The sequence below is a fragment of the Lysinibacillus sphaericus genome, assembly GCF_005217585.1.
Lineage (GTDB): Bacteria > Bacillota > Bacilli > Bacillales_A > Planococcaceae > Lysinibacillus > Lysinibacillus sphaericus.
In genome coordinates this window covers 115344-230686 of sequence record NZ_SZPT01000004.1, presented here as the reverse complement: position 1 = coordinate 230686, position 115343 = coordinate 115344, and the positions used below count along the sequence as shown (strand labels likewise).

Genomic DNA, 115343 nt, shown 5'->3' with positions numbered 1-115343 from the left:
GCTTTTATATCTTTAAAAATTTATATTAACAAAGTAAGAGAGGAAACCTGTGAATAAAAAACAAAAAAGAACTATTTTTATTAGTATTTTTACGCTTCTAATTTTCTTTTCTTTTGTTTTAACTATATATAACCTAAAACAGAAGGAAATTAATGAACTATCGAATCAATATTACACTTCAAATCATTTTAGACTAATAGATAAAGAACCTAATTTGAATAAATGGCGAGAAGTGCTAGACTCCCAATATGATTACAGAATATTTATAGAATACAACAATGTTTTTCGTCACTTTATTGATTTTAATACTTCTTGGTCACCTCCTATGCAATCGGGTGTGTTTTTTAAAGAAAATGAACAAAGAAATACTGCTGTTATCGGTAAAGAAATGAAAGATTATGTATACTCCCATAATGGTTTAAAGTATGTTGATTTTGAAGGCACCCCTTATGAAGTGATAGGTGTAACAGGAGCCTCTTACGCTAGTTACTCAGATTATTTAATCCTCCTAAATTCTAGAGATATTCCTATGAAAGATGATGCCAAAATAGTTATAGATGGTCCGAAGAAATCAACGCTAAATAAAATTAAGAATAAGATATTAGAAGAATACTCCTCTGTAGAAACAGTTGATATTGAAAATAGAGGACTAACCGAAACGGTTAATTCTACATCATTTGGTAAAATGTTTAGTATTAGTTCTATTACTTTAATCATTTTCAGTTCAATTCTTTATTTGTATTTTTGGCATGTGCAAGAAAAGCAAAAATTGAATATCTGTATTATTCTGGGAGTAAGAAAAATCAATATTATAAAAGATTATATGAAAACAATATTAATAAATTTATCAATATCAATATTAATTGCTTTATTGTTGTTAACTATCTTCGGGAGAATAATGAACGTTTTTCAAATGATATCAATTGAAATAATAATGATTTGCTTATTGTTTCTATGCTCAGCAATGATGGTAATTTTTATTTTTGTTTATATGGAGTTTTTGAGTAAGGGGAGGAAAATATAAGTGTTATTAAAAGAATTATGGTTCTATTTTAAAAAACATAAAGTAATTACACTTGGAATCTGTATAGCGATGTCTAGCTTGCTTATTATTCTAGGCACGTTCTTTTCTTTCTCTTCTCATTTAAAAAATGAAATAAATGACTTAGGTATAATCTATCAGGATAAAAAAATTTATCAGTTAATAGATGGATATTATGAACCTCAAGATTTTCAAAATTTCTTTCGTTCTGAAAATTCTTTGGAGTCACTAAAAAAATTTTATAACGGATTAAATGAGAATAAGAATTTTCAATATTTAGCTATGTTTGACCAACATATACTTGCAGAGGTTGACACTAAAGATTTATCAGATAAACTCCAAAATAATCTTGGCATTGAAAGCGGGATGTTAGAAGGAAGAGAGTTTCTAACTATACCGTCTATACAATTAAATGAACAAGCTATGAAATATTTTAATGTAGAAGTTATAGAAGGTCATGCATTCACAACTGAAGATTTTAACAATGATAAAGAATATATGAATATATTATTGGGGAGTAAATATCAAGGTTATTATAAACTTGGGGATGAATTATGGATTGATTTTTATGGGAAATATATGAAAGTGAAAGTTAAGGGCTTCCTTAGCACTGATAGTAGAATATTTTATCAAAATGAAACAGAATTTTATTTGAAAGATTTTTTTGTACTCCCATATTTGAATTATAGTAATCCAATAAATGAAGAAGATGCTATCTTTCAAAAAAGAGTATATTTCTCAATGATTAATGGGTACATAGTTACAGGAGATACTGGAAATCAAGAAAAAAATATGATGGACCATGTAGAAATTTTATCGAAAGAATCTGGGGTAGAGGAATATAAGTTTATAGGATTAAATCCTCATTTCCAGAAATACAATGGGTTAATGAAAAGTATGGAAGCAAATGCTGAATTAGTAGGAATCGTATTACTGTTAACAATTGTCATTACAATTGTTATTATTAATTTAATCCTTCTGATTCAACAGAATAAGAGATTGAAAAAATTTGCGGTTCATCTATTAAATGGAGCAACGAAAAAGCAAATAATTCAACAGTTTTTAGTTGAAATAAGTATTATAACTTTTATTTCATATATAATGAGTATCCTGATTCTTCAGTATTATTTAAGGATTGGTGGAATTAATATCTATATTTATCTATTCGTAATGTCCTGCTTATTACTAATATTATCATCTATCTATCCAATCTATCGCTTAAACAGATTTGGAATTACTAACTTTTTACGATACGAGACCCATGAAGAGGGGAAATAATTATGCTTCTTACACTATCTAATGTAAAGAAAACTTATTGGAACGGGAATAAACAATCAATAATTTTAAAAAATGTGAATTTGCAAATAAAAAATGGAGAAGTTATAGCAATTAAGGGACGAAGTGGTTCAGGGAAAACATCTTTGTTAAATATAATTGCAGGGTTAACAAAATGCGATAGTGGACAAATTCATTTTAATTATAATGATATTACCAACCTATCATTTGATGAGCAATTAGAATATAGAAGAAAAAATATTAGTATTATTACTCAACAATTTAATTTACTTGATGATCGAAGTGTTTTTGAGAATATTGCTTTGCCTTTAAATTATGAAAAGGTTAAAAAAGATGAAAAGAAGAAAAAAGTACAAGAAGTTCTAAATTCCGTAGGTATGAAAGATTTCGCATATCAAAAAACCTTAAATCTTTCAGGTGGAGAAAGACAAAGAATTGCTATAGCTAGGGCATTAGTAAAGGAACCATTGTTACTAATTGCAGATGAACCTACAGGATCTTTAGATGTAGAAACAGAAAAGGGAATACTTGGGATTATTGATGATTTGAAGGACAAAGGGGTTACAATTATTATTGTTACCCACGATGATAATGTAGCTAATATTTGTGATACTGTTTATGAATTGGTTAATGGTGAGTTACATGTTATTTCATCGAGTATTAAATAATATTTTTACACTCGTGTCGTTTAACCAATTTCAATCAGTAATTTTTAATTGAAGTTCTAGTATGATGAGTGAGATAAAAGAATAGTCACAACCGCCAGCAGTGACGGTTTCTTTAAACCTTAAACTCCACACTGTCGGGTAGACAGTAGTAATTATATAAATGCGTTAAGCGGTTTGAGCTCTGAATCTAAGGGGCTTAGGCCGTTTAATCGTCTCTGGCAACGATCATAAATAAAAATGGATATAGTCATTAATACTTTTTTACTCTTGTACTTATGTAGATAAACTTCTCACACTTCAATGTGCTCAAAATACTTTAATAGAACCATTTAAAGATGTTTCATGGTATGAAGAATCTCCTGTTGAAGTAGCTTTTTTACGCTTCGTCCACAATCCTTCAAATGGTCAGGTCACACAATTTTATCATTTGTTCTGTCTTTGATTTAGTGGTCTTTATCGGTACTTAGGTATACATTTTTATTATATATTTACAGTTAATCCTTGTGTGTACACAACTTAATTGTACCCTAGTTTAAAGTTAGTATCTAATTTATGTAGGGCTGGGATATAAAATCAGTTGATTTAAGGCTTAAAAAGCGAGTGCCTTCCTTTATGCAAAAGAGGAAGGCACTTTTAAATTATGGCTCTTTTAAAAAAATTTTACTGTTCAATTAGTAAGGCAGAGTTAATCTACAAACGTTTATAGATTAACTCTTTTTTGTTTTGATGTGTTTTTTTATTTATTGATATATACATTATAAATCCTTGCAGCACTAGTGTACCACGTTAGTTAATTAATAATATATTTTTCCACTAAATAATGGTAACGAGAAAAAATTATGAAATGCATGCAACAACACAACCGACCATAATGAACCTGTCTTTTTATAGACAAAACCAAAAAGTAAACCTATTGCAAAAACATATATATGGGTCCCAGCTATTAAGAAATCATAGAAACCAGCATTGTAAATCCAAATTGGGTAGTGAATGACCAAAAATAATAAAGCAGTTACAATATTTGCTTTCCGAAAAGCCATTTTTTTATTGATTTCTTGTAAAATTAATCCCCTGAAAACAATTTCTTCGGCTAGTCCTGCCATAAGAATACCATTAAGGTAATCATCAATTGATAATGAAAATTGAAATGATTGCTGATTAATGCTATATGTTTCAAAAGCAAAATATAAGCCAACTAACAGTGAAAGAACGACTCCCCAAAATAAACCATTTTTAACATTAACGTTCATTCTAGTCGAATGAGTTAGTATGTAAATAATATTTTATGTGTATAACCAAGTTGGAACAATCCATACGATCCCCTTAACCAACGCTTCTAATAATGGAGAAATTATTTCACCAAACGAATAAATATAGTCAATTAACCATAATTCTTTAATTGCCCATACTAAGTAAAATAGGAGTAGAAACCCTATCATCGATTTCACATCATTATTTTTCACTTTACTTTCAATACTTAATTGCGATTCCATTTCTACCTCCATTAATGTAGTTATTTCCTATTGTTGAATCTTTACCAAGCTTACTTTTAGGAACGTAATTTAGGTTTATTATGTATAGCTAATAAATCACTTGTGTATTTTTCGGGTAGTAGCTGAAACCTAAACTTAGGCATCTCGTTTACGGTAAAATACAATAGCTACTGTAATAAAAATCAGTGTCCATAACATTGAAACACCTGTCCCTTGCATTGCTGTAAGGACATTTATTTCATCCGAGGAAGGAGGCATATACATATAATATCCTGCCGTATCCGGAAAATAATTTTTAATACTGGGTAAAAAATCTCTCAATAATATACCGACAATGAAATCATGACCAAGCAGTACCACTAAAGCAGGAGTGGTTCGCCTGAGTAGAACACCTATAGCTGCACTGAGAAGGGTGGTTAATGTTAGATAGCCGGTTGCACCTACTAAAGTTTTTATCATAGCGTCTATTTCAATCACTAATGCTGTGTCTCTCATCATAATAAAAGAATATAGTACACCTGATGCAGAAATAATAAACGCCATAGGAATGGTTACAATTGCTAAAGCTAAATGCTTCGCGGATAGTTGAAACCCTCGCCAAGGGATCGTAGTTAAAGTAGTTCGAATCTGTCCACCCGTATACTCTGAACAAGTAGCTAAGATACCTAAAATAATGAACCCTGCTTGAAGATATCCCAGAGAAGCAAGTCCTATTTTCAGTATACTTTGCGTTCCTGCTGCCCCTTTTAGTCCCACTTCAACAGATATTGTCGATTAGTAAGAGCATCTGTCGCTGAGTGGTATCCTGCATTTGAAGCAATATTGGACCATTATCTTTGAAAAACATTTAGCCATATGTCAACTTCATATGATTAAATGTTTTTATTTTTATAAAATTTTGGAAAAATTGTATACTTTTTTGTTTTACAATTGTTATATAGGTGAGTGATCACTACAAACTAAATATGGATATCCAAAAGTTGGTGAAGTTTTGAATGATATATGGGAGCAAATACTCCTTGGACATGCAAAAATTGTATTTAAATATCTAATTAAAATTGGAGCTACGAGAGAAGATGCAGAAGATATTACACAAGAAACCATCATGAAAACTATTGAATGCCTCCAACAAATTGAACCTGAGAAAATACGGGCATGGATGTTTAAAGTAGCAATTAATCGCTACTATTCTCTTTATAACAAAAATACATCCATGGTTACGTTAAGTGAGGTAGATTTAGAACGTTTATTGCCAGTGTTTGAACATGTAGAGAGCAATATATTATCGAAAGAGAAAGCTAGAGAATTGGAAGAAGTGTTGCGTGTACTTCAGCCAACATTCCAGCAGCTACTCATTTTGAAGTATTACATGGAACTATCATATAAAGAAATCAGTGAGATTTTAGATGTGAAAGAAACACAAGTAAAGACGTATTTACAACGTGCACGAAAAAGTTTTAAAAAAATTTGGGAGGAAAAAGGATATGAGCAACGATAAAATAGATGATCTTTTCGATGTTAATAAAATGGAAAAAACGATAAGAAAAGCAAAGTGGAAAGCAAATTGGAGGGTGGTTATTATCTCCAGTATTGTTCTAATCGTTGTCTTCATTGTAGGTTCCATTTTAAATCGGGTTGTTACACATAAATTGGAAACCCCTGTCCAATTTTCTGCTAGTGGATTTTATGAAATATCTGCACCGAATGAATTTATGGGAAAACAGGAACGTTATCAAGGATTTTTAGGGGGAGAAAATCGTTATACAACTTATAAAATCATTGAAGGAAAAGTTGTTTATACAGGTCAAGAAAGGTTTGGATATGGACTGTTCCGAGATGAAAATTTAAATCGGGTAGATATTACATCTCCAATTCTAATTGGTCCAACTTTGCATGAAGAAGATTTACAAAATCAACACTATAATGAATTAGGACAACGAGAAATGGTGTTTTTCTATCCGTTTTTGCAATATAAAACATATCGTAATGATTTAAAATTGCTTGATGATATTGGGGAGGACAAAATCATGGAAGTCGCCCTATCTTTTGATCAAGGTTATACATTTGACGAGGTGCAATCAATGATTTCAAATAATGTAACACTCTCATGGCTTTGGGTGGATGATGTAAATGAAGACACAGATGATTTTCAATATAAATATGTAAATGAAAACGGCGATATAGTTGTATTAGACAATTTACTTCGTTCAGAACACTCTGTCTATGGTCTTTCGCTGCTTGATGAAAATGGCGATAAAAAAGAAGAGCCCGTTCATCACTTTATTGGAGCTATTGAGGTAAATCAACAATTCAAAGCCTATTGGCAAGGAGAATTTAAACGCTTATATGAGACTCTTAGTGGTGCAGACGGTCAATTAACTGCGGATGACTTGCAATATTATGGCGCAGTTGTCACAGGAGATACACAAACCTTATCACAATTAAATGATCTTCCTTTTATTAAAGCTTCAACAATTGGAGTAATTACGGATAAGAACTAAAAATAAGGATAGCAACGAAGAAACGTCCCTATCCTTATTAAATTCGATATAATCTTAGTTCTTTAAAAACTTATAAAGTATGCAATATGAAACTAAATCACGTTCCTAAATGGGATTTTGGATAAACATAGAATTCCCCAAAATACTGTTAAACCAACATTCCTTGGATTTTTCTTGGAATGTTTATACAGCTTTTTATGCAAATATATAACATAGGGCTACCAAGTTCCAAAGAGGCGATGCGAAAATTTCAGTTACTTCGAGCTCAATTATAGGAATGCTAGAGTAAAGCTTTAGTAAATAAGCCCAGAAAATTTTACAATGCGTAAAACTTTCTGGGCTTGCTAGCTCTTCGTAGTTTATTTATCGCTCACAAGTTGTGGGGCTGGCTTTAAAAAGAACCAAACAATTAGTAACGTTACAAGTGCTAATATAAAAGTACCCATATAAATAAAATGTACACTGGAAGCCAATGCCTCTTGTGATTTGGTCGCTATGTGTGCTGTTGTTCCAGCATGTCCTCCAGAAGATACAAGATCTAGGTTTTGAATACCTTGTGCATGGATCATCGTGTTGAACATCGCCCCGAAAACTGCAGCTCCTAACGTTTGGCTAAATGTATTAATAAATGTATTTAAACCAATGGCTGTTCCGCGTGTTTGATTTGAAACCGCTGTTTGAATTGTTACCATGTAAATTGGCGTCACAAGCCCCATGCCTAATCCGAATAATCCAACCCCAACATAAATAAGGAAAGCGGGTGATTCTGTCGATAATGTAAATAATGAGAAGGCGGCAACGGATAGCACGCTAACCCCTAGTAGAATGATTTGTTTCGTATTGAAGCGACCTACTAGTTTACTAGAGAATAATGTACCAACTGTCCACATAACAGGTAGGGGCATTAAAATAAGCCCAGCATCTGTTGCGTTTTTCCCTAACACTCCTTGGCTCCAAATAGGAAGATACATCGTAATGCTGATAAGCATAGCACCAGAGATAAGGGTTAATATATTAATAGTTGATAATGTACGGTTAGAGAATAAGGCTAACGGAATTAATGGTTCTGGTGATTTTTTCTCTATCAATAAGAAAATAATAAATGAAACAACGGCAAAGATTAGGAGACTTATAATGGACATGTCTCCCCAGTTGTTTTTGCTGCTACCTGTTAATAATGCATAAAGTAGAGCGATTGCACTTAATGAGAACACTGTTGCACCAAGATAGTCGATATGATGTTTTGCAGGCCTAATAGATTCTTTGTAATAAATGACAATCATTAAGCAAGCGATAATGCCAAAAGGAACGTTTAAGAAAAAGATGTAGCGCCAAGAAAGAGAGTCAACTAAAAAACCGCCAACTAATGGTCCGATAACACCCGAGACACCCCAAACGGCACTAATCCATCCTTGCGCTTTTGCACGGTCTTTCACTTCGCTATATAGGTCACCAATAATTGTCATTGTAATAGGCATGATGGCGCCGGCTCCAAGACCTTGAAGGGCACGAAAGACGATAAGCTGTTCCATTGAGGTTACAACACCGCAAAGCGCAGAACCGATTAAAAAAATGGCAGCGCCTATAAGTAATACTTTTTTGCGACCAAATAAATCTGCTAGTTTCCCGTAAATTGGGGTCGAAACGGCGGTGGCAAGCATATAAATGGCATACACCCAACTAACAAGTTCGACACCTGACAAATCACTTGTAATACGGGGGATTGCTGTACTAATAATTGTTCCTTCTACAGCAGAAAGGAATGTCATTAACATTAATGACACAATAACTTTTTTTCTCATAGTTTCCCTCTATACTTCCAAACAGTTAAATTTATTCAATATATATTACCCCTAAATCTCCCAAATAACAAACCTAGTTTCACTTTGATAATATACCAAGCTAAAGCCTACGATTTTAATTCCCTTTGCGGATACCTTCTTTGTTATTCGTATAGGTTTTGATGAAAAATCCATCTGTCTGTGACCATTCCGCATACAAAATATCCTGAATTGTAGGGAAGCCTTCCTTGCGCAGTTCATCATATAACCATTCTTTGGATTTACCCGTATACCTTAATATTTCTTCGTTAATTTCTCCTTCATCCACAAATAGGAAGTTCATCGTGTCGTCTTTCGTTTTTAAATGAAGCAGAGCTGGTGTGACAGTATCAAATTCAGCATATTTTTTTAGACTAACCGTACCACCAGGTTCTAAGTATAAATCACAAACTTCCCGAAGAGAGAAGACACCTTGCTGTCGTAGCATAATCCGTAACTGCTCCATTTCTAGATGATTCGCTTGTAGTTCTTTTAAGTTAAATTCACCATCTCTAATTAAAATTGACGTTTCGCCCTTTAGAAGAACTCTAAATTTATTGGAACGTTTCGATAGATTTTCGATGATGAACAGCAGCATTCCCCAAACAGCAACCGCGAACCATACATGAAGAGCTGAAATTTTGTTATCATAGATGCTTTCTTCCAATATACCGCCAAGAACAATGGAATATACAAAGTCAAAGGGGGTAAGCTGTGATATTTCTTTTTTGCCCAACAAACGTGTCACAAGTAATAAAGCAATTAACCCGAAAAATAACTTCAATCCAATATTCATATACGTCATGACAACAACTCCTCTGTTGATTTTCAATTTGTCCAATCTTTCCTCGCCGCTTGTAGTATCCTTTACCCGTTCTAAAAGAAATTTCATCCTCCATTTGGCTGTCCTTTCACAACCCGTGGTAGGATGATTATTGTGACCCAATTTAGATTAATCTATAATGAAGTTTAATAATTAACTAACTAGCAAAGGATTGAAACGATGACGATGGAAAAGGGAACGAATTGTCATATAGAAGAAATAGAGTCTTTATATAATGAGTTAAACGATTATCTTGATGCACATATTAATTATCCTGGATGGAAAAAAGGGATATATCCGATAAAAGAAACGGCAATTAAGGGTATACAGGAAGGTAATTTATATGTGCTGAAAGATGGAAGTCATATTGCAGGGACGGTTATTTTAAGACGTGAGCAGGAGGTTGCTTATTCGAAAGTGGATTGGAAAATTCATTTAGCTCCTGAAGACATATTGGTTATACATACTTTTGCCGTACATCCGGCTTATCTAAAAAAGGGCATTGGCACAAAAATTATGGATTTTATTATTGAGCATAGTAAAGCCATGAATATTAAGGCCATTCGCTTGGATGTATATGAAAAAAATCAACCTGCTATCAACCTCTATAAAAAATATGATTTTGCGTATATTGATACAGTTGATTTAGGTTATAGTGAATATGGTTTAGAGAAATTTGAACTGTATCAAAAGTTACTATAAAGTTTTAACTAGGGGCTGGGACATAACTAAAAAAATTTAAGAAATAGACGAAAGGTGTTCATGATTTTTTGCTAAATGGAGAACTTAGCTATTCTTGCTTTTGCAAAAAAAATTAGAAGTGTAATTAATCTTGCTATGCCGTTGTTGTCCGCTACGGCGGTGCTTTCCGCTCAGCACAGTAAGCCGCAACCCTCGCTAACGCGCGGAATGCCCGCGTCTTACATTGTGTGCTGTTCTGAGCTGGAGTCACCGCCTTCGCTCCAACGACTAGTGAGTCAATCTAACACTTTTTCTCTTTTGTCTCAGCCACTTCTTGGGTCTATCTCCATTAGGTATTCCTTTTATTAGAAAATAATGAATTGACAAAATTATTCGTTTGGTATAAAGTTACAAATAATTGAATGGAGGAGATTATATGTCGTTTTTACAACGTCTAATTTCAGCAACTCAACATCATCATATCCACTAGTCTTGCTATCTTTATTAATTTTTTAATAATGAATAGGAAGACTATTTCTCATGAAATCGTATAACTAAGCCGAAGTTGGAGCTTATGTTAGTACGGTTTTTTTATTTTCTAAAAAAAGGAGCAATGAAGATGAAGAAAATGGATTATCAAAATGTTAGAGGAACGCAAGATTATTTACCAGAGCAAGAACGTATTCGTCGTAAAATCCGGCGTACGTTAGAAGATACTTTTATCACCTATGGGTGTAAACCACTCGAAACACCGATTTTAAACTATACAAACTTAATGGCATCTAAATACGCAGGAGGTGCTGAAATTTTACAAGAGATGTATGTGCTATCGGATCGAGGAGAACGTGAACTAGCATTACGTTATGATTTAACGATTCCATTCGCAAAGGTCATTGCAATGAACCCTACATTACCGCTGCCATTTAAACGTTATGAAATTGGCAAAGTGTTCCGAGATGGTCCGATTAAAGCGGGGAGATTTCGCGAGTTTACACAATGTGATGTAGATATTGTTGGAGTTGATTCACAAGCAGCTGAGGCCGAATTGATGATGATGGCATTAGATGCTTTTGGAAAGCTAGAGCAAGATGTTGTCATTCAATATAACAATCGTAAGCTATTAGTTGGCTTACTTGGTGTTTTTGGTGTAGATGCTGATGTGCAAAGTCGAGTAATTTTAATACTCGATAAAATTGAAAAAGTAGGTCATGATGCAGTTTTAGCAGAGTTAACAGAGCTAGGTTTGCAACTTGCTGTTGTAAAGCAAATCGCATATTTTTTACAAGACGATAGAAAAAATACACTTGCTTATTTCGGCCAATATGATGAGCCTCTGATTCAAGAAGGGGTAGCCGAAATGGAAGAATTAGAACACTATTTAAATAAGCTTGATATTACAAAAAATTGTCTATTTAATCCTTTGCTTGCTCGTGGGCTAGAAATCTATACGGGAACTATTTATGAAATGTTCGTACGGGATGGTCGAATAACATCCAGTATAGGGAGCGGGGGTCGTTATGATAATGCGATTGGCGGGCTATTAGGGGGAACCGAAAAGTTCGCTACGGTCGGTATTTCATTTGGGTTAGATGTTATTTTTACAGCCATGATGTTAGATGAACAAAAAAATCAGGAGACATTAATTGATATTTATATCATTCCCATTCATACAACTGTAGAGTCTCTTGTATTAGCAAAAGCATTGCGGAAAGACTATCGCGTTGAAGTAGAGCTTAGTGGTAAAAAATTAAGAAAAGCGATGGATAAAGCAAATCGTGAAAACATTCCTTTTGTCATTGTATTGGGGCAAGAGGAAGTAACGCAAAATCACTATATGTTAAAAAATATGCAGACAGGGGAGACCGTTACTAATACTTTTATTTTCAATGCATGAATGGAACGATAACGAACGGTAAGGGGATAGATTATGGAGATTCGTATTTTAAGTAAATCAGATGCACAAGTATATCAAGAAGTGCGTTTAAGTGCATTAAGAAATAATCCGGAAGCATTTGGTTCCACATATGAGCGTGAAGTAAACGTTTCGTTACAAGAAGTTGCAGAGCGAATAGAAGCAACAGCGGAAAAGTTTGTGCTCGGTGCTTTTTATAACAATGGTTCGTTGGTAGGCATTGTAACTTTTGTGCGTGAAGACAGTCCAAAAATGAGTCATAAAGGGAATGTTTTTGGTATGTATGTTGCACCTGAAGGAAGAGGGGGTGGATTAGGGAAATTACTGATGAGCGAATTAATAAAGAGGGCGAAATGTTGTGAAGGTTTAGAGCAAATAAACTTAACAGTTGTTTCAGATAATAGTTCAGCCCAAAAGTTATATAAGTCATTAGGCTTTGAGGTTTACGGCTTAGAACGCAATGCCCTTCAATTTAATGGGCACTATTATGACCAGGAATTGATGGTGTTATATTTCTAATTTGAAAGAACTTATGATTTCACTTCTATCTTTGACGCTTTCCTCATTTGAAAACCACCCGTCTCATCGCGGGTGGTTTTAATGCCTTAGAGGCTCATTCTATTTTTCCTTGATAAGCTGTAACGTTTTATCTTTAATTTCCCAAATTTGGTCAGCTACTCTTTCTACAATAAGCTGATCGTGAGTAGTAAAGAGCACTGTTCCTTTATAGCCTAGTAAAAATTTTTCCAATGCTTCAATGGTAGCTAAGTCTATAAAATTTGTCGGTTCATCTAAAATAAGGACATTAGAAGGTTTGGCAAAAAGGGCTGCCAAAGAAATTCGTGTTGCTTCTCCACCACTCAGCGCATGTAAAGGTTTTCTAATAGTGGCTTCTTCAAAGCCAAGGTTACTGAGAATCGCCCGAATAAAACTTTCTTTATACTCACTCATCTTCATAAGATACTCTAATATACTTATGTCCCCACTCAGTTTATAATCCATTTGCTGATAAGTGCAAAATGCAATTTTCGAGGAAAGCGTGATACCATCTTGATTATTCATTATATAGTGTAAGAAAGTTGATTTACCTACTCCATTGTCTCCTACTATAGCTATCTTCTTGCCAAGTGGGAATTGGAAATCCTGTTCTGCAAGAAGTATATTGTCTCCAGCTGTAACTGTAATATTATGTCCCATTATTGGAAAACGATTATTTATTTCAAGCTCTTTCACTATCGGAAAAGAAATTGGTTTAGGATCTTTGTCAATATGAATCTCCTCTAACATATCCATTCTTTTCTCTATTGATTTAACGGTTTTCATCATACTCTTTTGAACCGTGTCTTTTTGTTTGGAAGAAGCTAAGCGATTCGGTTTGATATTTCTTTGTTTGTTTTTTTCACTAACGATAGAAATTTTCTTTGCCTGACTCTTTTTCACTTCTACAGCTTCTTGTAATCGTTCTTTTTCTTTTGTGACTTTTTGATATTTTCTTTGTAACTCCAATTTCTCTTGTTGTTTCTGTTCCAGATATTGATCGTAATTGCCGTTAAATTCTTTGATTTTCCCATTCTCTATTTCCCAGATTTTTGTGGCAATTGCATTAATAAAATAGCGATCATGGCTGACAAATATTAAAGTACCGTAGTAATAATTTAATTCTTCAATCATTATGTCAATGCCATTTTTATCTACGTGCGTTGTCGGTTCGTCTAGCAGCAGACCCATTTTATATTGAGAAAGTAACTGAACTAAACGAAATTTTGATTGTTCTCCACCACTAAGTGTTTCAACACTGTTAGTAGGAACGTTCAAGCGGCTAAGTAGTTGGGAATCTAAATAGTCAGCATTCGTTTCTTCCTTTAGCTCGCCGATTTGTTGAAAATAATTGAAATCGACAAATCGTTCAATCTTTCCATTATCAGGTGTAATCGTACCTGCAATGATATTCAATAAAGTCGTTTTGCCTTGGCCATTTTTCCCTACGATACCAATGCGATCATTTTGATAAACGGTTAATTCCTTAGTATCAAAGATTTCCTTGTCCCCAAAACTAATTTGAACATTGTTTAATTTTAAAGCAAGCTCTTCCATTTGTATCCCTCCAGTCTCAAAAATGAAGATGGCATGTTCCTCTTCTTTGAATAAAACGTGTAGATCATGCTAAAAAAGAGAAAATTATTTCCATGGAAATATAAATTGTAGAACGATGCTTGTTTTAGTTTGGGTTTAAAATAAGGTTAGCGTTAGTTGCTTTCTTTTTCATAGCAATTCGTTGTTTTAAAACTCTCCAAACCATATTTCCAACTAATTCTTCCTCTTCTGATTTAATACCAAACAGTCTTATACATGTCATATGTATTAAACTTCGAATAATATTAAAATCAAATCGATTTTCATTTAATAATTTGTTAAAGTAGTTGGACAATTGAAGCTCCCAGTAGCTCAGTTGTTCTTTGTTGAAAGCAAAATGATGAGCTGGATCAGGATTTGAAGATGTAGCAATATCACTAAATACCAAATATTTATGTCTATTTTCACGGAAATTTTTTGAAAAGTCCTTATTCGAATAACCATCATCCATAATACGGAACTGTTGATGTAGATCTTTGGTATGAAGAGATAGTAGTTTAAAAACAAGATAAATAGCATGATCCACTTTATCTATTTTTTCATCTACTAAACAAGAAGCTAACAAACTAAGAATAAGCGTACTATCAGCACAGAAAAAATCCTCTGCCTCCGACATGGTAGTCAATCCTCCATATCTTTCGTATTCTGGGTCGTACTTTCCACTACTATAATCGATGATATCTCCGGCTATGACGCCTTGTGCTAGATATTCATCGATTCCATTAAATTGAGAAGTTGGAGAAATTCTTAATCTTATATGATGTCTATCATCAAAATAACGAATGTAAAAAGACTTAGTAATTGCACCGTTGGATTTTAGCTCTTTAATAAGCTCATTTAAATAAGTGCCTAAAAAGTCGTCTTGGAGTTCGTGCGGTAAATAAATATTAAAATGTTGCCAGTTAACTTTTCTTTCTAAATTTAATTCTTCCTTTGTTTGAAACAAGGGTAGTTGGACAAGTTTCTTAGGCTTAATCTTTTGTGCGACAAAGTTAAAAACAAACTCAGATATATAATGGTTGCCTTCTGAGTCAAGCGTAATGAAGTTTGCTAAGTTCAATGAATTTTCTTCAAGGTAAATAGTAAAAGGTTTATCCGTTTTATAAATATCCCATAAAATATCTAAATCCTCTTTACGATTAGTATCGATTAATATTCTTAGGTCATTACATCTAACAAAAAGCGAATCCGGTATTTCATAAATCGTTTTCATTTCGGTAAACTTGCTGAAAAATTGATCTTGTGAGCGAATATCTCCCATATAATTTTTAATTAGCCAAGATTGAGGGATTAATTCAATGTCGTTAAAGAGAACCTTTGGAAAATGAATAAAGTCTTTCCGTATTTTTTGAATATCGAATAGTAGCGACATAATATTTGCGTAGTAATTGCTACTCCAAAATAGCAAGTCATTTAAAATATGTGGGGAAAAATGTTCGATATTGGATACATTATATTGCTCAAACTTTACTATTTTTTCGATACCACCATCTAATAATGCAGAAAGTGTTATTTTATTATCTTGTATGCTAATAAAGAGCTGCTCTAATGGTACTGATTGTTGATTTTCAGCAGTTCCATATTGAAGATTTAAATTGCCATCATAGCAATCATTCATAATATTATAGTAGTGTTGATTTTTAGGCATATATTTAACGGTAATGACCTCTGTATTAGCTTCTGCAATTTTTCTTCTTTCAATATTTTTCATTGTTGTAAAATAGGCTGGATTTATATAAGAAAAGCGTCCTTCTAAACGTCCAAGTCCCGAATTTCCAGCATACGGGGTTAGTGAAAAGTTAAGTTGTCCATTTTTACTCTCTAAATAAAAACAACTTTGTATTGTTGGAGAAATTTCGCTTTCTATTTTTAGGTCTTCAAAATGCAAATTTGCTATGTCGATTTCTTTTAAATGTCTGTATGCTGCCGTAGATGTTAGTGCTAATAATTGCATTTTTATTTTTTTCTCTAAATCTGAAGTTTTGCGTTCTAGCGAACAATTTTTCTCTCTAATCAATTGATAGTTTTTGTAGAAATCTAAAAACTTTACTTTTGAATTTCCGTACTTTTCTTTAAAAAAATGGATATCAGCTTGATATCTATCACTTACAGGTACCCGTATTGCATAAGTCGATAGGAAATTAACGAAAGGTAAGAGAGTTTTTTCTATAAGACCTTTATCTAAATCAAGATTAATAACGTTAGTTTCACTATCAAAGCGAAGGTAATGTTCACAATTATGAATTGAAGCTAATAGTTTTTCCAACTTGTTTACAGAATCTATATTGAACTTGCTTATAGAATTATTTTGATTTTTTATTAAAGTTCTTATTTGCTTGATCTCATCTTTTGGGAAAGAATAATTTTTCTCTTCAACATAGTGAATTAGAAGTTCGAAGTCTTGAATAAATGTTAAATTGTCTAAATCCGTAATCAAATAGCCACCGTGGATCAATTGTTTCACTACATTTAATAAAATTTTAAATGGTAAAAGAATACGATTTTGTTCTTCGAGTTTTTTGGCTAACTCTTCAACAGTAACGGCATTTTTAGCATGGACTTGAATCGCTTCTAAAAGAGAATTTATTTGAATTTTATTTGTATTAAACTTCTTTTTATCATCTAATGTCCAATTATTATATAAAAAATTGGAATTTTGGTAGACCACATTTGAATTCCACGTAACCTGTAAGCTTGCTAAATTTTCATTTTTTAGAGTGGAAATAAATTTACTTATCCATTCTGAGTCAATACTTGTATATACTTTAAAGTCATGTTGAATAATCATTTGATTTGTTGAATGATTTACTTCATCTATAGTATTGAAGTAGACAGATGAAAATAAGCCGAAGGGTGTTGCTCTATATCTAGATCTATTTAAATATTTTCTTTTAGCTAGTGTGGCTTTGTTAAAATTCTCATTCCTTTGCAATTGATGATATAAGCTACTGGAACTAGTAAAAAGTTTTTTATCAAACCAACGATCTTGATTTTCCTCGTTAGTTGAGTGATTCGCTGTTCTTACATTGATATAGGGCATCATTTCATACATGTGATTCACCTCAAAATTATTTAATTAAGAGAGGTTTTCAATTGAGTTATGTTTTTAAAGAATGGACTTTCTCTAATCCGCTATGCTCAAGTATGAAGTCCAGCATTCGATTAAACATAACTTCATGTTCGCGGGCTTCTATATGCCCAACAAACTCAATTGTTTTTATTACTTCTGAAATGGAATTTTGATCTTTGTGTATTGTGATGTCATAAAACCCTTTAAATATTTTGAACAGTGCTTTTTCAAAGAAATCACTATCATTTAGTTGTATGGTGTTTAATAAATCAATCCATTTAGTAGTGTAAAATGAATCTTTTTGTTCAAAGGCTAAAATTAATGCATTGACTACAAGTCTAAAGCCTTCATTTCCATAAGGCCTAGTCTGACTGTATTTATTAAACCTTTGAATACAACGTATAAGAATAGCATCGATTAATTCTAATGAAAAAACATACATACTATTTGTAAATAGTACTAGCTCATAATGAGTCCAAAATTCAGTACTGATTAAATACTTAAATAAACTGCTTTTTTTGCCATCAATATCTTGCCCCAACAACCTACAAATCCTGAAATTCAGAAGATCGGTCATATGTTCATTTTTTAAACCAGTAAAATCTGCCTCTAGTTTCTTCCTTAAAGAGCGCAATTCTTGAATATCCTGCACCCTATATGCTCTAGATAATTCTTTTAAAAAGCAAACTACTTTATCACTCGCATAGTCGCTATGAATTAAGAAAAACTCATTAGGAGAAATATGCAATCTATCCATAAATAAGGATAGATTGTGGATACTAGTGTCAGTTTGACCGCTGGCAAAACGATGATAAGCAGCTCGAGTCACTATGCCATCACAAAGATCCTTTATTTTAATCTTTTTACCTTCTCTTATCATTTCAATTGTAGGACCAAACATAGCAAAACCTCCTAAAATGTATATATTTGTATACATTTTACCATTCAATCAATTTATTTCTCTATTATCAAACATATAAACAACAGCGTTTATTCGATTTGAGAATACAGTTTAAGTTGAAAGGAGGTTTTATTAAATGGGTGGATGGATTGATATTTTCTACGTAATTACTCTATTTATTTTTTAATGAGTAGGCTAGGAGGGGCTTGGATTTGAAAAAATCTATTATTTTTGGAATGAAAAATAGAAGTACATTTCTTTTGATTTCTATTTTAATTGTTTCAACATTAATGGGGACAATTATCCAATTTATTAAAGGTGATTTATTTCAAGGAGCACTTGATCAAAATTTAGATAAAGTCTCTACGTATATTTTGATTTTCGGGGTTTTAATTTTAATCGAAGTGCTATTTTACTTTTTAGAATGGAAATATGAAAATCATTTAATTAGAAATACTTTTGCAAAACTTAAAAATTCAATTATTAACAACGTATTAAAGACTAGAGACTTTTCAAATATAAAGGTGAAAAATGAACATCACTTAAATGCGTTAACGAATGTTGTTGATAGTTTAGAGTATCAATATTATAGAAGTTCTTTTGATGCTATTTACTTAACGCTAAGGATCGTTTTCGTTACAACGTCTTTACTTATTATTAATATCTATATTGGCTTAGTTGTAATTGCTTTTATGTTTCTGCCTTTATTGGTAACTAAATTATTCAAAGATAAACTGGCTAATCTTGAAAAAAGCTTTTTAAACCAAAAAGGGGATAACCTTAGCTTTTTTAAAAATCTATTAGATAATCTAAAGTACGTAAGAATTTTAAATGCTGATGCCCTTTTTCGAAATAGGTCTAGAAATGAAATTAATAAAGAAAGAGATGCGGGGTTAAAAACGGAGAATTATAGAATTACATTAAATACGATGTATTCCTTGCTATCATATTCATCTCATTTCTTAATTCTAGCGATATCGGTTTTATTAATTATTAAAGGTCATATTACTCCTGGTGTTACGATTACCCTTTTAGGTTTAGTAGAGCAATTAAGTATGCCGATTTTATCGCTTTCAAGGAGTATAAATAATATAAACAGCACAAAAAAACTAAGAGAAGATATTAACTCCATTATCTGTGTAGAAACAGATAATCTTGAAACAGCGATTAGCTATGATAACGCAATTACTACTAAAAAATTATCCTTTAAATTTGATAATACGGTTTTCAACTATAATGATGTAACTTTCCAAAAAAACAACACACATATTATTACAGGGCAAAGTGGTTTAGGCAAATCTATATTTTTAGAATCAATATTGGGATTATTAAAGAGCAACCATACTGGGGAAATTTGTTATGACAACAATAGTCTTAAGGTTGATAGTAATCCATTTAAAGATATTATGTACGTTATGACTGACAACAATCTTTTTGATGGTTCACCTATATTTAATATTTTATTAAGAGATGAGTATAGTGAAGAAGAACTTAATTATATGAAGAAGTTTTTATCAGAAGAGAAACTTTTAAGTGAAGACGTAACAAAACTCTCTAGCGGTGAAAAGAGAAGATTGCTTATTTTAAGAGGATTAATGTCAGATAAATCGACTTTAATTTTTGATGAACCTACTTCTAATCTTGATAGTTTTAATAGTCAAATATTTTGGGATGAGCTGTTAAATATAAAAGATAAAACAATCATTGTTGTTTCGCACAACACACCCGAGGATATCTACGACAAATTTGATATAAAATACGATTTTACAAATTATGTCGATAAGGAGTCTGTGGCATATGTCTAAAGTAATCACGATAGAGGAAGAAACTTTGGAGAAAATTTTCGAAAAATTCGGAATACTAATTCAGAAAAGTGATTCTAAAATATCCATCATAGATATTTATCCTCCATTACCGAAAGAGATCCAATCCAATACGATTGTGAAAGCTAACGGTAAAGCACCTGATGTTAGTAGTAATTGGGCAGTTGGGGAAAACATAGTGGAGTTTGATAATGGTAGTCAGTGGATTTTAACTTTAGAAGACTTCGATTGGAGCCAGATTGTGTACGAAAATTTTACTAGTAATAATCACTTGTTTTTACAATGTATTAGTTTTGATGTCATTCCAGAAATAGATGAACAAATCTATAAGAAAAATATCGTGATCGATTTAAGAGTTAATTTCGGCGGGGAATTGCAGAAGATGATTAATTACTATAATTGGTTTGTTCACACCTGTAAGAAATATTCAATTGCTCATATCTATATACTCGTCTCAAATTCAACATGTAGCTCTGCTGAGTTATTTGCGGATAAATTCAAGGATGACAAAAATACCACAATTATTGGTAGTAAGACTTATGGAAAAGAGTATATCTATAAACAAATTACCGCCCCCAATAAAAAAGTTCTTATACCTATATCGAAAATAGAAACTGATTTTAATATCGATATTCCTTTTGATTTTAATTATTACTATGCCATTAAAAGCATGGCTAACACCCGTAGCTACAAGCCCCCTGAAATAATGATGCTTTAGCTATCAATTAGCACTATTAAAGGAGGTGAAGACAGATGAAAAAATGGATTAGCCCAAAAATGGACGCATTACAAATCACAAAATTTGATAATAAAATTTTATCAATCGAATCAGCATTATACGCAAGCAGTGGACACCGTGGGGAACTGACACGTAACTAATAGCTCGCAAAAATATAAGGAGGTGAAAATAGATGAAAAAGTGGATTAGCCCAAAAATGGACGCATTACAAATCACAAAATTCGATAATAAAATTTTATCAATTGAATCAGCATTATACGCAAGCAGTGGACACCGTGGAGAACTGACACGTAACTAATAGCTCGCAAAAATATAAGGAGGTGAAGACAGATGAAAAAATGGATTAGCCCAAAAATGGACGCATTACAAATCACAAAATTCGATAATAAAATTTTATCAATCGAATCAGCATTATACGCAAGCAGTGGACACCGTGGGGAACTGACACGTAACTAATAGCCAGCAAAAATATAAGGAGGTGAAGACAGATGAAAAAATGGATTAGCCCAAAAATGGACGCATTACAAATCACAAAATTCGATAATAAAATTTTATCAATCGAATCAGCATTATATGCAAGCAGTGGACACCGTGGAGAACTGACACGTAACTAATAGCCAGCAAAAATATAAGGAGGTGAACATAGATGAAAAAATGGATTAGCCCAAAAATGGACGCATTACAAATCACAAAATTCGATAATAAAATTTTATCAATCGAATCAGCATTATATGCAAGCGGTGGACACCGTGGGGAACTGACACGTAACTAATTTTTATAATTAAGTTGATTTGAAGAGGTGATCAGATGAAGAAATGGATTTGTCCTAAGATAAAAGCTTTATCAGTCAAAAAGTTTGATAATAGGATGTCGTCAATTGAATCTTCTCTATATGCAAGCAACAGTAGTGGTCACCATGGGGAGCTTACAAGAAATTAATGTTACTAAGAAGGGGCTGTGTTAAAAGTTGATTTTAGTATGGGGCAAAAATATTCAACCAGCCTAAAGAGATACGTTTAACACAGCCTAATACCAAAAAGTGAGGGATTAAGATGAAAAACTATGAGTATATTGAAACTGGCAATACAGCGGTAGTAGATATTGATGGGAAAGATCCAGTTTTTTTAAATGAAACAGCATCTTCAATCATTAAAATGCATATTAACGGAACATCACTTGTAGACATCAAAAATAAGCTAATGAAAGAATACTCTATTCCTGAAGGCGATTTAAGTGAGTTTGAACAGCAAGTTGAGGTAACAATTAAGAACTTTGAAAATATGTTAGAGAGTGATGCGTGAGTGGAGCGTTTAAAGATAAATTTTAACTTTTTCGGTGATGTAATAAATATAGAGAGTAATGATTCGTATTTATTGAAGCAATTAGCATATATTTATAGAGAGTACGTAGATAACGATACTACAACATCAATTGCTTATTATATTAAAATTGAGAATCGCTCTTCTTATAACATTATGGTCAGTGATATGTTATCAAATGATAAACTAGTCATTCTTCATGGACCAGATGAAAATTCACTTGAAAAATGGGTTGAAGAGGCAACATTTCTCCCGCCCATTACAGTACCCTTCTTTAGAAATAAGTATTCATTTTTTCATGGGTGTGCAATTAGGGTTAATAATAAAACAATTGCTATTTTTGGCCCTAGTCGCTCAGGTAAGACGACATTAATAATGGAATTATTGGAATATGGTCATCGTTTAATTAGTGATGATTTATTAGTTATTGATAATGAAACAGGAGAGATTCTGCCTTTTAAAAAACCGATAGGCCTAAGAAATACAACAAAAGAGTATTATGAAGATAAGTTTAAACAGATAGTTGAAAAAATTCCTAGTGAAATGCCAACGTTTCATATCGAGGAAACGGGTTTAACGACAGAGTTAATTCATATTAGCGATGTTCCTGGTTGGAATTATTATGAGAATGTCAGTAAAATTGATTCAATATTTTTTGTAGATAAGCATACGGAATTAATAGATAAGCCATATGATTTTTTTGAGTTAATTAGTAATCAGGCTTGTTTAGCTGATAACCCTTTTAAAACAGTATTAAAGATCTTTAAGAACTTAAATACTACCTCTATGAGATTGAATATTCGCGACCTTAATGTGAGCGCTCAAATTTTACGAAGCATTGAGGATAAATGCTTAAGTTAAATAGGTTAAATATGTAAAGCATTGGATAATAAAAATCCCAATGCTCTTTTTTTAATCTAAATTTATAGATGATTCTTTTTTTGGCTATGTAGTCATTAAATAAAATAGAGAGAGCCTTTTGTAAAACGAAGGGAGAGGAAGAGATGCATCTCTTTATAGAGAATATAAAAGATATCACTTTTTTGATAATCTTACTTTCTAGTTTTATTTACAGACGACAACTTAAATTAACGAAGTGGAAACGAAAGCTTACTAAAGGTGAAATGTTGATGTATTTTCTTACATCTATCGCACTTCCTATTTATGGGGTTATCTATTGTGTGCAGCTTTTGGCAACATAGCAATGATGTATAGGAAAAGGACAATAAAAGTAGCTGGAGAGAAACATGTCTGTTTTTCTTAGGCTACTAATTTTTATGCCTTTATTCATTGCGATTTTTCAATAATACATACAAAAGGAAAAAATAAACATCCTAAATATTCTAAAAATATATTGAAATTCATGCTTTACATAATTATAATGATAATGATTATCATTATCGGTCATTTAATTATTTGATTGGAGGAAAATTATAGTGAACTCTATTAAATTTATAAGCTTTAGAAAGATGGTCATGTTTTTAGTATTGTTATTTGCATTGGTGTTAGTCGGATGTGGAAATAAGGAATCTGAAGATGCTTCGAATGCGGATGACAATAATACAACGCAAGAAAGTAGTACTGAAAATAGCAGTAGAGAAGTTACACATTCCTTGGGTACAACAACAATCGAAGGGACACCTACGAAAATCGTTACGCTTTATCAAGGTGCTACGGATGTTGCTGTAGCGATGGGCATCAAACCTGTAGGAGTTGTAGAATCTTGGGCAGATACACCATATTATGAGTATTTACAAAAGGACTTAGAAGGTATTCCTCTTTTAGGGGAAGAAACACAGCCTAACTTAGAGGAAATTGCAAAACTTCAGCCGGATTTAATTATTGCTTCGAAAAATCGTCATGAGGAAATTTATGAACAATTATCACAAATCGCACCGACAGTTGTTCATCAAGATGTATTTGATTTTAAAGGGACAATCAATTTAATCGGAGAATCGACTGGTAAAGAAGATAAAGCAAAAGAATTACTTGCAGAATGGGAAAGTCGTGTAGCTGATTTCCAAACAAAAATTAAAGATAAGCTAGGGGATAAATGGCCAATTAGTGCTTCGGTTGTCAATTTTAGAGCTGACCACGCACGTGTTTATCCAGCCGGTTATGCAGGTGAAATTTTAACAGAGCTTGGCTTTAAAGGACCAAAAAATATAACGGAAAATCCGCTACCTATCGTATTAAGGTTTACAGATAAAGAAAGCATTCCGCAAATGGATGCAGATGTCATTTATATGTTTTATATCGAAGATGAAGCAACGAAAAAAACATTAGAAGAATGGACAAGCCATCCATTATGGAAAGAGCTTGAAGCGGTTAAAAATGACCAAGTATATCGTGTGGAAGAGGTGTACTGGAATTTTGCAGGTGGTATTTTAAGTGCCCATATTATGTTGGATGATATTTATGACAGATTTGAGCTAGAAAAGTAAGAAAGCAGATATAGTCGATTAAGGTATCGCAAGGAATGCTATTCTTTGCATCAAAAAGGGGGCTCTAAAGCGATGAGCCCCTTCATTTCTAAATAATGCTTCATCTATTGTATATGGGAAGATGCAAGAGGTGGCTAGAAAAAGACATAAATAAGGTTAAGAAAGTAGGAGTTCAATGCAAAATTTGCTTACCAGTACCTCAATGAAAAAAAGTGTCTTTATTATTTGTTGTGTGTTGCTGATAGTGGCATTTATGTTAAGTGTAGCTCTTGGTCAAACATCAATTCCATTTCGATTAGTGTATGATGCTTTTTTCAACTATGATGCATCAAATGCGGAGCATGTAATCATTCGGACATCTCGTTTCACTAGAGCTGTTGTTGCTACTGTAGTTGGAGCAAGTCTTGCAATAGCAGGGGCTTTAATGCGTGCTTTGACGAGAAATCCTTTAGCCGCACCAGATATTTTAGGTGTTAACGCAGGCGCATTATTTTTTATTGTTTGTGCAATTACATTTTTTTCTATGGACTCGTTAATCCATTATATGTGGGTTGCTTTTTTAGGAGCTGGTGTTGCGGGTGTTCTTGTGTTTTTCTTAGGGTCTTTAGGAAGAGACGGCTTAACGCCAATCAAAATTGTGCTAGCGGGTGCTGCTATTTCGGCATTATTTGTCTCATTTACACAGGGATTGTTGGTAATCGATGAGCAGGGCATACAAAGTGTGCTTTTTTGGCTTGCGGGTTCTGTTTCAGGGAGAGATTTGAATATGTTATTACCTGTATTACCATTCATCGTAATAGGTAGCAGTGTGGCCTTTTTAATGGGGCGTTCCATCAATATTTTGCAGTCAGGAGATGATATTGCGAAAGGCTTAGGGCAACGCACGATTTTAACAAAGGTTGTTATGGGTATTATTGTTATCTTGCTTGCTGGGGGATCAGTCGCAGTTGCTGGCTCCATTGGCTTTATCGGCTTAATCGTGCCTCATATGGCGATGGGCTTAGTAGGTACAGATTATCGCTGGATAATTCCGTTTAGTGCAGTCATTGGTTCAACATTATTACTGTTGGCAGATATTGCAGCTCGCTTTGTGATTATGCCGTTAGAAATGCCCATCGGTGTTATGACAGCATTTATTGGTGCACCCTTCTTCATTTATATAGCGCGAAGGGGGTTAGCGAAAAATGCATAATTATATAACGGTAAGAACGAAATCAAATAAAATATCTTTTCAACTATCAAAAAAAGTAGCAATGGTTACTATCCTTCTTTGTATATTGCTATGCGGCATGATTATGCTTGCGCTTTCGGTAGGGAGTGATTTTATACATCCAGTGACTGTACTAAAGGAATTGTTTGGCTACGGTACAGGTGAATATCTATTTACAATCCAAACGTTACGACTTCCTAGAGTATTGCTTGCCGTGCTAGTTGGGATGGCGCTTGCTGTATCAGGGTTAATATTACAGGGCATTATTCGAAATCCTTTAGCTGCACCGGATATTATAGGTGTAACAAGTGGTGCATCAGTAGGTGCAATGTTATTTCTTACGTATGCAACGGTGAGCATACACTACTTACCATTAGCAGCCATTATAGGAGCGGGAGTAGTATCGGCTATTATCTATCTCTTGTCTTGGAATAAGGGTGTCACACCTATACGAATGGTGTTAATCGGTATTGGGATTTCGGCACTTACGAAAGGGATAGTGACAATGCTAATTGTCATGGGTGAAGAAGTACGCACAACAAGAGCTTACATATGGCTTACAGGTAGTTTGTATGGGGCCAATATGCAGGATGTTTACTTATTACTCCCATGGGTGATTGTTTTAAGTATCTTCACTTTTGTCATGGCAAGAGTCATTAATGTAAAAGAATTAGGTGATGATGTTGCAGTAGGTGTAGGAGTTAAAGTACAAGTTTACCGAGTATTGTTCTTGTTGATTAGTGTTATGTTAGCTGGCACAGCCGTTGCCTTTGTAGGAGGAATAGCATTCGTCGGATTAGTAGCACCTCATATTAGTAGAATGCTGGTAGGCCGTTCATTTGCCGCACTTATTCCGATTTCTGCAATGGTCGGAGCCATTATCGTAATTTTTGCAGACATTGTTGGTCGTACACTATTTTTGCCAAAAGATTTACCAGCAGGTGTATTTACTGCTGCAATTGGTGCGCCATTTTTTATTTATTTACTGTTCCGTACAAGAAATCAACATTCATAACACGTTTAGAAATGAACGATACATAAGGAACATTTATATATAGATTCTTATGTAGCAGTACAATATGAGAAAGAGGTGTAACAATTTTGAATAATGTACTAGAGGCGAATGCATTAACAGTTACCTATGGGAATGCCAACATACTGGAGGATTTACATTTACAAATACCAAAGGGGAAAATTACGGTTTTAGTTGGTGCAAATGGCTGTGGCAAATCAACATTATTACGGACATTTGCACGCCTAATTAAACCGAAAGATGGACATGTATTATTAGACGGTGAAAAAATACGAGATTTATCGACAAAAGCAGTTGCGAAACGATTAGCGATATTGCCACAAGGACCAATAGCGCCTGAAGGATTAACAGTTTTACAATTGATTAAACAAGGTCGGTACCCGCATCAAAGCTGGATCAAGCAATGGTCAAAAGAAGACGAGCAGATTGTCAATCAAGCATTGGAAGCAACACAGATGACACCATTTGCGAATAGCCCTGTCAATGCATTATCTGGAGGTCAACGCCAGCGGGCATGGATTGCAATGACATTGGCACAAAAGACAGACTTGATTTTATTGGATGAGCCAACGACTTACTTAGATATGGCACACCAAGTAGAAATTTTAGATTTATTGTTCGATTTAAATAGCAAAGAAAATCGTACGGTTGTTATGGTTTTGCATGACTTAAATTTAGCTTGTCGTTATGCCCATCATATCGTGGCAGTGCGCGATAAAAAAATTTACGCACAAGGAAGGCCAGAGGATATTATAACAATTGATTTAGTGAAGGATGTATTTGGCATGGGTTGCACGATTATGAACGATCCTCTTTTTGGCACACCTTTATGTGTACCGCATGGAAAGGGCATCAAGTGCTGCCTTAGAGCCTAAGCAGGAGGAACTTTTATGGTAAATGTACCGAATGATAACCGACTAACGCCGACAGATATTGCTATTCTAACAGAGAACTATCGTTTTACGGAGACAAATTTGCCCTCTTCGCCCTATTCAATTTCATCCAAGGATTTGCTGTGTGGAGAGCACTGTCGTCAATATCTACAAATCATTTCGCCAATTTTTAATTCTACTTCTTTAATCACTACAGCTTCTTTATTCGGAAAGCGCTATAGCGTATTAACAATGGCGGCACCTCTGTTTGCTATGTCGATGCTCCAAAAGGGGATAAATGCGTCAATTGACAATGTTCGTGTGGAGTCAAGCTATCAGGAAGATTTATGGCTCCCAAAAATAGCATTGGTTGATGCACAAGTGTTTCTACCCATAAGCAGAGCGGAATGGAGAGATCAAATCCTCCAATCGGTATTCGCGGATAATATAACAAAGGTATGGAAGGCGCTGTCGACTACTGCTAAAGTTTCAAAAGCGGTTTTATGGGAGCATGCGGCTATGTATGTGCACTGGTTTTATGAAACGCAATTTCGCCAAGGGGCAAGTGAAAGGGAAATCGCCTTTTTAGAAGAAGACTATCAGTACATTATGACGGAAGCTCCAGGTGAAATTTTTGGCGAACGTAAAAATCCGTTTACGCGATATAATACGCCAAAGGTTATGACTAGAGGCACCGACAAGCCTATAAGACTACGTAAAACTTGCTGTTATTATTATTTAACCTCTGAAGAAGAACATGATTATTGTATATCATGCCCCAAAATGCCAACGTAAAATAAATGGTTTTCGGCTCTATTGTAGAGTGAATGAAACTTTCCTTTCTTTAAAAGTCGATAATTGATGCTAAGGCACAAGAAAAATGCCACCTTGTGCCCGTGCATTAATTATAGTAAGTAAGCGTTGTAATCCCCAAATTCCTTGAATTTAACCATGCATTAATAGTAAGAGTTTTCTTTCCTCTCCTAAATTGTGGATTATTTTTTAACATTAACTTGTAAATTGAAGCATACATTGTTATTATATAATTGATAATGATAATCGTTCTCAATTATTTTTCCGTGGGAGGAGTAGGTTTGACACAACAGCAAATAAGCAATTTACAAAATCAAATCATTATACAGAAAGCAAAGGAAATGGGCATAGTTTGTACACCATTACTTGCAGATTGTGAGGATTTTTTAGAGCTATCTTATAAAGACAAAACAGTTATTATCAATAAATCAAGGTCTCATCAGTTGTTGTTGATAAGCGGATTGTTAGCACAAAATAAGGAAGCAACAAACAAATTATTAGCAAGAAATAAACTACCTATTACCGATACGCTTATCGTAGAGGAAGTTGGAGAACCAGCTATTCAATTTTTAACAAACAATAAAACGGTTGTAGTGAAACCTATTAATGCTAAATGTAGTTTAGGTGTAACCATTGGCATTAAAACGCTAGAGCAATTAGAGCAAGCAGTGATAGTTGCTAAACAATATAGTCAAAAGATTATGCTTCAAAGATATGTAGTTGGACATGATTATCGCGTGTTAGTAATAGATGGTGAGATGATTGGTGTTTTAGAATATCGATCAGCTTTTATAGAAGGTGACGGCTATTCGACTATTCGTCAATTGCTAGAGAATTTAAAAGATAAGCAATTGAAAAAAAACACGCTTGAGCCTGAAAATGATCAAGCAATCGAAGCGGAATCGATAGACTTGCAAAATATATTACATCGGAATGGGCTTACGCTTGATGATGTTTTAGTAAAGGGTCAACAAGTAGAGTTATTTGTGGATGACAATATGTTAGTAACGGACTTTTATGATGTTATAACAGATCGCACAGCAGATATTTGTCCTGAAAATATTGAGATGGCGATTCGTGCAGCCAAAGCATTGCAAATTGATGTGGCAGGCATCGACATTCGATGTTTACATATTGATAAACCGTTAGATCAAACAAATGGCGTCATTTTAGAAGTAAATGCCTTGCCAGATTTGGTGGACCCCTCGAATTATTTTGCAAAAAGCACTAAAAATGCAGCTCAATCATATTTAACCTATCTATTAGAAATAGAAAAGGAGCAGTGACAACATGGCAACAGAGAATGTTCAAGAAGAATATTTGATGTTTCAAAGGGAGCGTGAATCAAATGCACGAGCATATTCGCGACATTTCCCATTTATTTTACAAAAAGCACAAGGTGTGGTTGTGACAGATGTAGCAGGCAAACAGTATTATGATTGTTTAGCTGGAGCGGGTACATTGGCCTTAGGGCATAATCATGATGTCATCATAGCAGCTATCAGGGAAGTATTGGATCAACAAATACCACTTCATACATTGGATTTAGCAACACCGTTAAAAATAGAATTTATGAAAGAAATCTTCTCTGCATTGCCAGAGGAAATGAAACATACCGCAAAAATACAATTTTGTGGCCCGACTGGCGCAGATGCGGTCGAAGCGGCTATTAAATTAGTGAAACATGCTACAAAAGGCAAATCTATTTTAGCTTTTCAAGGGGGATATCATGGCTCCACACAAGCAACGATGTCCATGAGCGGTAATTTATCTAAAAAACAGCATTTGCAAAGCTTACTGCCAGATGTACATTTTCTACCTTTCCCTTATGAATTTAGATGCCCATTTGGTGTGGGAAATGGTATGACTGCAACGATTAGTGCACAATATATCGAACATTTATTGGATGATTGTGAAAGTGGTGTAGCTAATCCATGCTGTGTAATTGTAGAAACGGTGCAAGGAGAGGGAGGTGTTATTCCAGCGGATGTAATTTGGCTACAGCAATTGCGAAAAATAACTGCAGAACGAAATATCCCATTAATTATTGACGAAGTACAAGCAGGGATAGGGAGGACTGGGAAGATGTTTTCATTTGAGCATGCGGGCATTATTCCAGATGTAATTATATGCTCAAAAGCGATTGGTGGTAGTTTGCCAATGTCTGTCGTCATTTATCAGGAAGCTTTAGATCAATGGCAGGCAGGTGCGCATACAGGCACTTTCCGAGGAAATCAATTAGCAATGGCGACGGGATTAGCAACATTAAAATATGTGCGCGAACAGCGTGTATTGCAAAATGTTGAAGAAAGAAGTGCTCAATTTTTTGAAGGGTTGCAACAATTGCGACGATTGTACAGTGAAATTGGCGATGTGCGTGGAAGAGGATTAATGATAGGTGTAGAAATTGTTAATCCCAATAAGTCGTTCGATCGTCTTGGACACTATCCTCCAGATGGCGAATTAGCCGCTATGATTCAGAAAAGATGCTTTGAAAATGGATTAATTATTGAAGTGGGTGGACGTAAGGGGGCAGTACTAAGATTTTTACCACCTCTTATCATCAATAAAACTGAAACCGAAAAAGTATTAGATATATTTGCCGAGTCTGTACAACAAGCGGTTGAGCTGTATGCATTATGTTAAACATTCAAGCTATGAAGAAACATTCAGCCTTACTTGCCGTTTTTATCGCTGCCTTTTCACTCGTACTTACAAATAGTTCCTTTAATATTTTATTACCGAGCTTTATGCAGCTATATGGCATTAGTGCAAGTTCGGCAGGTTGGGTCATTTTGGCATATCTCTTGTCAATGACCATTACTATGCCTCTCACACCATTAGTCGTAGACCGCTTAGGTAGGAAAAGGGCGTATATTGCGGGTGTTGCAATATACGGACTTTCTTCTATTATAGGTGGATTATTCGATCAATATGTTCAAGTGGTGTTGATTGTCCGCAGTCTTCATGGCATTGCAGGTGGCATAATGATTCCACTATCCCTTAGTTTATTGTTTGATGTTTACGAGAAAGAAGTACATGGACGAGTGGCGGGGATTTGGGGAATACAGCTAACAGTAGCGTCTATTATTGGTCCAACTGTTGGAGGGCTTATTATTCAATTTGGTCAATTACAATATCTATTTTGGCTGAATGTTCCTTTTGCCATCGTATCGTTATGTCTATGTGCTACTCAAATTAATTCATATCAAGTTATGCGCAAAAAAGAGATGGATTTGTTTGGCATTATTTACATGGTACTAAGTATTTTAATGCTAAGTGTCAGCATTCAACTGTTTCTAAAGCAGGTTCTTCCTACGTGGCTATTAGTCATGATGCTAGTAGGTGGTTTGCTTTTATTAATTCGATTTATTCAGTTAGAAAATAAGAAAATCGAGCCGCTATTAAATTATAAGTTATTACAACGCAAAACAATCTTCGCCATCACAGTGCTAATTGCTGCAATACAAGATGTCGTGATGCTTGGGGCAGTTTTTGTATTGCCACTACTATTTCAGGAAGTATATCAACTCCCGTCTTCCGCGGTAGGTGCGATGTTCATTCCGACAGCCATTTTTACAAGTTTGTTTATGTGGTTGGGAGGACATTGGATGGATAAAGGGAAATCTAAAAATTTTATAGTAGTCGGCATCGTGATTGTCGCCATATCTATTATATCCTTTTCTTTTTTATCAAAGTCTGTATCCATATTCGTATTAATTTTGTTGATGATTGGCAGGGGGATAGGCGGAGGTCTTTCGAATATGACTGTCACAACAATTGGTCTTCATACACTTTCACAAGAGGAGTTACACGAAGGCTCAGCATTAGCTAGTACGATTGAACGCTTTTCTTCGTCGTTTGCAGTCATGTTATTAACGATTTATTATGACTTCAGATGGAGTATGTTAATAAATGCAGGTCTTTCTGTAGCAGACGCAAAATGGATGGCAATCAAAGAAGAATGTGTGATTTTAGGGAGCATCATGTTGGTTACTGTTCCTTTTGTATTATATATAACAAGAAAGAGAGTTGACATTGGTGTTCATTAAAGAAGGAGCTTTGCAAAGTCATCATGAAAAGCAAGCCGCTATTTATAGTTGTAAAGTGTTGTTAAATTGTTATTTGCGAGAATGCTGTGAAAATCAAAGAAAGCTACTGAAGGTTAATAGGCAGGATCATACATTTTCTCTACATTTTCAAGCAAGTCACGAAACGATTATTGGCAAGTTTACTTTTTATTCGCCGAATGGTGAGCATGAATATGCGTATTTTTCCTTGCAAAATGGCCAAGCTTTAACCTTGACCTTCCTTGCTTCATTAATTGTTCAGGAATACTTGCAACACAATAAAGCCATCACACATGACCATGTACAAAATTTTATAGCTAGAGTGGAAAATAGCTATCAAAACATGGCTGTATTTTTGAAACATGCGACAAGCAGCCTTATTAACGACTACTTGTCTTCTGAACAATCACTCCTATATGGTCATCCTTTCCATCCATATCCCAAAAACACGGTGGGCTTTACATCACAGGAAGTAGCGACCTATTGCCCAGAATTACGTACTTCATTTCCACTTTGTTACCTTGCTGTTCGATATGACATCTTTCAAGAAACGTGGGTTACTGAAAGTGCAGCACATGAATTTTTGCAAAAGTTTGAATACGATATTCGCCAGCAATTAAAATTTGATGATGATAATTATCGCATATTGCCGATGCATCCTTGGCAATATGCTTATGTGCAAACATTAGAGGCAGTGCAAGAATTTGAAAGACAACAAAAAATAAGATTTTTGGGAAGTAGCGGTCCTGTTTGTTATCCAACATCATCTGTTCGAACAGTCTATATTCCACAATTTAAATGTAATTTGAAGTTGTCTCTGTCAATTCAAATTACCAATATGCTTAGGATTAATAGCCAAGAGCAAATGACAAGAACTCTAGATGCGGCGCATTATTTGTTAGCACATGATTGTTTTGTAGAAGAGCACTATACAAAGGTTCTGTATGAAACAGGTGTCTGTACGTGCCGTTTTGAAGAGGAAGCATTAACAGCTTTATTTACGATGGCTTATCGACCAATGGTGCTAGACGAAAAATCAACCTATGTTGTTGCTAGTTTAGTAGAAGCGCCCATTCAAGGGAAGCCTTGTCGACTTTATGATTGGTTGAAAGGACAGAATGTAGAGCAATGGTTTCGACAATATATAACGATTTCTTTATTGCCAATTGTTAGACTCGCGGATAAAAAGGGCATTCACTTTGAAGCGCATTTACAAAATACGCTTATAACGCTTCGGGATGATAAACCACATATTTTTTGGATACGGGATTTAGAAGGCGTAAGTATCGAACAAGAAAAAGTAGCTACACATAGACAAGCACAGGGACCCTTGTTTTATGAAAAAGAACAGGCGTGGTCAAGGACAAAATATTATTTCATGGTAAATCATCTAGGGTCATTTATACATGCGCTTGCAAGAGATTTTCAGTTAAGCGAAGCTCATTTTTGGCAAATTGTACGAGAAATGCTACTTGAAGAATGGGAACAAACACAGAATGAGCTAGTAGCCCATCTGTTAACGACAGCTGTATTTTATGCTAAGAAAAATTTGTATAGCTGTTTAATTGGCAAAAGTGAAACACCAGAATATGTTGCAGTTAAAAATGCTTTGTATAAGGGGAATGAATTGTATGAAATTGATGACAGCTTTCATGCCAGTAAGTGAAGCATCCTATAAAACAGTACAGGAGAGATTGAAGTGCCAAACATTAGAGGCATTGCTTTTTGAAGAAATTATTCCAGTAACGAAAAATGGAAAACATTATAGCTTCCAAGGACAAAATGTTCAAGGAGAGACGGTCCTTTATACATGTGAAGTAGTAGAAAAATGGTCATTCGGTCGAGTGAAAGTGAAACCGAATTCCATTCAAAGAGACGGAGATGCCAATGTAAGTATCTATACTTTTCTGGAAGAAGTCGTTCAGCAGACGTTAGACGGTCAGCATACAAAGACATTTGTTCAGGAGTTATTGGAGACCTTTGTGAAGGATAGTCAGGCAAAGAGCAATCAGCCACCGTCTATACCGGCAGAGGATTTGCACTATGAGGCGTTGGAAAGCCACATGATTGATGGTCATCCGTATCATCCAAGCTATAAATCCCGAGTTGGTTTTACTTTGGCAGATAATCATTTGTATGGTCCTGAATTTAATCAGGATATAGCGTTAACTTGGCTTGCTGTTCGTCGGCATTTTGTAGATATTGCCGTATTAGAACCAACTGCAATCAATGAAATGTATCAGCATCATTTACAGCCAGAGGAGTTAGCACATTTTACACAACAATTACGAGCGCAAATAGATGAAGATGAACAAGCTTATGTTTTTCTCCCCGTTCATCCGTGGCAATTTGAACATATTATAGCGACCGTATTTTACCCACAAATCGCTGATAAGACGATTATTATATTAGGGAAATCGGAAAGCTCATATCGATCACAGCAATCCATTCGCTCGTTATCAAATCGCCATAGTGCACAAGCGAGTTATTTAAAATTACCTCTTAGTATTACAAATACATCTACTAGCCGTATTTTAGCGCATCATACGACACAAAATGCGCCTATTATTAGCGCTTGGCTAGATCGAGTTATTAAAAGTGATGAATACTTAAAAAATTGCCAGTTTGAAATTTTAAAAGAGACAATCGGGGTATCTTTCCGCTATCAAAAATTATCTGTTATGCAATATGCAGTGGCTTATGGAACATTAGGCGTAATCCATCGAGAAAATATTGCGCAATATTTGCAAGAGGATGAACAAGCGTGGCCATTAAATGCATTGATGCATAAGCAAAAAAATGGCGAGGCGTTTATTCAGCAGGCGATTGCATTGTATGGGGTAGAAAAATGGAGCCGAGCCTTAATCGAAACGCTGGTAACGCCAATTGTTCATTTACTCTATGTCCACGGAATTGCGTTAGAATCTCATGCGCAAAATATTATTCTCGTATTAAAAAATAATTTTCCGCATCGAATCATTATTAAGGACTTACATGATGGTGTGAGGTTTTGTTCTTCAGAGCTCCTTCATCCGGAATGGGAGCCAAAGTTAAATCCAGAGCCAGCCACACATCGACAATTTAATCGGTATTCATTTTTAAAAACAGCTAAAGTTTCAGAAGTAAGAGATTATACATTCGATGCTTTCTTCTTTATCTGTATGACTGAACTTTGTTTTACGCTTGAGGAATTTGGATTGCGGGAAGAGGATTTTTGGCGCACCTGTACGGAAGTTATTTTAGCTTATCAGCAACAACATCCTCAATATAAAGACCGTTTTCAAACGTTTGATTTATTTGCAGCGGATGCTTTAATCGAGGAAATGACAAAAAGACGTATTTATGGTGATCAAACATTGTATTTTAGAAAGGCTCAAAATCCTTTACTACAGGCATTGGAGTTTTTGAAAAATGAAGAGAAATAAGTTGAAGGACAAAATAAAACGTCATCAAACGGTATATGGGTTATTTGTTTCGATTCCTCATCCTAGTGTAATCGAATTAATTGGTCACGCTGAATTTGATTTTGTCATTATTGATTTAGAGCACACGACAATTGATTTAGAAATATTGGAAAATATGATTCGTGCGGCAGAGCTACTCGAGATAACCCCACTTGTAAGAATTGCAGAAATAGATCGTACTTCAATCTTAAAAGTATTGGATTGTGGGGCACAGGGTATTGTCATTCCACATGTAAGTTGCAAAGAGCAAGTCAAACAGGTTATTGAGTATAGTTATTATCATCCCATTGGGCATCGGAGTTTGAATAGTGGCCGCCCTGCAGCTTTTGCCAAAGAACCTTTAACTGAGTATATTGCTGCAGCCAATGAAGAAATTATGATGATTCCAATGATTGAAAGCATAGAAGGCATTCGTAATTGTAAGGATATTTTATCACTACCACAAATCGGATTTGTTTTGGAAGGAGCGGCAGATTTATCGCAATCATTAGCCGTACCTTGGCAAATTGAACATCCCCAAGTGCAGAATGCGATCGAAGCGTTATATGACATTGTAAAAACATGCCATATACCGTATGCGACTGTTTCAAGAGAGATGCATCAGCATCGACGATATGCTGACAAAGGTGTACGCATCTTTGTGTTAGGGGATGACCGAAATACAGCGTTTCGAGCATATCGACAAAAGAAAATGGACTATCAAAATATAACAGGAGGCCAATATGAGTGATTCGTTACTAGCTGTTATTCAGTCATTAAATACTAATAAAACAGCGCCTGTTTGTGCTTATATTTACGACTTAGATGGTATTCAAGCACATGTAAACCGAATGCTTGAAACTTTGCCAAAGCAAATATTTTTGTTTTATGCGATTAAAGCAAATCCTGATCAACGAATCATTAAGGCCCTTTTACCATATGTTCGTGGCTTTGAAGTTGCTTCTATCGGAGAATTAGTAAATGTGCGTGCAGTGTCTGAGGATGTACCAATCTTATTTGGCGGACCTGGAAAAAAGGATGCCGAATTGGAGATGGCTATACGCCAAAAGGTCTCATATATTCATGTTGAAAGTTTATTAGAATTACGACGTATTCAAATGCTCGCACAAAAGTTAAATAAAAAGGTCGATATTTTATTACGCATAAATTTACGTACAAATGCACTTCCTGAAACAAAAATTACGATGGGAGGTACTGCGAGTCCATTTGGCTTGGACGAGTCAGATATTCAACAAGCGGTGGCACTTGTACGACAAGACCCACTACAGCTTGTACAAATTAAAGGTTTCCATTTTCACTCATTATCGAATAATGTGCATTCATCATTGCATGTAGAAATGGTACGACTTTATGTGCAAAAAGCACTTGACTGGCAACGCTTGTATCAATTAGATGTGCAAGTACTGAATGCCGGAGGTGGATTTGGTGTTTCCTATAATGAAAATGAAGAACCATCTTTTGACTGGCGACAATTTACGTCCTTATTACAAGCTAGTGATATTTTGCAGGATTTAAATGGCATCCAACTCTTTTTTGAGCCAGGGAGATTTCTTGTTGCTGATTATGGCTTTTATGCTACAGAAATACTAGATATTAAACAGTCCCATCAACAGTATTTTGCCGTTGTAAGAGGTGGCACACATCATAATAGATTGCCAGCCTCATGGGGACATAATCAACCATTTCAGCTTTATGCTAGTGAAACGTGGACATATCCATTCCAACGACCTAGCTTGCACAATAAGAAGGTCCATCTAGTTGGGGAATTATGCACGCCAAAGGATCGATTGCATACAGATGCTTTTATGTCTTCCGTTCGTGTAGGTGATATTGTCATCTTTGAAAAATCAGGTGCATATTGTTGGACAATTTCACATCATGATTTTCTGGGTCATCCTCATCCAGCATTTTATTATATCCAAGGAGGCCATATTCAATGATTGTACAGCAAAGTGTATCAGCAAGAGAAAGAGCTACAGAAATTATTAAGAAGGACTTAATGGATGCATTTTTAGTCGAGCAGTTCTTTGACGGGGATACGTATTCAAAGCAATCTCTTCAAGATGCAGCGAAAGAAATAAGTGCTTTATTTGCCCATTACCATTCGCATGAAGTAGAGGTCTACATAGGAAACTTTTGTTTTCTTGTTGAAAAAAGCTATAAGCAGGGTGAGCAATGGGTGCGTCATTCTCCTATTTATCGACAAGTGGCTGGACAGTGGCAGTTAATCGTGTCAATTGAAGAGCTTGCCACATCCATTTTGCAGACTAGTCTCTCTGCCAAAGCCTATCAGCATCCAGCAGTGGCAGATTTTTTAAAGGGGCTACTAGTAGCTGTTGAGCAATTAACATTGAGTATAGAACAAATGAATAATTATGATGCATCTGCTCCTCAAACACCATACCAATGGCATGTCAAAGGAGAGCTGATTGCCTCGTTTCGAGATCGGCCATTTCATCCGCTTGCGAAAGCTAAAATTGGATTTTCAGCGCAAGATTATCAACAATATATGGCGGAATTTGGTCAACCCATCTCACTTCGTTGGGTCGCCATTCGTCATGATGTGGTAGTAAAAGGGAATGAGCAAACACCCATCCAATGTTTTGATTTACTTGAGGAAAAACAAAAGTATGAGATAGCGCAAGAATTTGAACGACGAGGTTTACGGCAAAGTGAGTACACGATGATGCCTGTGCATCCATGGCAGTTACAAAACATTATTTTAAAAGATTTTGAGCAGGAACTAGCCGATGGAACGATTGTTATATTAACAGCAAAAGCAGGCGATTTATGTGCGACTTCATCCTTACGTTCTTTAGCATTTAATCAACCGTCTAGCAGGATGCTAAAACTACCAGTAAGTGTACTTTCTTTAGGTGCATCGAGATATTTGCCTGTTGTTAAGTTGTTAAATGGTCTAGCAGGTGAAAAGTTGCTGCGACAAGCCATTTCTTGCGACCCTATATTAACGGAAAAGGTTATTTTATGTGAGGAACAAAATTGGTGGGGGTATATGCCTGAAACGATGGGGCTGTTTGATGACCATCCCCGTCATCTAGCGGCGCAAATACGCATTTATCCAAAGCAGCTTTTAGATGCGAACTATAAAATCATTCCGATGTCATCTTTAGCTGTAAATTTAAAAGGTCATCATTATTTAGATGAACTCTTCGGCCAAACTTTAACAAAACAGCAAGTAATAGATTTTTATACAGAAATGGTAACGATGTTTTATGAAATTGCCATGAGATTATTCAAAGTAGGGGTTTTGCCTGAAATACATGGTCAAAATTGCTGTCTGGTATTAAAGAATAATCAAATCCATCGTTTATTGTTCAGAGACCATGACTCAGTTCGTCTTCATATGCCTTATTTAGAACGCCATCATATTCAAGATCCGCAATATTATATTCGACCAGGTTATTCCAACAGCTTATATAATGAAAGTGTGGAGAAGCTGATTTTTTATATTCAATCATTAGGGACACAAGTAAATTTAGCTTCCATTATGGAGGCACTTGCACAAGTATATTCTATTTCTGAGCGAACTTTATGGTATACGACGAAGCAGGCGTTAATGAAGGCTGTAACAGTTGTTGATATTCCAGCAGCAGATAAAGTAAGGTTATGGAAAGTTTTATTTGAGCAACAACAATGGCCAGTAAAACTGATTATTCGACCGCTGTTAGAGGCGGATGGTGTGCCAGGAGCGATGCCTTCTGGAAAAGGGCAAGGGTATAATCCATTTTGGAATTTATAAAGTGCATTATATTGCTGAAAATTGGTTGAGGTTTTGCATATTCTCCTACGATTGGGTACATTTTGACAATAAGTTGCATAGAATAATTTTAGAATCTGTGAGAGGATTGAGAAAATGTACTATGCTCCTTATTATGCCAATATACCAATGTATAGCTATGGAAATCAGTCTGTTCACTGGCCTGTTCCATATGAAGTAGTACTACCGAATAGTGCCTATCCATATCAAGCTGTCAACGGAAATAACAGTCAAATGAGTACCGATTATGGGCAACAGCCTTTTGTTGTAAATATGGAGGAGGCAACCAAGCGGAACAATACGTACCGTACTGCTCTATGGACAGGAAGCCATTTGCAAATTACGTTAATGAGTCTCAATATTGGTGAGGATGTAGGTTTAGAAATGCATCCACATGTCGATCAGTTTGTCTATATTGAACAAGGGCATGGGACTGTGCAAATGGGGTCAAGTAAAGAAAATTTAAGCTTTACACAAAATGTCCAGGATGATTACGCGATCGTAATACCTGCTGGAACTTGGCATAATTTAACCAATATAGGGAATGTGCCATTAAAGCTGTTTTCAATCTATGCTCCTCCTAACCACCCATTCGGAACTGTCCATGCTACAAAGGCGGATGCAATGGCTTCGCACGGAGGCTATGGTCAACACAATTAATCACGATAATAATTTTTCATAGTAGAAGCAGAGTTGTTGATGTATAGCAGCTCTGCTTTTACTATGCCAAGCTAAACTCAATTTTTGGATGATATATTGACGAAATTAAAATTTACGTGTTATAATTATCTTGAATTCAAGATATATTAATTCAAGATAATTAAATCGAATGTGCAAAGCATTCTCTAATTAGAAGTTTGAAGTTGCACGTAGTTAGAAAACATATACAAAGAAAATAATTTATTTATGAATATGAAGGGGAACTGTTACTATGAACAAACATACAGAAGGAATTCACCACATCACAGCTATTGTAGGGCATCCACAAGAGAATATTGATTTTTATGCGGGGATTTTAGGTTTACGGTTAGTAAAACAAACAGTTAACTTTGACGACCCAGGCACGTATCATCTTTATTTTGGTAACCATGCTGGTAAGCCAGGAACAATTATGACGTTCTTTCCTTGGCCAAATGCTTATCAAGGGCGTATCGGCGACGGTCAAGTTGGTGTAACAACATACGTTGTACCAGAAGGAGCACTACCTTTCTGGATTAATCGCCTTGCAAAATTTTCTGTTCCATTTAAAAAAGCTGACCGCTTTGGAGAACAAGTCGTTCAATTTGATGACCTACATGGACTTCATATTGAATTAGTAGCTCGTGCAGAAGGTGAACGAAATAATTGGACATTTGGTGAAGTTACACCGGAAGTTGCCATTAAAGGTTTTGGAGGTGCAACGCTTTATTCAAGCCATCCACAAGAAACAGAAAAGGTATTAGTAGATGTGATGGGGCTTGAAAAAATTGCAACAGAAGGCGAATATGCTCGATTCAAATCAAGCGCTGACATCGGAAATATTATAGACTTAAAAACGGTATCAGGCGTACGAGGCCACATGGGGGTCGGCACAGTCCATCATATTGCTTGGAGAGCAAAGGATAATGCAGATCATTTAGCGTGGCAAGAGCATGTGATGAATCATGGGCAGCATGTGACGGAAGTAAAGGATCGTAACTATTTTAACGCTATTTATTTCCGTGAAGCAGGTGAAATTTTATTTGAAATTGCGACAGATCCACCAGGATTCGCGCATGATGAACCATTGGAGACAATGGGGAGTCAATTAATGTTACCGTTGCAATATGAACAACATCGAGAACAGTTAGAAAGCGCGTTAATCCCGATTCAAGTACGTTCATTAGATGAATAAAAAGGGGGGAGTTATTTGATTTCGATTGATCCGAAGAAAAATACAGAACGTGAAAACTATAAATTATTAGTTGGCAGCATTATTCCTAGACCTGTTGCCTTTGTCACGACTTTGTCCGAGCAGGGCATTATAAATGGCGCACCGTTTAGTTACTTTAATATCGTGTCATCGAATCCACCGATGATTTCCCTTGCAATTCAAAGAGCAACAGGGCGCTTAAAGGATACCGCTCGTCATATTTTGTATCAAGAACAATTTGTAGTGCATATTGTAGATGAGGACAATGTTAACCAGGTAAATGAAACAGCTGCTTCGTTACCAGTAACAGAGAGTGAAATTGAAAGAGCTAACTTTACAGTAATCGACAGTCAGCGAATAATTGTTCCAGGTGTGAAAGAGGCGAAAGTCCGAATGGAATGTCGCTTAGTACAAAGTGTTCCTTTAATGAATAAAGAACAGCAGACAGGCGATTTGTTTATTGGTGAAATTGTACAATTTCATTTAGATGATGTGATTTATCATGAAGGACGAATAGACGCTAGCGCATTAAAGGCAGTAAGCCGATTAGCTGGAGCGAGTTATGCAAAAATCGGCGATATTTTTGACATAGAACGCCCTCAATAAAGTAAATAAGCAAAATTTTTGAAAAGATATATGGCTCGTGAATGGCTTACTACAGAAAATAGTCGCCATTCACGAGCATTTCCTGTTTTTTAAATGGTAAATCCTTTTGCACCTTTTATATGATTTCCTGACATGCCCACGCATCAATTTCTACTTTTAATACGGGCGAAGCAAGTGCTACTACATATACCATTGTCATACAAGGGCAGTGATCACCGAAAAAGTCACCCATCACATGCTTTCTTTGTGCTGGGTCAAATTCTCCAACTAAATAAAATACAACCTTTGTTAAATCTGCAACAGTCATGCCAGCACACTCAAGATTTTTTTTAATATTGTTAAGCGCTAGTTGCAATTGAATGATTGGATCTTCAGGTACAGTTCCGTCTAACGCCATCCCGATTTGACCTGAAAATGTTAGCCATCTGTTTGGGCCAGTTATTTCAATTTGGTGTACATATGGAGCTACAGGCGGGTGAATTTCCTTTGGATTTCTTGAGATTTTCATCGAATCATTCCTTATCTATTCTATTTTGGAGATACTTCCTAAATATCGTACTGAAATTAACATAAAACAAAAGAAGTTGCTTTGGATATGATAGTTTATAAGGGTATAATAGAATTATTAAAATTTTGGCTATAACGCTGATGTAGCTTTCAATACACATTAATCGTATTGTCTTTCATTCTAATTCGAAAAGTAAAAAAAATCTATTTTACAATGGATTGAACTTCTTGAAAAAGGGTTGTTGAACGGAGTAATGGAAATACGCTGTCTAGACAGAGGTTTTTATCCCCCTAAACTCAAAGGACCATGAAAATGATAAATATTGATAACTAATAATTTTGTCTACTTGCTTAATATATTTCGCGTTCTGTAAGTTGGCAGTAGAGGCAGCGAAGCCGTTTTGTAGAAGGAGTGAATGCATGAGTAATTTTTTTCGAAGTAATGGATTTAAACGTTTTGTTATTCTAGCTGGGATCGCTGTTGCACTTTATTTAATGCGGAGTATGATTAACCTTATTCTTCTGACATTCATTATAACCTACTTAATGAATGAGCTTTCTACTAAGGCGACAAAAGAGTTTAAACGAATCGCACCCATCAATGAAAAAGCGATGATTGTCTCCCTTTACCTCTTACTTGTAGCTGCTATTATTGCAGTGATCTATAAGTATTTGCCGGTTGTAACCCAACAAATTACACAGCTTTTTGATTTGATTGCAGCTTTTAATCTCAATCCGAACGATAATGAGGTTGCGAGATATTTGGCGCCGACATTTGAGAAAATTGAACTTGGAAAATATTTAGAACAAGGTGTTGACCTTACGTTAAAAAATTTAACGAACATTGGGAAAGTCATTTTGCACGTGTTCATTGCACTTATTTTAAGTTTGTTCATCCTTTTGGAGAAGAAACGAATTATTGAATTTACTGCAAAATTTAAAGATAGTAAAATTGGTCCGCTTTACGACGAGTTAACATATTTTTCTAAAATATTTATTCGTTCTTTTGGAAAAGTAATTGAAGCGCAATTTATCATTGCTGCGGTAAACTGTGTTTTATCCGTTATTGCTCTTTCTATTATGGGCTTCCCACACTTAATTGCACTTGGAATCATGCTTTTTATTCTTGGTTTAATTCCTGTAGCAGGCGTAATTATTTCATTGGTACCGCTAAGCATTATTGCTTACAGCATCGGTGGACCGATGTACATTGCTTACATTCTGATTATTGTCGTGGTGTTGCATGCGATTGAGGCTTATTTCTTAAATCCAAAGCTCATGTCTGCCAAAACAAATCTTCCTATTTTTTATACATTTATCGTCATCCTATTCTCGGAGCAATTCCTCGGGGTATGGGGATTAATTATCGGTATTCCATTGTTTATGTTCCTGCTCGATATTTTAGGTGTCACGTCTTTAGAGGAGGAAACCCAACGATCTGTAGCTATCAATGACCATAAGTAAACTAAAAGGAAGCATCGCTTTATGCGCATGCTTCCTTTTTTGGTGCCTGCGGTTCTCGCAGGAGTCGAGCAACCCCTCACTACAATCAACAAGGAGGCACGCAAACAATTTACCCACTAGTTTGAATAAACCGCGCGTGGCTTTCTTTTAATAAATAAGAGAATGAGCAATGCTGTAATGCCTTCAGCAACCGGGAAAGTCCACCAAATTGCTTGCGCGCCGAATAATTTAGGTAGCAATAGGAGTGCTGGAATAAATAAAATAATACTGCGTAGTAACATAATCGTTGTTGCAAGACGGATTTTTTCAATTGATTGGAAAAATTCTGCAAGCACCATATTCATACCTAAGAAAACGTAGCCAATTGCAAAATGGACAAAGCCTTGTGTTGCCATTGTGCGAATTTCAATTTTACTATCTCCAAACAGTTCCATTAATTGAGAAGGAAATAGCATCGCAATAATGGCAATGCTTAAACCGAGTATGAGAGCGGTAGCTAAGCCGATCTTCAAAAGCTCGAGTAAACGTTTTTTTAATCTGGCACCGTGGTGGTAACTGACTAGAGGTTGGAGAGCCATACCAATGCCTAAGAACACAGTTAATAATACCGTATGAATATAGTTAACCATTGCATAGGCTGTCACACCGTTTGCTCCTAAATAGTGCAGAAACGACACATTATATAAAATCACGATTAACGCCATAGAGGCTTCTACAATAAAGCTAGGTAAACCAATGGCGAATATTTTTTTCAAATCGGATACGTTGAAAAAAGTAGAGACAAATTTTAATTCAGACTGCTTTCGGAAGAAATGGAGACATAGTACCGACATGCCGATGATAGTAGAGATTGCCGTCGCTAACGCGCAACCCTTTACACCATAATGGAGTACGAAAATAAATACGTAGTTTAAAAGGATATTTAAAATGGATGTTGTGATTAAACCCATCATAGCAAGCTTTGGGTTTCCATCATTTCGGATGAAAATGCTTAATAAATTTTCGATTGTGTAAAAGACACCGAATATCAAAATGACATGCAAGTATTCTTGGACATAAGGATAAGTCACATCACTTGCCCCAAAAATATAGGCAATTTCCTTTAAATTTAATAAAAGTAATAGCACTAAAGTTAAAACTACCGCCAGCATCGTTGTAAACGAAAGTGTAAAAAGTTGATGTGCGCGTTTTTTATTACCTTCTCCAAGTGAAATGGAGTACAATGTTGCACCGCCCATACCAATCCACAGAGATATGGATAATAAGATGGAGAAAATCGGCACAGCAATATTGACGCCTGCTAGAGCAGTTGGGCCAACGCCATGACTGACAAAAATACCATCGACTAAAATATTTACTGACATCAGTAGCATACCAATCATCGCTGGGAATAAATAAGAAAGAAATAATGGTCTTAATGGTCTTGTTTCAATTGGATTAATGGTCGTCATGAGTACGTACCTCTCTTACCATTACTTTTTCGCCCTTTTCATCGAGTTCCCCATTAAAGACGAACCCAAATAGTTGATAGAGATGGATGGCTACTTTATTGTTGTCATAAACACTTAAAAATATTTTTTCGCAATTGTATGTTGCCTGTAAAAAATCGATTAGCTGTTGCAAAAAGTATTTCCCGAGCCCTTTATGCTGATAACGTTCATCGATTAAATAACGGTCAAGCCATACTCGCTGTGATCCATCCTCATGAGGAAACAGACCATACATTGCGAAGCCGACTACGGTATCCTCCCTATATAAGCCAACGGGTATAAAGCGTTGGTCAGACGCTGCTTCGTCTAGGCATTGCTGTGTCGTTTCAATAAAGTCCTGCTGATTAGCAGCAATGTGTAATGCTAATACGTTTTGTTTGTTTAAAGCTGTGATGTCACGTATTTCCGTGAACATAATGTCAAAACCTTTCTAAATTTATTGTGGATAGCTACAATCTAAAGTATATAGTAACTATATAGTCAAGAAAGGAAATTTAAAATGCTTAATAAAAATGTAAAATATTTTACAACTGGTGAATTTGCCAAACTGTGTAAGGTTAATAAACAAACACTGATTTACTATGATCAAATCGGCCTGTTATCACCTATTATGAAAGATCATAAAGATTATCGTTATTATACAATTGCCCAGTATGATTTTTTTAGCGTCATCGAATTGTTAAAGACTGTCGGTATGTCGTTAAAAGATATTCAAAAGTATATGGCAGATAAATCACCTGAAAATTTTTTAGAGTTAATGCATCAGCAAAAAGCGCTTGTAGCAAAGAAGCGGCAAGAGCTCGAAATGATAGAGAGTATTATAGAAGTGAAAATTGAAACAACAGAGGAAGCCTTGCAGACAGATTTTGATAGTATTACGATTGGTCATTTTCCAGAGGAAACATTGTATTTAAGTAAAAATATTGAAGATTCCACTGAAGAACAGTTTGTTAAGGCGGTCTCGGATTTTATTGATGAATTGGATCGCTCGCAGCTTGATACAGGTTATCCGATTGGTGGCATTACTAGAAGAGAGCAAGTTTTAGCAGGGAACTATGATAATTATTGTTACTTGTATATGGAGCAACCACATCCCCAGGAAGGGCATCCTTATTTTAAGGCGATTGAAGGGGACTTTATTATTGGCTATCATCTCGGGTTATCAACAGAACTTGGACAAACGTACGAACGATTATTTAAGGTTATGGCTGAAAGAGGCTACGAGCTGGGGCAGTATGTATATGAGGAATATATTTATGATGCGGTGATTAAAAACCGAGAAGAAGAGTATGTAACAAAAATTATGATGGAAATAACAAAAAAGGCGATCTAGCATAATGGCTGCTTACATAAAAAGAATCTACGACACTGTGGCCGCTGACCCGCAAAGTGAGTAGATTCTTTTTATATGTAAAAGCCCTTAGCAGTTGCATGCAAGTTTATTTGTAATGGTAAGCGTTCGCTCTTGGATTGTTGCGTTGAATTTTATTAAACCATGCTTCGTCTTTTTCTTCTTGTTTTAAGGTATTAACGATGGTTGAGGCACAGTTAACACAAATTTTAGCTTGTGTAATTTTACCGCAACGTTCACATGGTGCACCAAGATTAGGGAAGATAGATGTTTTTAATTTTCCTGTCTTTACCCATTTATATAGTAAGTCAGATGAAATACCTGTTAATGCAACAATTTCATCATTTGTTAATTGACGATTATTTTTCCGTAGTAAAAAATGATGTAATTCCGAGAAAATATCCTCTTCTCGAGCGTCTATTTTTTTTTCGAAAAGTAGCATTTTATTCCTCTCCTTTATCTAGTTATTTAATGATTTCTTTATTTTCAATGACATTGTGAGGGTGTTCGTCATATTTGTAGTTTTCCCAACGATTGCGTGCTAATTTTCGATATTTATTTGAAACACTGCGATCCCCAATCAAGCGGGAGAATCCTTTTTTGGCTTCTCCAATATCACCGAGGCGAAGGCTTAATTCTGCATGTAAATATAGAATTCGCTCGCTGCCTTCTTGATTGGATGCAAAAGATTTACTGTAAAAATCTCTCGCAGCATATAAATAGTGAATTTCAGATTCGCTTTCATTTTTTAAACGGTAAAGCCAGGCTATTTTCAGTGCGATATTAGCCATTAATAGTGCCTCTTCCATAGAAGCCTTTGCAACGAGGTAGGCTAATTTGTAGCTTATGATAGCATCTTCGATAGTCCGTTCTTGACAGATGTTCATGGGCTTTTGTAGTTCTTTAATATATAGTTCGTCGATTAGTAGCATGAAAGGTCCGTAAGTTCTCGTCATAGATTTATGGTAGGCATATCCGCAATGTGGGCATACAGCAACTTCATACAGCAATGGATTTAAACCTTCATAAACAGGCATAAAATCCGTTTGTTCTTCGACTACTTTATAACGATTCGGACGTACTTTATATGTTGTATATTGCTTTTTACAAAATTTGCAATCCACATTACTTTCGTAGTAGTAAATATTAAAACCCATATGAATCAACTCCTCTGTGTCGAGTTTTTAACATTTCTTTAGTTCTACTTAAATGGACATAACACTCGTTCAATATATTTAATGGATTTTCGACTATTTTAGCAATTCTATGTTTTTTGATATAATCCTTTAGCATTATTAAAGTAGTGTCAAATGAATGGTTTTATTTTTATGTAAAGAGAATGTTAGTTTAAATACACTAGCAATAGTATGTATCGGTGGTATATGTGGAAAAGTTAAATAGTTATGCCTACATTGTTAAAATTACGTCAGACATACCTAGAGAGCTTTTTGTTATTCATCTTTTAGTAGGTTTATTATAATACATGTAGGATAATTTTACTATTCATTAATATGCTGAATATAAAGTAACTTTGTGAACGGCTAAAAAGATTAAGGATGTTTCGGTTATGCTCTTTTTGGTGTAAAATAATTGAAATTATTGATAGTTAATTTAAAAGGAGCGCATACATGTATGGATTGCAAAATCGTCTTTTTTGATGTAGATGGTACATTGATCAATTATGAGGATGGTTGTATTGAAAGTAGTACCAAGAATGCTTTACATACACTAAAAAACAAAGGGATTCGATTAGTCGCTGCAACTGGTAGACCACTATCTATGTGTCAGGACTTACATAAATTAGGGATTGATACATTTATTACGGCGAATGGTGCTTATGTTCGGCACGGAGACCAAATCATCTATGCCAGCCCCATCGCTCAAACTATTGTACAAAGTGTTAAAGCTTTTGCTAACGACCATCAAAATAGCCTGTCATTTTTCACTGAACAATTATCGATGAATAGTGTGCAGCACCCTGCAACACTAAAGGCAATGAATGAGACATTGTCTTTAAGACAATATCCGCCCGTCAATAAAAATATTTTAAATGAGCAAGTTTACTTAATGTGTTTATATGTAAATGAACAGGTAGAGAAAAAGTATAGAACACAATTTCCAAATTTGAAGTTTGAAAGATGGCATCCTATGATTACGAATGTTTTACAAGAGGATGTATCAAAAGCAATTGCTGTTGAAGCTGTACTTAGTTATTTCAATTTACATCCAAAAGAGGCGATTGCTTTTGGGGATGGAGATAATGATATAGATATGCTAAAGCAAGTTGGATATGGTATTGCAATGGGCAATGGAAGTGTAGCCTTAAAAAATATTGCGGATGAGGTCACGATGGCATCGAATAAAGGCGGCATTGATTACGCCTTGCGCAAACTACAGTTGATCTAAAAAGAAATGTCAATAGTCAGTAAATATCAATTAATATAAATCTTATATAATAATTAATAATTCGGTAAATATATTTATTTTGCATTATTTTGAAAATTGTAGTTAAATAACCCTGATTTTTAGCTTAATTATTGAAATGTTATCTGTGATTATTTAGAATAATTTTAAATAGATTTGAGGGGGGTGTGATACGATGGCACAACAGATTCTATGTGAAGTCAATAACTGCACGTATTGGGGTTCAGGAAACAAATGTACTGCAGAGGCTATTTACGTTGTTAGTCAAAAAGGTCAGCGGGCATCCAATAGTGAAGAAACAGGATGCAAAACATTTACACCTGAAGAGCATTAAGGCCGGTAGAAGCCGGGGCACAAGAGAAAAAGTGTTAGATTGACGACAATCAATCTAACACTTTTTTGCTTTGCGTTAATGTATGCTACGGAGGATGTTTTCAAATGTCGTAATTGGTTATATCTATTTGAACAATAGGGTAGGTGCATTTTTTCTTTTTACTCCACATAATCCAATGGGTGATACCAGTTACTTTAGCATAATCATCTATTGTTTATAAGTTCTGTCGGAATATATAGATACGAAAATAGCAAGTCTCTTAGTCACCAATATAACACTAACGCTAAACTACAACACCCACCTTCTCTCAAAACAATACGAATATTATCTGGCGTATATTTCGCTTCAAACTTCGTTGTAATTCCAGCAGAAGAAATAAGTTTTTGGACTTCATCTTGATTGGATAGCTGTGCGGCGTTTTTAAGATCATGTGCAAATTGATCAGAACCCTCAATTTTCTCTGTCAGTAATTGCACTTGTTGCATAATTGTTTGCATCCCTTTTGCTGACGTCTTTAACTTTATGGTATTAATAGGCGGATAAGGGCTTGTTGTCGTGGTAGGCATGGCAAGTTGTCTAGGGACATGATGGGGTGTAGGTGGGATAGACATTCCCCAATTTGGATAATGGTTATAAACATAATACGGATAAGGATTGTAATACAGCGGATTTCCTCCCATCCATTTGCTAATCTCTTATGTATCTTATGTAGTTACATAACGTTTTGTGTGAGGCTGTTCTTCTTTCAAGACGGAGCATAAGGCATATATAATGATTTGCATTAAAGGGAATTAAAGAAAAAAATAGAATAAGTAATAGATATTGAGAAAAGGGGGTTATTGCATGAATCGTTTAAATTTAATTACATTGGGTGTAAAAAGTATGGTTGAGTCGCTTGCATTTTATCGTGAAGGGCTTGGTTTTGAGGTGGTTGTCTATGGAGATGAAACAAATCCTGATGTGATTTTCTTCAATAATGGAGGAACAAAAATTTCTCTATTTCCTATAGAACGATTAGTAAAGGATATAAATGAAGAAAACCCACCAAAAGCAGGCACCGACTTTACGGGCTTTACGCTTGCCTATAATGGAAAATCTAAAGAAGAAGTCGATGCAATCTTTTCCCTAGCAAAAAAAGCTGGAGCAAACATTGTCAAAGAGCCTGAAACGGTGTTTTGGGGAGGGTATAGCGGTTATTTCCAAGATCCCAACGGTTATTATTGGGAAGTTGCATATGGAGATACGTGGGAATTTGATGAAACAGATATGTTAATTATTAAATAATAAATAGCGTGCGTAAAATTTAACTAGTTGGACAGAGGGGTTGAGATGGTGCAGCAACCATTTTGGGAGAAAGAGTACTTAGCAGATACGCATTTCGCTTTTGGTAATCCTAGTGAGGAAGTAGTGGAATGGGTAAAAAAATTACCAGTGGATGCACGCATTTTAGATATAGGATGTGGCGATGGTAGACATGCCGTTTATTTAGCACAGCTGGGGTTTAAGGTAGAAGCCATTGATATTTCAGAGGCAGGTATTGCTAAAATAAAAAGATACAAAGCGTCGCACCAGCTACATAATTTACAGGCAGATGTTCAAGATATTACTACATATCAGTTTAGTGATACTTATGATTGCATCATTTCACATGGCCTATTTCATTTTTTAGCGCGCGAAGATTGGCATCGCATTATTCAGTTAATGCAAGATTATACCAAGATAGAGGGCATCAATATTATTACTGTATTTACAGACGAAGTTGACATTCCAGAAGATTTAGCACCGTTTGTCAAAGGCATATGTCAAGAAGGTGAGATTAGAGAATTATACGAGCAATGGTCCATTGCATTTTATCGCTCCTATCAATTTGAAGATCAGCATGAAAATAATATAAGACATTGTCACGCAGCCAATAAACTAGTCGCTATAAAAAGAGCATTGTAAATACAGTGATAGTTTTACTTTAGGTTAATTTTGGGTTTATTTCTTAGCTGAAGTATTGAATACACCAATTTTGTTAAGGATAACAAAAGAGGAGGTGTGATACGATGGCACAACAGATTTTATGTGAAGTCAATAACTGCGCGTATTGGGGCTCTGGAAACAAATGTACGGCAGAAGCTATTTACGTTGTTAGTCAAAAGGGTCAGCAGGCATCCAATAGTGAAGAAACAGATTGCAAAACATTTACACCTGAAGAGCATTAAGGACGGTAGAAGCCGGGGCACAAGAGAAAAAGTGTTAGATTGATTGAGGTCATTCTAACACTTTTTGCGATGGCGAAAATTTTCTAATGTCGTAATTGGTACATATCTATTTTGTCTCTCTTGAACAATAGGGTATGTGCATTTTTTACTTTTTCCTCTACATAATCCAATGAATAATCGCCAAATGCATCCGTTAAGTCACCAATGGCGCGCGATAAATTATCAATCACAGGAATTAATGTATCAAGCTCCATTGGTTCTTTCCTAGTGTTCATTTCATCCATAATTTCATGAGCAAGATGTTGAATTATTCGCAGGCGTTTGTTTTCAGCTTGCATCATATCCTCCTTTAAACAGCAACTTTTTACACTCAATAAATATATGAAGGTCGTTTACAGTTCATGAGTGATTACTTTCGCTTGAACGTATATGGCACACATAACAAGACAAGGAAAAAGCCAGACTTCATCAAATGGAGTCTGGCTTTGTTTTTTAGTATTGAAATGTAACGCGAACAGCTGCACTAATGGTTAGTTGACCTTGCTCAATGGGGGTTGTCATAGATGAATCAGCCATTGCCATTGATTTATAAAGCACAGGGGCATGATCGTTTTCTTCGATGATTTCAATCGGTTGTGGCTGTACAGATAAGTGCATCGTTTGAGCGATTGTTTTCGCCTTCATTTGTGCATTATGAAGTGCTAAGCTGAGAGCCTGCTGATAGTATTCATCCGCATGCTCAATTTTAAATTGGATGGAGGAAATCTGATTTGCACCATTTTCGACAGCTGTATCAATAACAGCTCCTACTAGATTGGTATCAGGTATTTTTACCGTGATAGCATTTACTACTTCATAGCCTTTAAACATTTGTTTACCTTCTACATAATCATAAATAGGTGTAATCGTATAGGCGGCGGTCTGAATGTTTTCTCTTGGGATAGATAACGCCAAAAGAGCATGAATAACACGATTCATAGAGCTAGCATTTTGGTGCTGCGCTTGTTGTACACTTTCGCCTTGTGTCGTGACCTCTATTTGAAGCTGGACATAACTAGCGTTAGCGACTACTTTTCCATTTCCGCTAACAGTCATTACTCGCGATGTGTGGGGTACTTGTGCCTGGGCATGTGTGTAATACATTTGAATCCCACCTCCCGACTGGTTTCTAGCATGTTAAATCATTTTTAACAATGCTTCTACACCAGTCATTCCTGCAAATATACCTAGTTGCTCCGCTTCAAATGTAACAGATTCAAGAGGGGCGGTTAATAGCTCATCTATCGTCTTCACGCCAACCGCTCGACCTGCCACAATTTTTCGATCTAATAAGCGACTATTTAAAAGACCGACATCTAATGCACCACACATGATGTAGCCTGTATCATTAGATATAGTTAATAACGTTGTTTTTGGTAAATGCACAATCACAGCAGTGAAAAAATGACCTTTAATCATAATAGGTTCAATTGTCACCATGAACATCACTCCTTTTCTCTCTATACATATGGCAATAGATAAAAAGGTGTTCAATATTTCTACTAAAATTCTAAAGCGAAAAAAATCCACTGCGCTTTTGCGTGCACGAAGTAAGCCGCAACCTTCGCTAGCGTGAGGCCTGTTGCGTCTTACGTAGGGTGCATTTTTGCAGAAAGCTACGTGGATTTTAATTTCTCAATAGATAAATTGTGTCAGTGTCAGGCACTGATTATTTTGTATATGAAAGCATAGCTGTTTGTTTTATATTTTTTAGCGCTAATTTAGCCTCATCTTGCGTAGTGTACTCGAACATACGGAATGTATCTTGCTCAAAAACAGTAATAACCCACATTGTAAAATCCCCTTTGTTGTCAATTTGTAGTATAACAGTTGTGTTATTTTGAATAATTGTTATATATCAGTTATGCCCTTTATTTTACACTGATTTTCAAAAAAATAAAGGGCTAAATGAAAGGTTTCACATTTCGTTCAAAATTTGACGTTGCGTAAATGAAAATTATTTAAAAATAAAGGTGGGCGAAATAAATTTAAGTAAAAAACTGTGAATGATGAAGAAATTGTTTGTTAATTGGTTTTTTAACATATCTTTTTAAAGGGTTTAAGTAAAAACAGGTAGCACCTCAATAGTATAATTTAGCGGCTTTCGTAAATAGTAAGATGAGCTGAAATATGCGAATGAAACATGGGAGGTGATACTGTGATACGTAAAAATGTATTGTTTTTGACGGTTTGCTTATTATTCATGTCGATATGTTTAACAGACATGCGTACCTCTGCAGAAAAAGGACGTAGTGAATATGAGAAGACTGGTGAAGTTGTTTGGGATATAGATACAAAGGATAAAATCGTTGCCTTAACTTTTGACGATGGTCCACATCCAAAATACACCGCAAAAATACTAGATACTTTAGCTAAGTATGAAGCAAAGGCTACATTTTTTATTATTGGTCAAAATGCAGAAAAGTATCCAGAGCTTGTTTCACGAACTTATAAAGAGGGGCATGAATTAGCCAATCATACGTACTCTCACCCGTATAAAGTTTCAATTCCTGATTTACAGGAAGAACTAAGGCAGACAAACCAGATGATTTATAGTATTACTGGCTTTTCTCCTGTTTTATTCCGTCCTGTGGGTGGCAATTATACTGAAAAGATGATCAATACTGCTGTAAACAACGGTTATAAAGTAGTCATGTGGTCTTGGCATCAAGATACACAGGATTGGAAAGAGCCAGGGGCGAATAAAATCGTCCAAAAGGTGTTAGGGGGAACAAAACCAGGAGATGTGATTTTGTTTCATGATGGAGGCGGCAACCGCACTCAAACGATTAAAGCCCTAGAAGAAATCATACCAACCTTAAAAAAACAGGGCTATACATTTGTAACAGTATCAGAATTAATTGAAAAAAAGCAGCAACAAGAGAAAATTCAATAAAAAATAAGCCATTTCATTATATTGAAATGGCTTATTTTTCTCTATAAGAAGCGGATATTCTAGGTATTTATAGATTAGAAAAATAATAAAGGTGCCAACGCAATACCAGCAATTGCTCCAAATGCAAAACCAATGCCAAGTCCAGCGCCAAATCCTGGTCTAAATCCCCAACCCCAAAGACCTAAGCCGTATCCTCTATATTGTCTATCAGGTAGAACCCATACCTGTTTTCTATCCACTTTCGTTATTTTTCCAACATGAACATTGCCAGATGTGTCAGTAATTCTTACACGTTTACCGTGATATTTACAGCAAAGATTATAACAATCAGTTGGATTCACAAGAATCTCCTCCTTTCTACGTCCTTACAAGTTAATATATGCCGTTGCATACATTTATCACTAGCCGATTGTCTATTGGAAACATAAGCTATCGTAAGGGGGTGCGTGAATGTCGGTAATATCAACAGATGATTGGCTACATGAGTTCAAAACTAGTCGGAAATTGAAGCATAGTAGAGAGTTTGAAGATTTACAATGTACGATTCTTTGTAGCCGATTACTAGACCATTTTAAAGGTGGAACGCCACAACAAATCCAATTTGAACTACAACAACAAGGGTTGTTTCGAGCGCATGAAAATATCGATATAAAAAGCCTGCAAGCGCAAAATGCTTGGCAAATTATACGAGAGGAATTGTTCTATTTAAAGAAGAAATGGAGCGGTCCTGATATACCCATCTATATTTTTCCTCTAACACAGGAGCAAAGTGTCACAAATAAAAATGGAGTTGCCTATCCAGATGCTCTATTTTTATTTATAGGAGAATTAGAAAGGCAAGAGTTACAGGCGTTATTTGCACATGAGTATAATCATGTTTGTCGACTGCACTACTTAAACAAATCATTAGAGGAAGTAACGCTATTAGATTCATTAATTATAGAGGGCTTAGCGGAATGTGCAGTGGAGGAATTATACGGTGCCAAATGGTTAGCGCCTTGGTTGAAAGATTATTCTACGGACAAAATGTTAGCTATATGGAAGACATACTTTTTGCCTAACATGAATGTTAAAGGTTTAGATCATCATATTGAGTTTTTATATGGTGGGAGGCTTCCTTCACATATAGGATACTGTATTGGTTATGAAATGGTCCGAACATATATACAAAAGCATGCATCAAATAAGTTACATGAAAAACATTCTGAAGAAATACTTAAGGGTTCTATATTTTCGGTATAACTAAAAACCAGTTGTCGATACACAAATCGACAACTGGTTACTGCTAATTTAAATGGTAATAATCCCTATTGCTATTGCAATGCCTAGTAAAACAATGCTTAAACCCCACATCCAAAAGAAAGAGTATTTTAGGTGTTTTCCCATCTCTAAACCAGATAAGCCTAAAGCTAACCAGACAGCAGGGGCAAGTGGTGAAACAAACGTACCGACAATATTACCAATAATCATGGCATATGCAGTGGAGAGAGAGTCAATACCAAAAGATAAACCAATCTGTTCAACTACAGGAAGCAAGGCGAAATAATAGGCATCCGTACTTAATAATAAATCAAAGGGTACACCTAATATACCGATAATAATATGCAAATAAGATGATAGTCCTGCCGGTAAAATATTGACAGCATTATTGGCAATAGCATTTAACATGCCTGTGCCATTTAGTATGCCCAAAAATAAGCCCGCTGCAATAATAATCGACGCCATCGTTAACGCATTCGGAGCATGTGTCCGCACGCGCTCCATTTGTTCTTTAGGTGTACGATAATTAATGGGCAGAGCAATAGCTACCCCGATTAAAAAGGCTAATGCTGCCGGTACAATACCCGCGACTAAAACCCCGATTACCATGACAGCAATTACTTCATTCACCCACAATAGTTTTGGTCGTCGTAAAGATAGGTCTACTTCGGATGACACAACACCTTGTGTAATATGTTGGTCGTCATGCGTAAAATCAAGTGTGCCGTATTGCTTCAGAATACGGTGCTTTTCTCTAAAGCCAAGGTATAAGGCTAAAGCTAACATTAATAGAACACCAATGATTTGAATGGGTATTAACGGATACCAAAGTTCAGTGATATCCACCTCTAACACGGAAGCCACCCGCCCTAATGGACCTCCCCAAGGAACCATGTTCACCACTGCTGCAGCTCCAGCAATTAATAAAAGTAATAAGTATGGATTCATGCGCAAGCGTAAATATAAAGGCAATAGTGCTGGAATCGTAATTAAAAATGTAGAAGCACCAGACCCGTCTAGTTGAGCCACAACAGCAATTAGTACAGTTACAATAGCAACGACAACAATACGCCCCTTTGTAAGCGCAATCATTTTGTTGATCAATGGCTCAAATAATCCAACGTCCTGCATAATACCAAAGAAGATAATAGCAAAGATAAACATTACCGCTACGTTCATCACAGAACTTAGTCCGGAACTAAAGAATTCCCCTAATTCCTCGAAACGAAAGCCAGCGATAAAAGTAGCGATTATCGGTGGAATAACCATTGCAACAAGCGGCGAGACACGCCCACTTATTAATAAGGCAATAATGACGATAATGGTGATGAAACCAAGGATACTTAAGCTCAAAAAAACCCCTCCCTTTAATTGAGTATTCTGACTACTAAAAGGTAGCATGCTGTAAATAGGGAGGGAATAATATGGTCATAAGTTAGATAAGATACATACTATTCATTTTGTTCATAAGTTCCATAGTATATATATTTTCTTTCAGGTCTACCAATTGTTCCGTATATCGGTTTGATGTACAAAAACTGTTCACCAACTAAGTATTCTAAATAGCGGCGGGCAGTTGAACGACTAGAACCGATGATTTCACTCAATTGTGAGGCTGTAAGTTCCTTGGTTTTTATTTTTTCGAAGACCTCTTTAACTGCTTGTAATGTGTGTAAATCAATGCCTTTTACAAAGGTATCTTCTGTAGCAGTAGATTCACGATAAAATATGGAATCAAGGTCAACTTGCGTGAAGTTTGATGTGTGTCGAAATAAATGAAATGTATGCAAATATTTTTTAAACGCTTGATGAAGTCGTTGTTGTTCAAAAGGTTTAATTAAGTAATCTAAAATGCCTAAATCTATGACATCTTTTATTAAATCTCTTTCTGTTGCAGCAGAAATAACGATTATGTTGATGGCAGGATAATGATGCCGTATATGGTGTACTAAAGAGCTCCCTTCGACATCAGGAATATACAAATCGGTTAAAATAATCGCTGGTAAGTTGGTGGATTGTTTTAGCTTTTCAATCGTTTCTTGCCCAGTCCGTAAATTTTCAGTAACGGTAAAACCACCTATTGTATGAACATAATCTGCATGAATGTTTGCTACTCTAAAGTCATCTTCTATAATCCATACACTTGTGCAGGCTGTTGTCATAAGCGCTTACCTCCTTTAGGAACGATTATTAAAAAGCACGCTCCTGATAAATCTCCAGCATCTAATAAAATATCTCCATTTATTTTTTCGAGAGCTTTTTTGCTGATTGTTAGGCCATGTCCTCGATCTAAGCCTTCCTTTGTTGAAAAACCTTTCGCAAAAATTTTATCGGTCAGCTTGTGGTCAATACCGGGGCCGTTATCTTGAATCTCCAATAAATAATGATTTTTATAATCGTTAATAGATAATTGAATTATTTTATCGGAGGACGGCAAGTTTTTTAAAGATTCAATAGCGTTTTGAAGAACATTGCCAAGTGCTGTAAGAATAGCATCCTCCTGAAGTTTAGATAATTTCATAGATGGGGGAATTTCCTTCAGCTCGAGTTTAATGCCCAGTTCCGTTGCTTCTGCCAGCTTCCCTTGAATTAATGCTAGGAGTAGAGGGGATGTGCCATTATTATTTAGAAAAGCTTGATGTTTAAGATGAATATTTCGTTGTTCTTTAATGTACTCAATTGCCTGATTGTAATGTTTAGAAAATAGCAAACCTAGAATAATATGAAGCTTATTCGCAAATTCATGTGTATAGGCGCGTTGCATATTGGCATACTGTTTGACTTGTTTCAGTTCATCAATAATTTTTTGGATGTCTACTTTTTTTCTAAATGTATATAAAGAACCTATTTTCCTTTTCTTTTCCACTAAAGGCGCTTTATTTAAGATGATAATATGTTCATTGAGTGTTAGCTCTAAGTTATGAATATGTTGTTCTGCAACGATTTTAGGTGTGAAAATGTGCTCGATTTTAGTTCCCATCCATGCTGAAATGGATTGATTGTGAGTAGAATCTAGCATTCCGTATGCACTTTTATTAATAGTGGTAATTTGATTTAAATGATCGACAGCAATAATCCCTTCTTCAGTCGTTTCTAAAATCACTTTGTTTTGTTGATATAATTTAGCAATTTGGATTGGTTCCATATTAAATAATAATTTTTTAATATAAAGAGAGATGGCGATTGCCCCAAGTATACCTATGAAGAGAATAATAATTGTGTAATTGAGCCACTTCATAAGATGGTCTTTGATGATTGTATCGATATGCGCGGTTAAAAAACCGACAGAAACAACACCGATAATGTTTTCGTCTATCATAATAGGGGCTTTACCTCGGATTGATTCACCTAAGGAACCAACCGTTTTAGAAATATAGGCTTGTTTATTTAGTAATGCAGCATCATTGTCCCCACCGACCATGGGATGTCCTATTCGATCTTTTGCGGGATGGGAATAACGAACACCTTGTGCATTGCCAACTACGATAAATGCTGCATTTATCTCCTCTCTTAAAGGTTCGACGACTGGTTGGATAATGTCACTTGGATTTTCATGCTCGAATGCTGTAATAATCTCCTCCATAGAAGCGATTGTTTTAGCAATATTCAATGCTTCCACGCCTATTTGCTTTTCTGTTGTATCACGTATATGTTCTTGCAATAGATACATAAAGAGCCCACATATCATTAAAATTAAAATCGACATTAAAAAAATCATTTTAACTGTTAGAGACTGGAATAAACTTCTCATATTTCACCTCTAGATAGTTTTCGTTTGCCATCTTGTAAAAAGAGCGTATTTGGGAATAGAATAGCATACACCAAATAAAGAGTTCGAGTCATTTTATAGTGGCTAAATTAATCATAAAAAGAATTTTGCTGTAAATACTTAGCGTTACAATAAAAGCAAGGGGTGATGGCTATGTCAAATGAAGTGAAAAATGTACTGCCACCTGTTGTTGATGCTTCAACAAAGGTGCTTATTGTTGGCTCAATGCCAGGAAAGCTCTCATTAGAGAAACAGCAATATTATGGCAATCCGCGCAATCACTTTTGGGCTATTATTGGGCAAATAGTAAATAGAACAATACCGGAAGATTATAAAATGCGAATAGAGTTGCTAAAGGAAAATGGGATTGGTCTTTGGGATACCATCGAATCGTGTGAGCGCAAGGGTAGCTTAGATGCCGCCATTCGCAATGAAAAACCAAATTATTTTAAAACGCTTTTTAAACAGTATCCAAATATAGAACTTGTGCTTTTTAATGGTGGGAAAGCTTTTGAAGTGTTTAAAAAGCATATTGGTGTTGAGGTTTTAGATGGACGAGCCTATCAAAAGATGCCATCGACTAGCCCAATCCCTGGAAAAAATATAAAATCCTTCGACGAAAAGTTAGCGGATTGGCGAGTGATGCAATCGTATTTAACGTAAACGAGATCATATGGTAGGCTAATTGCTCAAGCGACTTTCGCCCCCTTACATATAGTGAAATATGTAAAAGGGGGGAGTTTGTATTGAATTTATATCCAAATAATAATTATGGGGAAAATTTCAGAGGTCCGAGTTGGAATGTTCCAGGTATTCCGCCAGTTGGACCACCACCAAATATGGGCCAACCACCAAACTTTGGACCACCGTCTTCTGGGCAAATGCCAATGAGTGCTCCACCAAACTTTGCTCCACCTATGCCCGCGTGGCATGGTGGCTCAAATGGCATTCAATCGTGTTTATTTAGAAACACGTATTTATGGATGAACAACGGAAGGAATTTTTGGTTTTTCCCTACAGTCATAGGTAGAGAATTTATTGCGGGATTCCGATGGAGTAATAGATATGGATGGCGTTTCCGTACATTAACAAGAGACCATATTCTTTCGTTTGAATGTTTTAGATAATGGATTTAAATCGTAGGGATTCGAATGGAGCATGTAGAAAACTGCCGAAATTTAAGTGGGCATTGTGCCATAGCGATTTTCTAAAAGGCGCGAGATGAAAATGCGAAGCGAATGTATTCTGTTTTTAAGTAATTGATGTTACAATAATTGTAACTAAACATGAAGGGACGATGGGTGGCTAATGATTAACTAATCTTATTTTTTGCACATGAAATGTATATTTCAATGAATCAAAAATAGGATTAGTCTGCCCATTTTCCATAAAGTGCACGATTGTAGGCTCAAACGCCTGCTATTGTTGAACGTATACTAAAAATGCAAATTACCGTACGAACGCGCTTGGTGTGGCATTTTTAGTATTGGAGCATCTCATAATAAGGCTCAAACATTGAGCTTTTTTGTGTTTGATATTTCGCGACTAATCCTTCCAAAATAATTGGAGGGATTTTTTTGTCCCTCTATATAGAGAGGAACGGATGAAATGAAAGAACTTTTAAAAATACAGAATGTACAGTATGAGGTAGGAGACATACGGATTTTTGAACAGGTGACGGCAACAGTAAAACAAGGCGAAGTCATTGGTATTATAGGAAAGAATGGAGCTGGCAAATCGACATTATTACAGCTTATTCAAGGCATCCTAACTCCTACGGCAGGACAGCTAGTGCCGTTGCAGCATGTTAAAATGGCCTATGTGGAACAAGAGCAAGCAACTATCGACAGTTGGGAAGTAAGCGCAGAAGAAGCGGATTTACTTGCCAAATGGCATGTACCAAACATCGAGTTTGCAGCATTAAGCGGTGGAGAAAAGTTGAAAAGGCGACTAGCAAGAGGTTTTTCACAACATGCGCAATTACTACTGTTGGATGAACCGACAAATCATTTAGATGAAACAAGTACAGCGATGCTTATCGCTCAAGTAAAAAAATATGATGGTACAATTATTGTTGTTTCTCATGATCGTTATTTTTTAGACGAAGTTGCCACTAAAATATGGTCTTTGGAAGATGGTAAACTGCTCGAACATAGCGGGCATTATACAAGTTATATAGCGGCTAGAGAGCAACAAAGGCTAGCGCAACAACGCGCCTATGATAAGCAGCAAAAGAATATTGAACGGATTGAAGCGCAGATGAACGAGCTATCCTCTTGGTCGCAAAAGGCACATGCACAATCGACCAAGCAGGAGAGCTTTAAAGAGTTTTACCGAGTAAAAGCAAAACGAATGGATGCACAAGTAAAATCAAAGAAAAAGCGCTTGGAAAAAGAGTTAGCAAAGAACAAAGTTGAGCCGCCTAAGCAAGAAGAGGAAGTGCGGTTTTCAGTAGAGACAAAGCAGCGAGTAGGCAAACGATTTTTAGAATGTAAGCATGTAACAAAATCTTTTGGTCAGCGTCTTATATTTCAAGATCTAACAATGACAATACAATTTGGTGATAAAATTGCCATTACAGGTCCAAATGGTAGTGGCAAAACGACTTTATTGAAGGTGCTGACAGGACAAGAAAAAGCAGATGGTGATCTGTGGATTTCACCGGCAGCTACTATCGGCTATTTAACGCAGGATGTATTCGATTTGCCATTGAATCTTACACCAGAGCAATATTTTCACAAGGAGACATTCGAGGAAAGAGGGAAAGTCCGCAATGTCATGAAACATTTAGGGTTTACTGCAAGTCATTGGACAGCACCTATTGGCAATATGAGTATGGGCGAGCGTGTGAAGTGTAAGTTGATGGCGTATATTTTAGAAGAAAAGAATGTTCTAATTTTAGATGAGCCAACGAATCATCTTGATTTGCCTTCAAGAGAGCAATTAGAGAAAACGTTGGAGCTCTATACAGGTACATTGCTCGTTGTGTCGCATGACCGCTATTTTATTGAGAAAACAACAAATATTGTGTGGCAGCTTGAAAATAAAGGAATCGTGAAAAAATGGAGAGAGAGCATACCACAGCAACAAAATGATACAAGTGCACAACGGCTAAAGTTAGAAAATGAAAGACAAGAAATACTTGGCAAACTTAGCTTTCTAACCGCCAAAGATAAGGAATATGCTGTGCTTGATCGGAAATTTAATGAGTTGACGAAGCAAATTAATGAACTCCGCTAGTTTGACGTTTAAGACAGCAAAAAGTGGGGAACATTAACGTAATTTCAGTAAACAATTGCTCGCTTTTATAAGTTGGAGACTCTTATGAATGTCATAAATCTTCGGGCACACTCGAAAAATTAGGACGTAATAGATAAAAAGCAAATATTGAGGTGTCTAGATGAAAAAATTATTTTTTATAACTATACTAACGATTAGTATCATTAGCGCATGTACTGAAAGAGATACGAATAGTAAGCAAGATACACAACAAGACCATCAATGGAACGAAAATAAACTTTGTATTTCTGAAACAACATCTAAAGACACAGTCTCTTCTTTAACGCAGGCAGAAGCATTGAAAACAATAAAGGAGCAACTTGGAACAAAACTAGCCATTGTTTTGCCAACGAATGTTCCACTAACGGAAGGAGCTTTTTTAACCGCAACAACTAAAAGTGAAGAACAACAAGCTGAAGTTCTATTTCTAGAAAGTAAAGAGTATCTTCCGGTTAATGATGTAAAGCTAAAAAATGCAACGGCCGCAACTGCGATTGCCAAACTTACTGTAAAGCTCTATGACAGTATAGATGAGGCAAGCGAACAGATTGCTTATGAAGAATTTAGTAAAAATGGAGGGCAACAAGTTCCGCTTGGCTTCAATATGACTGGTTATCAGGATGCAGGCGCAGGCTCGTTATGGATTGGTTGGAATGAAGGAAGATGGGCAATAGCAACTCATACCCGAACAGATAATCCAGAAGCTGGAGTAGAGCTGGCAAAACAAGCAGTACAATATTTAGAATCCCATACACTTCCAATCCCACACGAACACGGTATGGTACATTTAGATGTTTATAAAACAGGAAACTTAATCGTATGGCAGGATGGAAAGCTTGTCTATACGCTTGATTCCATTAAGGACCCGATGAAGGCACTTGCAATGGCAACAGCTTTTAAGCAATAATAAGTAACCCCTGAGCGCAAGTACGCTCAGGGGTTTTTAATGACTTATTAGCTTTTGTAATAGCCATGTTAATTATGCATTTTACCAATTCAAATGCGACAAGTTATGCGAACTTGGTGTTAAGAGCATTCATTTCTTTTTACTTATGAAAGATTGCACGAAATAAACGCGTTATGCCTTCTTGTATTTCATCTTTCTTTAAATGTCCGAATCCTAAAATAATTTGATTGTTATGTTTCCCTTTACTAATGGAATGATCTTCTACGGGATATACTTTCACACCAAATTGCTCGATTTTTTGGAGTAATGCGCTTGAGAAATGAATGTTTTGCATTTCTACAACGAGGTGCAATCCAGTGGAATAGCCTAAAATTTTTATTTTATTTGAAAAAGTTGTATGTAAACAATCGATAAGAAAATCTCTATTATTCTTATAATACTTTTTCATTTTTGCAATATGTCGTTCTAAGTAACCCTCTTTAATAAAACGAGCAAGAATAAGCTGATCTATCGAAGGTGTGTGTAAGTCAGAAAACCATTTAAGCTGACGGCATTTTTCAACAAGGTCTATTGGGAGAACCAAATAACCAATTCTTAATGCGGGTGAAAGAATTTTACTAAAAGATCCAATGTAAAGCACACGATGGGGGTCTAATCCTTGCAATGAACTTACAGGAGGACCTTCATACCTAAATTCACTATCATAATCGTCCTCTACCAAATAACATTCTTTGTGCCTTGCATAGTTTATTAATTGAATTCTGCGTTGGATTGGTAAAGTACCCCCTAATGGAAACTGATGAGAAGGGGTAATAAAGATGAATTTTGGCTGTCGATCTTGAGGTAGTAAGGCTGTTCGCATACCGCATTGATCGACAGGAATAGCATAAATAGAAGCTCCAGAAGATTTAAATATCGTTTGAATATCATTTGTAATGGGGTCTTCCATAATCGCTACATCATTTGCTAACAAAAATAATCGAGTGATAACAGTCAATGCTTGTGTAGCACCTGAGGTGATAACAATTTGATCTGGATGACAGTCAACACCCCTCGTTCTTAGTAAATAGTTGGCTAATTCTTCTCTTAATTCATATCGACCTTCGGGTTGATCGTAACCAAAAATGGCAGGATTCGTATCGTTCCAGATATTATGGGATAATTTAGCCCATGTTTTCCGGGGAAATAAGTCTAACGCAGGTATGCCCGAACGAAAATCAATTTTTGGTGCTGTTGTTTTGTCTTCTATCTTTTTTTGAACAGTTTCTTTGCTAGATAGAGTTAAGTGGGCGCCATCTGCAACAAATGTACCTGAGCCTCTATGGGAAACTAAAAACCCTTCTGCCACGAGTTGCTCATAGGCTTCTAATATGACATTTCTGGAAACATTTAATTCAGAACAAAGTTTACGTGTTGAAGCCAATCTCTCCCCGCCTTGTAATGTTCCATTTAAAATTTTTTCACGAATTTGTCGATAGACCTGTTTATTTAATGGTATATCTAACGCTCTATTTATAGGTATCCATAACATGTTTGCTATACTCCTTCTTAAAATTGGTACCGTCAAAATGTATAATAAGTGGCTCTATTTTTACCAATATTACCATGATAGAGTAATTTTAAATAATACACAGGAGATGAATAGATGAAAAAACCACAAGAGTTAGTTATGGAAGCATTGAAGTCGGCTGCAAGAAATAATCAAATGAAAGATGCATTTCAACAATCGAAAGAGCTGTATCCATTATTGTTGAAAGCCGCAAAAAGATATGTGGCAGGGGAAGTTAGAGCAGACGCCATTGCTGTAGCAGAAAATTTATTAGCGAAAGATTATCAAGTTTCACTGGAGTTTATAGGCGAAAATACTGTGCATCTTGAGGAATGTCAAAAGGCTGTGAAGGAATTTATGACGCTAATTGATGAAATGGGTACGCTGTCTTTGAAGCAAACCGTATCGTTTGATTTGTCGCATATAGGACTGTCTATAGACAAGGAAATTGCTTATAAACACTTGCTTCAACTTGTTCAGCATGCTAATACGCATGGCATTATTTTAATGGTTAGTATGGAGGAATCTTCAAAGACAGATGCTATTCTCGACATTTATAAAAAGATAGCGGCGCAATACGACAATATCGGAATAACCGTACAAGCTCATTTATACCGCACTGAAATGGATTTACAAGAGCTTGTTCAATATCCTGGAAAGATACGAATAGTCAAAGGGGCATTTCAAGAGCCAAGTACTATTGCGATGGAGAGGTCAGAAGCATTGAATCGTCGCTATCTACAATTTATAGATCAGTTAATCAAGTGGAATCATCCTTTTTCAATAGCAACCCATGATGAAGCCCTTATACAAGAGATGGAACAACGTCACTATTTTCACCAATCAAATGTAGAAATCGAGATGCTTTATGGCATTCGTCCAGATTTAATTCGAAGTTTACAGCGAAAGGGATATAACTGTAAGGTATATCTGCCATATGGGCAAGAGTGGTATTTATACTTGTGTCATCGTCTTGCTGAAAACCCAGAAAACTTATATTTAGCAGTAACAGATATGTTAAGTACATCATTACTAGATAGCAATCAAGGCTATTGATGAAACAAATTATTTCAGAGGGTGTTTTGAAAGTTGAAACATAGGAGAAAAGTGCATTGAATGGATGGGATTTTACAATGACGTTATAGAATAATATGTATCGTTAAACGCCCGTGCAACCGCAAGGACGCTCATATGTTCATAGAATATTATGTTTTGCAAGTATGTTTAGACTATGTAGATACTCACACACTATATGAAGAATCCGACTGTAAAGGTTTTTGGCTTGGACCCCAACGATTTGTCTGTGGCTGACTATCAAGCACTGTAAATACAAATAGTACGATTGCTCCAAAGGGGATGAAAATGATTAAAATCCATGCTCCACTGCGCCCTATATCATGAAGACGGCGGACCGTCACAGACAAACTAGGAATCATAAAGATTATTCCAAACAACGTGCTGAGTATTCCCACCTCTGGTGAAAATTTGAGATTTAGCATCTCTTCAATCATTACTATTACAAATGAAATAATAATTCCGAAAAGGTAGTACATCCAATATTCTTGTCGTCGAGCGCGACCACTAAAATTGAATGTGTTCTTCAAGGCATGTACAAACCACTTCATCAAAATGTCTCCTTACTAGAAATCTAAAATAGTTTATATTTAAGAGAGAAGGATGTATAGAGAATTTAATTGATTCATCTAACATAAGACTTTTCACTGTTGTTGTTCCCAAAGGTTGTTAATCATTATTTTTAATGGTTGAAATTCAATAAATCAACTTCTTTCTTAATCTTAATAATGCTTGTTATGAAATAGGTTGCATTTTTTCCTTAATATGTATTATATGTTATACTAAATACAATATAAGTCAATTAGAATAATGTTGAAGAACTACTAGAATACCATGTATCTATTACAGTAGATACATGGTTAGAAAACCGTTTCTAGTGCTCATGTTTTTCTTTGCTATATAGTAAAATGGTTATTTAGAAGTAGATGGTGATAGTAAAATTGAGCTTAAACTAGTTTAAGGCGAAGAGGTACATGAAAACAGAGAACGAAGAATAAAAATGAGTTTTAGTATCAACAGTAAAAAATTGTTGAATGAATAATTCTTGAACAAGTAACTACTTTGTCAGAACACAACTCAGTTATACCCTACACAACTTCGCAGAAGGAGGTATAAAAATGGGCTATCAACAAGCTTTATCACGTTATATTGACGCAACAAATACACATGATTTTAACAACGTCAAAGCATTATTACATCCACAGGCGGTTTATTGGTTTACGGATCGAACATGCACGTCGCTAGAAGAAATAGAAGCTTATTTCAAGCATGCATGGCATGTTATTCAAGATGAGGTTTATCGTGCAACCAATGTACAATGGCTTACTGCTGATGAAAATGCCGCTACATGTATCTATACATACCATTATGAAGGCTATCACAACGGCACATTTGTATCAGGTAGCGGGAGAGCAACGAATATTTTTACTGTTATGAATAATGAGTGGAAACTTATTCACGAACATTTAAGTAGCTAAGGTGACCTTAAAACCACTTGAATTAGTAGCAATGACAATTGCCTAGCACCCTTTTTAATCTAGCTTTGCCGCATAAATGCGAGAGCTTTCTCCCCAAGGGTGATAGCCAGTACCGATATAGGAAAAGCCATAGCGCTCATATAGACCGATATGATCTGTACAAAGATAGAGCTGTGGAAAACCATGTTGCTTTGCATCCTTCTTAGCTTGCTCTAATAGCAATGCACCATAGGCATGACCACGATGGCTTTCCTCAATATACACCGCACAGACCCAAGGATATAAATCCATCCGACTTATAAAGTCATTGGTAATTAAACCAGCACAGCCGATGATTTCATCATTATTCATTAATACATACCACTGTGGGAGCGGTACCTGTGCATCGATGCAATGGGCAATACAATCCTCATAGAGCATCATATTTTCCTCACTTGCCCATTTGCTCTGAATATAACGGGTCGCCATTTCAGCATAGCTTGGCTCCTTGCGTATGGAAATAATCTTCATTTTCGCCACCCCTTTGAAAAGTTAATAGATACGGTTATTATTGTAATTAATGGAAACATCAATAAGCAATAATAACTTGGGGAGGCTATAAACTTGCAGCAAGAAATCTATCAATGGGGACACGCCCAACATCCCACTTTAGTTTTTTTTCACGGTCTTGGTAGTACAGGTCTAGCATTTGGCGAACTAGCAAATTATTTACCAGCACATCATATCGTATCATTTGATTTACCTGGACATGGGTATGCATCAGCCTTGACAGAAGAAGCGGCTTATCTCCCATCAAATGTAATAGCATTAATCGAAAAGATGCTAACACAAAAGTTAGGTAATAAAAAATTTTATCTTATCGGACATTCTTTAGGTGCAGATTTGGCTTTACATTACGCAGCTACTTTTCCAAAGCAAATAGCTGGTCTTATTTTATTAGATGGTGGCTATTTAAGTTCACAAGATATGGGGATGACAGTAGAAATGGAGTTGCAGAACATTGAAAGTTTCTGTAACGATGTTAGATTCTCCTCTTGGGATGAATTTTTTCAATCGGAAAAAGAGGAGCTTTCGCGCTGGTCTGCTGAACTGGAAGCTGCTTCGCGTGCACAAGTAAAAGCATTGGATGGCGAAATTAGATTAGCTCTTTCCACGTTTACAGCACAATCGCTAATTAAAGGGCTTGATGCTGAACCCATTCGTCACAAACTTCAGCATGTGAAGTGTCCAACTTTATTGGTAAGTGCTACAAAACCTATTGAACTGGAACAAGTAAGAAATAAAAGTATAGCGGATTTCCAAGCAAAAGTAAGCAATGTTCAGGTAGAGCCTGTCCCGAATGCAGGGCATGATATTTTCCGCGATGCACCTGAGAAGGTAGCAGAAAAAATAACTGCATGGCTTGCTAATAATAATGGCTAAAGAATAATCGAAGCTGTACATTTAAAATAGGGGTTTAAATTACATGAAAAGGTTACGAACAGAAAGAGATTTAATAACGTTGATTGAATCTGATACGTGGATGATGGAAATTTTGCGCTGTGTGGAACAACAACAGTTACCCGACAGTTGGGTTTGTGCTGGCTTTATTCGTTCCAAGGTGTGGGATTATTTACATGACTATCAAGACAGAACGCCCTTAGCGGATATTGATGTTATTTATTTTGATAAGCAGCTAATTTCAGAAGAACAAGAGAAGCAATATGAACAGCGTTTATTGGAACTTTTACCAAAAGAACCGTGGTCTGTGAAAAATCAGGCGAGAATGCATATCGTAAACGCTAGTGAACCTTATCAATCTTCCGTTGATGGCATGGCACATTTTCCAGAAATCCCAACAGCGATTGGTGTAAGGCTTACAAAAGGTGTACTGGAATTGGCTGCACCTTATGGCATACAGTATTTACTGTCGGGTATTGTGGCACCGACCCCCTTTTTTTATAAACATACACATTTACATGAGATTTATCAAAAGAGAATTTATAATAAACAGTGGCAATCTAACTGGCCAAAACTATTTATAACGACACGATAGGCTAAAGGGGCGAAAAGAGATTGCAACAAGAAAAAAAGCAAATACTTATGCATTATGAAAAATCTATATTGTGGTTAGAGCACCTGTTAGATGTTACGGAGCAACAGTGGCGCATGCCAATCCAGCAAGGGAAGTGGACAGTAGCAGAGGTTATTGGACATCTAATTCCTTGGGATCAATTTGTATTAAACGAACGTTTGCCCTTTTTATTTTCAAAAAATCAGCTACCAAAGGGGCCAAATGTAGAACAGATGAATGCTCAAGCTGCAAGTAGTAGCCGCTTACAAAGCAAAGCGCAAATAGTACAGACATTGTTGAAGTGTCGGCGTTTACTGTTACAAGCGCTTCACGATTTACCGGATCAACAGTGGCAACAAAGTTTTAAGATTGGTTGCTCTGAACTTACACTTTACAGCTATTTTGCTGGATTGGTAGAACATGATCAGCATCATTTTTTACAAGTACAAAGTGTGCTAGGTGAAAAGCAATGGATATAAATATAAATCAAATCATTGATTATTATGCACAAGCAACAGTCAATTTTGTTGATATTTTCACAAATACAATGGAACCAGGACGAAAGGATACAGGACGTACTACTGCGCCTGGGAAATGTGGTTTAGTTTTCCCATTAGCTGGAAGTGCGTCTTTTAGTTTTAATGGGACACCCTATGCGATGGTGCCTGGAATGGTTGTCCATGCAGGACCACAAATGCCAATTGAAATTCAAGCGACTGGCGATAAGATATGGGAGTACGCAGTGGTTCATTATATACCATCAAAAGACATGGTGCCTTTCGCATTAGCCAATCAGCATTTTGCCATTCATACTGGAGATTATTCAAATATTATTAATCTTGTACAACAGTTAAAAGAAAGCTATGCCATGCCAGGGAGTATGGCGATTTTGAAATCTAAGGCAATATTTATGAATTTAGTGGAAGCTATCTTAATTTCAGCAAAGATGAAGATTCTTGACTCGGCAAATGAAATGATGGAACAAGTCGTTCAATACATACACGAGTACTATGCGAGACCACTATCGGTATCCAATATTGCGGAAGCATTCGGTGTCGAGCGTCGAAGATTAGCTTATCTTTTTGAACAACATACGGGCATGAATCCAAGTAGCTATTTAACAGAATATCGCATACGGCGGGCAAAAGACTTGCTAAGATATTGCAATTTTACGGTGGCAGAAATTGCTGAATGTGTAGGCTATGTTGATAGCTTTTATTTTAGTCGGGTATTTAAAAAAAACACAGGCATGTCTCCAACAGCATTTCGAAAATTAATGATGGAAGAAGCCAAATATGTATAAAGCAGACGAGGGAAACCGCCAATAAAAGCACATGAATCGCCAGTACACCTGCGCGCAACAAAAGTGTTAGATTGATTGCAGTCAATCTAACACTTTTTCTTTTTTAGTGCAGGCTTTTTGATAATTATTTTCGGCAAAAGTCCATATAGAAAACGAAATTGTCCATTCACAACTATTTTTCTCTTTGGTAGGATAGAACACGTAAATGATAATGACTATCAATTAATTAGTGGATTGCTATTGACTTATTAATGAAAATGATTATCATTATCGTTGATAGATGACCATGATGAGGAGAGATTTAATGTGAATAAATATATCAAAATGTGTGCGCCTGCACTTTTAGCACTATCCCTTGCTGCTTGTAATACCGATAAAGCGGCAGAGTCTACAGCAGTAAAAAATGAAGCGGTTACAAGTTCTACAGAAACACAAACAGAACAAGCAACAACACAGAACATTACATATTTAGGCGAAACGTATGAACTACCAGCAAAGGTAGAAAATATTGTAGCGGCAAGTTTAGAGTCTATGGAAGATGCTGCAATGCTGGATATTAAACCAGTGGGTGTACTCGATATTGGTGGCAAAATTCCATCCTATCTTACAAAGGAATTAGCAGGAGCCCAACTTGTAGGCAATAAAATGGAGCCAAATGCAGAGGCCATTTTAGCACTGGATCCTGACGTTATTATTGGGACATCCAAGTTCCCAGAAGAAACGGCGGAAAAGCTCAATAAAATTCAAACAATGATTCCTTACTCGCATATTTCAACAAATTGGAAGGAAAACTTAACATTGCTCGCACAGCTTACTGGGAAAGAAGAGGATGCTAAAAAAATCATTGCAGACTATGAAACGAAGGTTGCCGATGCTCAAATGAAATCAAAAGAGCAACTAGCAGACAAACAGGTGTTAATTGTTCGTTTGCGTGGTGGCGTTATGTATATCTATCCTGCGGGTGTTTACTTAAATCCTGTGCTTTATGAAGACTTAGGGGCACCAGTTCCTGAAATCGTAACAACGACGAAGGCACAAGCGGAACTTTCACTTGAAACGTTAGCGGATATCAACCCGGATGCAATTTTCCTGCAATTTGAGGAATCTGAAAATACAGATGCTCCGAAAGCATTAGAAGATCTGCAAAAAAACCCAATCTTTGCAAGCCTAAAGGCAACTAAAAATGAACAAATTTTTGTTAATGCCATTGAGCCTCTAGCTCAAGGTGGTACTGCTTGGTCTAAAGTGAAATTCCTAGATGTTGCAACGGAGAAATTACTTAAATAGATGAAATAGGCTGGTAGTAGAATTGGTGGAATCACCGGGCTATTACCAGCCTTTTCATAAGATAACGAATAAATAGAAAAAGGTGTCGCAGTTGAAAAAAACAAACATAGTATCATTTTCTATATTGGTAGCTTCACCTTTCCTCATTGCGATTGTGGCTTTAATGTCTATTATGTACGGGACAAAGGATATTAGTGCCTTAACAGTGTGGCAAGCCATAACAGTATTTGATCCTGCAAATATTGACCACCAAATTATAAGGACTAGCCGTATGCCTAGAATGTGCGCCGTATTGCTAGTAGGTGCGTTTTTAGCAGTAGCGGGTGCAGTTATGCAAGGTATTACTCGAAACTATTTAGCATCGCCATCCTTAATGGGCGTTAACGATGGTTCAGCCTTTGTTATTACATTAGCCATTGTATTCTTTCCTGGACTCCCAAACTATCAAATGATATTGCTATCGATGCTCGGCTCAGCATTAGGTGCTGGCATTGTTTTCGGCTTCGGTTCCCTTATTCGAGATGGGCTATCGCCAGTTCGATTAGCCATTATAGGGACGGTTATAGGGACATTTTTAAGTAGTATAGCGACAGCGATTGCAATGTATTTCCAAGTATCACAAACGGTTAGCGCTTGGTATAACACAAAGGTACATATGGTCGACAATAGTATGCTCTTACTATCCATTCCTTTTGGCTTAATTGGTCTAATGCTGGCGTTATTTTCGGCAAGGGCCATTACAATCACCGCATTAGGTGATGATATTGCTATAGGTCTCGGACAAAAAACAAAAGCAGTAAAAATGGTTAGTATGCTCGCCGTCGTATGTTTAACAGGAACTGCGGTTGCACTTGTAGGAAAAATTGCTTTTGTTGGGCTTGTTATTCCACACATTACACGTTTTCTTGTTGGCGTGGATTACCGTTTTATTATCCCATGTGCAGCACTAATAGGTGCATTCTTCTTAGCCCTTTGCGATGTGCTCAGTCGTTTCGTTAATTATCCATTCGAAACGCCCATTGGTGTATTAACTGCACTGGTCGGTGTTCCATTCTTCTTATATTTAGTTCGTAAGCACGGAGGTGAAAAGCGTGCATAGTAGAGCTTCCCGTGTAGTCATTACGGTCATCACTATACTTCTTTTATTAATTTTAGGGACAAGCTATCTCCATTTGACAAATGGTGTTTTTGATATGTCCGTAATGGATGTACTAAAAACACTCTTGCGAATTGAACCCAACCCGAAATTTGATCTTGTTATTTTTGAATTTCGTCTCCCACGAATAGTCATCGCGGCACTTGTTGGGGTAGGGCTAGGAATGGCGGGAGTCGTGTTACAGGGTATTACACGCAATGGCTTAGCAGACCCTGGAATTTTAGGCATTAATGCTGGCGCGGGTGCAGCAGTTGTTATTTTTATGTTTTTCTTTCAGTTACGTGTGGTCACAGCGGATATCAGTAGCTGGTTATCCATTTTAATGATGCCGATTTTTGGTTTTGTTGGTGGTACGATGGCCGCGGCTTTAATTTTCTCCTTTGCGATGAAAAATGGTCATTTAGATATGCAACGTTTGATTTTAACAGGGATTGCTATTAATAGTGGTTTTGGCGCGTTATCGTTGTTTCTATCATTAAAAATGAATGCACAAGATTATGAGTCTGCTGCCGTTTGGATGGCTGGTTCTATCTACAATGCCAATTGGATTTTTGTCGTGTCGATGTTGCCATGGCTCCTATTGTTAGGTTTTTATGTTTATCGAAAATCGTATTTACTCGATTATTTTCAATTGGAAGAAGACAGTATTACGAGCTTAGGCATAGCGCTGGAAAAGGAAAAAATGAAGTTATTATTGGCGAGTGTCGGCTTAGTGAGTGCCTGTGTATCCGTTTCGGGGAGTATAGGCTTTATAGGGTTAATGGCGCCACATATTGCGAAACAGCTTGTCGGTATTCAACATCGTTATGTTATGCCGGTAAGTGCGCTTATAGGGGCTTGTTTACTAGTGCTAGCAGACTTTATTGGTAAGACGGTGTTTGCACCTTCAGAGTTGGCTGTAGGCATTGTTGTGTCCATTATTGGTATACCTTACTTTTTGTATTTGTTAGTAAAGTCAAAAGCTTAGGGGGAAATCGTGTGCAAACTGCATTTAGAATGGAAAATTTATCTTCAGGTTATGAGCATGTCCGTGTATTTGAAGGGTTGAATTTAACGATAGAAGAGGGCAAAGTGACAACGATAATAGGACCAAATGGTTGTGGCAAATCAACATTATTGAAAACAATTGGGCGCATTTTAAAGAAGCAACAGGGAATCGTTTATTTGCAGGAACAAAATATGCAAAATTTATCGACCAAAGAAATTGCAAAAAAGTTAGCGATCTTATCCCAAACACCGATTGCACCAGGACAGTTAAAGGTAGAGGAGCTAATTGCATACGGTCGTTATCCACATCGTCATAATGTCAATCGTTTAACGAAGAAGGATGAAAAAATGATTGAGTGGGCCTTAACAGTTACAAATACATTGGAGTATCGCAGTCGTGAACTCGCACAACTTTCAGGAGGGCAACGACAGCGTGTCTGGTTAGCAATGGCATTGGCGCAAGAAACGAGTATTTTGTTGCTAGACGAGCCCACGACTTATTTGGATATGGCACATCAGCTAGAAGTGCTTGATATCGTAAAAAATTTAAATGAACAACATGGCTGTACGATTGTGATGGTTTTACATGATATTAACCATGCAGCGCGCTATTCAGACCATTTAATCGCTATGCGTCAAGGTGTTGTAGTGGAAACAGGTACTCCACAGGAAATTTTATGCGCGGATGTGATGCGCAAGGTATTTAATATTTCTGCGAGAATTATGGAAGATCCAGCAACAAACACCCCTGTATGTTATGGCTATGATGTGTTAAAGGAGGGAGACAAATGATTGTTGGACAAGTAGACAGTGTATCTGATTTTTTTTGCTATGAAATGACGTCGATGTTTACAGATTATACGTATTCGATAAATGTTTATGTCCCTCAAGGGCAAGCACCTAAAGAAGGCTTTCCTATAATCTATGTATTAGATGGTTCGTCCTATTTCCAGTACGTGAAGGAAGCCATCCGTCTACAAAGTCGTAACGCACCTAAAACGGGAGTATTACCTGCCATTGTTGTCGGTATCGGTCATCTAGCTGATATGCATGAACGCCGTTTCTACGACTTTACAGCACCTGCAAAAACGTATAGTTATCCTGCCAGATTTAAAGGCAAAGGTTATCATCAGCATGGAGGGGCAGAAAACTTTAGTCGCTTTTTACAGGAGGAATTAAAGCCGCGACTTTCTGCACAATTTCATGTAAATGAACAGCAACAAACATTATTTGGTCATTCGTTAGCAGGTTATTTCGCACTATGGCAATTATTAAATAATAGAGGTAGTTACCAACATTATATCGCTATTAGCCCCTCAATCTGGTGGAATGAACATGAGTTGTTTGCTAGAGTAAAGGCTTTTATGGAAGCGCATCAACATGTGAAGGAAACCATATTTATTGGCGTAGGAGAACTGGAAACGTTTATGGTAGAAGATGCGCGACAAATAGCGGATCAGTTAGAGAAAGTAATGGACATAGTCTTTTATGAGGCATTAAGCGAAAACCATGCATCTGTAGTCCCTACTGTTATGAGTAGAGCTATACGCTTTGTGCATAAAAATTAATTTTACAGCCGCATTATCTTAGGTAATGCGGTTTACTTTTGGATAATAATACAATAATATGTATTTAAAATCAAAAAAGGTGTGATATAAGTGGGCGTTATTTTAGCAGATAGTCAACATGCACACATAGTGCATAAAGTCATGATGCAAGCTTTTAAAGAATATGAACATGCAACACCGCCGTCTAGCGCATTAAGCGAAACAGTGAGCTCAATTGAACTGGCACTACAAAATGGCGAGCAAGCTTTTATTAGTTATATGGAAAATGAACCTGTCGCGATGGTTCGATTTACATTGAATGATGAGGGGATATATTTCTGCCGATTATCTGTAGTTCCGGAAAAGCAAGGTCAAGGTTTGGCCAAGATGTTAATAGCTGAAGTTGAAAATTATGCGCGTGCTCAAGGCAAAAGTGTAAGCAAATGTAAAGTCCGTATGAGTGTACCACGTAATATTGCATTGTATCGTGCATTGGGATATGTTATTACGAAAGAAACGATGGCAGAAAATCTTAACGGTATTTCGCTTCCTATTGTAACAATGGAGAAGACACTGTAGGGGGGCATGTATTTGAAAAAAAGAATAGGCTGTTTGCATGCACATCATTCAAATATAGACTACATAGAGCAAGCATTTAATGGTTTTCAAGAGATAGAGCTAGTGCACTTTGTTGACCCGGGACTCATTCAGCATGTGACAAAGGGTACTGATCATTTGTCCTTAAAGGTAAAAGAGCAATTGGAGTGGATAGCAAGCTGTAATATCGATGTCATTTTGATTACATGTACAAATTACATTGCATTGTTAAAAGAAGAGCAACTGTCATTATCTATACCGATTATAAAAATGGATGAACCTTTTTTTCAAATGATATGTGAAGAGACGCAGCCCCAATTTATTCTTTTTACAAACCCTGCAACGGTAGATGGAACGATGGAGAGACTTTACCAATATGCGAAGCGCCATAAGAAGGCCATCAATGTCCAGGTGAAGGTACTAGACAATACATTTGACCTCATTATGCAAGGGAATAAGGCAGCGTATAACAATGCAATTATCCAATATTTCCGGGAAATAATGAATGATGGGCTGCGGATTGCTGTTTCACAGCTTTCGATGGTTGAGGCCGCACAACAATTTGAAGAGGAGTTCGGTGTAGCCATTACACACCCATTGTTATCGTTAGTGGAATTTTGGAGACTCGTTGATACAAAATGTGCAAATCCTGATAAAAAATAAAATGAAAATGAAATGAAACTTTTAAATTGGTAGTATAATGAATTTAGAAATAGAAACGGGGGCGAGCTAAATGAACGATTTACGCTATCCAATTGGACAATTTCGATTTCCAGAAGTAGTGACCGCACAGCATGTACAGAAATGGATTGATGATGTCCGTCTATTGCCGAGGCAATTAGCGGAAGCATTAAGTGGAGCAAGTGAACAATCATTAGCAAAATCCTATCGAGAGAACGGTTGGACAGTCACGCAATTAGTCCATCATCTAGCGGATAGTCATATGAATAGTTTTATTCGCTTTAAGTTAGCTTTAACTGAAGATACACCGACAATTAAGCCCTATAACGAAGAACATTGGGCAATGCTCCCTGATTCAGATATGCCAGTTGCGACTTCCTACAAGTTGCTAGAAAGTTTACACGAACGTTGGGTCTATTTGCTGACAAGTTTAACCGATGAGCAATTACAAAGTGCATTTCACCATCCAGACAACGGGTTCATGACGCTTGAAAAAGCACTCGCTCTGTATGCATGGCATGGAAAGCATCATCTTGCGCATATACACAATGCTCTTGCAAAATAGATAAAATAGGCGACTTTTTCTCACATTTGAGAGAAAGTCGCCTCTTAATTTTTTTGTTAATGCATGCTACTAAACATGTATCAAATTATACAATTGTTATACCTGCACTTGCAGTACCAGTTAATACTTGTGCAACAGCTACACCAGTTGTAGTGATTGAGTACACCATTATTAGTTTGTCACCAGCAGAAACTGCTACCGGTGCAAAACTGCCTGAACCAAACGCTGTAGCACCTAATGCTATTGCTCCTGTAAATGCTGGAGCTAAGTTAACTGTAGCATCTGTAGCAGTATAAGTCGTACTTCCAGCAGGTGCACGATAGATTGTCGCAGTAACTGTAGTAGAGCCCACTAGAGCAATGGCAACTGTAGCAGAGAATGATGCAGATAAACCTGTAATACTACCAGCACGTGGTACTGTAAATGCTTCTGTTACAACGCCTGATAAGTCAAGCGTGTTACCTACAAGCGTTACACCAGGAACTGCAGTACCGAATCCGATAAGGGATGGTGTAGCGATTAGCCCAGTAACTAAAGAAGTTAACACAACAGGTGTAACCCCAGAAGAGAATGGAATAATGGAACCGCCTGTAGCTGGTTGTGATGGTGTGATACATGCAGCATCAACCGCTAAAAATGGACCTAATGCATGACATTCCATACCTCTAGATGAGCAACCACATCCGCTATTAGACATAGGATCATTTAAGAACATATTTACACCTCCTTTCTTCATTATTCTATTCATAGAGGAATAGAGTAAAAGGGCTATTAACTACATACATAAAGCTATTTTTATCTTCATTAAAAACTAAAGAAAGGTTTTAGGACGTAACATGATAGTCTATCGTCTATTTGATAAATGTCACAGCTAAAAATACGCAACCATCAATGTAAATGAGGGGAATGTGGACATGAAAAAGTCCAATAGGTATTGTGAATACTTATTGGACCGTTTCATATAGGAATTGTAATGGCTATTTTCATGGTATTGAATGGTTTTTCCTCCGAGGCGTTCAAACTAATTACGTCTACGAAATAGATTGAAAAATAAAGAATTTTTTTCTTTTTTCTGGTCTACTTCTATTACTTCTTCTATTGCTTCTTCTACCATTACCTTTTCAACAATTTCTAGTTGGTTGCTAGCTTCTTCATTCGTTGCTATAAGCGGCGTATGTTCTTCTATAACTAAATCATGGTTGTCGAATGTTTCAGCTTCCGTAGCAGGAGGCATAGTTGGAGTATCTACCGTTGCCTGAACTAATGACGAAGATTCTGTTAGCACCAAGTCATTAGCTATGGGTGCTGTTAAACTATTCGTTTCCAAGATGCTTACAGGGACTCCCTGTGTATCTGCTGCATTTTTAAAGTGAAAAGTCGATTCTGCTGTAGTGTTTCGATATAAACCGTTGTAAATATGACTTGGATGGGTATTAATTGATTGAAAATAATGTTGGTTAAAATGACGTTCTTCATGTTTTTTATCGGAATTAGGATTAGGTGGATGATGCATGCCGGTGTTTATATTTGTTGCTTTGCCAGCCAAACTTTGAAGAAATTGATAAGTTGGTTCGGTCGTAGTTAATGATGGTTGTACAGTTGTTTGAGCAATTTCTTCTAAAAGCTTTTTTGTAGGGTTGGCAATATTTTTTAACGAGTTTTCATCAATATTCGTAAAATGAGTATCTGTTGGCGGTGATGCTCCATTGTTATCAACCGTTATTATTTTATTTAATACGGCTAAAATTTCCTGATTCATTTCTTCTATTGTTTGATTAAGGGATTGTATTTGAATCGAAAGCTGCTTTACTTGTTCCTCGTATTCTTTAATTTGTAAGCTTTGCTTATCATCAATTGTTTCAGTTAAGCCCTCTATATGAGCGATTTGCGTTTTCAGCTCCTCAAACTCATTCTTCACAAATAGATAATCTTCAATTGAAGTACCCGCTTTTAAAGTAGTTAACGTCTCTCTATAGGAATCAATTTTTTCTTTCAATTTTTCAATGTCTTGAGTGGAGTACAACTTCGAATCTTCCATTGCATTTCACCCCTTTCAGTCCATTAGTATTTTATTAAAAAACTCTACTTTCTGTTACAAAACCATGTAAACAGTCGAGAAGAAAGCAACGGTTCTATTCACTACACGACAACACCTCTCTTGAATAAATATCCTGTAAATTATTTGTTAGCCCATGCACTTAACGCTAAAAAACATATGCTACAAACGAAAGATAAAAAACTTATGGAGGTGTCAAAAGGATGCAAGATAATATGCCATCCCAGGCGCGCGAACTAATTTGTATAAATGTCGATAAGGTATATGACTGGATTGTAAAGGAAATGTCATTTGATATTTCGCCAACAGGTGCCATTACTTTCCCTGGTATAACACCAACGACAGTTTTAACAGGTGCAACTGTTACGTGTAGAGTAATCCCGGCTGCGACAAACCCAATCGTGATTCTTAATCGTGAGAATCGCCAATTCTCTATTGATGGATCAACAGTTTGTCTGCAACACTTGAATATTCAAAAGAACTTCATTCTTACAATTGTAGTTACTTTACCAAATGGTACTGTGTTTACAAGCAGTGAGATTCCGGTATCACGTTGTGAACAAGTTACATTATGTGCACCTAAAGGAACAGATGTTGAAATTCTTTATACAGATTTAGATTGCTTCGTGTGCACAACAGGTACGCTTACTGCTGGTACTGGAACAATTACATTTTCTGCGTTAACAATTACAGTAGCAGTATGTCAAAGTATTCAATCTACGTTCCCAGTTACTGTAGAGTTCTTAGCAAACTACTGCGAACCAAGAGCAGATTTACCATTCTCATGCCCAACTGCGGTTCGTCCAAAACAATGTTCCGTTATTTTCCCAACAATGGGGTAATGGTGCTAACACATAAGAAGTTGTCATAACATAAAGAGAGGATTATCCTCTCTTTTTTATTTTGGTTACTTATTATATAGGCAAGGGGGCCCTAATTATGAGTATTCATAATGAGTCTGTGCAAGAAAAAATAAGGAAGCTGAAAGAACAAACAACATTATATGTCGATGAAATGAAAAGACTGGTGAAAGAGCTCGACCAGAAAAAGGAAGTAAGTAGCGTTAGTTATTTCACAACGTCACTTAATATTTCATATGATGCTGATCAAGAAAGCCTATGTCTTGGCTCTTATCATATTCGCAATATCGGTAATCAACCACTAACAAATCCGTATATTTGTATAAAGCTGCCTGATGATTCTCCTTTTTCATTTTCAGGAAGGTATGTTTATGAGCATTTTAATCAAAATTTAAAAGTTTCCGGTAGCTGGGAACGAATACATGATACTTCTAACAAAACAGAATTTTGGCTTAAACCAATAGGGAAACCAACAATTGAGCCAAATGAGACGATTTCATTTACTAATTTCCAAATTAAATGGTCCCATCATTTATCCTATGCAGGTACAATAACGGGATTTACATATTGTGATGAGCTACAAGACGGTGTCCTAGTAATAAATCCTATTAATCTTAATGGAATGAGCAGTGTAAAGGAGGGGCAAGATGAGTGAATTAGAGGAACAAAAATTAGAGGTAGGGCTTGAGCAAATCGTACGTCAATATATGAAGGATCGGCTGATAAATGTCTCAGACTTTAAACAGGAGGAAGATAATAGTTTTGCTTTTCTAGAAAAAAACACGTTGCAACTATTGCTTGCCTCCTTGCTATCCGGGGACAAGAGAGTACTAGTAGAGAATGGCAATGGGCAATTTGAATTAAGTATTGTAAAGCAGCTAGATGAAATGATTGAGGAAACGAAAGTGCAGTTTGAGGAAGTAATGGATCTTTTGAAAAAGCTATCGTGATAGGAGGTACTAACGTGGATAATCAAAGCGTTAAAAATAACGATCCTATACAGCTACAGCAAATGATTATTTTTTTAAGAGCAGAGCTTGCGAAATATAAAAATGAAATAAATCGACTTAGAGATAGCGATTATTATTCACTCGTACTAAGACTAGAGCGAGAAAATGTCCGACTGACAAGACAAAATAAAGAACTTTCAATGGATCGTATGAAGTTAAAGAGAACGTTTGAAAGGGAGTCAAAGACCTATGAAGAAGATAGACAAAAAAGAGAGAGTCAACGACAAAAACATATTGCCTCGATAGACCTACTGTTAAAAGAAATAGAGCGCTTACGTACAGAAAATAAACAGTTACAGTATACAAGGAAGCAGACCCATCAGGATATAGCAGTAGATGATAAGCGTGCTATAGAGAATCTCGAAATACAGTTAAGTACATTTACGAAAGAACTCAATGCAAAAGTGAATTCGATAATGGATACTTTACAGCAAGATGACACAACTAATGTCTATGATTATTTAGTTAAAGAACTAGCAGAGAGAAACGATGAAATCCATAAATTGTCCATAGAGTTAATGGAAATAAAAAATAAAAAAACAAGTGCGGAAGCCGTATCGAATGAAAAAACCCTATCCGAGTTAAACGCTAAGATTGAAAAAATAATAGCTCAATCGATTGATTTTGAAGAGCAACTAGAAAAGAAAGTACGTATACTGGATGACTTAGAGCAACAATTAAACCAGCTCGTTATAGAAATCAATGCCAATCAATCGATGTAAAATAAGTGCTGGCATCATTTAAGCGGTATGTGGAATCAGGATGGATGTATCCTCTTATGTAAAATCAAAAAATTAGGGGCTCACTAGTAGTTGATTATGGAGGACATAGAAGTGCTACTCAAAATACTCAAATGGAAGCCGCAACTAACGTGAATCAGCGAGTTGCGGCTTATTGTGTGCCTGCGTACGAACATCATGGCACAGCCTGAAGCTATTTTTTCTATAAATGTTACGCAAAATTAAGCGCTGTTATTATTTTGTTTCTCGGTGTAATGTAACACGCTTCAAACGGGGTGAATATTTCTTTAATTCCAGTCTTTCAGGATTATTTCGTTTGTTTTTAGTTGTAATGTAATTTTTATCGCCTGTTTCAGTGCAGGCTAAAGTAACTTGAACACGCATATTATCGACTCCTTTTAAATCGTAATTATTACGCTTTAGATAATATATTGTTTACATACTAATGTCAATGTTTTGCGTTACAAAAAGTTATGCATTGCATTTTTATATTTTTTATGATTAAATTACAAACTATAAATAGTAATCATTACGATTTAGAATGATGGAGGTTATAAAATGACAAATAAAATTCCAGTGACTGTATTAAGTGGTTATTTAGGTTCGGGTAAAACGACGATAATGAATCATGTGTTACAAAATGAAAAAAACATGCGTGTAGCTGTTATTGTCAATGATATGAGTGAAATTAATATTGATGCAGAGTTGATTGCAAATGGTAGCGGTATTTCTCGGACAGAGGAAAAATTCGTAGAGCTTTCCAATGGCTGTATTTGTTGCACACTACGTGAGGATTTACTACAAGAAGTAGAGCGTCTCGCAAAGTTAGGGAATATTGATTATATTTTAATTGAGTCGACAGGTATTAGTGAACCAATACCAGTTGCACAAACCTTTAGTTATTTAGACGAGGAGCTCGGTATTGATTTAACGAAGTTCTGCAAACTCGATACAATGGTAACTGTAGTCGATGCTAATCGTTTTTGGCATGATTTTCAGTCAGGTGAAAGTCTATTGGAACGTAAGGAAGCAGTTGGTGAATTAGATGAACGCGATGTAGCAGATTTATTAATTGACCAGATTGAATTCTGTGATGTTTTAGTGCTGAACAAGTGTGATCTCGTAACAGAAGAAGAGCTTGAAAGACTAGAACGTATTTTGCGAGCACTACAACCTGAGGCAAAGCTTATTCGTACCGTTAATGGGGTAATAGAGCCAAGCGAAATTTTAAATACAGGAAGATTCGATTTTGAGAGAGTATCAGAATCGGCAGGCTGGTTAAAAGAGCTAGAACTTGGTCATGAAAATCATACACCGGAGACAGAAGAGTACGGTATTGCTTCATTCACTTATAAGCGTAAAATCCCTTTCCATCCAATGCGCTTTGTAGAGTGGTGTGATAACATGCCAGAATCAATTGTCCGTGCCAAAGGTATTATTTGGAGTGCGAGGCATCAAGATGTGGCATTATTACTGTCACAAGCAGGTTCGTCTGCGAAAATTGAACCTGTTTCTTATTGGGTAGCAGCTTTACCTACAGCACAGCAACAGGATGTCTTTTTACAAAGCCCAGAGGTATTGGACGATTGGGATGAAGAATTCGGTGACCGTATGACACAGTTAGTCATTATAGGAATAGACTTAGATCAAGAAGAAATTACAAAAGAGCTTGATGCATGCCTTTTGACAACGAATGAGTTTGCGGAGCCTTGGGAACAGCTAGAGGACCCTTTTAATTGGGAGTGGAGTTAAAGAGGCTAAATAGTGGGTTGCCTGTTCAGCTTACTTTTAATGATAGGAGTTAACGAGTTATAAGGTTTAATCAAAGTGAAGGGTTGCTCGACGCCTATGGAATAGCAAGAGGCTTAAGCCACGCCTGCAAAAATGCGAGCAACCCGTAACGGCAATCAACTTGCACATAGAAAATAACTAGGAGACTCGGCGCTTGCCTATGAAAAGCTTAGTGTTCGTGCTCGCTGGATTTAGTAATAATGCATGGAATTACTGTAGGAGAAACTGGATCTACCACATTACTTTTGTGGTAGATCCTTTTTAAATACATGATTATAGTCAGTCGCATCTCGTAATGCCTTTTCTTCTATTGGGATTCTTACTGATAGCATTGTAATGTTTAAGAGTGTAAAGCAAAATGCTGTAAAATAAGCTTGAAACATAATAGGCAACAGCAGAATTTCTAAACTAACAACGGCATAATTAGGGTGACGCATAAATGTATAGGGTCCCTTTCTGACAACTTCTGCACCTGGTAAAATTAAAATTTTCGTATTCCAAAAAGGTCCTAATGACCGGATACACCATATACGTAAAGCTTGCACTAAGAGGAATAATAAGAAAAGTAACGGAAATAAGGGCGATGGTCCAAAATTATTGGAAACAACTTCAACAATCAAAAATAGAAAAAAACTAACATGCATGGCAACCATATAGGAATAATGTGATTCACCTACTTCATAGGCACCTTTTGCAAGCATCCATTTTTCATGGCGTTTGGCTATAAAAACCTCTGTTAATCTTTGTAGAATTACAAGAATTAAAATAAAGTAAAATAGCATACTACTCCCTCCATTTAAGTAATACAGCTTCCGCACAGAATCCAGGGCCGAGGGCGACAAGCAACCCAATATCATCTATCTGCCCTTCGTTTAACATAAATTGTTCGAGTACATATAATACGGTAGGCGAGGACATATTACCGTGATTGCGTAATATTTCCCGAGAAATGTCGGTTTTTTGTTGAGAAAGATAGAGCGCATCCTCATAGGCTTTTAACACCTTTTTCCCTCCAGGATGTGCAATAAAATGATCGAGCTGTTCGCTGAAAAGGTGTTGTTCGACTAAAAATTGTTCAATGAAAGGACCTAGCCAATTCGTAATAATCGCTGGAATACTTTTTTGGAAAACGACATGAAGCCCGTTATCTTTTATATTCCAGCCCATCACATTTTCTGAATCAGGCATCCACTTCGAGCCAGTTGTAACAATCGAAGGAACTGCTTTCTTCGTCTGTATTGCTGCATCGTCTCCGCAAACAAGTATGCAAGCTGCACCATCTGCGAATAAGGATGCACCGATTAAATTACTTTTTGAAAAATCGTTTTGTTGAAAGGTTAAGCTACAAAGTTCAACACATACAACAAGCACCTTTGCTTGAGGATGTGCTTTGCAATAATCATAGGCACGACTTATGCCAGCTGCTCCACCTGCACAACCTAACCCCCATAGAGGAATACGTTTTAATCGATCTGAAAAAGGTAGTTGATTCATAATTCTAGCATCGATGCTTGGTGTAGAGATGCCCGTACTACTTACGAAAATAATGGCATCTATTTCGTTAGAAGAAATCGGTGCTTCTAAAAATGATTCATTTTGTAAACAAGCTTGAATGACCTCAACGCTATATTGCGTTGCTAACGCTATATACAGATTGTTTCGCTCTTCGAAAGTATGCTCATTGCGGTGCCATTCGGCTGGTACACAGAAATGGCGAGTCTGAATGCCACCATTATCGAATACTTTTAAATAACGCTCTAATTTGGGGATTTTTTCGTAAAATAGTTCTTTTGTTAATGCCTCTGCATTCGCTTGCTGCAATGTGTAAGGTGGTTGATATGTACTTATCGAAATAATTTTTGACAATTCAACATCTCCTTCGTAAATAGGGGTCTTGTACATTATATGCAGATAGGAAGGGCATACATGCTTCATATAGATCAATTTGACAATTTTGAAAAAATTAGATATATTGGAAACATCTAAATTGGAAGTAGGTGATGTGACATGATGAATAGAGCCGTTTTTAACGAACTGCATTTCGGTTTGTTCAATTTCACACGCCTAAAATATACAATTTGACCTTGCTTTGTAGCGTGAAATACTACGATGTGGCAATGGCTATTTGTATATTCCCTTAAACGTGCCTGTGAAACTTTGTAACTGCCGAAATGCAGTTGCAAAGTTTTTTTATGTTTGTAACGCATTAAGAGGCGTAATGGATAGACACATTTAGGAGGAATAACAATTGAATTTAACAACTTTAGGTTTTTCAACATATTTTCAAGAGCAATTCACTGCATTTAAAGAGCAAACAAAGTTAGCAAATTGCATACCTGCAAGGGTTGCTTTGGAGCATAAACATTCATATCGTGTGTTAGCTGAAGATGGGGAATGGTTAGCGACCATCGCTGGCCATTTTGCGTATACATCGCTCGCTAGAGAAGACTATCCAGCAGTTGGGGATTGGGTACTAGTGGAGAAGATGGCAGGAGAAGAAAAGGCAATTATTCATAAATTATTTACCCGCAAGTCCGTTTTTTCTCGTAAGGTTGCAGGATTAGAAATTAAAGAACAAATTGTCGCGTCAAATGTTGATATCGTTCTTCTTGTCATGAGCTTAAATGCCGATTTTAATATTCGCCGTTTAGAACGCTATTTAGTAGCCGCTTGGGATTCAGGCGCTAAGCCAGTAGTTGTACTGACCAAGGCCGATTTATGTGAGGATATACCGAGCATGGTATGTGAGGTTGAGCAAGTCGCATTTGGAGTAGATATTTTTGTTACTAGTGCACGTTCAGGTGAAGGGATAGAAGCTATTCGCATGCTCTTTACGGACGGGGTGACGGGTGCACTGCTCGGTTCATCGGGTGCGGGAAAATCTACTTTAATGAATGCATTAAATGGAGAAGAGCTTATGAAAGTTTCAGCTATACGGGAAGATGATGCGAAAGGTCGCCATACAACAACACATCGGGAATTAATTGTACTGCCGAGTGGCGGTTGCTTAATTGATACGCCAGGGATGCGTGAATTGCAATTATGGGATCAAAGTGAAAGTCTATCTTCTAGTTTCCGTGATATTGAAGAATTTGCGACAGCATGTCGTTACAGGGATTGCACCCACCATAAAGAGCCGCATTGCGCCGTACAGCAAGCCATTTTAGATGGAACGCTTGAACCATCACGCTTACAAAGCTATTTTAAATTGCAAAAAGAACTTGCTTTTATTGAGCGGAAAACGAATGTGCAAGCAAAACTGAATGAGCAACGCAAATGGAAGCAAATTGCGAAAGGGTTAAAGAAGGGAAAGAAATAGTCGAGAAACGTTAAGGAGCAACTTCGCAATGACTGCGGAGTTGCTATCTAATTGTTTGAGGAGATGTATTATGGCTATACAAACTATTAATCATTTTTTATTTTCTGTTTCAGATCTAGCGCAATCTATAGCATTTTACCAAAATATTTTTGATGCGAAGCTTTTGGTGAAAGGGAGAAGCACAGCCTATTTTGATGTAAATGGGCTATGGCTTGCGTTAAATGAGGAAGCGGATATTCCACGTAACGAAATTCACCAATCCTATACACATATTGCTTTCTCTATCGATGCAAAAGATTTCGATACGATCTATGAAAAGCTTGTACATTATAAAGTCAATATTTTAGAGGGTAGGGTAAGAGATGAGCAAGATAAACAATCTATCTATTTCACTGATCCCGATGGTCATAAATTTGAATTCCATACAGGTACTTTGCAGGATCGCTTAGCTTACTATAAAAAAGAAAAACCGCATATGGAGTTTTTCAATGATTAAAAAAGGAGTGGTAATATGAAAAAAGCAATTATTTTTGATATGGATGGCACATTATTCCAAACAAATCTTATTTTGGAGCCGGCTCTTTCTGCGACATTCGATGTGCTACGTACAAAGGGATTATGGCAGGGGGAGACACCCATTGCCCAATATCGTGAAATTATGGGGGTTACATTGCCTGTTGTATGGGAAACATTATGCCCTATGCACACATTAGAGGTGCGTGAAGCTAGTAATGTTTTATTTCATGAAAAGCTTATCGAGCTAATACGAAACGGCAAAGGCGCATTGTATCCAAATGCAGAGCAAACACTCGCTACTTTAGCAAACGACTATCATTTATACATAGCGAGCAACGGACAAAAAGAGTACTTGCAAGCAATTGTTGAAACATATAAGCTGAACCGTTTTATAGAAGGAACATATAGTATTCAATCTATTCCAAGTGGTCATAAATCTGATTTAGTAAGAAGTGTAATCGAAGCAAACGCCATTCAAGCTGGCACTGTTGTCGGAGATCGTTCGTCGGATATCCAAGCAGCACGAGATAATCAGCTATTTTCAATTGGTGTACGCTTTGATTTTGCTCAAGAATCCGAGTTACAAAAGGCACATATTGTGATAGATAATCTACAGGAAATACCATCTGCACTAGCGACTATTTTATAAAAATGTATCATTGTTCTTCATCCATCTATAGCAAGCTCGTAATGTTTACGTTGCATTCCATAAGGGGAAAGAGTAAAATAGTGCCAAACTATAATAAAAGCGTTGAGAAGGAAAAGTAAATTGGACAAGCATTTAATAGAGAGCCTCTGTTGGTGGAAATGAGGTAAATGAACCCTTTTGAAAATGACCTTTGAGCTTCGTACCGAAAGCTTTTTGCGAGTAGATTACGACGAGATGGGCACTCGTTACAACAGCGGCAGTATCTCTTATATAAATGCAAGACGTACTGATTAAGGCAAATAGTGTAAGCTATTTGTAAATATAGGTGGTAACACGGGTATACTCGTCCTAATCAGTCATGATTAGGGCGTTTTTTTTATCTTCAAAAAGCGTTAGCTATTAATAATTAGGAGAAAATTCTAATAAGGGACGAATGAAGATAGGAAAAACATGTTATCCGCATAACAAGAAATTTGGAAGATTGAGGGGAGTAACTTAAGATGACAATTGTAATTGGAGGAGCGTGGCCTTACGCGAATGGTTCATTGCATTTAGGGCATATCGCTGCATTATTACCAGGTGATATTTTGGCTAGATATTACCGACAAAAAGGTGAGCAAGTATTGTATGTTTCAGGAAGTGATTGTAATGGTACGCCGATTTCAATTCGAGCTGCACAGGAAAATACGACGACAGAAGCAATCGCAAACCATTACCATAACGAATTTACACAATGTTTTCATGACTTAGGATTTACGTATGATTTGTATACAAGAACGGATGCAAAGCACCACCATGATGCGGTACAGTCTATTTTTTTACAACTGCTAGCAAATAATTATTTATACAAAAAGAAGATTGAACAGGCCTATTGTGAAACGGATAAGCAGTTTTTACCTGATCGCTTTGTAGAAGGTATTTGTCCAAATTGCGGAGCGAAGGCACGTGGAGATCAATGTGATAATTGTTCACAAATTTTAGATCCACTCGAATTAATCGATAAGCGTTGCAAAATTTGTGGCAATGAGCCTGTTATCCGAGAAACAGAACATTTTTATTTTACTTTTAGTCAATTTCAAGGAAGACTTGAAACGTTTTTAGCTGAAGCCAAAGCAGATAAACGCTGGCGAGACAATGCACTAGGCTTAACTGAACGTTACTTAGCGGAAGGCGTACCAGATCGTGCTGTTACCCGTGATTTACCGAACGGAGTTGACGTACCCGTTCCAGGCTTTGAAGGAAAGAAAATTTATGTGTGGATTGAAGCGGTAGCAGGATATTTAACAGCTAGTATGGAATGGGCAAAACAACACAATAGAGCACTTGAAGATTTGTGGAATGAAGAAACCATTGCTTACTATGTGCATGGCAAAGATAATATTCCATTCCATACAGTTATTTGGCCAGCGATTTTGATGGGGATTGGGGCAAAAGCATTGCCAACACATATTGTCTCAAATGAATATTTAACATTGGAAAAACGAAAATTATCTACGAGTCAAAATTGGGCCGTGTGGGTGCCATATATTTTAAGTCGCTATGATGCAGATTCGATACGATATTTTTTAACAATGAATGCGCCGGAAAACCGAGATACTGATTTTTCTTGGCGAGAATTTATTTATAGTCACAATGGAGAATTGCTAGGAGCTTACGGCAACTTTGTCAATCGCACGTTGAAGTTTATTGAGAAGTCATTTGATGGTCAAGTGCCTCAGGTGGATGTCGATGGGTCTGTAAGGAAACAAACGATTCAATTGTTTAGTGATGTCGGTGTGGCGATTGAAGCGGGGCATTTTAAACAAGCGTTAGAGGGGATTTTTGCATATATTCGCGCAGCCAACCGCTATTTTGACGAACAGCAACCATGGTTACAAGTAAAGGACAATTTGGAAGATTGCCATCAAACGCTCGCAACATGTGTTTATATGATTGCAAATTTAGGTCAAGTACTACAGCCATTTTTACCGTTCTCTACAGAGAAAATTCGGAACATGTTAGGCATAACCGAATTGCTGTGGCATGAGCAAGTAGAGCTACCTAAAAGCATTACCGAAGTAACACCGTTATTTGAACGGCTTGATGTAGGGCTAATTGAAGAAGAATACCAAAAGTTAGTAAATGACAGTCAATAAAATTGTTTAAGTGACTGGAATTGTATGAGTGACTGGCACTGTACTTTCCGCGGGCACACGATAAGCCGCCATATCCTCGCTAATGCGCGGTTATGGCGGCTTATGTTCTGTGCGGATTCCACTGAAGTCTCCACGGATTTTTCTTTAAAACATATGTGAATTGTATGAGAATTGTATGAGTGCCTGACACCTAAACAATTTAGTTCGTAACGGGTGTTAGGTTCGCTACAACAATGCTGTTGATAGCATTGATATAAGCCATTGCACTTGCTTTTAAAATATCTGTATCTGCCGCTTTTGCAATATATTTCGCGCCTTCGTGTTCAATTGTAATTTTTACTTTACCAAGCGCTTCTTTACCACGAGATACGCTGTTAATGTTATATTCCACAAGTTTTACATCTATTTGTACAATATCTGCAATGGCAGAATACAAGGCGTCAATCGGGCCTGAACCGACTGCACTAGCTTTTAATACTTCGCCACCTTTGCGAATTTTTACACTAGCAGAAGGGAAGCTTGCATTGCTGACGACTTGTAAATCGACAATGTCAAAAAATTGCTCACTATAATGAGTCGCATTGGCATGATTTGCGTCATGCTTTTCATAATAACTTTCTACAATGACATATAAGTCGTGGTCGTAAACTTCTTTTTTAGCATCAGCTAATTTTAGGAAGCCGTCAAAGATACCTTCAAATTCTTCATTCGATAGATTTGAAAAGCCTAACTTCTCCAGTGCATTTTTTACTGCATGGCGTCCTGAACGAGCCGTTAAAACAAGTTCCATATCATCCAGACCTACATCTTCGGGATGGACAATTTCATAGGCATCGCGAGATTTAAGCAGACCATCTTGATGAATACCTGAAGAGTGGGCAAATGCATTGTCTCCAGTAATGGCTTTGTTCACTTGTACATCTAAGCCCATAAAGCTAGAAACAAGGCGTGATGTGTTCATAATTTCTTTTGTGTTAATGCGCGTAGTTGCATTGTAGATAGAGCTGCGTGTTTTCAATGCCATGACAACTTCTTCGAGTGCGGCATTTCCTGCACGTTCCCCGATACCATTGATGGTACATTCGACTTTGTCTGCCCCGTTTTTAATAGCAGCAAGTGTGTTAGCTGTTGCCATTCCAAGGTCATTGTGACAGTGTACACTTAGTAAAACACTGTCATTTAGATTTTTCATGCGGTCATTCAGCTTGTAAATCATAGCGCCAAATTCCTCAGGTTCAGCAAATCCAACAGTGTCCGGCACGTTAATCATCGTTGCGCCAGCCTTCATCACTGCCTCAATTGTTTTCCATAGGTATTCAAAATCTGAGCGAGAAGCATCCTCTGTTGAATACTGCACTTGTGGTAAAAGTGTTTTTGCATATTTCACAGCATCTACGCCAATTTGTAATATTTGATCTTTCGATTTACTGAATTTCTTTTCAACATGGATATCAGAAGTGCCAAGTACCATATGAATCATTGGATTTTCAGCATATTTTACAGCGTTGTATACCGAATCAATATCAGCCTGTACTGCTCGTGCTAAAGCTGTAATCATAATGTCATTCGTATTGCCGACCTTTTGTGCGACAGCTTTTACAGCATCAAAGTCACCTTGTGATGAAGCAGGGAAACCAGCTTCGATAATATCGACGCCTAATTTTTTGAGTTGCTGTGCAATCTCTACTTTTTCGTATAAGTTTAGTTTTGCCCCTGGCACTTGCTCGCCATCACGTAAAGTTGTATCAAACACCCAAATTTTTCTTCCCATTTTCAAACACTCCTTTTGTTGTAATTAATAAAAAAAATAAAAAAAACCCGCCTCTATATCAAAATATAGAGACGAGTTATTGCTCGCGGTACCACTCTAATTGACCTTTTCTTTCAAGAAAAAGTCCCCTTATCGACAGCTATCACTGTCTATCCCAATAACGGTGGAAACCGACATCCCTTACGTTGAAACCGGCATTTAACTTACTAAGCATCGTATGCCTTATTCGATGAGGTTCAGGGAGTAGCTCATGGATGAGTTCAAAATGTGTGTCTACCGATTTTCACCAACCACCGGCTCTCTACAAGTACACGAGCATTTCTACTACTTCCAATCTTTGCTTACAATGTGTTGTTGAGAGTTATAATACGTGGATATTTTCAGTATGTCAACAATATTCTAAAAATTATTTGTTTTCTGTTTTAAAGATGAAATGTACTAATAGGTTTTAAATCAGCGGATTTTCACACGCTATTTTTAACAAATAAAGGTATATTTTATGAGATAATATGGGGGATTTTATATACATCGAAAGTAGGTAAAACAATGAAATTTGTATTTGATTTAGATGGCACGATTTGTTTTAAAGGTCAGCCTTTGAGTGCTGGTATTATAGCTGCATTAGAGAGTTGTCTACAGAATGGACATGAAGTAATTTTTGCCTCTGCTCGACCGATTCGAGATTTGTTACCAATATTGCCCGAGTCGATGCATCAATTTTCCATGGTTGGAGGTAATGGAGCATTTGTTGCAGTCAATGGGGCCATAAAAGAGATAGTAGCATTCGAGGGACAAATTGTTGAAGACATTAAGCATATTATAACGGCTTATCAATTAGCTTATTTAGTGGACGGTGAATGGGATTATGCCTTTACAGGTAGTGAGACACATCCAATCTATCAAAATTTAGATCCACTCAAGCTAGCAAAGCAAGTGACATTGCAAGAGCTAAAGGACATCGTGAAAATTGTATTATTCCCTGGTGCACATCACTTAGAAATATTAACGCAGCTACAAAAGCTACCGATTTCGATATATGAACATGCATCCGAAAACATAATAGATATAAGCCCAAGCGGAATTAATAAGTGGACAGGCTTGGAGAAATTAGGCGTAGAACAAAATCAGTTTATCGCCTTTGGCAATGATGCAAATGATGCATCCATGTTTGCAAAAGCATTAGACAGTGTTTGTGTTGGAGCGCATGAGGTAAGCCAGCTTGCAACATTACAAGTGCCAAGTGAAGAAACAGCAGTAATTGAAATGATCCAACGGTTAAATTGTTTGAGTGCCAGTCACTGAATAGGGCACAAAAAAGCCGCAACAAACGGCGCGACAGCGACAGTTGCGGCTTATTGTGTGGGTGCCAGTCACCCACACAATTTTGCTATTGAACTTTAAATTTGGAAACTTGTGATTGTAATTCTTCTGCCATTGTCGATAAAGTAGCGGCAGAAGCTGCAACCTCTTCGATTGTTGCGAGTTGTTCTTCTGAAGCAGAAGCAACATTTTGCAAGTTCGAAGATGACGTTTGGGCAATTGTTGCAATGTCATCAAAGGATGCGTAAATTTGTTCAGCACTTGAGGACATTTCCTCTGAAACAGTTGTTGCTTCTTGTATTTGTTTGGAAACTTGCTCAATAAGGTCAACGATTTTTGAAAAGCCTTCCTCTGCCACTTTAACAACCTTCATCCCAACTTGAACCTCTTGTGTACCAGTATCCATCACAGTGACAGCACGATTTGTTTCCTGTTGAATTTCAGAAATTAAACCAGCAATCTGTTCAGCAGAGTTCTTCGATTGCTCAGCTAATTTTTTTACTTCATCAGCAACAACTGCAAAGCCGCGACCATGATCGCCAGCTCGAGCTGCTTCAATAGCAGCATTCAACGCTAGTAAATTAGTTTGCTCAGCGATATCAGTAATAATGCTAATGATATTGCCAATTTCTACAGAATGATTTCCTAGTTTTTTGACAACAGTAGCAGACTCCAAGACAGCTGTATTAATTGTATCCATTTGAGAAATAACACGCTGAAGCGAATCATTCCCTTTGTTTGCCTCAGTATTGGTTTCAATAGCCAATTCAGAAACAGCAGCAGTTGTCGATGCTAGTTGTTGAATGCCATTCGTCATGTTTTTCATAGCTTGCGAGCTTTCAGTTGCATTTTTTCCTTGGGCTTCAGAGCCGCTTGCCACTTCTTGCATAGCGGAAGTAATTTGTTCAGTTGCTTGAATAGTTTGATCTGCGCTAGCTGTTAATTCAGCCGCAGAGGCACTTACTTGCATCGTATTTTGACTGACATTGGTAATCAAGTTCTTTAAATTTTGAGCCATTTGATTAAAGGCTAATGCTAAATCACCAACTTCATCACGATTTTTAATGCGAATTTGCTCAGCCGTTAAATCACCTTCAGCAATTTTTTGTGCAGCCTTTGCCATACCTTTAATAGGACGAGAAATAATTGTTCCCATAATCATTGCAATTATCAGACTAATAAGTACGGCAAATATGCCAAGCAAAATCATTTGCATCTTAATGCCATCAATCTCATTGGAAGTAGCAGTTATTTTGGCTTCTACAGCTTCACTTTGGTAATTGGCAAGGTTTTCAACGCGCTCATCAAATTGTTTTAAAATAAGACGTCCTTGTGTGCTATCTAATTTTTCATATTGTTCGGTTTCACCAGCATCTTTTAATGAAAACATTCGATCGGCAAATTGCTGAACATTTTGCTCACTTTTATTGACGGCTTCTAACAGTTCAATTGATTTTTTGGACTCTAGTGTAGCCATTAAACTTTCTGATTTTGTTTTAAATTCTTCACGAGCGGATTTATTACCTTCACGATTTTGTTTATCGCCAAGTAGAAGGTATCCACGCATACTAACTATTTCTTGTTTTGCAAGTACTCTTAGTTCTTGTATACTAATAGACTTTTTAGTTTGTTCTTCGAGTAAATCTTGATAAGTGCCATTTACAGAATTAAGCTGTTTAAAATTTAGCGCAATCGTGCCTATTAAAACTAATATAACTATAAAAAAACCGAGAATTAATTTTTTATAAATCGTAAATCGCATGTTTGAAAAGTCCTTTCCTAGTAATTTTAGTAGAAATGTTACAAAAAGGTGAAATATGTATATATACCATTTATATCAGATTATATGGATTTTAAAAAGCAATATGAGTTTATTCATAGTAAAAAATATGAAATAAAGAGGGAATTAAGTTATAGATTATACTACTTAAAGCGGAGATTTATGTATTATTTTGTGTCAGTAGTGAATGAAAATACAGTGAATGGTATTAAGCTGTAATGTTTTTCATATAAATAATTGAAACTAAAAAGTTGAAACAACCGTATACATACCATAAACGTTAACCAAGGATGTGGGACAATGTATCGACCAATCTTAACATTACCAAAAACAAAGTATGAAAAATGTTTGGACGTTATTGGTAGCGGGTTATTTACTGTATCCATCCTATTTATTATTTTACAATGGGGTAATTTACCAGAAGAAATACCTGCACATTTTAATGCTAAGGGCGAGGTTGACCGATGGGGTTCGAAAATAGAAGTATTAATTTTACCAGGTATCGGAATTTTTATGTGGATATTTTTAGGGCTTCTCGAGAAAGCGCCACATATGCATAATTATCCAGCCCGATTAAATGAGCGCAACGTTGAGGCATTTTATTTAAATAGTCGTAAATTATGCAATGAAGTAAAAAACTTTTGTTTAATTTTATTTGCAATCATTTCTTGTGAAATAGTACTTGTTGCATTAGGAAAGATCGAAGGATTAGGCTGGTGGTTCTTGCCAGTGGTGCTAATTGGTACAGGTATCCCGATTTTGAAAGGTCTAATTGCTTCTTCAAAGATTAATTAAATAGTGCACGGATTAATTATAAATATGGGAGGTAATAGCTTGTTACTGTTCTATTGATTTTTTGAAGCTATCTAATAGTAAAAATATTAGGAGTTGAGAAAATGATTTATAAGAATTCACTCAAAGGTATATCTGCAAATATGTTAAATGGTTTTTTTGTAGACTGGCCGAATCCACCTAATCCCCAAACACATTTACGATTGTTGGAGAATAGCAGCAAAATAGTTTTGGCGATTGATGAGGATACAAATGAAGTAATAGGATTTATTACGGCGATAAGTGATGGTGTATTATCTGCCTATGTTCCATTATTGGAAGTATTACCTCAATACAAAAATAAAGGTATAGGTAAGGAATTAGTAAGTCGAATGCTAAAAGAATTGGATGAGATTTATATGATTGATTTATGCTGTGATGATGACCTTGTACCTTACTATGAAAAATTTGGGATGAAGAAAACAAACGGCATGGTTTATAGGAACTATGCAATGCAAGCAGGAAGATAAGAAAAGAAAGAACAAAGCGCTTGGAGAATTGATCCAAGCGTTTTTTTGTATATATTTTGGACAATTGAAGTTAATTTAAATACTTTGTGATAAATTTAGGATAAATTAAGACTTATGTCATTGGTTGATACATTTTTATTGTTAGCATTAAAACAGCAAGTAGCTAATGTGTAAGCGACTATGAATGTATGGTCCCTTTATTACGCGCTATACTGATAGAAAATCCAAATGATGTTGCTGTTTAAGACGCGCAAACGTCAGGATATCAAAAAGATTGGGCACGATCCATTTAGAGTGCGAAAAAAACAAGAGTCACAGCTAGCTCGTTTAGCGGAGATGCATGAAATCACAAGGGCTAGTTTTATACGAAAGAACACAACCGGAAGGCAAAGGGTTGAGCATAAGGTTCTCGGGGTAAAAGCTATATGCTGTAAAACTTTTGTCGATTGTTGTAGCAATGACACTGTCACTATTGCCAACTAATAATCTTCATACTACTATTAAGGAATATTTTTAATTCATTCTAGAAGCAAAATATTGAAAAGTGGGGGAATTTCATGCATGCATATATCGAACAAGTAGATGAAAAATGGCGAGATAGCTTTGCAAAGCTTGCGGACGTAGTAGCAACGAATATTCCTGATGGCTTTGAACAAACAATGACTTACGACATGATTAGTTATGTAGTGCCGTTATCGTCATATCCTAAAGGTTATCATGTAACACCTAATACACCACTACCATTTATTAGCTTAGCAGCGCAAAAGCGACATATAGCAGTTTACCATATGGGTATTTATGCAGATAATGCTTTATTATCTTGGTTTCAAGAGGAGTATGCAAAGCGTGTACCAACTAAGCTAAATATGGGGAAAAGCTGTATTCGTTTTACGAGTACAAAAAATATTCCATATGATTTAATTGGAGAACTTGTTTCCAAAATGACCCCTGCACAATGGGTTAATAGATATGAGGGAGAGTTGAATATATGAAAAGTGCTACTACATTTTTAATGTTCCAAGGACAAGCGCATGAAGCTATTTTGCAATATAAGCAATGGTTCCCAGAGTTAACAATTGAAAACTTGACTTATGTGGAGGACACACAACAGGTTGCAATGGCTGAAATCGATTTAAAAGGTCTGAAAATTATGATGAATGACAGTTCAATCAAGCATGCTTTTTCCTTTACCCCTGCAATTTCCATCTTTTTGACGTGTGAGACGATAGAAGAAATCGAAAGTTTAGTTGCACAAATAGTGGATGGTGGACAAGCGTTAATGCCGTTAAATAACTATGGGTTCTCTAAGCAGTTTGCTTGGATTCAGGATCGTTTCGGTGTATCGTGGCAACTTACGTATAATTAAATATCAGGGGGAGTATATATGAATCAATGGATGGAGCGAGCAGTCGAGCTTGCTCTTCAAAATATAGCACAAGGCGGTCAGCCATTTGGAGCTGTCTTGGTAAAGGGCGATGAAATCATTGGGGAAGGCGTCAATGAACTGCATTTGCGACCGGATAGTACAGGTCATGCTGAGCTACTTGCCTTAAGACGTGCACAAGAAAAACTCGGTTCTATCGATTTGCGAGGCACGGTTATGTATGCAAGTGGGGCACCTTGTCCGATGTGCTTCGGTGCAATGGCAATGGCGGGTGTCGACAAGGCTTATTATGCTAATTCACTAGCTGATGCAATGGCAGTTGGTTTAAGTCGCTCAAGTGAGGTTTATGCAGATTTGCAGAAAATTAATGAAGAGCGTGTGTTTCGCATGATTCATATGCCAGTAGAGGATATAGCAAAAAGTCCAATGCATGTTTGGCATAGTAAAACCTAAATACGTAAAAGGAGAAAAGAATATGGCAGTAACTTTAGTAAAGCATGACATAAAATATGCTGAAGCAATGCATGCATTGTCTTCAATGCCACAGGTTCGGGATGCGCTTGGGTTACCTGCTGGGAAAGTGGAAGATACCATTAATTTTATCAAACGTGAATGTGTAGACGAGGAAGAAGGAAAGACTGTTCCTCGTGTTGTGCTAAATGAGGAAGGTCGACTCATTGGTGTCACAGCATTGATGTTTATAGACCATATAAATAAGTGTTGTCACATAGGGTCATGGCTAGGATATGAGTTTTGGGGAAAAGGCTACAATGAGGAAGCGAAAAAGGCCATTTTAGAAATTGCTTTTTTTGATTTAGGGCTTGAACGCGTTTTCGCAGGAGCTAGAAAGATCAATATTCGCTCACAAAAGGCACAGGAAAAGTTGCCTTTTATTCGTCTAGGTGTAGAAAAAGAGTTTCCGCAGGAACATTCTTGGTTAGAAGTGAAGGAAAAGCAACCTTGCGTATTAAACGTTTTTGAACGTGTGGATTTTGTACGTTATTATACAACAATAGAAAAAGTGGAAGGTAGCCGTGAAAGCTACTTACCATATTTATTACTAGCGGATGAAAGTGAAATGACCGTTCGCCAATATATGAGTGATGGTGAACTTTACACCATTAAATGCGGTGAAAAATTGGCAGGCACAGCCTTGCTTATTCCACAGTCAGACGCAACAATTGAGTTGAAAAATATAGCGGTTGTGGAAGCATTTCAGGGCAAAGGCATTGGGAAGGAAGCTTTGAACAAAATTTTTGCTCTTTGTAAAGGACAAGGATATGAAAATATTTTAGTTGGCACAGCAAATTCTAGTATTGACAATATTGCGTTTTATCAAAAATCAGGCTTCAGGATGGATACCATCGAAAAGAATTTTTTCAGTAAGTATCCTGAACCCATTTATGAAAATGGCATACGAGCATTAGATATGATTGTCTTTTCAAAAGCATTATAACAGGCAATGTCTAGAATAAGGCTGTCATAAAGAAATACCCGACCAACAATTGTTGAGCGGGTATTTTTATTTACCAAATAACAAGGCCATTAACTTTTCTTTGGAGTGTAAAAAATCGTCAAGAGAATAGCGATCAAGGACAGCCATATATGCTTGTAATGCCTCATAGAGGACACCTTTTAACTGGCATTCAGGTGCAATTTTACACAAGTTGTTTTCTTTGTCGAAACACTCAACAAGATGAAAATCTTCTTCTGTATGGCGTACAATTTCACCAATCGTAATGGACTTTGGATCGATTGCTAAACGGATACCGCCACCTCGACCGCGAATCGTTTCGATGTAACCAAGCAGTCCTAATTGGTGTGTCACCTTCATTAAATGGTTTTTTGATATATTATAGGCATCTGAAATTTCTTGAATGGTTGATAGTTGACCGTCTTCCTTCGCACCTAGATAAATGAGTGTTCGAAGGGAGTAATCTGTGTATAAAGTTAATCGCATTGGAACACCCTACTTTCTGTAATTCACTTCAATAATTATAGCATTTTTACCTTAAATTATTGTAAATCAGTACTTTTTTAAAACATGTATTTCAAATACATCAAATTTGTCTATTTTGTTAAAGATGTATTTTATATATTGCTTTAATGAATTGTAAGCGTTATATTGTAATCACGAAAGGATGGTATGCGATATGTTAAAACAAGAAACAGTACAAATTATTAAAGCAACAGTGCCCGTATTAGAAGTTCATGGGGTAGAAATTACTAAGACGTTTTATAAAAATATGTTTCAAGCTCATCCAGAATTATTGAATATTTTTAACCACACAAATCAAGAAAAAGGCCGTCAACAAACCGCATTAGCAAATACCGTGTATGCAGCAGCAGTTCATATTGAAAATTTAGAAGCAATTTTACCAGCCGTTATGTTAATTGCTCATAAACATCGTAGTTTAGGAATTTTACCAGAGCATTACCCGATTGTAGGGGAACATCTACTAAAAGCAATTAAAGAAGTGCTTGGTGACGCGGCAACAGATGATATTATCAACGCATGGGCTGAAGCATATGGCGTTATTGCGGATGTTTTCATTCAGGTAGAAGAAGATCTTTATCAAAAAGCTGAAAATAATGGTGGATGGCGTTTGTTTAAACCACTGAAAGTAGCTAAAAAAGAAGTTGAAAGCGACCTTGTTACTTCTATTTACTTTGTGAATGAAGATGGATCGCCACTTCCGGCATATGAACCAGGGCAATATATTAGCATTCGTGTCAAAGTACCAGGGGAAGAATATTTATTAAACCGCCAATATACACTTTCACAAGCGAGTGCTGAGGATGGCTACCGTATTTCAGTAAAACGTGAAAGCGATCATACACCAAATGGTAAAGTATCTAACTTTATTCACGATGTGTTACAAGTTGGAGATTTAGTAGATGTAAGTGTGCCAGCAGGTTTATTTGTATTAGAAGAAACTGCAGCTCCAATTACATTTGTTAGTGGAGGAATCGGCGTAACACCATTAAACAGTATGCTACAATCTTTAAAGGATGATGCAGTGAATGAAGTGCATTTTATCCAATGTGCACGTAATGAAAAAGTAGTAGCATTTAGTGATGACATCCAAACTAAAGTAAATACCCTTCCGAATGCATCCTATACAGCCCTTTATTCGGATGAGGATAAGTTATTGACGAAAGAACTATTGGCAGAACAGATTCCACATAATACGGACGTTTATATCTGTGGTCCTGTTGGTTTTATGGAGGCAGTTATTAAAAATCTCCATGAAATTGGTATTAAAGATGAAAAAATTCACTATGAATTCTTTGGACCTGCCATGCAATTAGCAAACTAAAATTATAATGAACTCTGTTATAAGCTGCATTTTACGCACTTGTAACAGAGTTTTTTTTATGTCATACGTTATGAAATCTATATGTAAAGCGCTTTAAGAAAAAAATAGATCTTTCATGTTGACATTATACCTAATGGGGTATATTATAAAACACGTAAGCAAGATGAATCACTTAATTCGAAGGGAGGCGTACACATAATGGCGTACGATGCTAAAACAGCAAATCGTGTAAAACGAATGGAAGGCCAATTGCGTGGTATTTTACGCATGATGGAAGAAGAACAAAGCTGTAAAGATGTTATTACACAGCTATCTGCCGTGCGTTCTGCAGTTGATCGGACGATAGGTGTTATTGTCAGTGAGAACTTGCTGAATTGTGTTGCGACTGCTGATGGGGATTCAGAGAAAATGAATAGTGCCATCCAAGAAGCGATGGATTTGGTCGTAAAAAGTAGATAAATTTATTATACCCTTTATAGTATATAGATAGGAGGTAGTGATACTTGGAAGCATGGATTATGATCGCTATTGTGATTGGGTTTTTAGTTTGGCGTATGAAGCCAGCAAAAGGAGTGCAGTCCATATCAACAGCTCAATTAAAAAATGTGCTGAATGATAAAGATAAAGTATTCATCGATGTGCGAACGCCAGCTGAATACAAAGGTCGCAACATCCCGCAATTCAAAAATATTCCGTTAGGCTCTAGCTTTGATAAAATACCGAAGGATAAAGAAGTTGTCGTTATTTGTCAGAGTGGTATGCGTAGTAGTCAGGCGTGTAAGCAATTGAAAAAACTAGGATATGAGCGCGTAACAAATGTCCGTGGTGGCATGAGCGCCTATTAGGAGGAAACTATTGTGAAGGAAATTTCAGCAAAAGAAGTACAACAAGCTTTAGCAGATGGACAGATGTTAAAAATAATCGACGTTCGTGAAGTGGACGAAGTGCAGGCTGGACATATTCCTGGAATGATGAATATGCCACTTGGCTTACTTGAGTTTCGCATGCACGAGTTAAATAAAAATGAACCATATATTATTGTTTGTCGATCAGGTGCTCGTAGTGGTCGTGCTACACAATTTTTAGAAAGCCAAGGCTTTGATGTAACAAATATGGTTGGTGGCATGCTTGCATGGGAAGGCGAAGTACAGTAATAGTCTATAGTGAGGGTATACCCTATTCTATATTTTTTTAGCAAAAATAATACCCTTATAGGTATAAGGAGGAAGTTATGAGTATTAAGGCAGATTTTCAACTAGATGCCAAAGGGCTATCCTGCCCGATGCCAATCGTTAAAACGAAAAAGGCAATGGCTGAATTAGCGGATGGTCAAATTTTAGAAGTTTCAGCTACAGATAAAGGTTCAAAAGCCGATATCGCAGCTTGGGCTGAGTCTGTTGGGCATCAGTATATCGGGACAGTGGAAGAAGATACTGTGCTTAAGCATTACATTCGTAAATGCGCGCAGGAGTCAGCTGATGAAAAAACGTTTGAGTCCACAATTGAGTTGGAACAAATCGTAGGAAGAGATGGGCTTATCCTCGATGTGCGTGAAGAAGCGGAGTTCGCATTCGGTCACATTGAAGGGGCAAAATCCATTCCGATGGGTGAGCTTGAAGAGCGCCTTTCTGAACTCGATAAAGATCGTGAAATTTATGTGATTTGTCGTACAGGTGCTCGCAGTGATTTAGCTGCACAAAAGCTAGTAGCAAATGGCTTTACAAAAGTATTTAACGTCTTACCAGGTATGACATCTTGGACGGGCGAATTAATTAAAACTATTTAAATTGGAGGAATTTATTATGTCAAACAAAGTAGCAATTATTGCAAGTAACGGTGGTCTTTTTGATGCGTATAAGGTGTTCAATATCGCAACAGCAGCGGCAGCTTCTGACAAGGAAGTAGCAATCTTTTTCACATTCGAAGGATTAAATTTAATTCATAAGCAAGGCATGAATGCTTTACCAATGCCTGCTGGTACAGAACATTTTGCAGAAGGTTTTGCGAAAGCAAATGTACCTGCAATTCCGCAATTAGTAGAAATGGCACAAGAATTAGGTGTTAAATTTATTGCGTGTCAAATGACAATGGATGTAATGGGCTTAACAGTAGAAGATTTTGTAGAAGGTATTGAGGTTGGGGGAGCTGTAACATTCTTAGAATTCGCTAAAGATGCAGCACCATCATTAACGTTCTAATTAAGTTGCAACAGATGTAGACGGTTTATCATGAGTGATAACCGAATGCTGAATTCAGTAGTGCATTGGATTTTGACTAGAAGATAACAATAAGCGGAGAGGCATGTCCTTTCCGCTAAAAAAATCAACGAAATAATACCTTGGGGGGTAAACGGAGTGTCAGTATTAAAATGGAGCGCTGCTGAAGTAGCGAAAAAAGTAATCGAAAACAAAGAATTATTTATTTTAGATGTACGTAATACAGATGCATTTGAAGATTGGAAAATCGATGGACACAAATTTGAATACCTTAATATTCCGTATTTTGAGCTATTAGATGGTGTCGAAGAAATTTTACCTAAAATCCCTACGGACAAAGATGTATTAGTCGTTTGTGCAAAGGAAGGATCTTCAATGATGGTGGCAGAGATGCTATCTGATGCTGGACGTACTGTTGCCTATTTAGAGGGCGGTATGAAAACGTGGAGTGAATATTTAGAACCGATTAAAGTAGGCGATTTAACAGGTGGTGGTGAGCTTTACCAATTCGTTCGTTTAGGTAAAGGCTGTCTATCTTATATGGTTATTTCTGAAGGCGAAGCAGCAATTATTGACGCTGTACGCTTCACGGATGTATTTACAAACTTTGCAAAAGAGAAAAACGTTCAAATTAAACATGTTTTTGATACACATTTGCATGCGGATCATATCTCAGGTGGACGCCATATTGCAGCACAAACAGGTGCAACATATTATTTACCACCAAAAGATGCAGAAGAGGTTGTATTTGATTATACGCCATTAGTAGATGGCAATGTGGTGCAAATTGGGGCTTCGAAAATTGATGTAGGTGCACTTTATTCACCAGGTCATACAATTGGCTCAACGTCGTTTGTTGTAGATAACAAATATTTATTAACAGGGGACATCTTATTTATTGATTCAATTGGTCGTCCTGATTTAGCAGGACTTGCAGAAGACTGGGTTGGTGATTTACGTGAAACACTTTATAAACGTTACCGTGAATTATCGGACGATTTAATTGTTCTACCTGCTCATTTTATGATTATTGATGAGCTAAATGAAGATGGTACTGTGGCAAAACGTTTAGGGGAGTTATTTGCTGAAAATCATGGTTTAAACATTGAAGATGCTGAAACATTCCGCAGTATTGTTACAGATAACTTACCACCACAACCAAATGCATATCAAGAAATTCGTCAAGTGAATATGGGGAAAATAACGCCAGCTATAGAGGAACAAACTGAAATGGAGATTGGCCCGAACCGCTGTGCAGTAAGATAAGTGCCAGTCACCCAAACAATTTACAAACAATTTAAAAGGAGATTAACATGAACTCAAATTTACAATTAGATGCAAAAGGTTTATCTTGTCCAATGCCGATCGTAAAAACAAAAAAGGCGATGGATACACTAGCTTCAGGTGAGATTTTGGAAGTACAAGTAACAGATAAAGGGGCTTTAGCGGATATCCCTGCATGGGCAAATGCAGGTGGTCACACGATTTTAGATAAATCGGAAGACGCTGGCGTCATTACATTCTTTATTCAAAAAGCGTAATGAGACGGGTGAGTGTTCAAGCAGGACACTCACCTTTCCACTTCATTCTACAATGCATTTTGCCGAATGCAGTAATAGCCTTGGTAAACTTAGCTTTTGCGTTAAGGAACAAGGTGTAAACGACTTGAAAGAAGGAAAAATAGATGGATATAACATGGGTTATTACGATATTTTTAATCGGCTTTGTAGGATCTTATATTTCAGGTATGCTTGGTATTGGAGGCTCGATTATTAAATATCCAATGCTATTATATATTCCACCTTTACTAGGATTTACTGCATTCACAGCACATGAAGTATCAGGTATTAGTGCTGTACAAGTGTTTTTCGCTTCGATTGCAGGGGTATGGGCATATCGTAAAGGTGGCTATCTAAACAAATCCCTGATTATTTATATGGGTGGGGCAATTTTAGCAGGTAGCTTTGTCGGTAGCTTTGGTTCCCAATATTTATCGGAGGCAGGCGTTAATATCGTTTATGGGATTTTGGCGCTTATAGCGGCAATTATGATGTTTATTCCTAAAAAGCAAATTGACGATAAGCCAATGAATGATGTTACTTTTAATAAGCCCGTAGCGGTAATTTTAGCATTCATAGTCGGTATTGGTTCTGGTATCGTAGGAGCAGCAGGTGGTTTCCTACTTGTACCGATCATGCTTGTTGTACTAAGAATTCCAACGCGTATGACGATTGCTACAAGTTTAGCCATTACTTTTATCTCTTCCATTGGGGGAACAATAGGAAAGCTAATGACGGGGCAAGTGGATTATTATCCAGCAGCCATCATGATTGTGGCAAGTTTAATAGCAGCGCCATTAGGAGCAAAAGCAGGGAAAAGTTTGAATACGAAAGTATTACAAGGGATATTAGCTGTCTTGATTCTAGCAACGGCTATTAAAATTTGGATGGATATTTTATAGGAGGATAACAATGAAAATTGAAGTGTTTTCTGACTTCTCATGCCCATTTTGTTATATAGGGAAAAGAGAGTTAGAACAAGCAATAAAAGAGGCTGGATATACTGATCAAGTAGAGATAGAGTACAAATCCTATCAAATTGATCCTACTGCACCGAAAGAGACGGGGCAAAGTTTTTATGAACATTTTATGGCTCAGCAAAACGTAACGCGTGAAGAAGCTGAACAAATGACAATTGGTATTACTGAACGAGCAAAGGAAGTTGGGCTCACATATCAATTTGCTGAGATGAAAAAAGTGCATACAGAGAAAGCCCACCGCTTGGCAAAATGGACGAAGCAATTTGGGAAAGAAGCCGCTTATATAGAAGCGTTAATGGCTGCTTATTTAATGGAAGGTAAAGACTTAAATGATGATGCCATGTTGCTAGCGGTTATTAAAGAGTTAGGCTTAGATGTTGCCGAAGCACAACAAGTATTGAATACAAATGAAGCTTTTAAGGAAGAGTTAGATAAAGATCGCTACGATGCGCAACAGATTGGGGTACAAAGCGTGCCATTCTTTGTTTTTGAAAATCGTTACGGTATTAAAGGTGCTGAGCCGAATGAAGTATTCGTACGTACATTGCATCAAGCTGCGGAAATTGCTGGTATTAAACCTACTTTAAATATGGTTGGTAACGGTGATGCTTCTTGTGCGGATGGTGCATGTAAATTATAAGTGCATCATCATACGCTGTTGCACAAAAATGAAAAAGTGTTAGATTGACTGAGGTCAATCTAACACTTTTTTTGCTATGCCGAAGTTGTCGCTACGGCGGCGCTTTCCGCTCAGCACAGTAAGCCATAACCCTCTGCTTGCGTTCTGAACAGGAGAGTAACCTCTGCGCTAGCGTTATTCCTACCGAACAATATGCTACAAAGCAAGCCGTTGGTTTTATTTAATCGTGTTAGCAGATAAAAGTGGAAACTACAAGGGGTATTAAGCATTGTTTCTGTTGTTATAGTACAAATTTTTATGTATATTAATTCCATTTTTATCGGCTTTATGGTTCTAAAATTGCGAAGTGTGAGAAAAATCACATCCTGCCATATATTATCTTGCTAGAATAAAATTAACATACAAAGGGGGGTATTAGTGATGAAGAAAATGACAACTGGTATAGCAGGAACAATCTTAATAGCTGCTACTCTTTTTGTTGGAGCAGCCATTAGTGACAAAATATTAGGTGACGCCAATGGTGAGACGAACGAAGCGGCGATTAAAACACAAATACCAACGACGGCAAATTCACAAAAAGTCGTTTACGCTCCACCAAGTATCGAAGAAGTACCGGATGGACCGATGAAAGAAGCGATTTTATATGGTTATGAACTGGTAAGTAATACGCATGTTGCGGCAGATGAATACGTAGGAAATCAGCTATCTTGCACAAGCTGTCATGCAGGTGCAGGGTATGATGAACAAGCTTCTTCTCTAGTTGGTGTCACAGCTAACTATCCACAATATATTGCTCGTTCTGGAGGCATTGTAACGATTGAAGAGCGCATTAATGGTTGTATGGTGCGAAGTATGAACGGTAAAAAATTTGAAATGAATAGTGATGAGCTTGAAGCGATGGTAGCCTATTTTGCTTATATTTCACAAGGCGTGCCTGTTGGTGCAGAGCGTGAATGGGCTGGCACAAGTAATATGAAAAGCGTCCCTATTCCAGATGTAGCACATGGTGAAGAACTTTATGCGCAATCTTGTATTGCTTGTCACGCTGCTGATGGTTCTGGAACGGGTGCAACTACAGGTCCTGCATTATGGGGCGAAAATTCCTTTAATGATGGAGCGGGCATGGCACGTATGTCTAAAATGGCTGGCTACATTCAAAACAATATGCCAGTTGGAGCGGGTGGTACGTTATCAGATCAAGATGCTGCTGATTTAGCTGCTTACATTTTATCGCAAGATCGTCCAGAGTGGACCAACCACGATAAAGACTGGCCTAAAGGTGGTCGTCCTAACGACTTAATGAACAAAGAAAAACGCGAACAAGTGAAAAATGGCACAATTGATTGGGAGCAAGTGCTCTCTACGAACTAACAAGTGCCAGTCACTCAAACAATTTTGAAATTTAAAAATCCACGAAGACTTCTTTGGGAACACACGAGTTGTTGTGTCTTACAATGTACCCATGGAAAGCGGAGTGGATTTTTTCGCTGTAGGAGAGTACATACTAGATAAAAGGTGCTAATGGAATGACTTAAACTGATGAAGATATGTTTCTGTAAAACCTCTTGTTGTCGTTAGTGGCTAGTAAAGGAAAGTTCGTTCATGAATTTGTTATACTAGCAGTATTAGGAAAAACAGCGGGAGGTGGCACTTGTTGGTTTATTTGAAGTTACTAATTCAAATTATTTTTGTTGCAGGAATTATTTATTTTGTTAGCGGACGGTTAATAGGTTCTAATATAAATTTTGTACGCAGAGTGCTCTCTGTTGTTATTAGTGTTACGCTTACGTCCTTTGTATATTGGTATTCCTACTTACGCCATCGAGATTTTTTATCGGAAACGATGATGCAAACCGTTACGGAAGTAAGCACCCTTATTTGGATAGGTAGTATGCTCCTTATCTCCATGCTGCTCTACCTCGTTTTCGAACTTTTTGATCCGATTGGTATTAAAGGTGGAGAGCGCCGTCATGGGCAAAAATCAATTTTATTGAGATTGCGTAGCTACTGGCGTCAGCAGAAGCGATTACGTCAGGTGTTAAAAATTGCAGTGACGAATGGGATTGTCCAAACGATTAAATATGCGAGGCAACGAGAAAATGAAAAGGAGCTTGCCATTGCCTTAAGAACAACGTTAGAGCAATGCGGCGGGATTTTCGTCAAATTCGGGCAAGTACTATCTACGCGTAAAGAATTATTTTCTCCAATTATCATTGATGAGCTAGAACATCTACAGCAAAGTGTAAAACCTTTGCCGCATGAGCAGGTGACAAAGATTTTAGAAACTTCCTTGCCAAGGTCAGTAGATGATGTCTTTATTCACTTTCAAATGGAGCCATTAGCAGCAGCCTCTATTGGACAAGTACATAAGGCACGACTGAAAAATTACGAAGAAGTTGTGGTGAAGCTACTGCGTCCTGAGGTAAAGGGAATTATGCGTGATGACCTTGATATTTTAGAGGAATTTGCAAATTGGTTTTCCAACAAATCTACTTGGGCAGAGTCGTTAGGCTTTCGAGAATTAGCTGGTGGATTTGCTGATGGGTTAAGGGAAGAAATTCATTTAGATATCGAGGTACGTAATACATTACAGGTAACAAATGCTCTTGCTAAAAGCGATTATAAAGTGCGCATCCCTAAAATATATACAGAGTTTTGTGATGAAGACATTATTGTTATGGAATACGTTCGTGGTAAAAGTGTGGCGGAAGGGGCATCTGAATTTCGACGACTAAACATTGATCGTAGCCAATTTGCACGTACAATTTTGTATTCCTTTTTTGAACAAATGTTATTTTCAGGGATATTTCATGCCGATCCACATCCAGGGAACGTTTATATTGATGAGACCGATGGAGTCCCAATTCTGCTAGACTTCGGAGCGGTTGGACGTCTAGGTGCTACTCAGCAAGAAGGGTTAAAGCTATTTTTACTAGGTATTCAACAAAATGATTCAGGTATTTTATATGATGGCTTAATGCTACTCGTAGAAAATAAAGAACATGCGGAACGTGCTAGGGTAGAGCAGGCTATGGATCAAATCTTGCTGAAAATATCCTATGTTGATCGTATCCCTACCGAAGAACTAATTCATTCGTTATTTACAGTGGTACGGGATTTTGGTCTTGCGTTTTATCCTTCTGTTGGTTTGGCGCTTCGATCTTTAGTAACACTAGATGGAACATTGCGTGTAATTGATTCACAATTTGATATTTTTACAGAAGCGAAGGATTTTTCGGCATCTTATATGCGAGCTGCATTTTTAAGACCGTTTAAAGAACCTTTAGAAACAAAAGAGCGTATACAGGAAGAACTGTCGATGTTAATACCTACTTTACGGAAAATGCCAAGGCGTATCGATCAGCTAATTCAACGAGTAGAAAGTGGAAAAATTATATTGCATCATGATATTTTTTCAGATGACCACAATGCACGTTTCATTACTCAGCTATTTTCCCGTTTTGTCTTATTACTTGTCGGCATTACATTTGGAATCATTTCTGTTGCGTTGTTAGCCATTTCTCAATTTATACATGAACCATATGCAGTGTATTTGAATACGGCCGCATATCTAGGGTTATTTCTGTGTGCAATATTATTAGTACGGCTGTCCATTCAAGCTTTACGTTCAATGAAATAGTAGGTAGGGGATGATTCTCCTACCTTTTTTATATTACAAAAAGATTACAAAACACCAAGGTGAAATGGACTACTTGGAGATGAAAACGTCATTTTCTAGCTGTATATAAAGGTTTTATAGAAAAATGTCGCGTTTTATACAATGTTACAATTATATTTCGAGTTTTACTTTACGATTAAAACGGTGAGAAATAGTATAAAAGTTACGGCATTAATGCTAAACTTTAAAAGGCTAATAAAAACATAAGAACTTAATTGAATCGTTCAAGTATTTACATAAGGAAATAAAGAGCGAAATTGATAGATGAAGGGAAATGAAGATTCATGGGTAAGCGCAATAAATGGCGTAAGTCGATGGTGCTAACATTAGCACTTGCAGGCGGCTTATTATTTAATACAGTACAACCGATTGAAGCACACGCTGAAGAAACGTCTCAGCAAATGATCGAGAAAAAAGCAAAAATCGATGCGGAAGTAAAAAAATTAGAGACAGAATTACAACAGCTACAACAAGAAATCGATGAAAAAGTGAAAGTATTTAACCAAGTACAAGCTGATATCAAAGAAGTAGATGCAGGTATTGCTGAAACTGAAAAACGCATTGAGCAACGTTCAGCTATTTTAAGTGAACGTATGGCGGCTTATCAAGCACAAGATAACACTGTAGGTGTCTATTTAAGCGTTGTGCTAGAAGCAAAGAGTTTTGCAGATTTAATGGACCGTGTCGTAGCGGTTAAAACATTAATGGATGCTGACCAAGAGCTAGTAAATCAACAAGAAGCAGACAAAGTGAAATTAGAACAACAAAAAGCAACATTAGATGAAAAACAAAAAGAGCTTCAAAAACAATTCCAAGAGCTTCAACAAAAGGAAAGCGAAATGGAAGTGAAAAAAGCTGAAAACCAAGCAAAATCACTTGCATTAAAGGCTCAAATTGCAACGAAACAAGAAGAAGAGCGTTTAGAAGCTGAACGTAAGGCTGCTGAAGAAGAAGCGGCTCGTTTACGTGCACTTCAATCAGCTACACCTGTTGTTCAAGTGAACAATAATGGTGGCAAACCACAGTCAATCGTCGTGGGGTCTGGTGCTGGTACAGCATCTTCAGGTGGTGCTATTTCAACTGCCAAGCAATTCCTAGGTCGTGCGTATGTTTGGGGTGGTAGTAACCCTACAACAGGCTTTGACTGTTCTGGTCTTGTACAATGGTCTTACAAGCAAGCTGGGGTATCATTACCTCGTACAGCATCACAACAATACTTAGCAACACAACGTATTTCAGCAAGTGAAGCTCGCGTTGGTGATTTAGTATTCTTTAGCTATGGTTCAGGCGTAGCACATGTTGGGATTTACCTTGGTAATAACACAATGATTGATGCGCAAAATAAAGGCGTAGTGATCGAATCACTTGATTGGTGGAACCAATATTTAGTAGGCTTCGGTCGTATTCAATAAGCTTATAAAAGTTAGACGAATGAAATAGCAAAAAAGTTAAATAAAAATATACAATAGCATCTATTATCGGATTATCACGATAATAGGTGCTATTTTTATTTGCAGTTAAGTCCTTTTAGTGATTTAAAATCGATTGATAATGAAAATAGTAATAGTTATTCCTTATAGAAATAATGCTAAAGTATCGTATTTGAGAGAAGTTTGAGAGTTACTATTGTTATGCTGATTACGGCATTCATTTTAGAAAAATAAAGAGGGAGAGGAGAAATAGAATGCAGAATAAGAAATTGATACATGTTGTTATTATTTTATTCATGCTACTTAGCTTGCTTCCAATAACACCAAAACAAGCAAAAGCAGCATCGTTAAAGCAAATATTTTTAGGACAACCACAAACGGTATTTTCGGGTACTCAGATTGCCTATGAAAGAAAAACAGTAGCTATTGGAAAAGATAGTGATGGTAAACTCCACATGGCAGGAATGTTGCGTACACAATCCCCTTTTACGATAAGTGATTTAAAAGGAGAACCGGTCTATCAATTACATACTGAAAGCCCGGAGATAAATGAATTTTATGGCACGGCACTGACTGATTTAGATGGTGATGGTAAACAAGATATTGTTTCAGCTGGACCAAATGGCGTTCAAGAAAGCCCTAATAATATTATTTTATGGAACCATGATAATCAAATATTAACGAAACAATCTACGTTTAATCTTTTTTCAAAAGCCTTTTATGGTACTAGTGTGCAAACGGGAGATGTCAATAATGATGGGAAAAATGATGTCATTTGGTTTACAACTGATAAAATATATGTCGGCATTAATAATAGTACACCAAATAATCCTTCATTCTCATTGATAGAGAATGTGGGTGTAGATAATCAATCGGGAGTTCAAAGTTGTTCTATGGGGGATTTTAATGGTGATCATAATTTAGACTATATTTGTTCGACAAATAATAAAAATCATAATGATTTATTTAAAATTGGACTAGGTAATGGCGATGGTACATTTCAGCTTGAAGCAGTACCTCAAAGATCGGATAGTATAGTCTCACTATATGTTGCTTCAGATGATTTAAATCAAGACGGAAAAGATGATTTTATATTAGCGAGAGGTAGTTTCCAATCGAATTCAATTGTAATATATGTAGGGCTTCGTAATAGTACGAATACAGGCTTTGATATAACGCTATTAAAACAAAGTGGATTTATCAATGGCTCAATAGCAATTGGTGATTTAAATAATGACGGCTACAAGGATTTTGCTCATACAACCAATGATGCAAATCAAACAAAATTAGATATTCACCTTAATAACGGGGCAGGTCAATTTAACAGTGCGCCTGATATTTCTAAAGATGGGGGACATATCAAGCAACTATTTATAGAAGATATGAATAATGATGGTGTTAATGATATTTTGACAGTTGGAACTAGTCAAGTTAGTTATTATCCAGTAAATCCATATAAAGAAGTTACTAATTTAGCGCTCGATCAAACGAATATAGCGCTTAAAGCAAATGCAACAAAACAGTTAACAGCTTTATTTACTCCTGCGGATGCAACATCTCAAGATGTAACGTGGGAATCTAGCGACTCCACGATTGCAGCAGTTGACCAAAATGGTTTGGTGACAGGGTTAGCAGAAGGTAGCGCTACCATTACGGTCACTTCAACAAAAGATGGCACAAAATTTGCAACATGTAATGTTTTAGTTGGCAATCCACCAACATTATCTAATTTAACTGTGAGTGAAGGAACACTAAGCCCTGCTTTTGCAGAAGACACAAATGACTATATCGTCCATGTAGATAATGCGGTAACTTCATTAAAGGTAACACCGACAGTGATGGATACTGCAGCTACAATAAAAGTACTAGATACAGATGTTACTAGTGAAAGTCCATCTGATGAGCTTTCACTTCAAGTTGGGAAAAATAGTATACCTGTCGTTGTGAAATCTATCGAGGGTATCGAAAATACGTATACTCTAACTGTAATCAGAAACGCAAGTAGCCCATTGGTTACAAGTGCTTCGACTACGGAACATAGCCAAACACAAAGCGGATTAGTTATTACATCAGAAGATGGAAATGCCGTTACACATCTAAAAATTAGTAATATTCAAGGTGGGGCATTATTCAAAAACGATGGTACAACAGTCATCCAAGATGGAGATTTTATTACCATTGCAGAAGGGAATAGTGGCTTAAAGTTCACGCCGACACAATATTTAAATTCAGTGGCAAATGATGTCTTTAGTTTTGATGTTGCTGCAGCACTTGATACAAC

Annotated in this window: 123 protein-coding genes and 2 other annotated features (1 of these 125 only partly in view); of the genes, 90 read left to right on the top strand and 33 right to left on the bottom strand. The window is 36.5% G+C overall.

Annotated elements, in window-relative coordinates; all coding sequences use genetic code 11:
- Window positions 1–49 precede the first annotated feature (49 nt).
- Genes FC748_RS17305 through FC748_RS17295 form a run of 3 tightly spaced genes read left to right on the top strand, consistent with a single transcriptional unit; the run spans window position 50 to window position 3006 of the window.
- Window positions 50–1024 carry an ABC transporter permease gene (locus FC748_RS17305; protein ID WP_108030746.1) on the top strand — a complete coding sequence of 325 codons (975 nt, stop codon included), beginning with the start codon at window positions 50–52 and terminating at the stop codon, window positions 1022–1024.
- The gene (locus tag FC748_RS17300) at window positions 1025–2320 is read left to right on the top strand and encodes an ABC transporter permease (RefSeq protein WP_108030747.1); all 1296 of its coding nucleotides are present in this window, start codon (window positions 1025–1027) and stop codon (window positions 2318–2320) included. It begins immediately after the preceding gene.
- Between the two features lie 2 nt (window positions 2321–2322).
- Window positions 2323–3006 (top strand): ABC transporter ATP-binding protein, encoded by a 684-nt coding sequence (locus FC748_RS17295; protein ID WP_108030748.1) that lies wholly within the window; start codon window positions 2323–2325, stop codon window positions 3004–3006.
- 794 nt (window positions 3007–3800) lie between these two features.
- On the opposite strand, the gene FC748_RS17290 is transcribed toward FC748_RS17295, so the two are convergent.
- From FC748_RS17290 to FC748_RS17285, 3 genes are all read right to left on the bottom strand, one after another.
- Entirely contained in the window at window positions 3801–4256 is a 456-nt protein-coding gene (locus FC748_RS17290) for a CPBP family intramembrane glutamic endopeptidase (RefSeq protein WP_238600201.1), read from the bottom strand.
- Window positions 4257–4289: 33 nt separating this feature from the next.
- On the bottom strand, window positions 4290–4499 hold the full coding sequence (locus FC748_RS22345; RefSeq protein ID WP_238600202.1) for a hypothetical protein: 210 nt from the start codon (window positions 4497–4499) through the stop codon (window positions 4290–4292).
- A 135-nt stretch (window positions 4500–4634) separates the two neighbouring features.
- Window positions 4635–5255, bottom strand: coding sequence for an ABC transporter permease (locus FC748_RS17285; protein WP_238600203.1), 621 nt, complete (start codon window positions 5253–5255; stop codon window positions 4635–4637).
- A gap of 235 nt (window positions 5256–5490) precedes the next feature.
- Between FC748_RS17285 and FC748_RS17280 the strand changes: the two genes are divergently transcribed.
- On the top strand, window positions 5491–5997 hold the full coding sequence (locus FC748_RS17280) for an RNA polymerase sigma factor (RefSeq protein ID WP_108030749.1): 507 nt from the start codon (window positions 5491–5493) through the stop codon (window positions 5995–5997).
- Window positions 5984–7000, top strand: coding sequence for an anti sigma factor C-terminal domain-containing protein (locus FC748_RS17275; protein ID WP_108030750.1), 1017 nt, complete (start codon window positions 5984–5986; stop codon window positions 6998–7000). The genes FC748_RS17280 and FC748_RS17275 overlap by 14 nt, the downstream gene beginning before the upstream one ends.
- Before the next feature lie 359 nt (window positions 7001–7359).
- Here the strand turns inward: FC748_RS17275 and FC748_RS17270 are convergent, their stop codons facing one another.
- Both FC748_RS17270 and FC748_RS17265 read right to left on the bottom strand, forming a co-directional pair.
- On the bottom strand, window positions 7360–8802 hold the full coding sequence (locus FC748_RS17270; RefSeq protein ID WP_108030751.1) for an MDR family MFS transporter: 1443 nt from the start codon (window positions 8800–8802) through the stop codon (window positions 7360–7362).
- 115 nt (window positions 8803–8917) lie between these two features.
- Complete coding sequence (locus tag FC748_RS17265) at window positions 8918–9625, bottom strand: DUF421 domain-containing protein (RefSeq protein ID WP_108030835.1); 708 nt, start codon at window positions 9623–9625, stop codon at window positions 8918–8920.
- A 198-nt stretch (window positions 9626–9823) separates the two neighbouring features.
- On the opposite strand from FC748_RS17265, the gene FC748_RS17260 reads away from it, so the two are divergent.
- From FC748_RS17260 to FC748_RS17250, 3 genes are all read left to right on the top strand, one after another.
- Window positions 9824–10345, top strand: a complete 522-nt coding sequence (locus FC748_RS17260; protein ID WP_038510015.1) for a GNAT family N-acetyltransferase — start codon at window positions 9824–9826, stop codon at window positions 10343–10345.
- A 607-nt stretch (window positions 10346–10952) separates the two neighbouring features.
- Entirely contained in the window at window positions 10953–12218 is a 1266-nt protein-coding gene (locus tag FC748_RS17255) for a histidine--tRNA ligase (RefSeq protein ID WP_193768805.1), read from the top strand.
- A 33-nt stretch (window positions 12219–12251) separates the two neighbouring features.
- Window positions 12252–12755, top strand: a complete 504-nt coding sequence (locus FC748_RS17250) for a GNAT family N-acetyltransferase (RefSeq protein ID WP_108030753.1) — start codon at window positions 12252–12254, stop codon at window positions 12753–12755.
- A gap of 99 nt (window positions 12756–12854) precedes the next feature.
- On the opposite strand, the gene abc-f (FC748_RS17245) is transcribed toward FC748_RS17250, so the two are convergent.
- The 3 genes from abc-f (FC748_RS17245) to FC748_RS17235 all read right to left on the bottom strand — a co-directional run bounded on the left by abc-f (FC748_RS17245) (window position 12855) and on the right by FC748_RS17235 (window position 18340).
- Window positions 12855–14330: a ribosomal protection-like ABC-F family protein gene (gene abc-f / locus FC748_RS17245; RefSeq protein WP_108030754.1), complete on the bottom strand. Its 1476-nt coding sequence runs from the start codon at window positions 14328–14330 to the stop codon at window positions 12855–12857.
- A 124-nt stretch (window positions 14331–14454) separates the two neighbouring features.
- Window positions 14455–17421: a lantibiotic dehydratase gene (locus FC748_RS17240; protein WP_108030755.1), complete on the bottom strand. Its 2967-nt coding sequence runs from the start codon at window positions 17419–17421 to the stop codon at window positions 14455–14457.
- A 46-nt stretch (window positions 17422–17467) separates the two neighbouring features.
- Window positions 17468–18340, bottom strand: coding sequence for an Rgg family transcriptional regulator (locus FC748_RS17235; protein ID WP_024364037.1), 873 nt, complete (start codon window positions 18338–18340; stop codon window positions 17468–17470).
- A 212-nt stretch (window positions 18341–18552) separates the two neighbouring features.
- Between FC748_RS17235 and FC748_RS17230 the strand changes: the two genes are divergently transcribed.
- From FC748_RS17230 to FC748_RS17130, 25 genes are all read left to right on the top strand, one after another.
- The gene (locus tag FC748_RS17230) at window positions 18553–20145 is read left to right on the top strand and encodes an ATP-binding cassette domain-containing protein (RefSeq protein ID WP_108030756.1); all 1593 of its coding nucleotides are present in this window, start codon (window positions 18553–18555) and stop codon (window positions 20143–20145) included.
- Entirely contained in the window at window positions 20138–20881 is a 744-nt protein-coding gene (locus FC748_RS17225) for a S41 family peptidase (protein WP_167492696.1), read from the top strand. The genes FC748_RS17230 and FC748_RS17225 overlap by 8 nt, the downstream gene beginning before the upstream one ends.
- 35 nt (window positions 20882–20916) lie before the next feature.
- Entirely contained in the window at window positions 20917–21042 is a 126-nt protein-coding gene (locus tag FC748_RS22475; protein ID WP_255702602.1) for a hypothetical protein, read from the top strand.
- 32 nt (window positions 21043–21074) lie between these two features.
- Complete coding sequence (locus FC748_RS22470; protein ID WP_255702602.1) at window positions 21075–21200, top strand: hypothetical protein; 126 nt, start codon at window positions 21075–21077, stop codon at window positions 21198–21200.
- Between the two features lie 32 nt (window positions 21201–21232).
- A complete protein-coding gene (locus FC748_RS22465; protein ID WP_255702602.1) occupies window positions 21233–21358 on the top strand; it encodes a hypothetical protein in 126 nt (41 codons plus the stop codon).
- A gap of 32 nt (window positions 21359–21390) precedes the next feature.
- Window positions 21391–21516 carry a hypothetical protein gene (locus FC748_RS22460; protein WP_255702602.1) on the top strand — a complete coding sequence of 42 codons (126 nt, stop codon included), beginning with the start codon at window positions 21391–21393 and terminating at the stop codon, window positions 21514–21516.
- A 32-nt stretch (window positions 21517–21548) separates the two neighbouring features.
- Window positions 21549–21674, top strand: coding sequence for a hypothetical protein (locus tag FC748_RS22455; RefSeq protein WP_255702601.1), 126 nt, complete (start codon window positions 21549–21551; stop codon window positions 21672–21674).
- 280 nt (window positions 21675–21954) lie between these two features.
- Window positions 21955–22203, top strand: a complete 249-nt coding sequence (locus FC748_RS17220) for a hypothetical protein (protein ID WP_024364034.1) — start codon at window positions 21955–21957, stop codon at window positions 22201–22203.
- Entirely contained in the window at window positions 22204–23082 is an 879-nt protein-coding gene (locus tag FC748_RS17215) for a phosphoenolpyruvate carboxykinase (ATP) (protein WP_025220807.1), read from the top strand.
- A 608-nt stretch (window positions 23083–23690) separates the two neighbouring features.
- Window positions 23691–24665, top strand: a complete 975-nt coding sequence (locus FC748_RS17205) for an ABC transporter substrate-binding protein (protein ID WP_038510681.1) — start codon at window positions 23691–23693, stop codon at window positions 24663–24665.
- A 175-nt stretch (window positions 24666–24840) separates the two neighbouring features.
- Window positions 24841–25857 (top strand): FecCD family ABC transporter permease, encoded by a 1017-nt coding sequence (locus tag FC748_RS17200; RefSeq protein WP_024364030.1) that lies wholly within the window; start codon window positions 24841–24843, stop codon window positions 25855–25857.
- On the top strand, window positions 25850–26890 hold the full coding sequence (locus tag FC748_RS17195; RefSeq protein ID WP_024364029.1) for a FecCD family ABC transporter permease: 1041 nt from the start codon (window positions 25850–25852) through the stop codon (window positions 26888–26890). The genes FC748_RS17200 and FC748_RS17195 overlap by 8 nt, the downstream gene beginning before the upstream one ends.
- An 86-nt stretch (window positions 26891–26976) precedes the next feature.
- Window positions 26977–27783: an ABC transporter ATP-binding protein gene (locus FC748_RS17190; RefSeq protein WP_108030758.1), complete on the top strand. Its 807-nt coding sequence runs from the start codon at window positions 26977–26979 to the stop codon at window positions 27781–27783.
- Between the two features lie 15 nt (window positions 27784–27798).
- A complete protein-coding gene (locus FC748_RS17185; RefSeq protein WP_108030759.1) occupies window positions 27799–28575 on the top strand; it encodes an IucA/IucC family C-terminal-domain containing protein in 777 nt (258 codons plus the stop codon).
- A gap of 299 nt (window positions 28576–28874) precedes the next feature.
- A complete protein-coding gene (locus tag FC748_RS17180) occupies window positions 28875–29879 on the top strand; it encodes an ATP-grasp domain-containing protein (RefSeq protein ID WP_167492695.1) in 1005 nt (334 codons plus the stop codon).
- Between the two features lie 4 nt (window positions 29880–29883).
- Window positions 29884–31239, top strand: a complete 1356-nt coding sequence (locus FC748_RS17175; protein WP_108030761.1) for a diaminobutyrate--2-oxoglutarate transaminase — start codon at window positions 29884–29886, stop codon at window positions 31237–31239.
- Complete coding sequence (locus tag FC748_RS17170; protein WP_108030762.1) at window positions 31233–32645, top strand: MFS transporter; 1413 nt, start codon at window positions 31233–31235, stop codon at window positions 32643–32645. The genes FC748_RS17175 and FC748_RS17170 overlap by 7 nt, the downstream gene beginning before the upstream one ends.
- Window positions 32635–34329 (top strand): IucA/IucC family protein, encoded by a 1695-nt coding sequence (locus tag FC748_RS17165; protein ID WP_108030836.1) that lies wholly within the window; start codon window positions 32635–32637, stop codon window positions 34327–34329. Before FC748_RS17170 ends, FC748_RS17165 begins: the two co-directional genes overlap by 11 nt.
- Complete coding sequence (locus FC748_RS17160) at window positions 34295–36088, top strand: IucA/IucC family protein (RefSeq protein ID WP_108030763.1); 1794 nt, start codon at window positions 34295–34297, stop codon at window positions 36086–36088. Before FC748_RS17165 ends, FC748_RS17160 begins: the two co-directional genes overlap by 35 nt.
- Complete coding sequence (locus tag FC748_RS17155) at window positions 36075–36857, top strand: HpcH/HpaI aldolase family protein (RefSeq protein ID WP_024364021.1); 783 nt, start codon at window positions 36075–36077, stop codon at window positions 36855–36857. The genes FC748_RS17160 and FC748_RS17155 overlap by 14 nt, the downstream gene beginning before the upstream one ends.
- Window positions 36850–38067 (top strand): type III PLP-dependent enzyme, encoded by a 1218-nt coding sequence (locus tag FC748_RS17150; RefSeq protein WP_108030764.1) that lies wholly within the window; start codon window positions 36850–36852, stop codon window positions 38065–38067. The genes FC748_RS17155 and FC748_RS17150 overlap by 8 nt, the downstream gene beginning before the upstream one ends.
- The gene (locus tag FC748_RS17145; RefSeq protein WP_108030765.1) at window positions 38064–39887 is read left to right on the top strand and encodes an IucA/IucC family protein; all 1824 of its coding nucleotides are present in this window, start codon (window positions 38064–38066) and stop codon (window positions 39885–39887) included. The genes FC748_RS17150 and FC748_RS17145 overlap by 4 nt, the downstream gene beginning before the upstream one ends.
- A gap of 114 nt (window positions 39888–40001) precedes the next feature.
- On the top strand, window positions 40002–40565 hold the full coding sequence (locus tag FC748_RS17140) for a cupin domain-containing protein (RefSeq protein ID WP_108030766.1): 564 nt from the start codon (window positions 40002–40004) through the stop codon (window positions 40563–40565).
- 271 nt (window positions 40566–40836) lie between these two features.
- Window positions 40837–41778: a ring-cleaving dioxygenase gene (locus FC748_RS17135; protein ID WP_108030767.1), complete on the top strand. Its 942-nt coding sequence runs from the start codon at window positions 40837–40839 to the stop codon at window positions 41776–41778.
- Between the two features lie 15 nt (window positions 41779–41793).
- Window positions 41794–42402, top strand: a complete 609-nt coding sequence (locus tag FC748_RS17130) for a flavin reductase family protein (protein WP_024364016.1) — start codon at window positions 41794–41796, stop codon at window positions 42400–42402.
- A gap of 115 nt (window positions 42403–42517) precedes the next feature.
- On the opposite strand, the gene FC748_RS17125 is transcribed toward FC748_RS17130, so the two are convergent.
- The gene (locus tag FC748_RS17125; protein ID WP_108030768.1) at window positions 42518–42910 is read right to left on the bottom strand and encodes a RidA family protein; all 393 of its coding nucleotides are present in this window, start codon (window positions 42908–42910) and stop codon (window positions 42518–42520) included.
- A gap of 419 nt (window positions 42911–43329) precedes the next feature.
- Between FC748_RS17125 and FC748_RS17120 the strand changes: the two genes are divergently transcribed.
- On the top strand, window positions 43330–44373 hold the full coding sequence (locus FC748_RS17120; RefSeq protein WP_024364014.1) for an AI-2E family transporter: 1044 nt from the start codon (window positions 43330–43332) through the stop codon (window positions 44371–44373).
- Between the two features lie 116 nt (window positions 44374–44489).
- Here the strand turns inward: FC748_RS17120 and FC748_RS17115 are convergent, their stop codons facing one another.
- Together FC748_RS17115 and FC748_RS17110 are read right to left on the bottom strand one after the other, a co-directional pair.
- Window positions 44490–45824, bottom strand: a complete 1335-nt coding sequence (locus FC748_RS17115; RefSeq protein WP_108030769.1) for an MATE family efflux transporter — start codon at window positions 45822–45824, stop codon at window positions 44490–44492.
- On the bottom strand, window positions 45811–46278 hold the full coding sequence (locus tag FC748_RS17110; RefSeq protein ID WP_024364012.1) for a GNAT family N-acetyltransferase: 468 nt from the start codon (window positions 46276–46278) through the stop codon (window positions 45811–45813). Before FC748_RS17110 ends, FC748_RS17115 begins: the two co-directional genes overlap by 14 nt.
- An 84-nt stretch (window positions 46279–46362) precedes the next feature.
- On the opposite strand from FC748_RS17110, the gene FC748_RS17105 reads away from it, so the two are divergent.
- Complete coding sequence (locus FC748_RS17105) at window positions 46363–47196, top strand: MerR family transcriptional regulator (RefSeq protein WP_108030770.1); 834 nt, start codon at window positions 46363–46365, stop codon at window positions 47194–47196.
- A gap of 106 nt (window positions 47197–47302) precedes the next feature.
- Here FC748_RS17105 and FC748_RS17100 read toward each other — a convergent pair whose 3' ends face one another.
- Both FC748_RS17100 and FC748_RS17095 read right to left on the bottom strand, forming a co-directional pair.
- Entirely contained in the window at window positions 47303–47656 is a 354-nt protein-coding gene (locus FC748_RS17100; protein ID WP_024364010.1) for a hypothetical protein, read from the bottom strand.
- A gap of 22 nt (window positions 47657–47678) precedes the next feature.
- Window positions 47679–48371: a DUF2225 domain-containing protein gene (locus FC748_RS17095; protein ID WP_024364009.1), complete on the bottom strand. Its 693-nt coding sequence runs from the start codon at window positions 48369–48371 to the stop codon at window positions 47679–47681.
- A gap of 475 nt (window positions 48372–48846) precedes the next feature.
- On the opposite strand from FC748_RS17095, the gene FC748_RS17090 reads away from it, so the two are divergent.
- Window positions 48847–49620: a Cof-type HAD-IIB family hydrolase gene (locus FC748_RS17090; protein WP_108030771.1), complete on the top strand. Its 774-nt coding sequence runs from the start codon at window positions 48847–48849 to the stop codon at window positions 49618–49620.
- Between the two features lie 193 nt (window positions 49621–49813).
- Window positions 49814–49972: a DUF1540 domain-containing protein gene (locus tag FC748_RS17085; RefSeq protein WP_069508162.1), complete on the top strand. Its 159-nt coding sequence runs from the start codon at window positions 49814–49816 to the stop codon at window positions 49970–49972.
- A gap of 263 nt (window positions 49973–50235) precedes the next feature.
- Here the strand turns inward: FC748_RS17085 and FC748_RS17080 are convergent, their stop codons facing one another.
- Window positions 50236–50652 carry a YuzC family spore coat inner layer protein gene (locus tag FC748_RS17080; RefSeq protein WP_233433826.1) on the bottom strand — a complete coding sequence of 139 codons (417 nt, stop codon included), beginning with the start codon at window positions 50650–50652 and terminating at the stop codon, window positions 50236–50238.
- 163 nt (window positions 50653–50815) lie between these two features.
- Between FC748_RS17080 and FC748_RS17075 the strand changes: the two genes are divergently transcribed.
- The 3 genes from FC748_RS17075 (at window position 50816) to FC748_RS17065 (ending at window position 52179) form a co-directional block, all read left to right on the top strand.
- Complete coding sequence (locus FC748_RS17075) at window positions 50816–51256, top strand: VOC family protein (RefSeq protein ID WP_108030772.1); 441 nt, start codon at window positions 50816–50818, stop codon at window positions 51254–51256.
- Window positions 51257–51304: 48 nt separating this feature from the next.
- Window positions 51305–51916, top strand: a complete 612-nt coding sequence (locus FC748_RS17070) for a methyltransferase domain-containing protein (protein WP_167492694.1) — start codon at window positions 51305–51307, stop codon at window positions 51914–51916.
- A gap of 104 nt (window positions 51917–52020) precedes the next feature.
- Window positions 52021–52179, top strand: a complete 159-nt coding sequence (locus FC748_RS17065) for a DUF1540 domain-containing protein (RefSeq protein WP_108030774.1) — start codon at window positions 52021–52023, stop codon at window positions 52177–52179.
- An 83-nt stretch (window positions 52180–52262) separates the two neighbouring features.
- Here the strand turns inward: FC748_RS17065 and FC748_RS17060 are convergent, their stop codons facing one another.
- From FC748_RS17060 to FC748_RS22450, 4 genes are all read right to left on the bottom strand, one after another.
- Window positions 52263–52517 carry a group-specific protein gene (locus FC748_RS17060; RefSeq protein ID WP_108030775.1) on the bottom strand — a complete coding sequence of 85 codons (255 nt, stop codon included), beginning with the start codon at window positions 52515–52517 and terminating at the stop codon, window positions 52263–52265.
- 154 nt (window positions 52518–52671) lie between these two features.
- Window positions 52672–53322 (bottom strand): SIMPL domain-containing protein, encoded by a 651-nt coding sequence (locus tag FC748_RS17055; RefSeq protein WP_024364003.1) that lies wholly within the window; start codon window positions 53320–53322, stop codon window positions 52672–52674.
- Between the two features lie 33 nt (window positions 53323–53355).
- Window positions 53356–53658 carry a YunC family protein gene (locus FC748_RS17050; RefSeq protein ID WP_024364002.1) on the bottom strand — a complete coding sequence of 101 codons (303 nt, stop codon included), beginning with the start codon at window positions 53656–53658 and terminating at the stop codon, window positions 53356–53358.
- Between the two features lie 229 nt (window positions 53659–53887).
- Window positions 53888–54010, bottom strand: coding sequence for a hypothetical protein (locus tag FC748_RS22450; RefSeq protein ID WP_255313814.1), 123 nt, complete (start codon window positions 54008–54010; stop codon window positions 53888–53890).
- A 411-nt stretch (window positions 54011–54421) separates the two neighbouring features.
- Between FC748_RS22450 and FC748_RS17045 the strand changes: the two genes are divergently transcribed.
- Window positions 54422–55114, top strand: a complete 693-nt coding sequence (locus FC748_RS17045; RefSeq protein ID WP_227665478.1) for a polysaccharide deacetylase family protein — start codon at window positions 54422–54424, stop codon at window positions 55112–55114.
- 74 nt (window positions 55115–55188) lie between these two features.
- Here FC748_RS17045 and FC748_RS17040 read toward each other — a convergent pair whose 3' ends face one another.
- A complete protein-coding gene (locus FC748_RS17040) occupies window positions 55189–55455 on the bottom strand; it encodes a hypothetical protein (protein WP_024364000.1) in 267 nt (88 codons plus the stop codon).
- A 109-nt stretch (window positions 55456–55564) separates the two neighbouring features.
- Here FC748_RS17040 and FC748_RS17035 point away from each other — a divergent pair, with 109 nt between their 5' ends.
- Window positions 55565–56356, top strand: a complete 792-nt coding sequence (locus FC748_RS17035; RefSeq protein WP_025220786.1) for a DUF2268 domain-containing putative Zn-dependent protease — start codon at window positions 55565–55567, stop codon at window positions 56354–56356.
- A 48-nt stretch (window positions 56357–56404) separates the two neighbouring features.
- Here FC748_RS17035 and FC748_RS17030 read toward each other — a convergent pair whose 3' ends face one another.
- From FC748_RS17030 to FC748_RS17020, 3 genes are all read right to left on the bottom strand, one after another.
- Entirely contained in the window at window positions 56405–57727 is a 1323-nt protein-coding gene (locus FC748_RS17030; protein WP_238600205.1) for a CitMHS family transporter, read from the bottom strand.
- A 98-nt stretch (window positions 57728–57825) separates the two neighbouring features.
- Entirely contained in the window at window positions 57826–58536 is a 711-nt protein-coding gene (locus tag FC748_RS17025; protein ID WP_024363997.1) for a response regulator, read from the bottom strand.
- On the bottom strand, window positions 58533–60125 hold the full coding sequence (locus FC748_RS17020) for an ATP-binding protein (protein WP_108030777.1): 1593 nt from the start codon (window positions 60123–60125) through the stop codon (window positions 58533–58535). The genes FC748_RS17025 and FC748_RS17020 overlap by 4 nt, the downstream gene beginning before the upstream one ends.
- A gap of 171 nt (window positions 60126–60296) precedes the next feature.
- Between FC748_RS17020 and FC748_RS17015 the strand changes: the two genes are divergently transcribed.
- The 4 genes from FC748_RS17015 (at window position 60297) to FC748_RS17000 (ending at window position 64329) form a co-directional block, all read left to right on the top strand.
- Complete coding sequence (locus tag FC748_RS17015; RefSeq protein WP_108030778.1) at window positions 60297–60806, top strand: DNA-deoxyinosine glycosylase; 510 nt, start codon at window positions 60297–60299, stop codon at window positions 60804–60806.
- 83 nt (window positions 60807–60889) lie between these two features.
- On the top strand, window positions 60890–61270 hold the full coding sequence (locus tag FC748_RS17010; protein WP_238600206.1) for a hypothetical protein: 381 nt from the start codon (window positions 60890–60892) through the stop codon (window positions 61268–61270).
- A 481-nt stretch (window positions 61271–61751) separates the two neighbouring features.
- Window positions 61752–63383 (top strand): ribosomal protection-like ABC-F family protein, encoded by a 1632-nt coding sequence (gene abc-f, locus FC748_RS17005; protein WP_108030779.1) that lies wholly within the window; start codon window positions 61752–61754, stop codon window positions 63381–63383.
- A 160-nt stretch (window positions 63384–63543) separates the two neighbouring features.
- Window positions 63544–64329, top strand: coding sequence for a hypothetical protein (locus FC748_RS17000; protein WP_024360825.1), 786 nt, complete (start codon window positions 63544–63546; stop codon window positions 64327–64329).
- 139 nt (window positions 64330–64468) lie between these two features.
- Here the strand turns inward: FC748_RS17000 and pdxR are convergent, their stop codons facing one another.
- A complete protein-coding gene (gene pdxR, locus FC748_RS16995; protein WP_108030780.1) occupies window positions 64469–65860 on the bottom strand; it encodes a MocR-like pyridoxine biosynthesis transcription factor PdxR in 1392 nt (463 codons plus the stop codon).
- A gap of 114 nt (window positions 65861–65974) precedes the next feature.
- Between pdxR and FC748_RS16990 the strand changes: the two genes are divergently transcribed.
- Window positions 65975–66934, top strand: coding sequence for a proline dehydrogenase family protein (locus tag FC748_RS16990; RefSeq protein ID WP_108030781.1), 960 nt, complete (start codon window positions 65975–65977; stop codon window positions 66932–66934).
- A 185-nt stretch (window positions 66935–67119) separates the two neighbouring features.
- On the opposite strand, the gene FC748_RS16985 is transcribed toward FC748_RS16990, so the two are convergent.
- Complete coding sequence (locus tag FC748_RS16985; protein ID WP_024360822.1) at window positions 67120–67503, bottom strand: DUF805 domain-containing protein; 384 nt, start codon at window positions 67501–67503, stop codon at window positions 67120–67122.
- Between the two features lie 567 nt (window positions 67504–68070).
- On the opposite strand from FC748_RS16985, the gene FC748_RS16980 reads away from it, so the two are divergent.
- Window positions 68071–68430 (top strand): YybH family protein, encoded by a 360-nt coding sequence (locus FC748_RS16980; protein ID WP_024360821.1) that lies wholly within the window; start codon window positions 68071–68073, stop codon window positions 68428–68430.
- Between the two features lie 54 nt (window positions 68431–68484).
- On the opposite strand, the gene FC748_RS16975 is transcribed toward FC748_RS16980, so the two are convergent.
- Window positions 68485–68940 carry a GNAT family N-acetyltransferase gene (locus FC748_RS16975; protein WP_108030782.1) on the bottom strand — a complete coding sequence of 152 codons (456 nt, stop codon included), beginning with the start codon at window positions 68938–68940 and terminating at the stop codon, window positions 68485–68487.
- 93 nt (window positions 68941–69033) lie between these two features.
- Between FC748_RS16975 and FC748_RS16970 the strand changes: the two genes are divergently transcribed.
- From FC748_RS16970 to FC748_RS16915, 12 genes are all read left to right on the top strand, one after another.
- Window positions 69034–69852, top strand: a complete 819-nt coding sequence (locus FC748_RS16970) for an alpha/beta fold hydrolase (protein ID WP_167492693.1) — start codon at window positions 69034–69036, stop codon at window positions 69850–69852.
- 43 nt (window positions 69853–69895) lie between these two features.
- Window positions 69896–70465 carry a nucleotidyltransferase family protein gene (locus tag FC748_RS16965; protein ID WP_108030784.1) on the top strand — a complete coding sequence of 190 codons (570 nt, stop codon included), beginning with the start codon at window positions 69896–69898 and terminating at the stop codon, window positions 70463–70465.
- 20 nt (window positions 70466–70485) lie between these two features.
- A complete protein-coding gene (locus tag FC748_RS16960; protein WP_108030785.1) occupies window positions 70486–70962 on the top strand; it encodes a DinB family protein in 477 nt (158 codons plus the stop codon).
- A complete protein-coding gene (locus FC748_RS16955) occupies window positions 70953–71786 on the top strand; it encodes an AraC family transcriptional regulator (RefSeq protein WP_238600207.1) in 834 nt (277 codons plus the stop codon). Before FC748_RS16960 ends, FC748_RS16955 begins: the two co-directional genes overlap by 10 nt.
- Before the next feature lie 306 nt (window positions 71787–72092).
- On the top strand, window positions 72093–73073 hold the full coding sequence (locus FC748_RS16950) for an ABC transporter substrate-binding protein (protein ID WP_108030786.1): 981 nt from the start codon (window positions 72093–72095) through the stop codon (window positions 73071–73073).
- A gap of 91 nt (window positions 73074–73164) precedes the next feature.
- Window positions 73165–74172, top strand: a complete 1008-nt coding sequence (locus FC748_RS16945) for a FecCD family ABC transporter permease (protein ID WP_025220772.1) — start codon at window positions 73165–73167, stop codon at window positions 74170–74172.
- Window positions 74173–74200: 28 nt separating this feature from the next.
- Complete coding sequence (locus tag FC748_RS16940; protein WP_193768806.1) at window positions 74201–75196, top strand: FecCD family ABC transporter permease; 996 nt, start codon at window positions 74201–74203, stop codon at window positions 75194–75196.
- Window positions 75197–75225: 29 nt separating this feature from the next.
- On the top strand, window positions 75226–76008 hold the full coding sequence (locus FC748_RS16935; protein WP_029747439.1) for an ABC transporter ATP-binding protein: 783 nt from the start codon (window positions 75226–75228) through the stop codon (window positions 76006–76008).
- Window positions 76005–76784 (top strand): alpha/beta hydrolase, encoded by a 780-nt coding sequence (locus FC748_RS16930; RefSeq protein ID WP_024364617.1) that lies wholly within the window; start codon window positions 76005–76007, stop codon window positions 76782–76784. The genes FC748_RS16935 and FC748_RS16930 overlap by 4 nt, the downstream gene beginning before the upstream one ends.
- A 90-nt stretch (window positions 76785–76874) precedes the next feature.
- Complete coding sequence (locus FC748_RS16925; protein ID WP_108030788.1) at window positions 76875–77342, top strand: GNAT family N-acetyltransferase; 468 nt, start codon at window positions 76875–76877, stop codon at window positions 77340–77342.
- Window positions 77343–77348: 6 nt separating this feature from the next.
- On the top strand, window positions 77349–78023 hold the full coding sequence (locus tag FC748_RS16920) for a hypothetical protein (protein ID WP_108030789.1): 675 nt from the start codon (window positions 77349–77351) through the stop codon (window positions 78021–78023).
- Window positions 78024–78093: 70 nt separating this feature from the next.
- The gene (locus tag FC748_RS16915) at window positions 78094–78606 is read left to right on the top strand and encodes a YfiT family bacillithiol transferase (protein WP_025220768.1); all 513 of its coding nucleotides are present in this window, start codon (window positions 78094–78096) and stop codon (window positions 78604–78606) included.
- Window positions 78607–78691: 85 nt separating this feature from the next.
- Here the strand turns inward: FC748_RS16915 and FC748_RS16910 are convergent, their stop codons facing one another.
- A complete protein-coding gene (locus tag FC748_RS16910; protein ID WP_024364613.1) occupies window positions 78692–79321 on the bottom strand; it encodes an exosporium glycoprotein BclB-related protein in 630 nt (209 codons plus the stop codon).
- A 306-nt stretch (window positions 79322–79627) separates the two neighbouring features.
- Entirely contained in the window at window positions 79628–80644 is a 1017-nt protein-coding gene (locus FC748_RS16905; RefSeq protein ID WP_108030790.1) for a hypothetical protein, read from the bottom strand.
- Between the two features lie 221 nt (window positions 80645–80865).
- On the opposite strand from FC748_RS16905, the gene FC748_RS16900 reads away from it, so the two are divergent.
- The 4 genes from FC748_RS16900 to FC748_RS16885 all read left to right on the top strand — a co-directional run bounded on the left by FC748_RS16900 (window position 80866) and on the right by FC748_RS16885 (window position 83254).
- Window positions 80866–81504: a BMQ_0737 family morphogenetic spore coat protein gene (locus tag FC748_RS16900; RefSeq protein WP_024364611.1), complete on the top strand. Its 639-nt coding sequence runs from the start codon at window positions 80866–80868 to the stop codon at window positions 81502–81504.
- 97 nt (window positions 81505–81601) lie between these two features.
- Complete coding sequence (locus tag FC748_RS16895) at window positions 81602–82177, top strand: hypothetical protein (protein WP_108030791.1); 576 nt, start codon at window positions 81602–81604, stop codon at window positions 82175–82177.
- Window positions 82170–82472: a hypothetical protein gene (locus FC748_RS16890; RefSeq protein ID WP_108030792.1), complete on the top strand. Its 303-nt coding sequence runs from the start codon at window positions 82170–82172 to the stop codon at window positions 82470–82472. The genes FC748_RS16895 and FC748_RS16890 overlap by 8 nt, the downstream gene beginning before the upstream one ends.
- 14 nt (window positions 82473–82486) lie before the next feature.
- Entirely contained in the window at window positions 82487–83254 is a 768-nt protein-coding gene (locus FC748_RS16885) for a V-type ATP synthase subunit I domain-containing protein (protein WP_108030793.1), read from the top strand.
- Window positions 83255–83506: 252 nt separating this feature from the next.
- Here FC748_RS16885 and rpmG read toward each other — a convergent pair whose 3' ends face one another.
- A complete protein-coding gene (rpmG, locus tag FC748_RS16880; RefSeq protein WP_004231780.1) occupies window positions 83507–83656 on the bottom strand; it encodes a 50S ribosomal protein L33 in 150 nt (49 codons plus the stop codon).
- A gap of 174 nt (window positions 83657–83830) precedes the next feature.
- On the opposite strand from rpmG, the gene FC748_RS16875 reads away from it, so the two are divergent.
- Complete coding sequence (locus FC748_RS16875; protein WP_024364607.1) at window positions 83831–85024, top strand: zinc metallochaperone ZinU; 1194 nt, start codon at window positions 83831–83833, stop codon at window positions 85022–85024.
- A gap of 278 nt (window positions 85025–85302) precedes the next feature.
- Here the strand turns inward: FC748_RS16875 and FC748_RS16870 are convergent, their stop codons facing one another.
- On the bottom strand, window positions 85303–85845 hold the full coding sequence (locus FC748_RS16870) for an isoprenylcysteine carboxyl methyltransferase family protein (protein ID WP_108030794.1): 543 nt from the start codon (window positions 85843–85845) through the stop codon (window positions 85303–85305).
- A 1-nt stretch (window position 85846) separates the two neighbouring features.
- On the bottom strand, window positions 85847–86929 hold the full coding sequence (locus FC748_RS16865; RefSeq protein ID WP_108030795.1) for a type III polyketide synthase: 1083 nt from the start codon (window positions 86927–86929) through the stop codon (window positions 85847–85849).
- Window positions 86930–87311: 382 nt separating this feature from the next.
- Between FC748_RS16865 and rsgA the strand changes: the two genes are divergently transcribed.
- From rsgA to metG, 4 genes are all read left to right on the top strand, one after another.
- A complete protein-coding gene (gene rsgA / locus FC748_RS16860) occupies window positions 87312–88382 on the top strand; it encodes a ribosome small subunit-dependent GTPase A (RefSeq protein ID WP_108030796.1) in 1071 nt (356 codons plus the stop codon).
- Between the two features lie 70 nt (window positions 88383–88452).
- Window positions 88453–88878, top strand: coding sequence for a FosM family fosfomycin resistance protein (gene fosM, locus FC748_RS16855; RefSeq protein WP_024364603.1), 426 nt, complete (start codon window positions 88453–88455; stop codon window positions 88876–88878).
- A gap of 15 nt (window positions 88879–88893) precedes the next feature.
- On the top strand, window positions 88894–89547 hold the full coding sequence (locus FC748_RS16850) for an HAD hydrolase-like protein (RefSeq protein WP_108030797.1): 654 nt from the start codon (window positions 88894–88896) through the stop codon (window positions 89545–89547).
- A 93-nt stretch (window positions 89548–89640) separates the two neighbouring features.
- Window positions 89641–89901: a binding site (T-box leader), on the top strand.
- 146 nt (window positions 89902–90047) lie between these two features.
- Entirely contained in the window at window positions 90048–91682 is a 1635-nt protein-coding gene (gene metG, locus FC748_RS16845; protein WP_108030798.1) for a methionine--tRNA ligase, read from the top strand.
- Between the two features lie 199 nt (window positions 91683–91881).
- Here the strand turns inward: metG and FC748_RS16840 are convergent, their stop codons facing one another.
- A complete protein-coding gene (locus FC748_RS16840; RefSeq protein ID WP_024364600.1) occupies window positions 91882–93453 on the bottom strand; it encodes a 2-isopropylmalate synthase in 1572 nt (523 codons plus the stop codon).
- 64 nt (window positions 93454–93517) lie between these two features.
- Window positions 93518–93800 (bottom strand) — a binding site (T-box leader).
- A 199-nt stretch (window positions 93801–93999) separates the two neighbouring features.
- Here FC748_RS16840 and FC748_RS16835 point away from each other — a divergent pair.
- Window positions 94000–94755 carry an HAD-IIB family hydrolase gene (locus tag FC748_RS16835; protein WP_108030799.1) on the top strand — a complete coding sequence of 252 codons (756 nt, stop codon included), beginning with the start codon at window positions 94000–94002 and terminating at the stop codon, window positions 94753–94755.
- Window positions 94756–94840: 85 nt separating this feature from the next.
- On the opposite strand, the gene FC748_RS16830 is transcribed toward FC748_RS16835, so the two are convergent.
- The gene (locus FC748_RS16830) at window positions 94841–96535 is read right to left on the bottom strand and encodes a methyl-accepting chemotaxis protein (RefSeq protein ID WP_024364598.1); all 1695 of its coding nucleotides are present in this window, start codon (window positions 96533–96535) and stop codon (window positions 94841–94843) included.
- Between the two features lie 318 nt (window positions 96536–96853).
- On the opposite strand from FC748_RS16830, the gene FC748_RS16825 reads away from it, so the two are divergent.
- The 6 genes from FC748_RS16825 (at window position 96854) to FC748_RS16800 (ending at window position 100694) form a co-directional block, all read left to right on the top strand.
- Window positions 96854–97348, top strand: coding sequence for a DUF1648 domain-containing protein (locus tag FC748_RS16825; protein ID WP_108030800.1), 495 nt, complete (start codon window positions 96854–96856; stop codon window positions 97346–97348).
- Between the two features lie 101 nt (window positions 97349–97449).
- On the top strand, window positions 97450–97854 hold the full coding sequence (locus tag FC748_RS16820) for a GNAT family N-acetyltransferase (protein ID WP_108030801.1): 405 nt from the start codon (window positions 97450–97452) through the stop codon (window positions 97852–97854).
- 557 nt (window positions 97855–98411) lie between these two features.
- On the top strand, window positions 98412–98846 hold the full coding sequence (locus tag FC748_RS16815; RefSeq protein ID WP_024364595.1) for a DUF1801 domain-containing protein: 435 nt from the start codon (window positions 98412–98414) through the stop codon (window positions 98844–98846).
- Window positions 98843–99220, top strand: coding sequence for a VOC family protein (locus FC748_RS16810; protein ID WP_024364594.1), 378 nt, complete (start codon window positions 98843–98845; stop codon window positions 99218–99220). The genes FC748_RS16815 and FC748_RS16810 overlap by 4 nt, the downstream gene beginning before the upstream one ends.
- A gap of 18 nt (window positions 99221–99238) precedes the next feature.
- On the top strand, window positions 99239–99691 hold the full coding sequence (locus FC748_RS16805; protein ID WP_024364593.1) for a nucleoside deaminase: 453 nt from the start codon (window positions 99239–99241) through the stop codon (window positions 99689–99691).
- 22 nt (window positions 99692–99713) lie between these two features.
- On the top strand, window positions 99714–100694 hold the full coding sequence (locus FC748_RS16800; protein ID WP_108030803.1) for a GNAT family N-acetyltransferase: 981 nt from the start codon (window positions 99714–99716) through the stop codon (window positions 100692–100694).
- Between the two features lie 66 nt (window positions 100695–100760).
- Here FC748_RS16800 and FC748_RS16795 read toward each other — a convergent pair whose 3' ends face one another.
- Complete coding sequence (locus FC748_RS16795; protein ID WP_024364591.1) at window positions 100761–101198, bottom strand: RrF2 family transcriptional regulator; 438 nt, start codon at window positions 101196–101198, stop codon at window positions 100761–100763.
- A gap of 193 nt (window positions 101199–101391) precedes the next feature.
- Between FC748_RS16795 and hmpA the strand changes: the two genes are divergently transcribed.
- From hmpA to FC748_RS16725, 14 genes are all read left to right on the top strand, one after another.
- On the top strand, window positions 101392–102558 hold the full coding sequence (gene hmpA, locus FC748_RS16790; protein ID WP_024364590.1) for an NO-inducible flavohemoprotein: 1167 nt from the start codon (window positions 101392–101394) through the stop codon (window positions 102556–102558).
- Between the two features lie 198 nt (window positions 102559–102756).
- Window positions 102757–103017 (top strand): metal-sensitive transcriptional regulator, encoded by a 261-nt coding sequence (locus FC748_RS16785; protein WP_024364589.1) that lies wholly within the window; start codon window positions 102757–102759, stop codon window positions 103015–103017.
- Between the two features lie 44 nt (window positions 103018–103061).
- Entirely contained in the window at window positions 103062–103403 is a 342-nt protein-coding gene (locus FC748_RS16780; RefSeq protein WP_024364588.1) for a rhodanese-like domain-containing protein, read from the top strand.
- 12 nt (window positions 103404–103415) lie between these two features.
- On the top strand, window positions 103416–103712 hold the full coding sequence (locus FC748_RS16775; RefSeq protein ID WP_024364587.1) for a rhodanese-like domain-containing protein: 297 nt from the start codon (window positions 103416–103418) through the stop codon (window positions 103710–103712).
- 77 nt (window positions 103713–103789) lie between these two features.
- Window positions 103790–104344: a sulfurtransferase TusA family protein gene (locus FC748_RS16770; protein ID WP_038509995.1), complete on the top strand. Its 555-nt coding sequence runs from the start codon at window positions 103790–103792 to the stop codon at window positions 104342–104344.
- Between the two features lie 16 nt (window positions 104345–104360).
- Window positions 104361–104756 carry a DsrE/DsrF/DrsH-like family protein gene (locus tag FC748_RS16765; RefSeq protein WP_024364585.1) on the top strand — a complete coding sequence of 132 codons (396 nt, stop codon included), beginning with the start codon at window positions 104361–104363 and terminating at the stop codon, window positions 104754–104756.
- A gap of 156 nt (window positions 104757–104912) precedes the next feature.
- Window positions 104913–106040, top strand: a complete 1128-nt coding sequence (locus FC748_RS16760) for an MBL fold metallo-hydrolase (RefSeq protein ID WP_025220750.1) — start codon at window positions 104913–104915, stop codon at window positions 106038–106040.
- 47 nt (window positions 106041–106087) lie between these two features.
- Window positions 106088–106315, top strand: coding sequence for a sulfurtransferase TusA family protein (locus FC748_RS16755; protein WP_024364583.1), 228 nt, complete (start codon window positions 106088–106090; stop codon window positions 106313–106315).
- 143 nt (window positions 106316–106458) lie between these two features.
- A complete protein-coding gene (locus FC748_RS16750; RefSeq protein WP_024364582.1) occupies window positions 106459–107235 on the top strand; it encodes a sulfite exporter TauE/SafE family protein in 777 nt (258 codons plus the stop codon).
- Between the two features lie 10 nt (window positions 107236–107245).
- Complete coding sequence (locus tag FC748_RS16745; RefSeq protein WP_108030804.1) at window positions 107246–107953, top strand: DsbA family oxidoreductase; 708 nt, start codon at window positions 107246–107248, stop codon at window positions 107951–107953.
- Window positions 107954–108373: 420 nt separating this feature from the next.
- Window positions 108374–109324, top strand: a complete 951-nt coding sequence (locus tag FC748_RS16740) for a c-type cytochrome (RefSeq protein WP_108030805.1) — start codon at window positions 108374–108376, stop codon at window positions 109322–109324.
- Window positions 109325–109607: 283 nt separating this feature from the next.
- Window positions 109608–111593, top strand: coding sequence for an ABC1 kinase family protein (locus tag FC748_RS16735; protein WP_024364579.1), 1986 nt, complete (start codon window positions 109608–109610; stop codon window positions 111591–111593).
- Between the two features lie 323 nt (window positions 111594–111916).
- Window positions 111917–113044 carry a C40 family peptidase gene (locus FC748_RS16730; RefSeq protein ID WP_029747435.1) on the top strand — a complete coding sequence of 376 codons (1128 nt, stop codon included), beginning with the start codon at window positions 111917–111919 and terminating at the stop codon, window positions 113042–113044.
- Window positions 113045–113316: 272 nt separating this feature from the next.
- A protein-coding gene (locus tag FC748_RS16725; protein WP_108030806.1) for an S-layer homology domain-containing protein crosses the window boundary here: on the top strand, window positions 113317–115343 show its start. Its footprint extends 2191 nt past the window's final position; 2027 of the gene's 4218 nt are visible here — the first part of the coding sequence; it begins with the start codon at window positions 113317–113319; the stop codon falls past the right edge of the window.

Excerpts from the sequence above, each read along its gene's own strand:
- FC748_RS16905 (WP_108030790.1), bottom strand. The coding sequence starts at position 80,644 with ATGGAAGATTCGAAGTTGTACTCCACTCAAGACATTGAAAAATTGAAA.
- FC748_RS16930 (WP_024364617.1), top strand. The coding sequence starts at position 76,005 with ATGATTGTTGGACAAGTAGACAGTGTATCTGATTTTTTTTGCTATGAA.
- FC748_RS17065 (WP_108030774.1), top strand. The coding sequence starts at position 52,021 with ATGGCACAACAGATTTTATGTGAAGTCAATAACTGCGCGTATTGGGGC.
- FC748_RS16770 (WP_038509995.1), top strand. The coding sequence starts at position 103,790 with ATGAGTATTAAGGCAGATTTTCAACTAGATGCCAAAGGGCTATCCTGC.
- FC748_RS17100 (WP_024364010.1), bottom strand. The coding sequence starts at position 47,656 with ATGCTACTTTTCGAAAAAAAAATAGACGCTCGAGAAGAGGATATTTTC.
- FC748_RS17265 (WP_108030835.1), bottom strand. The coding sequence starts at position 9,625 with ATGACGTATATGAATATTGGATTGAAGTTATTTTTCGGGTTAATTGCT.
- FC748_RS16920 (WP_108030789.1), top strand. The coding sequence starts at position 77,349 with ATGTATTTGAAAAAAAGAATAGGCTGTTTGCATGCACATCATTCAAAT.
- FC748_RS22455 (WP_255702601.1), top strand. The coding sequence starts at position 21,549 with ATGAAAAAATGGATTAGCCCAAAAATGGACGCATTACAAATCACAAAA.
- FC748_RS22345 (WP_238600202.1), bottom strand. The coding sequence starts at position 4,499 with ATGGAATCGCAATTAAGTATTGAAAGTAAAGTGAAAAATAATGATGTG.
- FC748_RS16910 (WP_024364613.1), bottom strand. The coding sequence starts at position 79,321 with ATGTTCTTAAATGATCCTATGTCTAATAGCGGATGTGGTTGCTCATCT.
- FC748_RS16965 (WP_108030784.1), top strand. The coding sequence starts at position 69,896 with ATGAAAAGGTTACGAACAGAAAGAGATTTAATAACGTTGATTGAATCT.
- FC748_RS17290 (WP_238600201.1), bottom strand. The coding sequence starts at position 4,256 with ATGAACGTTAATGTTAAAAATGGTTTATTTTGGGGAGTCGTTCTTTCA.
- FC748_RS17115 (WP_108030769.1), bottom strand. The coding sequence starts at position 45,824 with ATGACGACCATTAATCCAATTGAAACAAGACCATTAAGACCATTATTT.
- FC748_RS16810 (WP_024364594.1), top strand. The coding sequence starts at position 98,843 with ATGAAAAGTGCTACTACATTTTTAATGTTCCAAGGACAAGCGCATGAA.
- abc-f (WP_108030754.1), bottom strand. The coding sequence starts at position 14,330 with ATGGAAGAGCTTGCTTTAAAATTAAACAATGTTCAAATTAGTTTTGGG.
- FC748_RS16840 (WP_024364600.1), bottom strand. The coding sequence starts at position 93,453 with ATGGGAAGAAAAATTTGGGTGTTTGATACAACTTTACGTGATGGCGAG.
- FC748_RS16980 (WP_024360821.1), top strand. The coding sequence starts at position 68,071 with ATGGGCTATCAACAAGCTTTATCACGTTATATTGACGCAACAAATACA.
- FC748_RS16750 (WP_024364582.1), top strand. The coding sequence starts at position 106,459 with ATGGATATAACATGGGTTATTACGATATTTTTAATCGGCTTTGTAGGA.
- FC748_RS17095 (WP_024364009.1), bottom strand. The coding sequence starts at position 48,371 with ATGGGTTTTAATATTTACTACTACGAAAGTAATGTGGATTGCAAATTT.
- FC748_RS17255 (WP_193768805.1), top strand. The coding sequence starts at position 10,953 with ATGGATTATCAAAATGTTAGAGGAACGCAAGATTATTTACCAGAGCAA.
- FC748_RS17060 (WP_108030775.1), bottom strand. The coding sequence starts at position 52,517 with ATGCAAGCTGAAAACAAACGCCTGCGAATAATTCAACATCTTGCTCAT.
- FC748_RS22450 (WP_255313814.1), bottom strand. The coding sequence starts at position 54,010 with ATGTGGGTTATTACTGTTTTTGAGCAAGATACATTCCGTATGTTCGAG.
- rpmG (WP_004231780.1), bottom strand. The coding sequence starts at position 83,656 with ATGCGTGTTCAAGTTACTTTAGCCTGCACTGAAACAGGCGATAAAAAT.
- FC748_RS17020 (WP_108030777.1), bottom strand. The coding sequence starts at position 60,125 with ATGAGAAGTTTATTCCAGTCTCTAACAGTTAAAATGATTTTTTTAATG.
- FC748_RS16740 (WP_108030805.1), top strand. The coding sequence starts at position 108,374 with ATGAAGAAAATGACAACTGGTATAGCAGGAACAATCTTAATAGCTGCT.
- FC748_RS17260 (WP_038510015.1), top strand. The coding sequence starts at position 9,824 with ATGACGATGGAAAAGGGAACGAATTGTCATATAGAAGAAATAGAGTCT.
- FC748_RS17000 (WP_024360825.1), top strand. The coding sequence starts at position 63,544 with ATGAAAAAATTATTTTTTATAACTATACTAACGATTAGTATCATTAGC.
- FC748_RS17105 (WP_108030770.1), top strand. The coding sequence starts at position 46,363 with ATGCTTAATAAAAATGTAAAATATTTTACAACTGGTGAATTTGCCAAA.
- FC748_RS17090 (WP_108030771.1), top strand. The coding sequence starts at position 48,847 with ATGGATTGCAAAATCGTCTTTTTTGATGTAGATGGTACATTGATCAAT.
- FC748_RS17160 (WP_108030763.1), top strand. The coding sequence starts at position 34,295 with ATGAAATTGATGACAGCTTTCATGCCAGTAAGTGAAGCATCCTATAAA.
- FC748_RS17140 (WP_108030766.1), top strand. The coding sequence starts at position 40,002 with ATGTACTATGCTCCTTATTATGCCAATATACCAATGTATAGCTATGGA.
- FC748_RS17025 (WP_024363997.1), bottom strand. The coding sequence starts at position 58,536 with ATGACAACAGCCTGCACAAGTGTATGGATTATAGAAGATGACTTTAGA.
- FC748_RS17225 (WP_167492696.1), top strand. The coding sequence starts at position 20,138 with ATGTCTAAAGTAATCACGATAGAGGAAGAAACTTTGGAGAAAATTTTC.
- FC748_RS17120 (WP_024364014.1), top strand. The coding sequence starts at position 43,330 with ATGAGTAATTTTTTTCGAAGTAATGGATTTAAACGTTTTGTTATTCTA.
- FC748_RS16825 (WP_108030800.1), top strand. The coding sequence starts at position 96,854 with ATGTATCGACCAATCTTAACATTACCAAAAACAAAGTATGAAAAATGT.
- FC748_RS16820 (WP_108030801.1), top strand. The coding sequence starts at position 97,450 with ATGATTTATAAGAATTCACTCAAAGGTATATCTGCAAATATGTTAAAT.
- FC748_RS17050 (WP_024364002.1), bottom strand. The coding sequence starts at position 53,658 with ATGGTGACAATTGAACCTATTATGATTAAAGGTCATTTTTTCACTGCT.
- FC748_RS16890 (WP_108030792.1), top strand. The coding sequence starts at position 82,170 with ATGAGTGAATTAGAGGAACAAAAATTAGAGGTAGGGCTTGAGCAAATC.
- FC748_RS17055 (WP_024364003.1), bottom strand. The coding sequence starts at position 53,322 with ATGTATTACACACATGCCCAGGCACAAGTACCCCACACATCGCGAGTA.
- FC748_RS16815 (WP_024364595.1), top strand. The coding sequence starts at position 98,412 with ATGCATGCATATATCGAACAAGTAGATGAAAAATGGCGAGATAGCTTT.
- FC748_RS16915 (WP_025220768.1), top strand. The coding sequence starts at position 78,094 with ATGAACGATTTACGCTATCCAATTGGACAATTTCGATTTCCAGAAGTA.
- FC748_RS17270 (WP_108030751.1), bottom strand. The coding sequence starts at position 8,802 with ATGAGAAAAAAAGTTATTGTGTCATTAATGTTAATGACATTCCTTTCT.
- FC748_RS16785 (WP_024364589.1), top strand. The coding sequence starts at position 102,757 with ATGGCGTACGATGCTAAAACAGCAAATCGTGTAAAACGAATGGAAGGC.
- FC748_RS17295 (WP_108030748.1), top strand. The coding sequence starts at position 2,323 with ATGCTTCTTACACTATCTAATGTAAAGAAAACTTATTGGAACGGGAAT.
- FC748_RS17235 (WP_024364037.1), bottom strand. The coding sequence starts at position 18,340 with ATGTTTGGTCCTACAATTGAAATGATAAGAGAAGGTAAAAAGATTAAA.
- FC748_RS17170 (WP_108030762.1), top strand. The coding sequence starts at position 31,233 with ATGTTAAACATTCAAGCTATGAAGAAACATTCAGCCTTACTTGCCGTT.
- FC748_RS16795 (WP_024364591.1), bottom strand. The coding sequence starts at position 101,198 with ATGCGATTAACTTTATACACAGATTACTCCCTTCGAACACTCATTTAT.
- FC748_RS16805 (WP_024364593.1), top strand. The coding sequence starts at position 99,239 with ATGAATCAATGGATGGAGCGAGCAGTCGAGCTTGCTCTTCAAAATATA.
- FC748_RS17075 (WP_108030772.1), top strand. The coding sequence starts at position 50,816 with ATGAATCGTTTAAATTTAATTACATTGGGTGTAAAAAGTATGGTTGAG.
- FC748_RS16835 (WP_108030799.1), top strand. The coding sequence starts at position 94,000 with ATGAAATTTGTATTTGATTTAGATGGCACGATTTGTTTTAAAGGTCAG.
- FC748_RS17085 (WP_069508162.1), top strand. The coding sequence starts at position 49,814 with ATGGCACAACAGATTCTATGTGAAGTCAATAACTGCACGTATTGGGGT.
- FC748_RS16745 (WP_108030804.1), top strand. The coding sequence starts at position 107,246 with ATGAAAATTGAAGTGTTTTCTGACTTCTCATGCCCATTTTGTTATATA.
- FC748_RS16800 (WP_108030803.1), top strand. The coding sequence starts at position 99,714 with ATGGCAGTAACTTTAGTAAAGCATGACATAAAATATGCTGAAGCAATG.
- FC748_RS17145 (WP_108030765.1), top strand. The coding sequence starts at position 38,064 with ATGATTGTACAGCAAAGTGTATCAGCAAGAGAAAGAGCTACAGAAATT.
- FC748_RS17135 (WP_108030767.1), top strand. The coding sequence starts at position 40,837 with ATGAACAAACATACAGAAGGAATTCACCACATCACAGCTATTGTAGGG.
- FC748_RS16975 (WP_108030782.1), bottom strand. The coding sequence starts at position 68,940 with ATGAAGATTATTTCCATACGCAAGGAGCCAAGCTATGCTGAAATGGCG.
- FC748_RS17035 (WP_025220786.1), top strand. The coding sequence starts at position 55,565 with ATGTCGGTAATATCAACAGATGATTGGCTACATGAGTTCAAAACTAGT.
- FC748_RS17195 (WP_024364029.1), top strand. The coding sequence starts at position 25,850 with ATGCATAATTATATAACGGTAAGAACGAAATCAAATAAAATATCTTTT.
- FC748_RS16730 (WP_029747435.1), top strand. The coding sequence starts at position 111,917 with ATGGGTAAGCGCAATAAATGGCGTAAGTCGATGGTGCTAACATTAGCA.
- FC748_RS17080 (WP_233433826.1), bottom strand. The coding sequence starts at position 50,652 with ATGGGAGGAAATCCGCTGTATTACAATCCTTATCCGTATTATGTTTAT.
- FC748_RS17125 (WP_108030768.1), bottom strand. The coding sequence starts at position 42,910 with ATGAAAATCTCAAGAAATCCAAAGGAAATTCACCCGCCTGTAGCTCCA.
- FC748_RS17155 (WP_024364021.1), top strand. The coding sequence starts at position 36,075 with ATGAAGAGAAATAAGTTGAAGGACAAAATAAAACGTCATCAAACGGTA.
- FC748_RS17110 (WP_024364012.1), bottom strand. The coding sequence starts at position 46,278 with ATGTTCACGGAAATACGTGACATCACAGCTTTAAACAAACAAAACGTA.
- abc-f (WP_108030779.1), top strand. The coding sequence starts at position 61,752 with ATGAAAGAACTTTTAAAAATACAGAATGTACAGTATGAGGTAGGAGAC.
- FC748_RS17220 (WP_024364034.1), top strand. The coding sequence starts at position 21,955 with ATGAAAAACTATGAGTATATTGAAACTGGCAATACAGCGGTAGTAGAT.
- FC748_RS17150 (WP_108030764.1), top strand. The coding sequence starts at position 36,850 with ATGAGTGATTCGTTACTAGCTGTTATTCAGTCATTAAATACTAATAAA.
- FC748_RS16955 (WP_238600207.1), top strand. The coding sequence starts at position 70,953 with ATGGATATAAATATAAATCAAATCATTGATTATTATGCACAAGCAACA.
- FC748_RS16895 (WP_108030791.1), top strand. The coding sequence starts at position 81,602 with ATGAGTATTCATAATGAGTCTGTGCAAGAAAAAATAAGGAAGCTGAAA.
- FC748_RS17045 (WP_227665478.1), top strand. The coding sequence starts at position 54,422 with ATGTCGATATGTTTAACAGACATGCGTACCTCTGCAGAAAAAGGACGT.
- FC748_RS17200 (WP_024364030.1), top strand. The coding sequence starts at position 24,841 with ATGCAAAATTTGCTTACCAGTACCTCAATGAAAAAAAGTGTCTTTATT.
- FC748_RS17250 (WP_108030753.1), top strand. The coding sequence starts at position 12,252 with ATGGAGATTCGTATTTTAAGTAAATCAGATGCACAAGTATATCAAGAA.
- FC748_RS16870 (WP_108030794.1), bottom strand. The coding sequence starts at position 85,845 with ATGCTATTTTACTTTATTTTAATTCTTGTAATTCTACAAAGATTAACA.
- FC748_RS16900 (WP_024364611.1), top strand. The coding sequence starts at position 80,866 with ATGCAAGATAATATGCCATCCCAGGCGCGCGAACTAATTTGTATAAAT.
- FC748_RS22465 (WP_255702602.1), top strand. The coding sequence starts at position 21,233 with ATGAAAAAATGGATTAGCCCAAAAATGGACGCATTACAAATCACAAAA.
- FC748_RS22460 (WP_255702602.1), top strand. The coding sequence starts at position 21,391 with ATGAAAAAATGGATTAGCCCAAAAATGGACGCATTACAAATCACAAAA.
- FC748_RS17015 (WP_108030778.1), top strand. The coding sequence starts at position 60,297 with ATGTCAAATGAAGTGAAAAATGTACTGCCACCTGTTGTTGATGCTTCA.
- FC748_RS16755 (WP_024364583.1), top strand. The coding sequence starts at position 106,088 with ATGAACTCAAATTTACAATTAGATGCAAAAGGTTTATCTTGTCCAATG.
- FC748_RS16935 (WP_029747439.1), top strand. The coding sequence starts at position 75,226 with ATGGAAAATTTATCTTCAGGTTATGAGCATGTCCGTGTATTTGAAGGG.
- FC748_RS16875 (WP_024364607.1), top strand. The coding sequence starts at position 83,831 with ATGACAAATAAAATTCCAGTGACTGTATTAAGTGGTTATTTAGGTTCG.
- hmpA (WP_024364590.1), top strand. The coding sequence starts at position 101,392 with ATGTTAAAACAAGAAACAGTACAAATTATTAAAGCAACAGTGCCCGTA.
- FC748_RS17185 (WP_108030759.1), top strand. The coding sequence starts at position 27,799 with ATGGTAAATGTACCGAATGATAACCGACTAACGCCGACAGATATTGCT.
- FC748_RS16765 (WP_024364585.1), top strand. The coding sequence starts at position 104,361 with ATGTCAAACAAAGTAGCAATTATTGCAAGTAACGGTGGTCTTTTTGAT.
- FC748_RS17175 (WP_108030761.1), top strand. The coding sequence starts at position 29,884 with ATGGCAACAGAGAATGTTCAAGAAGAATATTTGATGTTTCAAAGGGAG.
- pdxR (WP_108030780.1), bottom strand. The coding sequence starts at position 65,860 with ATGTTATGGATACCTATAAATAGAGCGTTAGATATACCATTAAATAAA.
- FC748_RS17205 (WP_038510681.1), top strand. The coding sequence starts at position 23,691 with ATGGTCATGTTTTTAGTATTGTTATTTGCATTGGTGTTAGTCGGATGT.
- FC748_RS16830 (WP_024364598.1), bottom strand. The coding sequence starts at position 96,535 with ATGCGATTTACGATTTATAAAAAATTAATTCTCGGTTTTTTTATAGTT.
- FC748_RS22470 (WP_255702602.1), top strand. The coding sequence starts at position 21,075 with ATGAAAAAGTGGATTAGCCCAAAAATGGACGCATTACAAATCACAAAA.
- FC748_RS16985 (WP_024360822.1), bottom strand. The coding sequence starts at position 67,503 with ATGAAGTGGTTTGTACATGCCTTGAAGAACACATTCAATTTTAGTGGT.
- FC748_RS17275 (WP_108030750.1), top strand. The coding sequence starts at position 5,984 with ATGAGCAACGATAAAATAGATGATCTTTTCGATGTTAATAAAATGGAA.
- fosM (WP_024364603.1), top strand. The coding sequence starts at position 88,453 with ATGGCTATACAAACTATTAATCATTTTTTATTTTCTGTTTCAGATCTA.
- FC748_RS16990 (WP_108030781.1), top strand. The coding sequence starts at position 65,975 with ATGAAAAAACCACAAGAGTTAGTTATGGAAGCATTGAAGTCGGCTGCA.
- FC748_RS17240 (WP_108030755.1), bottom strand. The coding sequence starts at position 17,421 with ATGTATGAAATGATGCCCTATATCAATGTAAGAACAGCGAATCACTCA.
- metG (WP_108030798.1), top strand. The coding sequence starts at position 90,048 with ATGACAATTGTAATTGGAGGAGCGTGGCCTTACGCGAATGGTTCATTG.
- FC748_RS22475 (WP_255702602.1), top strand. The coding sequence starts at position 20,917 with ATGAAAAAATGGATTAGCCCAAAAATGGACGCATTACAAATCACAAAA.
- FC748_RS16850 (WP_108030797.1), top strand. The coding sequence starts at position 88,894 with ATGAAAAAAGCAATTATTTTTGATATGGATGGCACATTATTCCAAACA.